This is a genomic window from Bacillota bacterium (assembly GCA_013178125.1).
Taxonomy (GTDB): domain Bacteria; phylum Bacillota; class SHA-98; order Ch115; family JABLXJ01; genus JABLXL01.
Genome location: JABLXJ010000007.1, coordinates 1 through 115,343, shown reverse-complemented (window position 1 = coordinate 115,343; position 115,343 = coordinate 1). Strand labels below are relative to the sequence as shown.

101 protein-coding genes (1 of these 101 running past the window's edge) are annotated in these 115,343 nt (G+C 56.5%); 60 read left to right on the top strand and 41 right to left on the bottom strand.

Features of this window, described 5'->3' with window-relative positions:
- The 24 genes from uvrA to HPY71_07955 form a co-directional block, all read right to left on the bottom strand.
- A protein-coding gene (uvrA, locus tag HPY71_08070) for an excinuclease ABC subunit UvrA (GenBank protein ID NPV53466.1) crosses the window boundary here: on the bottom strand, window positions 1–2,314 show its 5' portion. The gene continues 608 nt to the left of window position 1, outside the view; 2,314 of the gene's 2,922 nt are visible here — the first part of the coding sequence; its start codon is at window positions 2,312–2,314; its stop codon lies off the left edge, out of view.
- Window positions 2,315–2,341: 27 nt separating this feature from the next.
- The gene (uvrB, locus tag HPY71_08065; protein ID NPV53465.1) at window positions 2,342–4,432 is read right to left on the bottom strand and encodes an excinuclease ABC subunit UvrB; all 2,091 of its coding nucleotides are present in this window, start codon (window positions 4,430–4,432) and stop codon (window positions 2,342–2,344) included.
- A 109-nt stretch (window positions 4,433–4,541) separates the two neighbouring features.
- Window positions 4,542–5,993, bottom strand: a complete 1,452-nt coding sequence (locus HPY71_08060) for a divergent polysaccharide deacetylase family protein (protein ID NPV53464.1) — start codon at window positions 5,991–5,993, stop codon at window positions 4,542–4,544.
- A gap of 161 nt (window positions 5,994–6,154) precedes the next feature.
- Window positions 6,155–7,399, bottom strand: a complete 1,245-nt coding sequence (locus tag HPY71_08055) for a PDZ domain-containing protein (protein ID NPV53463.1) — start codon at window positions 7,397–7,399, stop codon at window positions 6,155–6,157.
- A gap of 34 nt (window positions 7,400–7,433) precedes the next feature.
- Complete coding sequence (locus HPY71_08050) at window positions 7,434–8,675, bottom strand: S41 family peptidase (GenBank protein NPV53462.1); 1,242 nt, start codon at window positions 8,673–8,675, stop codon at window positions 7,434–7,436.
- Between the two features lie 115 nt (window positions 8,676–8,790).
- Window positions 8,791–9,996 (bottom strand): peptidoglycan DD-metalloendopeptidase family protein, encoded by a 1,206-nt coding sequence (locus tag HPY71_08045; GenBank protein NPV53461.1) that lies wholly within the window; start codon window positions 9,994–9,996, stop codon window positions 8,791–8,793.
- Window positions 9,997–10,098: 102 nt separating this feature from the next.
- A complete protein-coding gene (locus HPY71_08040; protein NPV53460.1) occupies window positions 10,099–10,977 on the bottom strand; it encodes an ABC transporter permease in 879 nt (292 codons plus the stop codon).
- Window positions 10,967–11,653 carry a cell division ATP-binding protein FtsE gene (gene ftsE / locus HPY71_08035; protein NPV53459.1) on the bottom strand — a complete coding sequence of 229 codons (687 nt, stop codon included), beginning with the start codon at window positions 11,651–11,653 and terminating at the stop codon, window positions 10,967–10,969. Before ftsE ends, HPY71_08040 begins: the two co-directional genes overlap by 11 nt.
- Before the next feature lie 112 nt (window positions 11,654–11,765).
- On the bottom strand, window positions 11,766–12,782 hold the full coding sequence (locus HPY71_08030) for a transketolase family protein (protein NPV53458.1): 1,017 nt from the start codon (window positions 12,780–12,782) through the stop codon (window positions 11,766–11,768).
- Complete coding sequence (locus tag HPY71_08025; protein NPV53457.1) at window positions 12,775–13,608, bottom strand: transketolase; 834 nt, start codon at window positions 13,606–13,608, stop codon at window positions 12,775–12,777. Before HPY71_08025 ends, HPY71_08030 begins: the two co-directional genes overlap by 8 nt.
- Window positions 13,609–13,823: 215 nt before the next feature.
- Window positions 13,824–14,522 carry a WecB/TagA/CpsF family glycosyltransferase gene (locus tag HPY71_08020; protein NPV53456.1) on the bottom strand — a complete coding sequence of 233 codons (699 nt, stop codon included), beginning with the start codon at window positions 14,520–14,522 and terminating at the stop codon, window positions 13,824–13,826.
- An 11-nt stretch (window positions 14,523–14,533) separates the two neighbouring features.
- Window positions 14,534–15,766 (bottom strand): polysaccharide pyruvyl transferase CsaB, encoded by a 1,233-nt coding sequence (gene csaB, locus HPY71_08015; protein NPV53455.1) that lies wholly within the window; start codon window positions 15,764–15,766, stop codon window positions 14,534–14,536.
- Between the two features lie 53 nt (window positions 15,767–15,819).
- Window positions 15,820–17,931, bottom strand: a complete 2,112-nt coding sequence (locus HPY71_08010; GenBank protein NPV53454.1) for a hypothetical protein — start codon at window positions 17,929–17,931, stop codon at window positions 15,820–15,822.
- A gap of 69 nt (window positions 17,932–18,000) precedes the next feature.
- On the bottom strand, window positions 18,001–18,732 hold the full coding sequence (locus tag HPY71_08005) for an LmeA family phospholipid-binding protein (GenBank protein NPV53453.1): 732 nt from the start codon (window positions 18,730–18,732) through the stop codon (window positions 18,001–18,003).
- A 228-nt stretch (window positions 18,733–18,960) separates the two neighbouring features.
- Complete coding sequence (locus HPY71_08000; GenBank protein ID NPV53452.1) at window positions 18,961–20,970, bottom strand: glycoside hydrolase family 31 protein; 2,010 nt, start codon at window positions 20,968–20,970, stop codon at window positions 18,961–18,963.
- Between the two features lie 14 nt (window positions 20,971–20,984).
- Complete coding sequence (locus HPY71_07995) at window positions 20,985–22,133, bottom strand: methyltransferase (GenBank protein ID NPV53451.1); 1,149 nt, start codon at window positions 22,131–22,133, stop codon at window positions 20,985–20,987.
- A gap of 229 nt (window positions 22,134–22,362) precedes the next feature.
- Window positions 22,363–23,187: a sugar ABC transporter ATP-binding protein gene (locus HPY71_07990; GenBank protein NPV53450.1), complete on the bottom strand. Its 825-nt coding sequence runs from the start codon at window positions 23,185–23,187 to the stop codon at window positions 22,363–22,365.
- Window positions 23,188–23,252: 65 nt separating this feature from the next.
- Window positions 23,253–24,236 carry an ABC transporter permease gene (locus HPY71_07985; GenBank protein NPV53449.1) on the bottom strand — a complete coding sequence of 328 codons (984 nt, stop codon included), beginning with the start codon at window positions 24,234–24,236 and terminating at the stop codon, window positions 23,253–23,255.
- A gap of 88 nt (window positions 24,237–24,324) precedes the next feature.
- Window positions 24,325–25,320, bottom strand: a complete 996-nt coding sequence (locus tag HPY71_07980; GenBank protein NPV53448.1) for a substrate-binding domain-containing protein — start codon at window positions 25,318–25,320, stop codon at window positions 24,325–24,327.
- Window positions 25,321–25,580: 260 nt separating this feature from the next.
- Window positions 25,581–26,618, bottom strand: a complete 1,038-nt coding sequence (locus HPY71_07975; GenBank protein NPV53447.1) for a LacI family DNA-binding transcriptional regulator — start codon at window positions 26,616–26,618, stop codon at window positions 25,581–25,583.
- Window positions 26,619–27,673: 1,055 nt separating this feature from the next.
- Complete coding sequence (locus tag HPY71_07970) at window positions 27,674–28,075, bottom strand: FMN-binding protein (GenBank protein ID NPV53446.1); 402 nt, start codon at window positions 28,073–28,075, stop codon at window positions 27,674–27,676.
- Window positions 28,076–28,549: 474 nt separating this feature from the next.
- Window positions 28,550–29,536: a CPBP family intramembrane metalloprotease gene (locus HPY71_07965; GenBank protein NPV53445.1), complete on the bottom strand. Its 987-nt coding sequence runs from the start codon at window positions 29,534–29,536 to the stop codon at window positions 28,550–28,552.
- Between the two features lie 256 nt (window positions 29,537–29,792).
- Window positions 29,793–30,389, bottom strand: a complete 597-nt coding sequence (locus tag HPY71_07960) for a Uma2 family endonuclease (protein ID NPV53444.1) — start codon at window positions 30,387–30,389, stop codon at window positions 29,793–29,795.
- A 332-nt stretch (window positions 30,390–30,721) separates the two neighbouring features.
- Window positions 30,722–31,837 (bottom strand): GNAT family N-acetyltransferase, encoded by a 1,116-nt coding sequence (locus HPY71_07955; GenBank protein NPV53443.1) that lies wholly within the window; start codon window positions 31,835–31,837, stop codon window positions 30,722–30,724.
- Window positions 31,838–32,015: 178 nt separating this feature from the next.
- Between HPY71_07955 and HPY71_07950 the strand changes: the two genes are divergently transcribed.
- From HPY71_07950 to HPY71_07915, 8 genes are all read left to right on the top strand, one after another.
- Window positions 32,016–32,234, top strand: coding sequence for a hypothetical protein (locus tag HPY71_07950; protein ID NPV53442.1), 219 nt, complete (start codon window positions 32,016–32,018; stop codon window positions 32,232–32,234).
- Between the two features lie 381 nt (window positions 32,235–32,615).
- Window positions 32,616–33,866 (top strand): ROK family transcriptional regulator, encoded by a 1,251-nt coding sequence (locus HPY71_07945; protein NPV53441.1) that lies wholly within the window; start codon window positions 32,616–32,618, stop codon window positions 33,864–33,866.
- Window positions 33,867–33,870: 4 nt separating this feature from the next.
- On the top strand, window positions 33,871–34,047 hold the full coding sequence (locus HPY71_07940) for a hypothetical protein (protein NPV53440.1): 177 nt from the start codon (window positions 33,871–33,873) through the stop codon (window positions 34,045–34,047).
- Between the two features lie 44 nt (window positions 34,048–34,091).
- A complete protein-coding gene (locus HPY71_07935; protein NPV53439.1) occupies window positions 34,092–35,138 on the top strand; it encodes a substrate-binding domain-containing protein in 1,047 nt (348 codons plus the stop codon).
- A gap of 201 nt (window positions 35,139–35,339) precedes the next feature.
- Entirely contained in the window at window positions 35,340–36,851 is a 1,512-nt protein-coding gene (locus HPY71_07930; GenBank protein NPV53438.1) for a sugar ABC transporter ATP-binding protein, read from the top strand.
- Window positions 36,852–36,989: 138 nt separating this feature from the next.
- On the top strand, window positions 36,990–37,973 hold the full coding sequence (locus tag HPY71_07925; GenBank protein ID NPV53437.1) for an ABC transporter permease: 984 nt from the start codon (window positions 36,990–36,992) through the stop codon (window positions 37,971–37,973).
- A 53-nt stretch (window positions 37,974–38,026) separates the two neighbouring features.
- The gene (locus tag HPY71_07920) at window positions 38,027–39,025 is read left to right on the top strand and encodes an ABC transporter permease (protein NPV53436.1); all 999 of its coding nucleotides are present in this window, start codon (window positions 38,027–38,029) and stop codon (window positions 39,023–39,025) included.
- A 6-nt stretch (window positions 39,026–39,031) separates the two neighbouring features.
- Window positions 39,032–39,994, top strand: coding sequence for a sugar phosphate isomerase/epimerase (locus HPY71_07915; protein ID NPV53435.1), 963 nt, complete (start codon window positions 39,032–39,034; stop codon window positions 39,992–39,994).
- A gap of 10 nt (window positions 39,995–40,004) precedes the next feature.
- Here HPY71_07915 and HPY71_07910 read toward each other — a convergent pair whose 3' ends face one another.
- A complete protein-coding gene (locus HPY71_07910) occupies window positions 40,005–40,895 on the bottom strand; it encodes a polysaccharide deacetylase family protein (protein ID NPV53434.1) in 891 nt (296 codons plus the stop codon).
- A 281-nt stretch (window positions 40,896–41,176) separates the two neighbouring features.
- Here HPY71_07910 and HPY71_07905 point away from each other — a divergent pair, with 281 nt between their 5' ends.
- From HPY71_07905 to HPY71_07765, 29 genes are all read left to right on the top strand, one after another.
- Complete coding sequence (locus HPY71_07905; protein ID NPV53433.1) at window positions 41,177–42,625, top strand: MATE family efflux transporter; 1,449 nt, start codon at window positions 41,177–41,179, stop codon at window positions 42,623–42,625.
- A gap of 154 nt (window positions 42,626–42,779) precedes the next feature.
- Entirely contained in the window at window positions 42,780–43,205 is a 426-nt protein-coding gene (locus HPY71_07900; protein NPV53432.1) for a hypothetical protein, read from the top strand.
- The gene (locus HPY71_07895) at window positions 43,202–44,269 is read left to right on the top strand and encodes a V-type ATPase subunit (protein NPV53431.1); all 1,068 of its coding nucleotides are present in this window, start codon (window positions 43,202–43,204) and stop codon (window positions 44,267–44,269) included. Before HPY71_07900 ends, HPY71_07895 begins: the two co-directional genes overlap by 4 nt.
- Window positions 44,270–44,293: 24 nt before the next feature.
- Complete coding sequence (locus tag HPY71_07890) at window positions 44,294–46,453, top strand: hypothetical protein (GenBank protein ID NPV53430.1); 2,160 nt, start codon at window positions 44,294–44,296, stop codon at window positions 46,451–46,453.
- 31 nt (window positions 46,454–46,484) lie between these two features.
- Window positions 46,485–46,931 carry an ATPase gene (locus tag HPY71_07885; protein ID NPV53429.1) on the top strand — a complete coding sequence of 149 codons (447 nt, stop codon included), beginning with the start codon at window positions 46,485–46,487 and terminating at the stop codon, window positions 46,929–46,931.
- Between the two features lie 73 nt (window positions 46,932–47,004).
- A complete protein-coding gene (locus HPY71_07880) occupies window positions 47,005–47,298 on the top strand; it encodes a hypothetical protein (protein NPV53428.1) in 294 nt (97 codons plus the stop codon).
- Window positions 47,299–47,378: 80 nt separating this feature from the next.
- Window positions 47,379–48,017 carry a hypothetical protein gene (locus HPY71_07875; GenBank protein ID NPV53427.1) on the top strand — a complete coding sequence of 213 codons (639 nt, stop codon included), beginning with the start codon at window positions 47,379–47,381 and terminating at the stop codon, window positions 48,015–48,017.
- Window positions 48,010–49,887 (top strand): V-type ATP synthase subunit A, encoded by a 1,878-nt coding sequence (locus HPY71_07870; GenBank protein ID NPV53426.1) that lies wholly within the window; start codon window positions 48,010–48,012, stop codon window positions 49,885–49,887. The genes HPY71_07875 and HPY71_07870 overlap by 8 nt, the downstream gene beginning before the upstream one ends.
- A gap of 100 nt (window positions 49,888–49,987) precedes the next feature.
- Window positions 49,988–51,556: a V-type ATP synthase subunit B gene (locus HPY71_07865; GenBank protein NPV53425.1), complete on the top strand. Its 1,569-nt coding sequence runs from the start codon at window positions 49,988–49,990 to the stop codon at window positions 51,554–51,556.
- Window positions 51,514–52,200, top strand: a complete 687-nt coding sequence (locus tag HPY71_07860) for a V-type ATP synthase subunit D (protein NPV53424.1) — start codon at window positions 51,514–51,516, stop codon at window positions 52,198–52,200. The genes HPY71_07865 and HPY71_07860 overlap by 43 nt, the downstream gene beginning before the upstream one ends.
- Before the next feature lie 48 nt (window positions 52,201–52,248).
- The gene (locus HPY71_07855; GenBank protein NPV53423.1) at window positions 52,249–52,716 is read left to right on the top strand and encodes a universal stress protein; all 468 of its coding nucleotides are present in this window, start codon (window positions 52,249–52,251) and stop codon (window positions 52,714–52,716) included.
- Between the two features lie 221 nt (window positions 52,717–52,937).
- Complete coding sequence (locus tag HPY71_07850; protein ID NPV53422.1) at window positions 52,938–53,891, top strand: mechanosensitive ion channel family protein; 954 nt, start codon at window positions 52,938–52,940, stop codon at window positions 53,889–53,891.
- Window positions 53,888–54,133, top strand: coding sequence for a DUF951 domain-containing protein (locus tag HPY71_07845; protein ID NPV53421.1), 246 nt, complete (start codon window positions 53,888–53,890; stop codon window positions 54,131–54,133). The genes HPY71_07850 and HPY71_07845 overlap by 4 nt, the downstream gene beginning before the upstream one ends.
- Complete coding sequence (ychF, locus tag HPY71_07840; protein NPV53420.1) at window positions 54,133–55,230, top strand: redox-regulated ATPase YchF; 1,098 nt, start codon at window positions 54,133–54,135, stop codon at window positions 55,228–55,230. The genes HPY71_07845 and ychF overlap by 1 nt, the downstream gene beginning before the upstream one ends.
- A gap of 243 nt (window positions 55,231–55,473) precedes the next feature.
- Window positions 55,474–55,761 carry a 30S ribosomal protein S6 gene (locus HPY71_07835; GenBank protein ID NPV53419.1) on the top strand — a complete coding sequence of 96 codons (288 nt, stop codon included), beginning with the start codon at window positions 55,474–55,476 and terminating at the stop codon, window positions 55,759–55,761.
- A gap of 70 nt (window positions 55,762–55,831) precedes the next feature.
- Window positions 55,832–56,254: a single-stranded DNA-binding protein gene (locus HPY71_07830; protein NPV53418.1), complete on the top strand. Its 423-nt coding sequence runs from the start codon at window positions 55,832–55,834 to the stop codon at window positions 56,252–56,254.
- A 33-nt stretch (window positions 56,255–56,287) separates the two neighbouring features.
- A complete protein-coding gene (locus HPY71_07825; protein NPV53417.1) occupies window positions 56,288–56,518 on the top strand; it encodes a 30S ribosomal protein S18 in 231 nt (76 codons plus the stop codon).
- A 398-nt stretch (window positions 56,519–56,916) separates the two neighbouring features.
- Window positions 56,917–57,213: a hypothetical protein gene (locus tag HPY71_07820; protein NPV53416.1), complete on the top strand. Its 297-nt coding sequence runs from the start codon at window positions 56,917–56,919 to the stop codon at window positions 57,211–57,213.
- Window positions 57,214–57,222: 9 nt separating this feature from the next.
- Window positions 57,223–58,188, top strand: a complete 966-nt coding sequence (locus HPY71_07815; GenBank protein ID NPV53415.1) for a YybS family protein — start codon at window positions 57,223–57,225, stop codon at window positions 58,186–58,188.
- 65 nt (window positions 58,189–58,253) lie between these two features.
- Window positions 58,254–58,712, top strand: a complete 459-nt coding sequence (locus HPY71_07810; GenBank protein ID NPV53414.1) for a 50S ribosomal protein L9 — start codon at window positions 58,254–58,256, stop codon at window positions 58,710–58,712.
- A gap of 7 nt (window positions 58,713–58,719) precedes the next feature.
- Entirely contained in the window at window positions 58,720–60,729 is a 2,010-nt protein-coding gene (lonC, locus tag HPY71_07805; GenBank protein NPV53413.1) for an ATP-dependent protease, Lon family, read from the top strand.
- A gap of 90 nt (window positions 60,730–60,819) precedes the next feature.
- Window positions 60,820–62,160: a replicative DNA helicase gene (gene dnaB / locus HPY71_07800; protein ID NPV53412.1), complete on the top strand. Its 1,341-nt coding sequence runs from the start codon at window positions 60,820–60,822 to the stop codon at window positions 62,158–62,160.
- Between the two features lie 73 nt (window positions 62,161–62,233).
- The gene (locus tag HPY71_07795; GenBank protein NPV53411.1) at window positions 62,234–63,520 is read left to right on the top strand and encodes an adenylosuccinate synthase; all 1,287 of its coding nucleotides are present in this window, start codon (window positions 62,234–62,236) and stop codon (window positions 63,518–63,520) included.
- A gap of 198 nt (window positions 63,521–63,718) precedes the next feature.
- On the top strand, window positions 63,719–64,174 hold the full coding sequence (locus tag HPY71_07790) for a DUF3842 family protein (protein NPV53410.1): 456 nt from the start codon (window positions 63,719–63,721) through the stop codon (window positions 64,172–64,174).
- A 172-nt stretch (window positions 64,175–64,346) separates the two neighbouring features.
- Window positions 64,347–64,949, top strand: coding sequence for an ECF transporter S component (locus HPY71_07785; GenBank protein ID NPV53409.1), 603 nt, complete (start codon window positions 64,347–64,349; stop codon window positions 64,947–64,949).
- Window positions 64,946–65,107, top strand: coding sequence for a hypothetical protein (locus HPY71_07780; GenBank protein ID NPV53408.1), 162 nt, complete (start codon window positions 64,946–64,948; stop codon window positions 65,105–65,107). Before HPY71_07785 ends, HPY71_07780 begins: the two co-directional genes overlap by 4 nt.
- Window positions 65,108–65,154: 47 nt before the next feature.
- Window positions 65,155–67,434 carry a hypothetical protein gene (locus HPY71_07775; GenBank protein NPV53407.1) on the top strand — a complete coding sequence of 760 codons (2,280 nt, stop codon included), beginning with the start codon at window positions 65,155–65,157 and terminating at the stop codon, window positions 67,432–67,434.
- Entirely contained in the window at window positions 67,434–68,252 is an 819-nt protein-coding gene (locus HPY71_07770; protein ID NPV53406.1) for a hypothetical protein, read from the top strand. The genes HPY71_07775 and HPY71_07770 overlap by 1 nt, the downstream gene beginning before the upstream one ends.
- Before the next feature lie 332 nt (window positions 68,253–68,584).
- Window positions 68,585–69,580, top strand: a complete 996-nt coding sequence (locus HPY71_07765) for a LysM peptidoglycan-binding domain-containing protein (GenBank protein ID NPV53405.1) — start codon at window positions 68,585–68,587, stop codon at window positions 69,578–69,580.
- Between the two features lie 190 nt (window positions 69,581–69,770).
- Here HPY71_07765 and HPY71_07760 read toward each other — a convergent pair whose 3' ends face one another.
- Entirely contained in the window at window positions 69,771–70,187 is a 417-nt protein-coding gene (locus HPY71_07760) for an EamA family transporter (protein NPV53404.1), read from the bottom strand.
- Between the two features lie 239 nt (window positions 70,188–70,426).
- Between HPY71_07760 and HPY71_07755 the strand changes: the two genes are divergently transcribed.
- The 3 genes from HPY71_07755 (at window position 70,427) to HPY71_07745 (ending at window position 74,671) form a co-directional block, all read left to right on the top strand.
- Window positions 70,427–71,641 (top strand): amidase domain-containing protein, encoded by a 1,215-nt coding sequence (locus HPY71_07755; GenBank protein ID NPV53403.1) that lies wholly within the window; start codon window positions 70,427–70,429, stop codon window positions 71,639–71,641.
- A gap of 176 nt (window positions 71,642–71,817) precedes the next feature.
- Window positions 71,818–73,431, top strand: a complete 1,614-nt coding sequence (locus HPY71_07750) for a hypothetical protein (protein ID NPV53402.1) — start codon at window positions 71,818–71,820, stop codon at window positions 73,429–73,431.
- A gap of 55 nt (window positions 73,432–73,486) precedes the next feature.
- Window positions 73,487–74,671, top strand: coding sequence for a DUF362 domain-containing protein (locus tag HPY71_07745; protein ID NPV53401.1), 1,185 nt, complete (start codon window positions 73,487–73,489; stop codon window positions 74,669–74,671).
- 122 nt (window positions 74,672–74,793) lie between these two features.
- On the opposite strand, the gene HPY71_07740 is transcribed toward HPY71_07745, so the two are convergent.
- The gene (locus HPY71_07740; protein NPV53400.1) at window positions 74,794–74,955 is read right to left on the bottom strand and encodes a rubredoxin; all 162 of its coding nucleotides are present in this window, start codon (window positions 74,953–74,955) and stop codon (window positions 74,794–74,796) included.
- A gap of 138 nt (window positions 74,956–75,093) precedes the next feature.
- Window positions 75,094–76,911 carry a family 10 glycosylhydrolase gene (locus HPY71_07735; protein NPV53399.1) on the bottom strand — a complete coding sequence of 606 codons (1,818 nt, stop codon included), beginning with the start codon at window positions 76,909–76,911 and terminating at the stop codon, window positions 75,094–75,096.
- A 442-nt stretch (window positions 76,912–77,353) separates the two neighbouring features.
- On the opposite strand from HPY71_07735, the gene pstS reads away from it, so the two are divergent.
- The 4 genes from pstS (at window position 77,354) to pstB (ending at window position 81,406) form a co-directional block, all read left to right on the top strand.
- Entirely contained in the window at window positions 77,354–78,385 is a 1,032-nt protein-coding gene (pstS, locus tag HPY71_07730; GenBank protein NPV53398.1) for a phosphate ABC transporter substrate-binding protein PstS, read from the top strand.
- Between the two features lie 470 nt (window positions 78,386–78,855).
- A complete protein-coding gene (gene pstC / locus HPY71_07725; protein ID NPV53397.1) occupies window positions 78,856–79,800 on the top strand; it encodes a phosphate ABC transporter permease subunit PstC in 945 nt (314 codons plus the stop codon).
- Complete coding sequence (gene pstA / locus HPY71_07720; protein ID NPV53396.1) at window positions 79,758–80,651, top strand: phosphate ABC transporter permease PstA; 894 nt, start codon at window positions 79,758–79,760, stop codon at window positions 80,649–80,651. The genes pstC and pstA overlap by 43 nt, the downstream gene beginning before the upstream one ends.
- Entirely contained in the window at window positions 80,648–81,406 is a 759-nt protein-coding gene (gene pstB, locus HPY71_07715; GenBank protein NPV53395.1) for a phosphate ABC transporter ATP-binding protein, read from the top strand. The genes pstA and pstB overlap by 4 nt, the downstream gene beginning before the upstream one ends.
- A gap of 11 nt (window positions 81,407–81,417) precedes the next feature.
- Here the strand turns inward: pstB and HPY71_07710 are convergent, their stop codons facing one another.
- From HPY71_07710 to HPY71_07685, 6 genes are all read right to left on the bottom strand, one after another.
- Complete coding sequence (locus tag HPY71_07710; GenBank protein ID NPV53394.1) at window positions 81,418–82,842, bottom strand: phosphomannomutase/phosphoglucomutase; 1,425 nt, start codon at window positions 82,840–82,842, stop codon at window positions 81,418–81,420.
- Window positions 82,843–82,860: 18 nt separating this feature from the next.
- A complete protein-coding gene (locus HPY71_07705) occupies window positions 82,861–85,239 on the bottom strand; it encodes a glycosyl transferase family 36 (protein NPV53393.1) in 2,379 nt (792 codons plus the stop codon).
- 13 nt (window positions 85,240–85,252) lie between these two features.
- Complete coding sequence (locus HPY71_07700; GenBank protein ID NPV53392.1) at window positions 85,253–85,486, bottom strand: BON domain-containing protein; 234 nt, start codon at window positions 85,484–85,486, stop codon at window positions 85,253–85,255.
- Window positions 85,470–86,555, bottom strand: a complete 1,086-nt coding sequence (locus tag HPY71_07695; GenBank protein NPV53391.1) for a glycosyltransferase — start codon at window positions 86,553–86,555, stop codon at window positions 85,470–85,472. The genes HPY71_07700 and HPY71_07695 overlap by 17 nt, the downstream gene beginning before the upstream one ends.
- Before the next feature lie 78 nt (window positions 86,556–86,633).
- A complete protein-coding gene (locus HPY71_07690; protein ID NPV53390.1) occupies window positions 86,634–87,806 on the bottom strand; it encodes a glycosyltransferase in 1,173 nt (390 codons plus the stop codon).
- A 14-nt stretch (window positions 87,807–87,820) separates the two neighbouring features.
- Entirely contained in the window at window positions 87,821–88,921 is a 1,101-nt protein-coding gene (locus HPY71_07685) for an NDP-sugar synthase (GenBank protein ID NPV53389.1), read from the bottom strand.
- 1,067 nt (window positions 88,922–89,988) lie between these two features.
- Between HPY71_07685 and HPY71_07680 the strand changes: the two genes are divergently transcribed.
- Window positions 89,989–90,258, top strand: a complete 270-nt coding sequence (locus HPY71_07680; GenBank protein ID NPV53388.1) for a hypothetical protein — start codon at window positions 89,989–89,991, stop codon at window positions 90,256–90,258.
- A gap of 82 nt (window positions 90,259–90,340) precedes the next feature.
- On the opposite strand, the gene HPY71_07675 is transcribed toward HPY71_07680, so the two are convergent.
- The 7 genes from HPY71_07675 to HPY71_07645 form a co-directional block, all read right to left on the bottom strand.
- The gene (locus HPY71_07675) at window positions 90,341–90,976 is read right to left on the bottom strand and encodes a metallophosphoesterase (protein ID NPV53387.1); all 636 of its coding nucleotides are present in this window, start codon (window positions 90,974–90,976) and stop codon (window positions 90,341–90,343) included.
- A 46-nt stretch (window positions 90,977–91,022) separates the two neighbouring features.
- Complete coding sequence (gene ade, locus HPY71_07670) at window positions 91,023–92,906, bottom strand: adenine deaminase (GenBank protein NPV53386.1); 1,884 nt, start codon at window positions 92,904–92,906, stop codon at window positions 91,023–91,025.
- 196 nt (window positions 92,907–93,102) lie between these two features.
- A complete protein-coding gene (locus HPY71_07665; GenBank protein NPV53385.1) occupies window positions 93,103–93,918 on the bottom strand; it encodes an ABC transporter ATP-binding protein in 816 nt (271 codons plus the stop codon).
- Window positions 93,919–94,062: 144 nt separating this feature from the next.
- Complete coding sequence (locus HPY71_07660; protein ID NPV53384.1) at window positions 94,063–94,896, bottom strand: ABC transporter permease; 834 nt, start codon at window positions 94,894–94,896, stop codon at window positions 94,063–94,065.
- 113 nt (window positions 94,897–95,009) lie between these two features.
- Entirely contained in the window at window positions 95,010–96,050 is a 1,041-nt protein-coding gene (locus HPY71_07655; GenBank protein NPV53383.1) for an ABC transporter substrate-binding protein, read from the bottom strand.
- 320 nt (window positions 96,051–96,370) lie between these two features.
- Entirely contained in the window at window positions 96,371–96,757 is a 387-nt protein-coding gene (locus HPY71_07650; protein NPV53382.1) for a type II toxin-antitoxin system VapC family toxin, read from the bottom strand.
- Window positions 96,754–96,990: a type II toxin-antitoxin system Phd/YefM family antitoxin gene (locus HPY71_07645; GenBank protein ID NPV53381.1), complete on the bottom strand. Its 237-nt coding sequence runs from the start codon at window positions 96,988–96,990 to the stop codon at window positions 96,754–96,756. Before HPY71_07645 ends, HPY71_07650 begins: the two co-directional genes overlap by 4 nt.
- Before the next feature lie 379 nt (window positions 96,991–97,369).
- Here HPY71_07645 and HPY71_07640 point away from each other — a divergent pair, with 379 nt between their 5' ends.
- From HPY71_07640 to HPY71_07570, 15 genes are all read left to right on the top strand, one after another.
- Window positions 97,370–98,419 (top strand): GAF domain-containing protein, encoded by a 1,050-nt coding sequence (locus HPY71_07640; protein NPV53380.1) that lies wholly within the window; start codon window positions 97,370–97,372, stop codon window positions 98,417–98,419.
- A gap of 302 nt (window positions 98,420–98,721) precedes the next feature.
- Complete coding sequence (locus HPY71_07635; protein ID NPV53379.1) at window positions 98,722–99,912, top strand: ROK family transcriptional regulator; 1,191 nt, start codon at window positions 98,722–98,724, stop codon at window positions 99,910–99,912.
- A gap of 148 nt (window positions 99,913–100,060) precedes the next feature.
- Window positions 100,061–101,071, top strand: coding sequence for a hypothetical protein (locus HPY71_07630; protein ID NPV53378.1), 1,011 nt, complete (start codon window positions 100,061–100,063; stop codon window positions 101,069–101,071).
- A gap of 153 nt (window positions 101,072–101,224) precedes the next feature.
- Window positions 101,225–102,508 (top strand): extracellular solute-binding protein, encoded by a 1,284-nt coding sequence (locus HPY71_07625; GenBank protein ID NPV53377.1) that lies wholly within the window; start codon window positions 101,225–101,227, stop codon window positions 102,506–102,508.
- A 185-nt stretch (window positions 102,509–102,693) separates the two neighbouring features.
- Window positions 102,694–103,587, top strand: a complete 894-nt coding sequence (locus HPY71_07620) for a sugar ABC transporter permease (GenBank protein ID NPV53376.1) — start codon at window positions 102,694–102,696, stop codon at window positions 103,585–103,587.
- A 131-nt stretch (window positions 103,588–103,718) separates the two neighbouring features.
- Window positions 103,719–104,588, top strand: a complete 870-nt coding sequence (locus tag HPY71_07615) for a carbohydrate ABC transporter permease (protein ID NPV53375.1) — start codon at window positions 103,719–103,721, stop codon at window positions 104,586–104,588.
- Between the two features lie 132 nt (window positions 104,589–104,720).
- Window positions 104,721–105,638, top strand: a complete 918-nt coding sequence (locus tag HPY71_07610; GenBank protein ID NPV53374.1) for a hypothetical protein — start codon at window positions 104,721–104,723, stop codon at window positions 105,636–105,638.
- Window positions 105,639–105,908: 270 nt separating this feature from the next.
- Window positions 105,909–107,321 carry a hypothetical protein gene (locus HPY71_07605; protein ID NPV53373.1) on the top strand — a complete coding sequence of 471 codons (1,413 nt, stop codon included), beginning with the start codon at window positions 105,909–105,911 and terminating at the stop codon, window positions 107,319–107,321.
- A gap of 333 nt (window positions 107,322–107,654) precedes the next feature.
- Window positions 107,655–108,929 carry an extracellular solute-binding protein gene (locus HPY71_07600; GenBank protein ID NPV53372.1) on the top strand — a complete coding sequence of 425 codons (1,275 nt, stop codon included), beginning with the start codon at window positions 107,655–107,657 and terminating at the stop codon, window positions 108,927–108,929.
- 401 nt (window positions 108,930–109,330) lie between these two features.
- On the top strand, window positions 109,331–110,227 hold the full coding sequence (locus tag HPY71_07595; GenBank protein ID NPV53371.1) for a sugar ABC transporter permease: 897 nt from the start codon (window positions 109,331–109,333) through the stop codon (window positions 110,225–110,227).
- A gap of 138 nt (window positions 110,228–110,365) precedes the next feature.
- On the top strand, window positions 110,366–111,109 hold the full coding sequence (locus HPY71_07590; protein NPV53370.1) for a carbohydrate ABC transporter permease: 744 nt from the start codon (window positions 110,366–110,368) through the stop codon (window positions 111,107–111,109).
- A gap of 83 nt (window positions 111,110–111,192) precedes the next feature.
- Window positions 111,193–112,491 (top strand): amidohydrolase family protein, encoded by a 1,299-nt coding sequence (locus HPY71_07585; protein NPV53369.1) that lies wholly within the window; start codon window positions 111,193–111,195, stop codon window positions 112,489–112,491.
- Window positions 112,492–113,352 carry an AAC(3) family N-acetyltransferase gene (locus HPY71_07580; protein NPV53368.1) on the top strand — a complete coding sequence of 287 codons (861 nt, stop codon included), beginning with the start codon at window positions 112,492–112,494 and terminating at the stop codon, window positions 113,350–113,352.
- A 369-nt stretch (window positions 113,353–113,721) separates the two neighbouring features.
- Window positions 113,722–114,576: a sugar ABC transporter substrate-binding protein gene (locus HPY71_07575; GenBank protein ID NPV53367.1), complete on the top strand. Its 855-nt coding sequence runs from the start codon at window positions 113,722–113,724 to the stop codon at window positions 114,574–114,576.
- Window positions 114,573–114,965 carry an extracellular solute-binding protein gene (locus tag HPY71_07570; GenBank protein NPV53366.1) on the top strand — a complete coding sequence of 131 codons (393 nt, stop codon included), beginning with the start codon at window positions 114,573–114,575 and terminating at the stop codon, window positions 114,963–114,965. The genes HPY71_07575 and HPY71_07570 overlap by 4 nt, the downstream gene beginning before the upstream one ends.
- Window positions 114,966–115,343 lie beyond the last annotated feature (378 nt).

Genomic DNA, 115,343 nt, shown 5'->3' with positions numbered 1-115,343 from the left:
CGATCTTTATTATCCCATCGCCGCGGCACGCCTCGCAGCGCCCCCCCTTCACGTTGAAGCTAAAGCGCCCGGGCTTGTAGCCACGCACCTTAGCCTCCGGGGTTTGCGCGAAGGTCTCTCTTATATAATCGAATACGCCGGTATATGTGGCCGGGTTCGAACGCGGCGTGCGGCCTATCGGCGACTGGTCGATGTCAATGACCTTATCGAGGTTCTCAATCCCAAGAACGGCGTCATGAGCCCCTGCCTTCACGGCCGCCCCGTTCAGCTCGTGCGCCAGCCTCTTATACAGGATCTCATTCACGAGCGTGCTCTTCCCCGAGCCCGAGACCCCCGTAACACAAACGAACACCCCTAAGGGTATCTCCACGTCTATACTCTTCAGGTTGTGTTCACGCGCGCCTTTCACAACCAGCGACTTCCCGCTGGGCTTCCGGCGCACCTCGGGCACCTCGATGCGCCGCTCCCCGCTCAGGTACTGCCCTGTGATCGACGCCCTGCACGCCATTATATCCTCCATGCTGCCCGCCACCACCACGTACCCGCCGTGCTCCCCTGCGCCCGGGCCCATATCCACAATATAGTCAGCCGAGCGCATGGTCTCCTCATCATGCTCCACCACGATGACCGTGTTTCCCAGGTCCCGCAGCTCGAGCAGGGTATTGATAAGGCGCCTGTTATCCCGCTGGTGGAGACCTATGCTGGGCTCATCCAGGATATACAGCACCCCGACGAGGCTCGATCCTATCTGGGTAGCGAGCCGGATCCTCTGCGCCTCGCCACCCGCCAACGTCCCCGCCGTCCTATCGAGCGTCAGGTAATCCAGCCCGACATTCACCAGGAACCCGAGCCTCTGCCTTATCTCCTTCAAAATCTGGTGCGCTATTATCCTTTCACGCTCAGTTAGCTGGAGGTTCTCAAAGAACTCCCTTGCCTCAGCTATGGAAAACCGCGTCACGTCGACTATAGATTTCCCCGCAATGGTAACCGCCAGGCTCTCAGGCTTGAGCCTCGCCCCGTTGCATACCGGGCACGGCCTCGTGCTCATGAACTGCTCTATTTCCTCGCGGGCAAAGTCCGTCTGCGCCTCCCGGTACTTTCTCTCCAGGTAGGGAATGACCCCCTCATAGGTCGTCTCGTACCACCGGAGACGGCCTTCGAGATTATGGTACTGGAACCTGAACCTCCTGGCGCCCGCGCCATTCAACAGGATATCCCTTTCCTCAGGGCGAAGCTCACCGATGGGCACAGTCATGTCTATGCCGAAATCCCGGCATACCGCCTCGACCCTTTCCTTGTAGAAATCGCTCCGCGTTCCCGCCCAAGAAGCCCTCCAGGGCACGATCCCGCCATCCCTGATGGGTCTATCCAAGTCCAGGGCGAGCTCGGGGTCGATCTCCCACTTGCTGCCCAGGCCCGCACATGCCGGGCACGCACCATATGGGCTATTAAAAGAGAACATCCTCGGGGCGAGCTCGTCAAAGCTGATGCCGCATTCCGGGCATGCGAATTTTTCGCTGAAGACGAGGTCTTCTGGAGCCCCTGTTCCTGCCCCAGCCCCAGCCCCTGCTCCCGCAGATGCCCCCGGTGACGGGCCTCTGGTTTCCCCTACGAGGTTTATGATCACGACCCCGTCCCCGAGCTTCATGGCGGTCTCGACGGAGTCCGCGAGCCTCTTGCGGATGTCCGGCCTTACTACCAGCCGGTCCACAACCACCTCTATTGTATGGATCTTGTAGCGCTCCAGGTTTATCTCCTCGGTTACCTCGTGAACCTCGCCGTTCACGCGGACCCTCACAAAACCCTGTCTCCGGATGTCTTCAAGGACCTTGCGGTGCTCGCCCTTCTTTCCCTTTATGATGGGCGCGAGCACCTGGAGCCTGGTGCCCTCGCCAAGCGCCAGCACCTTATCGACCACTTGCTCGACCGTCTGCTGCGTTATGGGCCGGCCGCACTTGTAGCAGTGGGGCTTACCTATGCGCGCAAACAAGAGGCGGAGGTAATCATATATCTCCGTCACAGTTCCCACGGTTGACCGGGGATTCCGGCTGCCGCTCTTCTGATCTATGGAGATCGCTGGCGAGAGCCCTTCGATATAATCAACGTCCGGCTTGTCCATCTGGCCGAGGAATTGCCGGGCGTAGGCGGAGAGGGACTCCACGTAACGTCTCTGGCCCTCGGCATAAATCGTATCGAAGGCCAGGGAAGACTTGCCTGACCCGCTGAGCCCCGTGATGACGACGAGCTTGTCCCTGGGTATCTCCAAATCTATATTCTTCAAGTTGTGCTGCCGCGCACCCCTGACAATTATCATTTCCTTGCTCAACTTCGACCCCTCCGGTCACGAGGCGAACCTGCGTCTGAGCTCCCTTATCCTGTCCCGCAGCTCAGCAGCCCGCTCAAACTCCAGCGCCTCCGCAGCCCGCCGCATATCCTTCTCGAGGCCGCGGATCATATGCGCAATCTCCTTCTCCGTCATGCCATCCAGCTCTGCCTCGATATCGCCGTCGCCGGCCGCCCCATAGGCCCCATGCTGCTCGGCCACGGCGACAGCAGCCGCCCTGCCCTTCTGGCCCTTCTGATAAGCTGCACCAGCCGGCACGCCTGGCGCGCCCGGTGCGCCCTCCTCCACGCCACGGCTCGCCTGGAGAATATCCTTTACAGCCTTCCTGATCGTCTCCGGCGTGATGCCGTGCTGCCTATTATATTCAAGCTGGATCGCCCGGCGCCTGTTAGTTTCATCTATGGCCCTCCGCATGGATCCTGTGATCACATCGGCATACATAATGACCTTGCCCCCGGCATTCCTGGCGGCGCGACCGATGGTCTGAATGAGCGAGGTCTCCGACCGCAGGTAGCCTTCCTTATCCGCATCCAGTATGGCGACGAGCGAAACCTCGGGGAGGTCGAGGCCCTCCCGTAAGAGGTTTATGCCCACCAGCACATCGAATTTGCCCAATCGCAAGTCCCTCAGTATCTCCACCCTGTCCAGGGTCTCGATCTCCGAGTGCAGGTAGCGGACCTTGAGGCCAAGCTCGGCGAGGTATTCGGTCAGGTCCTCCGCCATCTTCTTGGTCAGGGTTGTTACGAGCACGCGCTCGCTCCTGTCCACCCGCTTCCTTATCTCACCCACAAGGTCATCCACCTGGCCCTTCGTCGGCCTGACGCTGATCTCTGGATCCACAAGGCCCGTCGGCCGGATGATCTGCTCGACGACCTGGCTGCTCCGTTTCAATTCATATTCCCCGGGGGTTGCAGAGACGAAAATAACCTGGTTTATCTTCCTCTCGAATTCCTCGAACCTCAAAGGCCGGTTGTCAAACGCCGACGGGAGCCTGAAGCCGTACTCAACGAGGCTCTCCTTCCGCGACCTGTCGCCCGCGTACATCCCGTGAATCTGCGGGATGGTCACATGCGACTCGTCTATAAACATGAGGAAATCATCGGGGAAGTAGTCCAACAAGGTAGCCGGCGGCTCACCGGGCTTGCGCCCCGTCAGGTGACGGGAATAATTCTCAATGCCCTGGCAATAGCCCACCTCCCGCAGCATCTCCAGATCGTATCTGGTCCTGCCCTCGAGCCTCTGGGCTTCAAGCAGCTTCCCCTGGGAGCGAAGCACGGCCAATCTCTCCTCCAGCTCCCCCTCTATGGACTCGAGCGCCCTCTTGAGCTTGTCCTCTGTTGTGATGAAATGGCTCGCGGGGAATATCGTGACCGCATCCCGCTGGCTCAAAACCTCCCCCGTCAAAACATCCACTTCGAGTATCCGTTCGATCTCATCGCCAAAGAACTCGATTCGGATCGCGTCCTCGCCGTACGCGGGGATGATCTCCACAACGTCGCCTCGCACCCTGAAAGTCCCGCGGACGAATCCGATATCATTTCGCGAGTACTGGATCCCCACGAGCTTGCGCAGGATGTCGTCCCGGTCGCGAACCTCACCCCTGCGGACCAAGACCGTGAGGTCCTGGTAATCCTCGGGCGAGCCGAGGCCGTATATGCACGAAACGCTAGCAACGATTATGACATCCCGCCTCTCAAGCAGGGCGCTCGTGGCCGCGTGCCTCAGCCGGTCGATTTCGTCGTTGATCGACGCGTCCTTCTCAATATACGTGTCGGTATGAGGAATATACGCCTCGGGCTGGTAATAGTCATAATAGCTCACGAAGTATTCTACGGCATTTCCCGGGAAAAACTCCTTGAATTCGCTACAGAGCTGGGCTGCGAGGGTCTTGTTATGGGCGATAACCAGAGTCGGTTTTTGAAGATTCTGGATGACACCCGCCATCGTGAATGTCTTTCCAGACCCCGTGACGCCTAGAAGGGTCTGGAAACGGCAACCCTCCATAAAGCCCCGCGACAATCGCTCGATAGCCTTCGGCTGGTCCCCCTTGGGTTTAAAATCCGACTTGAGTCTGAAAGCGCCGCCCATGCCCATGGCCCATACCCCCTGCCTGTCCGCGCTCGACCCTATCGAAGCACATCGGAATCTCACGTCACTAATTATACCACAAATCTGGTGCTGCAAATCCGATGAAATCTCAATGTACCAGCTCCGATACATGGACCAGCCGCAAGCCCGCCCCTTCAAGCTCTGGGATCATCTCGCGCAGGGTCTGGATCGTCGTGGGTCTAAGGTGGCCTATACATATCGCAGAGCCGTGCCTCAGTGCGAGCCGCTCAATGAACCTTATCTGCCCCTCTATGGACACAGGATCAGCCTGATTATCGATGAACCCATCATTAACAGCAAGGCGGATGGCCGGCGCAGCGCCCGACCGCCCCGGCATCACCTCAACCGCCCTCTCCGCGTTGACCTCACGGGCTGCCTCTACCGCGACCGAGCCTGGCGCCGTGCGGCTATCTATAAAGAATAGCCTCCTATCAGCCAGAACGGAAAGAACATCCCGCATCACCCTGATATCCGCTGTTGCCCGCGAGCCCATGTGGTTATTGGCCCCAACCGCCCCGGACACCCTTCCTAGATTATCCAGCACCAGCCTGCGTATCTCCTCGTCCGTCATGTCGCACCTTATAGCATAGGGACCGGGATTTGCAGCTCCATTCAGCGGCTCCATCGGAAGGTGCAGGAGGACCTCAAGCCCTCCCACCCTTGCCCGCCTGGCGCTCTCCGCTGCGAATGGGGCATGGGGCAGCACGGCTACGCTCATGGGCCGCCCAAGCTTGATAAGCCTTCCGAGCTCGCCGAGATTGTACCCCACGTCATCGATGATGATCGCTAACCTGGCAGCTTCGCGGGCACCCTCCCGGGTAGGCCGCTCCGGGGCGCCCTCGAGGCGCACGCTCAGGCTCATAACCCTTATGGGAACCGTCATAGCGAACACCCTCCCCCGGATGCCTATATCCATCTCAAAACCTATACCTGCCCTGGCCTCATCTAGAACCCCGCGCCGGATATCCATGATCACCCCGCCGGAGCGCAAAACTGCATCAACCACCTGCCGCTCCACCCGGACCAGTGCCGGGATTCCGGCAGCCCCGGCCCCGGTTCCGGCCCCGGCCGCCCTGCCCATAGCGCCGATCGCGATCCTCACCTCGGAGAAACGCCCCCTCACAACCACGCCCGGGATTATCGACATCTCCTGCGACCACGTCTTCTGGGCCAACCCCGTCCCAGTCGCGGCAACCACGGCATCCACCGCAGACTCGATTACCCGGTGGCATGCCCCGGTGAAATCCATGATATGCCCTTTTCCTATCTGTCCTTTCTCTAATTCTCCGGGTCCATGTTCAAAGCATCCATTGAAAATGGTTTCAAGGAACCCACGTCCAAAGGCTATCTCGCCAAACGACCGGCAACCGAAGCGAGGATTAGCGAGGTAAGAATAGATACGCGCAGGGTAAGACCGGAAAGGCCGATAAAACCGGTAAAAATAGAAAGGGGCTAGCAAGAAAATTGCCACCCCGACCCCCAGGCCAATCATAACAGCTATCTTGTTGCCCCTGAAGATTCTCTCGTAGTTAAAGCGCACAACCACACATCCATAATGACATATTACACATGACACTGCACGTGATACACTACATGATGCTCTACCAGCCCTGCCCTCTTATTTTATTCATCATCCGCCCCGAAAATGACCGCCGCGATCGCTTCGAAAATGACCACGATGACCCAGATGCGGATTGCGGATCACCTGCGCCCCCGCCCCCGAAGCCAGCGCAAAAACCGCTTGAGGGGCGTCATGTGATCAAGGTCGATATAAAACTGCTCACCCGGCTCAGGCACGGATATTATCCCCAGCACTTCAATACTGCCGAGCATCGTCTTCGTAAAGGGCCTTGTCCGCCCACCACCCGGCCCCGGTTCTGGGCTTACACCCTCTATATACAGGTGGGGAGGCTCGGACTGGAGAATGCGCATCAGGTCCGACTTGCTATTGGTCTCCTCTCCATTCACGCTCAGGATGATATCCCCCGTTTTCAACCCAACTCGGTCGGACGCGGACCCCGGCACCACGTCCAGGATCTTGAGGCCCTTCTCAGGCTTGACAAAGAGGGGATGCCCGTGGAATTCCATCCGCCTCCCAATATTTATGACCGCCTCGTGCCCGAGCGGGGAAAAAAGCGCCGCCACAAGCTTCAAGAAACCATATTTCGCAGACGCCACCGCCAGGCCCAGCAACACAACACTGAAAACCATCAGGTGCTTCGCCGTGGCCTTGCTCCGGTCGAGGGGCATCCGAGTCAGCGCGACGTCGCTGTATCCGAGGGCCGCAGGGATGGCGAACATCAGGTAGATAAGCTCTTTACCCGGCGGCGGGGTTATTCCCGGCTTTATCAGAGGCCACCAGTCGGGCATATGTATAGCATTCCGGAACAATTCCTGGAACCGGGCTGCGTCCGGCATCATAACCATCATGGCGATTATCGGTATTGGCCAGAACTTCTGGAGGCTGAACCCTCCAAGAAGCCTGCCTCTCATATCCTTCACAAACACCGGGACGGCGCTCTCGTGGCCGCTCACCCAGATCAATATGCTCTCCGCCATGTGCAATACGGCTATCAGGCTCATGAGCTCTGGGATGGAGACATCCGGGAAGCCGAAAATCAAGTTGCTCAGGGCAACAAGCCCGCCCGCATATGAGAAACACAAGAACCTGGGCTCGATAAGCATGAGAAAGAGCGCCAGCGGCCAGATATACGCAAGCCCGGCGCCATTTATGGTCACGCCTATAAAGATGAAGATGAAGCTCCCGATAATACCCCCGGCAAACCCGTATAATGCCGCACCCGCGGTGAGCTTCATCGGGGAAGCTGCAGCGCTCCCCAGCATCCTCTCCCTTATGTGATTGATCCTGGCGTACTGGGCGGAGATCAACACCACGACAACCCAGAACATCGGGTTCAAGACGATCGTCGGGATGATCATCAGCATCGAGAATATTATCTTCCCAAAGGGGAACATCAAATCACCCTGCTTTCTCCGCAGGCTTCTCCCCGATCTTAACCTTGAGCATGTCTTTCATGATTTCAACCGCCTTATCCAGCTGCACGTCCGTCTTGGCGTCCTCCGGCAGCTTGACCACAATGTCCGGCTCAATGCCCTTATGGTTTATGGACCGCCCTGCAGAGGTCAGATACCGGTGCGTCGTGATGGAGACAGCCGACCCGTCGCTCAAGGGGAAAATCGTCTGGACCAGGCCCTTGCCGAAGGTCTTGACTCCGACGAGCTTCGCCGCCTTCATATCCTGCAGCGCCCCGCTCAATATCTCTGAGGCGCTGGCCGTCGCCTCGTTGATGAGAACAACCATCGGCACTTTGAAGTGCCTGCCCGGGCCGGCCGAGAGCGTATGCCGGCTCCCGTCCCTTCCAACTATATGCACGATGGGGTCCCCGGATGATAGGAATTTCCCGGCTATGTCCACCGCGAGGTCGAGCTCTCCACCCGTGTTATACCTCAGATCGAGGATCAAACCGCGCATGCCCTCATTCTGCAGTTTTACGAGCGCGTCCTCAAACCTCGCGCTGGTGTCGTCCCCAAAGAAGGTGGCGAGGTATATATACCCTATCTTGCCCTGCTTATCTAGCATTTTGCTCTCCACCTGAGGGACCTTTATGGTATCCCGGATTATCTTTACATCAAAGGTCTTGCCACCTCGCTCGATCCCGAGGATGACCTCCGTGCCTTTCGGTCCCCGCATGAGGCTGACCGCGTAATCCTGGGCCATGTCCTTGGTGGGCTTCCCGTTGATTGTAGTAATATGATCGCCGGGCTTGAGGCCCGCGCGCTCACCCGGCGTGCCCTCGATCGGGGCTATGATCGTGAGGCGATCGTCCTTCATCCCGATGGAGATACCGATGCCATCAAAGGACGCCTTCATGTTCTCCTGCATTTCCTTGTATGCCTTGGGATCCATGTAACGCGTATAAGGGTCCTTGAGCGTGGCGAGCATGTCAGCGATCGATCCTTTTTCGATATATGCATTCACGAGGTCCGTGGAGTTGACTTCTTTATAATAGTATGTTTTCAAAAGGAATACAGTCTCCAACACCTGGCGTGATATCTTCACGCCATCCCGGTTTTGGGTCCCGGCTGCATCCTGAGCCCTGGGCGCGCCGACCACAAGGACAACCAGGGACCCCAGCAGCGCCACTGACAACAACATTATAACGAGCCAGCGCCGCACGGCCCCTGCTTTTCGGAAACTCATGATATCAACCCTTCCTCTGCATCAATGCCCCATATATCCCGTAATATCCCTGTTCCCACCCCGATACCCTGATACTACGTCGTTTATCAGTAGCCTATCCATCCTCAGGCTATCATCACGGCAACAAGGTAAGCGGGTCGATCGGCGTGCCGTTCTTGCGCACCTCGAAATGCAGGTGCGGGCCTGTCGAGAGGCCGGTTGACCCCACCTCAGATATCTTCTGGCCCCGGACAACAACCTGGCCGCCGCTCACCATAAGAGCGGAATTATGCCCGTAGAGCGTGGATATCCCCCCGCCGTGGTCGATTATCACCGTCTTGCCGTAGCCGCTAATCCACCCGCTGTATATCACAACGCCGTCCGCCGGCGCAACCACGGGCGTGCCCGTTGGACATGCGATATCAAGCCCCGAGTGAAACCGTCTGGTCCCCAGGATGGGATGCACCCTCAGGCCAAAGCCCGATGTTATGCGCCCTTGCACAGGCCAGGCCAACTTCCCCTTGGGAGGCGCAATCCCCTTTCCCGATCTCATCTGCTTCTCCTGCAGCTCCCTGATGATGCGTTCGAGCTGCCTGGACATCTGCTCGAATTCATCGAGGGCCTCCTCATATTGCCTCCTCTGACTCTGAATCCGGCTGAGGATAGCCTCCCTTTCCCTGGCCCGCTGTTCCACCCGCGCCACCTGGACCCTGGTCTCCCCGCGCAGCGATTCCAGGTTTGCCTGTTTGCGTTCGAGGCTGGCCTTTCTGGCCGCAACAGCTGCCTTTTCAGCTTCCACGGCCTTGATCTCGGCCTCCACCTCCCGAAACAGCTGGACATCTTGTTCGACGAAGCGGCTGACCAGCTCGTAGCGCGTCGTAAAGTCACCAAAATCCCCCGAGGATAATAATACCTCGAGGTAGTTCAACGGGCCATGCATATAGAGGGCACGCAGCCTTTTCCCAAATCTCGACAGCCTCGCATTGAGGAGCCTGGTCTTCGCCTCGAGCTCCTGTTCGGCCCGGGCCAGGTCCATCCTGGCCGTCCCTATATCGCGCTCCACGGATGCAATCTGTTGTTCGAGGCTGCGCAGCCTGGCCCTCATGCTGTCAAGCTGCTGCTCCGCGGTCTCGAGCTCCGCAAGCACGCCCTTCTCCTGCTTCTTTATCCTCAATATCTGACGGCGTGTCGACCTTATCTTATCCCTGACATCATCAAGCTCGTTTCTCTTTGCATCCAGGCTCGTGGCGGCAATCGCAGCAGTCACCCAGGCAAAGGTCAACATCGTAAGGCAGACAGAGAGAATCCAGACAACCGGTGGAAACCTGCACGATCTATACATCTACTAGCGGCACCACCTTCCCCAGCCAGCTCGAACTCGCCTACAAGCTCGCCAAACTCGCCCGCAAGCTGACCTGTGAGCTAACCTGAAAGCTGGCCTGGCTCAAGCCCTGAGATATCTTCGAAGGAAGATCACACTTGCAGCGGCCCCCATCACGGCGCCACCCCCGAGAAGACCCACGCATAGCTGTTTCAGCGCAACCTCGCTCGCTATGATGGGGATGAAAGGGAGTGCGTTCATGAAACGCCTCACTGCATAGCCATAGAGAAAATATAGCAGTACGGCGGATACGCCGGCGCCAATCAGGCCGACAAGCATCCCTTCCAGCAAAAATGGCCAGCGGATAAACCAATCCGTGGCGCCAACCAGCTTCATGATCTCCACCTCGCGCCGGCGGGCTATGAGCGTTAACCTTATCGTATTACCTATAATCATTATGATTGCGCCAATAAATATGATCGATAGTGCCAGGGTGATCACCCATACAGCCCTTATAAGGGCAAAAAGCCTTTCGACCAGCCCGTGCCCGTAATTCACGGACTCCACGCCCGGGAGCCTGGCTATCCGACTCGCGAGGACCTTCACGGACTCCGGCTTGACCACCTTGATGCTGAACGCATCAGGGAGCGGATTGAGATCCACGGCTGTGAGGATACCCCCGTCATCCCCCAGTTGTTCCCTGAGTCTCTTTAATCCCTCCTCCTTGCTGATGAAATCGATCGTCTTGATCCCGCCAAGGGACTTGATCCTCGCCTCCAGGGTATCTCTGTCCCTGTCGCTCGTCCCGTCCTTAAGGAATACCCGTATCTCGATCCTCGAGGTGAGGGTATCGGTTAAATGATTCAGGTTCAAGATGATGAGGAAGAACGCCCCGAGGATGAAAAGGGACGCGGCGATGGTCCCGAGCGAGATCAGGCTGACATTTCTTCTTATGCTCCGCAAGGCCTCTGACCAGAAATAGCAGAATGTCCTAAACCTCACGTCCGTAGACTCCTTCAGACTCGTCCCTCACGATCTTCCCCTTGTCGATCTCTACCACTCGCTTTTTCATGCGGTCGACGATGAGCTTGTTATGAGTGGCCATGATCACAGTCGTTCCGCGCTCGTTTATCCTCGAGAGAAGCTCCATTATCCCCCAGGACGTATCAAAATCCAGGTTGCCCGTTGGTTCATCCGCCAGGAGGACTGTCGGGGAATTCACGATCGCCCGGGCGATCGAGACGCGTTGTTGTTCGCCGCCGGATAGCTGGTGTGGCAGCTCATTGGCCCTATCCGCGAGCCCAACCACATCCAGGACAGCCGGGACCCTCTTTCGAATCTCGCGCCCGGGGGCATCCGTCACCTGTAGGGCGAAGGCTATATTATCGTAAACCGTCTTGTTGGGCAGCAACTTGAAATCCTGGAATACGGTGCCGATGGTTCTTCTCAAATAAGGGACCTCGCATGGTTTCAAGCGCACCACATTCTTACCATTGACGATGACCTGGCCTGACGTGGGCAAGACGTGGCGGATGATCATATTCATGAACGTGGTCTTGCCAGCACCGCTCGGCCCAACGAGAAATACGAACTCACCACGTCCGATCCTGAGGTCGACGCCCGCCAGGGCGACGACCCCATTGGAATAGACCTTTGATACGCTGTGCAGTCGTATCACATATCATCACTCCGATATCGCCACATCTCCAACATCTCTAGCATCTCCAGCATCTCCAACGCCACCCTGGTGCCGCCGCCACGATCGCCCGCCTACAGACCACCATCCGCGATCACTGCCTCCGCGACCGGCGGGAGCGTGATGGGGCCGGCGCGGCCTTGCGCGCGATCGCCCTCTTCGCAGCCTCGACTATATTCCCGCTCGTCAGCCCATAATGCTCCAGGAGTTCAGCGGGTTTGCCGGACTGCCCGAAGACATCCTTAATCCCCACCATCTCCACCGGCACAGGCATCGTCGAGACAACAACCTCGGCAACCGCGCTCCCGAGGCCGCCCATGATGTTATGCTCCTCGGCCGTAACGATCGCGCCCGTCTCCTTCGCCGCAGCCTCTATAGCTTCGCGGTCGACCGGCTTGATGGTGTGCAAGTTCAAGACACGGGCGGAGATTCCATCCCTCGCAAGCTCATCCGAGGCCTCGAGGGCCGGGGCCACCATGACCCCGCAGGCGATTATGGTGACATCATTACCCTCGCGCAGGGTTACAGCCTTGCCCATCTCAAACTGGTAATCCTCATCGAAGATGACGGGAACCTCCTCGCGCCCCATGCGGAGGTAGACGGGGCCGTGATACTCGGCTGCGGCGAAAACCGCCTTTTGCGTCTCTACAGCATCGGCCGGCACTATCACCGTCATGTTTGGAATCGCCCTCATCAGGGCTATATCCTCGACCGACTGGTGAGACGCGCCGTCCTCCCCTACAGTTACGCCGGCGTGAGTTGCGCCTATCTTCACATTGAGCTTCGTATACCCGATCTCCTGCCTCACCTGGTCGAAAACCCTACCGGCAGCGAATACAGCAAACGTGCTGGCAAAGGGTATCTTCCCGGCTGCAGCGAGGCCTGCCGCCGTGCCGATCATATCCTGCTCCGCGATCCCCATCTCGAAGAACCTTTCAGGGAACGCCTTCATGAAGTCTCCCGACTTGGTGGACTTGGCTAGGTCGGCGTCGAGGACCACAACGTTGGGGTTGACCTTCCCGAGCTCGACCAGGGCCTTGCCATACGCGGTGCGCGTCGCCACCTTCTTGACCTCTTTAACCTCGCCTTTGACCTCGCCGGCCTCAGCCATTTACAACGCCTCCTCCATCTACGATCCTCTCGCCCAGCTCCACCAGGGCCTTGTAAACCTGGTCCCGGCTGGGTGCCTTGCCGTGCCAGTCGACCCCACCCTCCATAAAGGCTACTCCCTTGCCCTTGACTGTCTTTGCCACAGCCACGGTCGGCTTGCCCCTTATCTGTTTGGCTTCATCTATCGCGGCCATGATCTGGCGGATATTATGACCATCAATACCCATGACATGCCACCCGAAAGCGCGCCACTTCTCACCAACCGCCTTCAGGGATTTTACATCCTCGATGCTGCCATCTATCTGAAGGCCATTGTAATCCACAAAGGCCATGAGATTATCCAGCCTCCGGTGGACGGAGGTCATGGCAGCCTCCCATACCTGCCCCTCCTCGAGCTCGCCGTCCCCCAGCAGGACATAGATCCTGGTATCCTTTTTGTCGAGTTTAGCAGCAATGGCCATGCCGTTCGCGGCTGACAACCCCTGTCCAAGTGAACCTGTGGAGATTTCGATGCCAGGGGTCTTCTTCATATCAGGGTGTCCCTGCAAACGGCTTCCCAATTTCCGCAGCGTCAGGAGCTCCTCCACAGGAAAGTACCCAGCCTCGGCGAGAGCAGCGTAGAGCGCAGGGGCTGCATGGCCCTTTGACATGACAAACTTGTCTCTGTCCTCCCAGTCTGGCCGCTTGGGATCTATCCGCATTGCGTGGAAATAGAGCACCGCCAGGATATCCGCACAGGACAGGGACCCCCCGGGGTGACCCGACCCCGCCTCGCCGATGGCCCTGATTATATCGACCCGGATCCTCCTCGCTTTTTCTTCGATCATAGCGATAAGTGAATCATCATAAGTGGCCACGGAATCGCCTCCTCCTAGCTATTTCTATATCTTAGTCTTATCTAGTTCTTATCTAATTTCTTATCTAGTTCTCAACATCTCATCTAGTTTCCAACCTCAGCCTTATCTAGAGTTTTGTCTAGCCTTCGACCCCGGGCTTCAAGCCTCAAGCTCTCCTTCAATCTCTCTCCTTCAATCTCTCGCCCTCAATCGTGTCCCCTTAACCGTGCTAATAGCACAGCGTAAACAAACCTGGGGAGGGCGAACATTCTCCTGGCCCTCCTGGGCTGGGTCACCAGCCGGTAGAGCCACTCGAGGCCCATCCTGCCGATCCAGTCCGGGGCCCGCGCAACCACGCCGGCGAGCACGTCGAGGCTACCACCGACGCCCATGCATACCCTCACCCCCGAGGACAGGAGGGCCGCCTTGTGCTCCGCGATCCATTTCTCCTGCTTCGGCGCACCGAGGGCTACGAAAAGGTAGGTAGCGCCGCTCCTTTTCACCGCATCCACAATAGCATGGGACTCATCCTCGGCGAAATATCCATGGTGGGTCCCGGCCATGCGCAGCCCGGGGTAGCGCGCACGGAGCGCCTCCCCGGCCATATCGGCTATGCCGGGCTTGCCGCCGAGGAGAAAAACCGATTCGCCCCTCTCCGCCGCAAGCCCGGCAATCCCGAGCATCAGGTCATAGCCCGCTACACGGGCCAGGAGCCTGCGCCCGAGCACCTTTGCAGCCCATACGACGCCCGCGCCATCCGGCACCACCATATCGGCCGCCCGCACAACGGCGCCAAAATCCGCATCATGCGTGGCAAGCACCGCCATCTCGGCATTCAGCGTCACGACCTGGTGAGCCCCGCCGGCGGCCACCATATCGCGAACCCTCAGGAGGGCCGCATTCATATCGACGACATCTACGGGGCAGCCCAGGATCTCGACGGTGTCTCTATCAGCTCTACTGCCAGCCGTGCCGCTTCCCTCGCTTTCATTCCGAGGGCCCTGGCCCTCTCCGCCAGGGCCGTGCCCCTTCCGGTCCCACGCATAAGGATCTCCATGGTCCTATCTACCAGGCACATTTTGTTGATATTCTCCACATCCCCTGCTTTTTCCTCCCCCAAAAGCGAAAGAAATGAATCCACTTTCTGGTCATAGGATATCGCCACGAAAGGCGTCCCCACCAGCGCTGCAAATACAAGAGAGTGGAACCTCATGCCGACCAGGAGGTCAACCCCCTGGATCGCGGCCAGGACGGCCTCCGGCCCGCGGTATTCCTCGATGATCCCCAGGTCGATCCCGGCGCCTGTCCCACCTATCTCACCTGACCCACATGCCTCACCTACCCCACCTGCCCCGCTGATCGCCCCCCTGATCCTCTGAGCCAGCTCCCTGCTGAGCTCGAGATCGCCCGGGTAGTGAAATGGGATAAACAGGAACCGAGCGCCGGCTCTCCTGTAAAGCTCGCACGCAAACTCCACGATGGCATCCTGGTACCGAGCAAACGACTTCCAGCGCCTGACCACAATTCCGATGACTGGCGCTGCAGGGCGCCCCGCAGGATACAATCTAGTATTCCCCTCATTTTCAAAAACTTGACTGGCCCCGGAAGATTGAGCCTGGGGCCCGGGAGGGAACCGGGGCACCGCCAGCCCCAGAACGGGGTCTGCCACAACCCTTATCATGGGCCTTCTCACTCCCAGCTCCTTCAGCAGGCTACAAGAGGCCTCGTCCCGCACAGTGATGGAATCCACCATATTCCCGATGAGCCTGACCAGATAACGTCCAAGGCGCCCTCTTATAGGTCCAACCCCCTGCGCATAAAAAAAGACCTTAACCCGAAGCATCTTCGCAAGCAGGACGATACCGAGGTAGTATGGTATCGAGCGGGAGCTCGTCGCATCCTGCAGAAGCCCGCCCCCGCCGCTTATAAGGAGATCAGCCCCCGCAAGCTCGCGCACTATGGAAGGCAGGTCATTGCGCGCGACCGCACGGACACTATGTTCCCTCCGCGTCGACGCCGGGTCCGCTGAGATGACAACGAAATCAGCGTCTGGCTCGATCTCCCTTATGTGCTGTATGATAGCAGCCAGTATAGCCTCGTCCCCCGTGTTGGCGAAGCCATAATATCCTGATATGACGAACCTTTTCATCCTCACCCCTGCTCCACCCTCATCCTTGCTTCATCCTTACCTCTACCTCATCCTCACCCCTGCCCCCGCCCCCTGGTTTCAGTCTCTACCCCTATCTCGATCCCGCCCTTCCCGGCGCGGGGCGCGAAGTATGCGAGATACGCCAATCCTAGAATCACCCCGATCACCGCCCCCAGCACAAGGCCATTGAATGTGCGCAGGAGCGTCACCGCAAGCGGCGAATGGAGGTGGGAGAAGGTATTTACCATTGAAATCTGGCCAATCGCCCCGAGCAACGCAAACGGGAGGAGATACCTCCTATCCCGCTTTAAAACCATGATAGCGGCCAAAATCATGGATGGGTGACCGATGAGGAACTCCTTCGTCCTGGGCCTCGCAATCATCACCCTCTCGAGCCAGGTCCTCATATGCTCCTCTACGCCCGATACAGGGACGCCAAAGGCATTGCCCGTCCGGCCGATATATATGAGCCCCAGGACGCCGATAATAGCGAGCGCCGCCAGGTGTTTGACCCGGACGGGCTCGTCCCCCAGGCGCTGTATATCGCCTGACACGCCTGACATGCACGTCCCACCCGGGCTTCCCCAGCGTCGCCAGTAGACCAACAGCGCCAGGAGCAGCGGCAGGACATGCATGACCTTGACCCCCGTGAACTGGTCCACCTGCAGCATGAAAGCGGTCGAGCTCAACGTCCCCGCCAGCAGAAGGCCGCCAGCCACGGAAACGCCTGTCGCTCCAAGCCATAAAACGAGGGCGCGTCCCACGAGCCCGGAATCCTCCCCCGCACGCCCATTATGTCCCCACCCTGTAGAGCTTGGGCTCGGACTTAGGCTTGGGCCCGGGTTCAAGACCCTGATAACCGCGAGGCCCGGGAAAACGACCGCCGCCCCCAGCGCGAAGGCCTGCCGTGCGAGCGTAAAGCGCCCCACCACGCCAAGGAGACCGTAACATAGCAGGCCCAGGGCCAGGAGAGCCACCTCGAACACAGGTTTCACATAAGCGGCGTATCCCAGGCGCTCGAGCAGCAGGAGCCCGCCGGCCAGGATCCCCGCCCCGAGGGCCAGAAACGTCTTGACGCCTGGAGAGTAAGTCCCCATAGACTTTGTCACGCCCGGCGTAAAGCCGGCCGCCGCGACCGCGGACCTCAGGCGGGATATATAATCCAGATTCTTGTGAATAAGGTTCTCGGACCCCTCACGCTTCAGAAACGGCCGGATGTAGAGGATCCGCATATTGCGCTCCCGAGCGGCCCTGACAAACCGCTCTATCGCCGTATCCTCAGGGATATTCTCCATCTCGCCCTTTGTGATGCTATGCACCCGTATGACATTCATGCGGAGGGCGCTGGCCAGGGAGGTATCGCCCTTTTGCTTTGCAAATTCAATACGCCCGAAGGAGATGCCCCGATCCGAGAGCTCGCGGGCCACATCCCCTATATGGTCCCTGTAGCCCAGGACCTGGTCCCCGTCGAAAATCGCCACCGTCAACGGGCCAAAATCCTCAGCGCTGTTGAGGAAATAAGCAATCTTAGATGGGGTTAATCCTTCATAATTCATGAACCTCGGGATAACACCGAGGCCGGCGTGACGTAGGAGTCTCATGGCCCCCCTCGGCATACCGAGGTTCAACGCGAGGGTATCATCGAGACCTCGCACGAGCTCAATGACACCCAGGCCGCCTGACTCATGGAACAGGACACGCTCGCCCTCGAGCCGCACCGCGAGAAGGGCCTTCAGGTTCTCATAGACAGCCTTGTTCTCCGGCAAAATATACGTATGGCCCGGCAGGATGCGCCCTTCAGCAATGAGCCGCCTAAGGGTCTTATTCTTGACGCCGGCGACCCGCTCAAAGTCCATGATCTCCCTGCCCGTGAATACGTGGAGGCTTCCCTCTTCGGCCATCCTGCCCACGGTGGTTTCCCGCAGAGCAAAGGACGAGATCCCGGCCTCCTTTGCCTTCTCAAGGAACAATTCAAAAGGATAGCCATTCCCCCTACACAGGGCCAGGGCCTCATCATAGTCCATAGTAAATTCAACCGTCCTGTTCGCCCGCTCCACCATCCAGCGACCAGCGCCCACATAAATGGCGACGATAAGAGCAATACATACGATCCCGATCCAGATTTTCCTCACGACCGACCCATCTCCTTCAAGGAATGGTCCCAAAGGCGTAGATCTCCCCGTCCTCCGCCTTTATGCCTCGTACGGTGACGGGCACAGGCAGGTCCTTTAAATCTATGGATAAATCAAGCCCCCGAACAGCTGGTCTTGTATAAACTTGGGGACGGTGATATCCTGCACGAGGAACCTATTGATCACATATCTTATTCGGGTCTTACCATCGACATCGAACCTGCCCTCGAGCTCCAGGTCGAGCGTGCCCCCTAATAAAGGCACAGACCCTGAAACAGTCGCATAGTTTCGTCTCAGCCTCACGGATAAAATCTTGAGTATTCCATCTTGGCGCTTGAAATAATCATTTATATCCTTTTCGGCGAGTATAACAGTTACATGCCCGTTCCTCACAAATCTTAACGGGATATTAGCCCTGGCCGTGCCGGCCCCGCCTTTAGCAGCCCCTGTCTCAGTCCCGGTCTCAGCCCCGGCCCCTGCCGCAGGCCCAGACCCAGACCTAGACCCTGCCCCACTCGCCTCATGCCCAAAGAACGCCTCGCGCGTGTCAAGTTGAATATGCCTTGCGTCCAGGAATATTCTCTGGATCAAGAGGTCCTTGATCTTGACGCGCGACGCATCGATCTCGAGGACATCGATCCTCCCGAGGGGGATCAGCGCAGCCGGAAACGACCTCACCTTGACGTGCAGGCTCTCCACGCTATCAACGCTATCCTCTATCCCGGCAACGATCCGCCTCTCAACGACGCCGGGGATCCATACCTGTGCCGCCGCGATCAAGGTCGCGATAAGAACTACAAAGACCAGGACGGCAAGGATAAGGCTCTGTCTCATAATCAAGCCCAGTCCACCCCTGCTTAAGGTTGGGTTCCTTATACATCATACCACTTGATGTGCCCTCTGGGCAACTTGACTTTGTAATACGACCAGGACGAGGGCGATGGAGGCGGAACTAACTGTCTTAAACGCGGTGGTGACAGAAGATATCTTGAAGCAGGCCGGCATTAGCGCAGAGAACCACCGGTAAGTATCCGGTGGCTCCCATTCTCTGAGTATATCTGACTATATGGGAAGATTTGCCCCATTCCTCAAGAAAAGCGGTATGATCTCCAGAGGGGCGTCACACTCGATGAACTGGCCGCCTTCGTAGAAGCGGCCGGTATTTGCCTCCTTCCACTTTGCCCCAACAGGCAGGTAGACTCTCCTCGATCTTGCGCCTTCGTAAAGCACCGGCGCGACCAGAATGTCCGGACCGAACATGAACTCGTCCTCAATATTCCATGCTTCCCTATCTTCCGGGAAGTCGTAGAATAGCGGGCGCATTGGCGGGGTGCCCTTCTCGTGGGCGAGCTCCATTTGTTCCATTATATAGGGACGCAGTCTCTCGCGCATGAACAACAGGCCCTTTATGATCTCATAAGCCTCCTCGCCGAAGCTCCATACCTCGTTTGGCCCACATGTATTGAAGTCGAACATGCCGGTATCCTCGCCCTCAGTACCCTCACCTGTCGGCAAACGGTAGCCATGCAATCTAAACAGCGGGCAAAAAGCACCATACTGGAACCAACGAATAATCAACTCCCGGAACTTCGGGTCATTCGGATCGCCACCGAAAAAGCCGCCGATGTCTGTGGTCCACCACGGAATACCGGAAAGGCCCATATTAAGACCTGCGCAGACCTGCTTGCGCAGAGTCGGGAAGTTGGAATGGATATCGCCGGACCATACCGCGGCCCCGTAGCGCTGGCTCCCCGCCCACGCACAACGGGCGAGGTTTATGACATCGGTTATACCCTCTTCGGTCATGCCGTCATAAAAGGCCTTGGCATACAACACCGGGTATATGTTACCGACCTCGAGGTTCGGGCCTAGATAGTAACGTATATTATCAAAGTCGTAAACGGTGAATTCGGGTTCAGCCTCGTCGAGCCAGAACACCCTTATACCATATTTGAAATAGTTCTCTTTTACTTTATTCCATACGTATCTCTGCGCGCCGGGATTGGTGGCATCAAAGAACACCTCGTTCCCTAGGCATATCATCTGCACACGAACGCCCCTGTCGGTGTGCACAAGATAGCCTTTGCGCTTCATCTCACTGTAGTTGCTGCTGCGCGGGTCGACAGTAGGCCATATTGAAACCATCAGCTCGATGCCCATGCTCTTGAGCTCTTTTACCATTGCCTCAGGGTCTGGCCAGTATTTGGGATCCAAGCGCCACTCGCCCTGTTGCGGCCAGTGGAAGAAATCAATCACTATCACCGAGATGGGCAGGCCCCTGCGCTTATATTCCCTCGCAACTCCAAGCAACTCCTCCTGGTTGTGGTAGCGCAGCTTGCATTGCCAAAAACCCGAGGCGAAGTAAGGCATCATCGGCACACGGCCGGTGACCTGCGTATACATCTCGACTATCTCAGCGGGAGTATTTCCCGCAGTGACCCAGTAGTCGATCAGCGGAGTCACCTCAGCCACCCACTGAGTACAATTTCGAGCCAGCGACACGCGGCCGTAGGCCGGATTATTCCACAGGAATCCGTAGCCCAGGCTGGACAACGCGAATGGTATGTTCGCCTGGGAATTACGCTGCGCTAGCTCGAGCTCGCAACCCTTTAGGTTCAAAAAAGGCTCCTGGCGCTGCCCGAGGCCATAGAACCTCTCCGCCTCATTCCCCTCGAACCGCACCACCGCACGATAGGAGCCGCCCGGAATTGGTTTGAGCTCTCGCCCGGGAATCATAAGTGATATATGATTGCTCATGTCCTGCCTATCCTGCCAGCGTTCAGCAAACAGCACTTCTCCCTTTTCGTTTTCGAACCTAACGAAACCGTATTCGTTGATCCGGCAGGTAAGCCTGCCATTGCTAATTGATGCGCGTTTCCCATTCCCATCTATCCTGATCTCAGCCTTGCATTCCGGTTGCGGCAAAAGGGCCCAATCCCTGTCTACAGGCATCTGTGCCTCCCTCGTACAGCGGACGCGCAGGCTGTTTTCGCCCCAGGGCTCCACCCAAAGCTTCTCGCCGTCATACTCCCGTATGAGACGGTTCGCTTCGATTGCAAATACACTATCCACATTTTCCCCTCCATTCACACCACAGGGTACCGCCCATATTCATAGGCAGCCTCATAGGCAGCAACGATATTTCCAGCAGGGACACCATACTGGATGTTGTGCACCGGGCAAAACACGTATCCCCCGCCGGGAGCAAAGATGCGGATCCTATCTCTTACTTGCGCCCGCACCTCTTCAGGGGAGCCATAAGGCAAAACGGACTGGGTGTCAACGCCCCCTCCCCAAAAGGTAAGGTGGGATCCAAACTGGTCCTTCAGCCAAACCGGGTCCATCCCCGCAGCCGTGCACTGAACGGGATTCAAGGCATCGATGCCTGTCTCCACCAACATCGGCAGAATCTTCGTGATCGAGCCGCAACAATGCTGGAAGGTCTTCCAGGGTGTATGTTCATGCACCCAGGCGTTCTGCTCTTTATAGTAAGGTATGTAGAGTTCGTAGAAGTCTGACGGGGAAATCAACTCGCTTCTTTGGGTCCCGAAATCAAAACCCTCCAACCCTACAACGTCTATATTGTCACCGATAGCTCGCCAGAGTCGCTTGAGGTTTTCCATGATGATTTCATGTTTGGCGTGGAGAAATTCCTTAACATATTCGCGGTCAAGCCCGATCAGGAGGAGGAAATTGTTTAGGCTTCCGATGATGCCAAGGCCGGATTTAAGCCAGAAACCGGCGACGAGAGCCTTATCAGTGTGACTTCGGAGGTATGCAGCCCTTTCCGCCATAACCATGAGTTCCTCGTCAGTAAGTGAACATTGCTCTCGTAGATCCTCAAGCCTGGGTCGCTCCACGTCATCGCTTCGCTGCAGGAGGCTCAAATCCTCAAAGTAATACCCGCCCTTTGGCATTCTACCCACCACAGGCGCGCTAGGTTTCCCACCCTCATGCAGGAGCCAGGATCCGTCGGCCCCGATTTCCACATTGAAGTCACCGGGAACAAGGACCGGGGTACCATCAAAAAGCTGCCATGGTTTATAGTCTTCACGTCTAATACCAAAGAAAAGGGCCGGAGGCTCAACTGGAAGGACATCTACGTGAAACCTTTCCACTAGATCAAGCTCTACCTCCCCGAGCATTTGAAAGACATCGTAAACTTTTACTATTCCCTCCTCCAAACCGAGCTCCCGGCGCAGCCGGTGCAGGGCCTCAGCCATGATCCCACTCATGCAGGTTCCACCTAAATCAATAGGCACCCGGTCCGGCTCACGATGTTCGAGCGCTACTAACACTCTCTCTCGAGAAGTCATTGTTATTATGTATTCCCCTTTCATTCCATCTGGTTATCCGGTCAATTTCTTCTCGGCATCAATTTCTTCTCGACAGTTGAGGCACCGCCTGCGTTACATCTTGAGAGCACCTGGGGTAGGAGTAACTGAGACAAAAATGTTCAGGCCGTCAAGGCATCGCTGATTGCAAGCCATCGGCAGATCCATTGTTTATGGGCGCACCGCCATTCATACTGCCGCACCTTGCAACCAGGTATAGCTTATTCACCAGCTCCTCCAGGGATATCTCGGACTTCATGAAATTCGCAACCACCCTCCCCCGGTCGACCACAACAACCCTGTCCACCACCGGGTAGACATGGTAGATGTTATGACTTATAAAAATGCAGGCCTTCCCCTGTTTCTTGATCCCCTCAATGAAGCCGAGCACCTTCTGGGTCTCGGAGAGCGAAAGACCGGTGGTGGGCTCATCCAGTATGATGAGGTCCGCCTTGAAGTAAAGGGCCCTTGAAATCGCCACACCCTGTTTCTCCCCGCCGGACATGTTGCCGACTATCGTGTCGGCTGCCACTGCGGATGAGGTGAAGCCCATTATCTCCCTCATCAATCTCTCAGTCTCTTCTTTTTCCCTCTTTACATCGATCCAGCCCCACCGGTTGGTTATCTCCCTGCCCATGAAGATGTTTCGCCAGAGGGTGTGTTGCTCTGAGAGGGCCCTGTCCTGGAAAACGGTCTCGATCCCGAGCTCCCTGGCCTTCGCCACAGAATAATTCTCCAGCCTCTCCCCTTTCCAGTATATCTCCCCCTCATCCGGTCTGTGGACTCCCGTGAGGACCTTTATCAGCGTGGATTTGCCTGCGCCGTTATCGCCGAGGAGACCGATGATCTCGTTGTAGCCTACCTCGAAGTCCACCCCCTTCAGCGCCTCCACATGCCCAAACGATTTGCGGATGCGTGCCATTTTTACCAATGCCTCGCATGGATCCATAACCATGTCCCCTCCTGAGATAGCTTTAAACCCCACTTTAATAAGCTCAATAAGCCAACGCCGTCGAAGAATTACTTCCTCGCTAGCCCTGTAAACCTATGACTTATAAGGGAAAGGATGAGGATCAAACCATAGAAGAACTGCGTATAAAACCCGGTAAGGCCGGACGCTATGATCCCGGTTTCCAAAAAGCCTAGAATAAATGCCCCGACAATACCTCCGATGATAGTGCCGATGCCTCCCCATGTCGGAGTTCCCCCCAAGAAGACTGCAGCTAATATTATCAGCAGATAGCCATCTCCTGCAGTGGGCCAGAAAATTAGATTTACTAAGCAGATTAGCACGGCGGCAAAGGCAGAAGCGAATCCCATTAGCACGAATGTGAGAATCTTAACCCTGTCTACCTTGATCCCCATTTCCCTTGCACTCATCAGGTTGTCTCCAATGAAGCAGACGTGAGCTCCATACCTGTGCCGATTAAAGATGAACCAAACAACGAGGGCAAATACAATGCCCCATATCATTTGAACGGGAAACGATCCAACCCTGCCGACAAATATCCTATAAAAAGCAGAATCCTTGAGGAATACCAACGGGATTCCGAGTCCCTGAGTCCCGATCATGATAAGGCCCCTAAGAAGAAAATTCATTCCTAATGTCGATACTAGTGAAGAGAGTTGTATTTTTGTAACCAATAACCCGTTAAGTAATCCGGCACTTGAACCAACGATCAAAGAGATAATCAATCCCAGGAAGGGGTTCCCACTTCCTTTGGTTACAACTGCAAACGCCCAGGCCGACACCCCGACTATTGATGGAAAAGATAAATCCATCTCACCACTAGCCACCATGAACACGGCTGAAACGGTCAGGATAATTGTTACGGGGAGCGTAGTGAAAACGGCTGTATAGGCATTATAACTCAAGAATACCCGAGGATTTGCAAATAGGAACACAATCATAAGTATAGCGAACGCAGAGATGACCGATATTTCTGTCTTGTTCTTGATGACTCTCCTTTTGATAGTAGGGTCCTTAACCACAACCTCGTTCAAAATAATCAACTCCCACTATTCATGAAAGTAGGCCTGGCCCGCTGAAAGTACGAGCCAGGCAACTGCAATTTTTGCCTTCTTGATAGACTTATCTGATTCCGGCTTCAGCCAAAGCCGCAACATCTTTATAGTTCTCTTTGGTTACAAACCCTGCACCTGTATCAAAGCTTATGGGGGCGAAACCGTATGCCCTAGTAAGAGCTATGCTGAGTACCGGGAGATAGCCTTGGAGATATGGCTGCTGGTCGGCTGTTAGCTGGACATATCCCTTCTTAAAGGCGTCTATAACCGCAGGGCTGACATCAAAGCCGATGCATTTAACCTCTCCTGGTTTCTTGCCAGCTGCCTCCATATAGGTTGGCGCAGCTCCGAGGTTCTGTCCACCGGAGAAGACTATCAGCTTGGTCTCAGGATGGGCTAGAAGTTGGCCTGTTACGAGTGGAGTTAAAAGCTCTGGTGCGGCAGCTGCCTCTGGCGGGGAGACGATCCGATCTACAACAATTCCTTTTTTCTCAAATGCAACTGCTGTCCCTTCTTCCCTAAAAAAGCGACCAGGCTGTCCCCATGCACCAAAGACGGTTACTCTATCACCCTTCTTCAGGTTAAACATTTCTATAGCTTTTTCACCCAACGCTCTACCTTGGCTCGCTAGATCAGCACCGACGTAACCACCTCCAAATCTCCTCCGGACCTTTGGCACATCAACGTTCTGATACATCATTATAATTCCTGCTTTATATGCTTGTTCGGCCAACGGCATGATAGCTTCATCGCCCGGGTGGCCCATCATAGCGATGCCATCAGGCCGTGCTGCAATTGCATCTCTCAATTGCGCTACCATTTTTTCGACATTCCAACCGGAGAAAACATAGTCTACTTTTACGCCTAAGGCTTTTTCAGCATCCTTTGCCCCTTTGTAGACTATTGAAGCAAAAGCATCCCCTGGATCTCCTCCGACAAAGAAGCGTATTCTTATATCCTTAAACTTCTTCATTCCAGCCTCGTTTGTAGTTGCGCTAACGGGCACTGCTACCAACGATATAACCATTGTCAACGCTATTATCCAAAGTAACGCTCTTCGCACTATTCTCCCTCCCCTGTAGTATCACGGTCTAACTAATAGTCTTAACCGCCTTAATATAATTCGAACTTATTGGTGAGCTAAACACCACTAATCTCCCCTCAATGGCAATCCCCCCTTTACTCCATCCATGCCTTTCTCAGGAGAACCCGTTGTAGTTTTCCGAAAGCTAAGCTTAAGAATTTGGATCAAATCAATATTATGACGGTATCTTCTTCCTTCGCTGGTGCCACTGCATATGGCACGGTTACCCACCCTCGTTTTTACTGGACTGCTTGGTATGCTACATCATGAGGTGCCGGCCCGGTGGTCCCTCTGATCACCAGCTCTGGTCTCAACAGAACCTGGTGTCGTTTGAGAGACTCGCCTCTGAGCTTCCGTATAAGCATATCAACAGCGATCTCGCTCATTTCCCTCGCGCGAGTCGTTAGAGCTGTCAAAGGGGGGATCGTAAACGTGCAAAGAGGGGAATTGCCAAAGCTTATTACAGACATATCGTCTGGCACCTTCACGCCTTCTTCCCGCAGCGCCCCCGTAATTTCTGCAGCCGTCAAATCCCCGCATGTGATAACAGCTGAAAACGGCCTACTGGCACCCAAAAGCTCCTTTATCAATTTGCGTCCCTGACCCTCTCTATATGGGCAAGCCCTGACCAGGATATTATCATAAGAGAGGCCGGCGTCCCTCAATGCCTTTTTATATCCGAGCAGACCCCTTTGCGTATAGCCGAAATCCCACGGCGAAATACCTATAAATGCGATACGTTTGTGCCCCAAGCCGATGAGGTGTTTTGTCCCCTCATATATGGCCGACGATGCATCGATATCAACATAGTCGAGCCCGGCATTGCTCCTGCACCTGCCAATCATGACAAAGGGGAAACCCTCCTCACGGAGCATGCGCACACGCTCATCTGCCAACCTAATTTCCATAAGGATCAACCCGTCCACATGCCCGCCACGGACAACCTTCAGAAGTTCTTGTGTATCCTCATATGCCGTTGTCAACAGGAGAAACTTATATCCAGCGGAGGCCATTCTATCCGCAGCGCTGAAGATGAATTCAACCGCCGCCAGGTCGGAACCGCCCAATTCCGGCAACGGGTAAACCATCCCGAGGATTCCTGTCCTCCTTGTCGCGAGGCTCTGAGCCGTGCTATTGGGTTGATAGCCGAGCTCGTCGATGGCCCGGGCGATCCTGGCCCTGGTTTCCTCGGCGACCGGTCGCCGGCCGCTCAAGGCGTGAGATACTGTAGTCTTACTTACACCCGCTTTCAGTGCGACATCCCTGATAGTAACCATAGGCATCAATACCTGCTCAAATGTTTCATTACAACCCACTCAAATACTTTATCACCAGCGCCATATTTACAAATCGGTTTGTGCAAACCGATTTGCATCTTAGTACTTGTTATTCTACATTGAAGTGAAAATTCCTCCTAATTGACACAATAAATTCTGAATTCCCTACCGCCCCAATGTACTGACCCAAGGAATCCAATCAAAAAAGAGGCCCCGTTCAAACCTGGAGCCTCTTTTCTAGCACTTCGCCTCATAAGTCCCGATGATTTTTGCTCTCCGGACATCCGCCCAAGCCCAATCATGCGCACTGCCAACTTTCTTGGCAGGTTGTACGTGAAGATGCCAAGATTCTGGGCAGTCACTCGCTCATCCTGCCAATATTCTTGGCAGTTTGCCCCGGTCAAAGGTGAAAGTGCCAATATCCTTGGCAGGTCGCGCATAAAGGTGCAAAGAAACTTGGCAGTTTTGCCGCACCCAGGAGTTAATCTGCCAAATTTCTTGGCAGTCTCCCATGTTGGCTTTCGGCCGGCACCATCGAAGCATCGAAAATGGGGCCGAAGACTATTTTCGTAGTAGTAGGAAGTGGCGTGAACCCCCTCCTCCCGGGTCCCTCAGCTTCGATGGAGGTTATTTTCAGGATAGAGGGTGAGTCACCCTACCAGATTTCTCTGCAGCCCCGAGCGGCTACGACGTATCAGTGGACGTATTATAGATAACCAAGTCCAAAGTTCAATGAACGCGCTGCTTCGCCGTTGCCGGCGCTCTGCATATGTTCTGTGCCTGGTTCAAGTTTGAGCTTCGTTATCTGTTATCTATAGTAACAGACCCGGCGCAGAGTAAAGAATAAATAGAAAGCTGCCTGGTACCCTAGATCTGCCTCCAGAGCTGCCCGGTGTTGAGTTCCAATTGAGTTCCGTAAGTTCAAGCGTTCATGTGGCCTTCTCCTGGCCCCTTTGAGGTAACAGTAACCCATGGTCGAGCTCTCCATTCATTTATCGCAGAACCACTGCGTTATCGCAGGACCATTGCGTTACCGCAGAATCACTATCGCAGAATCACTGCGAGATGGCCTTCGCCAAGGCATTTTCAACTGCTTTCAGGAGAGTCTTGCTCGTTGTCGTTGCGCCTGTTATGGCATCCACCTTCAGCGACTGTGCCTGTATCACCCTTTTGATAACACCTTCGGCCTTCTTTGCGTGTCCGGTATCCCTATTTTTGAGAATCTTGATATTCTCAATCCGGTGATCCTTCACAATGACCTCTACCACGTAGGTGAATCTCCCGTAGCTAAAGTCCCCTTCATAAGTGCCATCTGAAACTCTAGAGAGATCAACCTCATTGATCGGCATGTTCCTTACTTTTCTGAACTCACCGGAGTTGTGCGCCATAAATATGGTGCCTGCGCCGCCGATCACGATAATCAAAGAAATAATCCCAATTAGAAATCGTCTTTTCATCTAGACCCGACCTCCGGTTATTGGTTCCCCTCTGACCAGAATCTAGCCGCCGCAAGCCCCGCCCTTCGGGGCTGGGGATAAGGCGGTTCTCCCGTTGCTTTTCCATGTAAAATATGGTATAATCTGCCTAGCACCTTGAAAACTGAAGATAGGAGGTTGCAGCAAGGAAGCCTTTGCTGCGTAAAATCTTCAAGGTGCCAAGGTTTGGCCCGATGCGCCGACCATCGGTCGGAGGTTGTGGAGCCGCTCCTGCAGGCGGCATCGGGCGTAAGTAAGTCGCAAGAGCTATTTAGCCACCCCACTAGGGGTTAGAGCGACTCGCCTGCAACCGGAAACGAATGTCGCTAGGGCCCGGGATGGTGTAGCCTACCCGCAAGGGGACGGCGAGAGCCCGGGAGAGGCGACAGGGTGCCGGAACCCCCCGGCTTTAGCCGTGGGGAGGCTCAGTATACGACTGATTCTACCACTATATCACTATACCACCCGTCCGCGTTTTATCCCGAGAGCGCCGAGAGCGGCAGACGGCCCTGGCTCCAGCGCACCGCGGCGCAGGAATATCCACGCCGCCAGCAGGGCCCACGGGATCGACGCTATTATACCAGTAGGCATCGGGCCGAGCAGCGAGCTCGGGCGGCCCTTTATAAACAGGATCCCTATGCCGGCTATCCCATTGATGGCGCCATGGCTTATAACTGCAGGCCACACGCTGCCGCCCCGCAACGTGATCCAGCCGAGGAACGTGCCAACCACAAGGGTAAACCATACCATCACGCACATCCCAAGCCACGGAGCGCCTTGATAGTCGAGGCCGTAGTTGTGCCCCATGGCTATTATGGGCCAGTGCCACGCCCCCCAGATCATGCCCATTAAAACGGAAGCCTTCCGCCCTCCGAGCGGCAGTAGTTTGGGTAGCAGGTAAGCCCGCCAACCGAATTCCTCGCCAAAGGTAAAGAGGCCGTTGATGACCGGGGCGATTAGAACCGCCTGCGCCGCCTGAAATACGACCATCATCCACGGGATGATTGGAACCGGCCGTCCCGATACCCTCTCAGCCCTCATGATCATGTCCTTCACTATCTTGAGGGATGGGTCAAAATAGCGCGGGAAAATCATAAAAAACACAATGGCTCCAGCCAACGTCAAAATGGCAGGCGCAAGCCAGCCGGCAAGCCAGTATGGCCAGCCCTTCCTGAACCTGGGTTCGAGGAACATGCCCTGCCACCCTTCGCGAGTGATAGCTCGCGTGAGGATATGCGCGAGCGCCGGCGCCCACATGTAGCCTGTCGCTAACAATACCATTGCCATCGTGAGTCCGGTTCCCGGGATAATCTCGGGGCTCCTCACAAGCCCGCCGGTTTGGTGAATGGCGAGTGCGTTGGCCCAAGCGATTCCGAAGGAAAACGCCACATATAGTCCAATGCGTCTTCTATCCAGCCCTCTATTCATGGAACTGTTCGCCATAGAGCTGTTCGGATTCGAAGAAGAAGCGAGCCCTTCGCTCATAGCCTTGTTCATCAGAAGCGGTACCCCCAGTCTGGAGGAGGGATGTCAGACGGCATTCCTCTCCCCCTATCATGGATGCCCTGGAACTGCCTGGAACTGTTTCTTTACGCTTTCTCGGATTATTCTAACCTTCCCAGAGGAATATATTGAGGAATGTATATGGCCACGTGGTACACATATAGCAATACTTGGAGCACATCCACTTCATTCATCTTCATTCATCCCGCACCTCATGCGTGCTACGAAAGAGGTTGTCTACCTCCAAGGCAAAACCAGCCAGGAGCTTGCTCTCCATTGTTGTGCCTGGCGGGTAAACCTGCAGCGTGGCAAGCTCGCGACCATTATGTATAGCCACCTCGATACTCCGGCCATCCGGGTCCACCAGCCACAACTCACGTACACCGTAACGTGCATAGATCCGGCGTTTGGTCTCCCGGTCCCATTCCGCCGTATTGGGCGATAGTATCTCCACAACAAGATCGGGCGCGCCTTGGATGTTCGCAGTATGGATGATTCCGAGGCGTTCCTTCGATATATAGAGTAGGTCTGGCTGGACAACGTCGTGCTGGCTCAATACAACATCAATAGGGGCATAATATACCTTCCCGAGATTGTTGTCTTCAATCCACTCCAACAGCAGCCTTCCGAGACGTTTCGATATCTCCTGGTGAAATACGCTTGGCGCTGGAGCCATCCTCCTCAGGGCCCCCTCTATGAGTTCATATCGCTCCCCAGATGGTATCCGGCAATAATCGTCGTATGTAAGGCGTATCTCATGCGGTATATATTTGAGGGCAGTCTCGCGCAACATTTCAGGATCTTTCATCATGCCCACCTCATTTCTCGAGGACCATACCAATATCCATATATCCATACTCTACCTAGAAAATAGACATTACCCCAGCTAAGGCCATTTTCATTCCCTGCTGGTGCCGCTGAAGGCGGCATGGGCGTCTACCCTGATTTTACCATTGCCGGATAGGACCGTCAATGACCATGTATGTTCCCCATGTTGTTGTGGGCTAACAGGTGTATGAGCTAATAAAATACCGTAAGATTGGAGTCGACAATGCTGGTAAATTAGGGATAAAGTAACACGATTGAGTTAAACTGAATGGGCAGGATAGTAAGATAAACGTAACATCATCGTCCCGGTAGAAGACTGTCCCGGTAAAAACAGAGAAGCCTCTGTTCCCAGGAACGAGGTAGACTATAGGCGGGAGAATCCTGGGACACATGGAAGAGGTGCCCAGCGCATCTGCAATCGCTCGCACCAAAATGAGGTATGAATCTGTTTACCCCGGGAACCGTGGACAGAGCATGGGCAAGATCACATTCTGAAGGTGAAGAAATGTCAGAAAAATATCTGATGGTACTGGGGGTGGCATTGGGGGCTGGGGCAGGCGTCCCTTTATCGTTGGACTCCAGGGCTGGATACGGCAGGATATCGATGCCGATCGGGACGGCCTCGGCCCGGAGCCGGTCTATCTGCCAGTGAATATGCTGAGCTCCTGTCCAGTGGCGCCGCAAACGGTGCGGGAGATTCCTGCTACCTGAGCCGATATAGGCGTATATTCCCTTATTAAATAGGTGTTCTCCCGGTTTTCCGATATAGATTGTTCGGGTTTCAGGCAGATAGAGCCACAGGATATACAGGCCGCCTCCGGGCATGACGTCCCAGTCAGGAACCGCTAGCGTGCCGGGTGCGACTTCTGGGGCTTCCGAGAGAGCATCTCCTGAAGGGGCATCCCCTGACAATTCCCTTTCCATTGTGGCAACCGTAAGGGGTTTCTCGGCGTGCGGCACGATGCTGGTCACCCTGAATCCGCGGCGCTGATAGTATGGAATAAGGAGGCGCTCCGGAACGCAATAGAGCGTGAGGCGCCTTACCCCTACCTTTCTTGCCTCTTTTTCTATTAGATTGAGAAGGATTGTCCCGAAACTTTGTCCTCGATAATCGGGGAGGACGCCAAAGCGCCTCAGGAGCCAGCCATCCGGGGAATATGGCCTGATACGTATAATGGCCGCTGGCCTCAGGTGCCTGGCGTCTTTCCCCTGGTCGAGGTAGAGAATAAAGGCACGGCTGCCTCCTACCAGGTCTTTTATGATCTCCTCGTTGGTCTCCGAGACCGCGCCTGACTGAGGTAAACCAGACTGAATATAATATGGTTCTGAAAACGCCTTTCGGGTTACCTCGGCTATCAATGTTACGTCACTTTGTGTAAGTTCCCTCATTATAAACCGGCTGCCTGTTGGCACTACGCGTTCCCCCAGGGGCGCACGAATATCAATCTTGACGAATCCTGCCCGATAAGATATTCTGTGCTCGGCCAAAAAATCCTGGGACATGATTCGGCATGTCACCATGATTCGACCTGTTGCCGCCTGGCGACGGATTCAATGGCGATGGATTCAAGGACAGCGGGGAGGCTATGAAATGGGACGGGAGAGGGGCATAGGGAGCCTGCTCAGATCGGCATTGTGGATGTGGGGGCGTTCAAGCCCGCGCCGCTTGCTTTTTCTCCTGAGGGTCACCTGGCGCCTGTGGCATGCCAACCGCCGACGCATGCGTCAGGAGCGACGGTTGAACGGGCCGGTGCCGGCAGTGCTGGCCATCAGCCCGACAATGGCTCGAGCACTCGCCCGGGAAACTTAAGCTTCCTTACCTCGTCTGCATCGGTGCGGCGGAAGTCCTCATCAGGCAAGAAGGTTCCCATCTCCAAAATTTTCTTTCGATAGAAGGATTTTATGAACATTTGTCGTAGTTGTAATAATAATAACCGTAATGAATGAACTTACCATGAACCAGAGGTCTATGAACCTTAGGCCCGTTTAGGTGCACGGCGATAGAAATAACGGGCTTCCACCCGATTATCTCATTATATTTTGACCTAATACCACATCATTTTGGCTCACCGTTTTCCCAGGTATGTAAGTTTATCTCTTAAACTAATCATATATCGCCATATATCGAGGTTATCTGAGACGCCTTGAAGAGGATGATATCCGGGTGCTTGGTGGCGCGAAGTTATCAAGAATGGTGAATAGGAGCATCATCCTGGAATGCTTACGGACGAATCAGCCGGTTTCACGGGCTGATATAAGCCGGATAACTGGGCTTACCCCTGGGACGGTTTCAAACATTGTTTCGATGTTAATTGAAGAAGGAATTGTCGTCGAAAAAGGGGTGGGCAAGGCTAGCAGCAAGGGTGGCAAGAGGCCCATATATCTCTACTTGAACTCTGACGTATGCTACGTTGTGGGCTTGGAGATCAGGAGCGACTATGTCCAGGGGGGCATCGTGGATTTAGGGGGAAATATTGTAGCGGCATATAAGAAACCTACTTCGGATTTCGGTGTCTGGGCTTCACCGGAAAGAGTCATAAGCGATATCTTGAGGTTTATCGATGAGGTAATCTATAGAGCTGGAACCGACAGGGCCGGGATCGAGAGGACGAAGATCGCTGCTATAGGTCTGGGCGTTCACGGGGTTGTAGATACCCAGACTGGCAGATTGCTCTTCTCGCCCCACTTCCCATTCCTCGAGGGCGCCGACGTTGGTTCAATAATTAGCAGAAAACTAGGGCTTCCAGTTGTAATGGAAAATGATGCGCGGGCTGAGAGCCTTGCAGAGAAGATGTCGGGGCCAGCCCAGAGGGTGGATAATGTTTTGATCATCCATGTGGATGCCGGTATAGGGTGCGGTGTTTTTCTCAATGGGGAGCTCTACAGGGGCATGAATGGAATGGCCGGGGAAATAGGGCATATTATTGTGGATCAGGATGGCCCGAGGTGCGTGTGCGGGAATTATGGGTGCCTTGAAGCTATGGCGGGTGGGCGCGCGATAGTCAGGCGCGTCGTCTCCGAGCTAGAGAGGGGAACGTCTAGCCGCATGAGAGATCTATGCAATGGAAACCTTGATATAGTTACAATCAACATGGTTGCTCAGGCGGCTTTAGACGGTGATGAACTGGCCTGCCGGGCGATCAACCATGCCGGAAGGTATATCGGTCTCGCTCTAGCTACTTTCATCACCCTCTTTGATCCCGAGCTTGTAATCGTCCAGGGGGAGATGGCGCAGGCACGGGAGGTATTGCTCGATCCCATCATAGAAATGGTGGACCGGTCCGTGCCCCGGAGAGGGGTCAGGAGAACCAGGATCATGCTCGGGGAGAATAGGGGGAATTATGCCATACTCGGCCCGGCATTGCTTGCGCTCCGGAATGAGCACGAACAGCCTGAATCCGCCATTGCCAGCCGGTTGGCTCAGGCTAGATTCGCTCTATAGGCATATGTACTCGTACGCATGTGTAGAAGGGAAGGTGATCCCGGGAAGAGGTAAAGGTGAAGATGCCATTGGTGAAGGTGTCATTGGTGAGGACGCCATCGGCCGGCGAGGGCCGGCGGGCATCAGCGAGTGCCAGCGGGCACCAGAGCAGAGTGCCTATGCGGGGATCGATCCAGAGTAGCCACAGGGGAGAATAGCCATAAGACTTACGAGGGAGTGAAGGAAATGAAGCGGTGGTTTTTGAGAATACTGTTGGTAACGCTCATGTTGGTTCTGGCTCTTTCTTTTACCGCCTTTGCCAAAAAGGGCGGGCCGCCGTACACTGTTGGCCTCAGCAACGGTCCATTTACCCACAGCTGGCGGGTCCAGATGATCGAGAGCTTACACCAAGAGTTCGAATTTTACAAGAAGCAAGGGCTGGTGGATAGGCTCATCATCCAAAACGCGGGGCCGGACGTTGGCACCCAGATCGCGCAGATTCGGAACCTGATCGCGAGCGGGGTCGATCTTCTCCTCATCAACCCCAACTCCTCCACCGCGCTGAACCCTGTTATCGAGGAAGCTCAGGAAGCGGGGATCCTGGTTGTTGTCTACGACATGCCCATTGACAACCCCAAGGTCCTGGACATCTACATGAATCAGGACTGGTGGATGACCCCGCTGGCGGAATGGTTCTGCAAACAACTCAATTACAAGGGAAATATCGTCTACATCAGCGGGATCGCCGATCAGCCGGGCAATATTCAGAGGGATCAGGCTGCGGAGAAGGTGCTGGCCAAATACCCGAATATCAAGCTCCTGGCCAAGGCCAACGGGAACTGGGACCAGGCTGCGGCCCAGCAGGTGATGAGTGACTTGCTGGCCTCCTTCCCCAAGATCGACGGGGTTCTGACCCAGGATGGGATGACCCTGGGCATCATCAGAGCATTTGAAGCCGCAGGCAGGAAGGTGCCGGTGGTAACCGGGGAAACCCAGGTCGCCTTCATCAAGAAATGGAAGGAAATGAAAGACAAGCAGGGCTTTTCCACCTTCGGAATCGTGAACCCGCCCGGATATGTCAATATCGCCTTGGGGGTCGGCCTGCGCCTGCTCCAGGGCAAGAAGCTCAAACCCGAGGTCCTGGTCAATGGCCATGTCATTTACACCAGGCCCAACCTCATAGTAGACAACAAGAACATCGATCAGATCTACAAGCAGTACAAAGACTGGGCGGATTCCTACTATGTGAACTCGTGGTATAGCCAGAAGGAACTAGATGAGCTCTTCCAGTAATGGAATAACGGCTGCTTCCTGATTGGCGATTGATGACTTCTGATTGACGGTTGGTAATCAATTGGTAACCGCTGATTGATTTAATAAGCTGTTGCTTGATCCGGAGGGGGGCCTACCCCCCTCCGATGACCACCACCCCTCCAGGGAAACCGACCATGACCCCTCCGGGGAAACACCGAGAAAGGGCGCGAAGAGGCACTTATGTATATCCTGGAAGCGAAAAACATCCTCAAAGCCTTTGATGGCGTGGTCGCCTTAGCTGACGCCAGCTTTTCCCTCAAAGAAGGCGAGATTTGCGGCCTGGTGGGAGCGAACGGCTCAGGCAAGACCACTTTTGCCCGCATCATCAGCGGCCTGCTCAAACCCGACGGGGGAGAGCTGTATCTCTACGGCAGGCGGATCAACTTCACATCGCACCTCGATGCCGAAAAACTGAGGATATCCATGGTGCACCAGAACCTGAGCCTCATCCCGGAAATGAGCGTCTGGGAGAATATCAATCTGGGTCGCGAGGAGACCACCTGGCTTGGCATTTTGAAAGAGGATCGCGCTCTGGAAAACGCACAAAAGGCGCTTGACGAGCTCCAGGTGAACATCGATATCCATCAAAAGGTGGTCAACCTGACCCCCGCCGAAAAACAGCTTCTCGAGATCGCCAAGGCGCTCTCCAGGAGACCCAGGATTTTGATCCTGGATGAGCCTACCGCCTCTTTAGGGTTTAAGCACGTCGAGATGCTGTTCGAGAAGCTTCTCCAATTGAAGGAGAGCGGGACATCGGTGATTTTCATCTCCCACCGCATTTGGGAGATCACCCGCATATGCGACCGGCTGATAGCCTTCCGGAACGGGCGGACCGTGGGCGGAGTCGACTTTCATCATGAACCGAGAGACGGTAAGCTCGTGGTCTCGCTCATTACTGGAAAAGCGGAGAACGGGGAAGAGAGCGGGGCTCACCGGAGGTCTCCCTCCAGGAATCTCGAGAACATCCCCACCTGCCTGGAGGTGGAGAACCTGTGCAGGAGGGATAAGCTGCACAATATCAGCTTCCAGATTAGAAGGGGGGAAGTGGTGGGGCTGGGGGGCCTCAACGGCCAGGGTCAGGAGGAAATACTGCTCATCCTGGCTGGTTACTTGAGGAAAAGCTCGGGAAGCATCAGGATCAACGGGCAGACTGTAAACATCAAGCACCCCCGGCATGCTATTCAGAATGGAGTTTTTCTGGTCCCGGGAGACCGTCAAAGGGAGGGCCTCTTTCTCAATCATACGGCCTTTTTCAATCTGGCCTATCCCAGGTTTGCGCTTCGAAGGCAACGTTTCGTGCTTCCCCTCAAGCAGCTGAAAGAGGAAGCTAGGGCGGCAATCGAGGCTGTGTCATTGATTCCTCCCGATCCCAATATGGTGGTTTCCCACCTTAGCGGCGGGAATCAACAAAAAATCGTGGTGGGGAAATGGCTATCGCTCTTCCCCCGGGTTCTTCTGCTCAACGATCCCACCAAGGGGGTGGATGTCGAGACCCGGCGTAATCTCTACAGGATAATTGCCGATCTGGCAAATCAAGGGGTCTCGGTTCTCCTGTATGCCAGCGACAACGAGGAGCTGATTTTGAATTGTGATCGAGTGCTCACGGTATTTGAGGGACAGATCGTGGACGAGATCTGCGGGGATGGCCTTTGCGAGGAAAGGCTGGTAGCCTCCTCCCTTCGGGTGCGCTGAGTGTTGGGTGCTGAGTGCTGAGCGCTGGATGCTGGATGTTGAGTGCTGGGTGCTGAGCAAAGTCAAGATCCGCGAGATAGGATCCAAGAGATAATAGAATAACCCGTGGAAGACAAGCGAAACACAAGAGGTGGAAAAATGAGAACGAGGTCCTCTCTGAAAAATACCCTGACACTGAGGAATATCCTTCAGAATCCATCGTTTCCGAGCTTTTTGATCCTGATCGTCATCGTGATTCTCAATGCATCGCTCCAGTTCAACTTCTTTACCTACCGGGCGATCAAGTCCAACCTGCTCACGTTCTCCCCCCTCATTCTCGCCAGCATCGCTCAGGGGCTGGTGATTTTGGGGGGATGCGTGGACCTTTCCGTTGGAGCGAGCATCTCTCTTCTTACTGTATTGATGGCATCTATGATGGGTGACTCGCCGGGGAGCATTTTTTTCACCGTTTTATGCGCCATCGGCCTCTCTCTCCTTATAAGCTTCATTAACGGCTTTATCATCAGCTACTTTGGCCCTCCTCCCTTGTTGACCACCTATGCGACCTCGGTCCTCTGGTTCGGAATCGCTCTATACTTCATGCCGACCCCGGGAGGGTATATCCCCAGTTCCTTCGGCAAGATATATCGAACGGACCTCTTACCTCAATTCCCAGCCGCTTTCCTCTTTTTAATTGGAGCCTTTGCATTTCTTTTTATCATCAGCAGGCTACGCTTCTACAAACATCTCTACGCCGTCGGAGGAAATGAGGATGCTGCTTACGCCAACGGTGTCAACGTATTCTGGACCAAGATCAAGGTGTTCTTGCTCAGCGGCATCTTTGTCGCTCTGGCAGCTATCTGCGTCGTGGCTCAGACGGCTACCGGGGATGCCCGCAGCGGCCTGGGGTATACCCTGAACTCGGTGGCTGCTGCCATTATCGGGGGCCTTTCCTTCTCCGGCGGCAAAGGCAGCATTGCCGGGCCCATCATGGGCGCCCTGATACTCGGCTTGCTCATCAACGTCCTTTATTTCGCCAATATTACATCATTTTACCAGGAATTCATGAAGGGAATCATTATCATCTTCTCCCTGGCCGTCGCAGCCATACCCAAATACATCAGGGCGAGGTCAGCCGCTTGAGCCTCCTGAGCCGCCCCTAATGCAAGGGGGTTTTATCCGAGGGGGTTTCAACTATGAGCAATGAGGGGTTGAATCGGACCCTTTTACGGGTCTCTTTACAGGGTTTCACCAGGGCTGTGCTTCTCTCCAGGCTGTCTATTTCCATCTTGGCCATCCTCCTTCTCTTTGTGCTGGGCGAGGTGATCCTCCCTGGTTTCATGAGCTTTTCCCACGTCATGTCGATCCTGAGGCTGTCGGTCTTCCTGGGCATTGTCACTCTAGGGCAGACGCTGGTGGTCATTTCGGGCGAGGAGGGTATAGATCTCTCCGTGGGATCCGTTGTCTCCCTGGGGGTGGTGATTTCCGCCTACCTTCTCAACGGCCAGGACATCAACATCCCCAAGGCTCTCATCTTCGTCCCGGCGGTGGGGTTGGGAATAGGACTCCTGAGCGGATTGGCCATCTCCTATATCCAAATCCCGCCCATCATTATGACCCTGGCCATGGCGAGCGTGGTGGAGGGGACTTCGCTCATCATCACCAGGGGCTTCCCGACGGGGAGCGCGCCTCGGTTTCTGGAGATAATCGGGAGTGGGAAGGTTCTCAACGTGCCCTACCTGATCCTCCTCTGGGTTCTGGCCATCCTTTCGATGACCTTTGTCCTTGCTAAAACCAGATGGGGCAGCATCCTATATGGGGTCGGGAGCAATAGCCTCACCGCGGAACTCAGCGGGGTAATGGTCCGGCGTTTCCGGGTATTTGTATACGGCGCCTGCGGGGCTATTGCTTGCGCGGCAGGGTTGCTGGTGTTGAGCTATACCGGGACGCCCTACCTCAATCTCGGAGCAACATATACCATGCCATCCATCGCTGCAGTGGCTATCGGCGGGATATCTCTTGCGGGAGGAAGCGGGAACTACATAGGCGCTGTGACAGGGTGCATAATCTTAACCACGCTCAACAGCATCCTGGTGGCCCTGCGAACGACGGAGGCAGTAAGACAAATCACCTTTGGCTTGCTCTTACTCATCTTGATCATCAGCTACACCAGCCGTCGGAAAGGAGGAAGGTGAGGATCAATGAAGATAGGGATATTTACATTCTTATATCTAGATAAACCCCTGGAAGAGGTTGCCCGCTATGTCTCAGCCCTCGGTTACCAGGCCGTGGAGCTGCCAGCGTGGGCAAATAATGGGCATCTCGACCTGGATAAGGTGATTAAAGGCGACAAGTCTGTCAAATCCTTGCTGAGCAAGTACGGTCTCGAGATCTCCGCCTTGGGTAATGGCGCTGAAGGGCAGATGGTGCTCGGTCCGGTGGACGAAACGATGGATGAATGGGCGCCCGTAAAAGATTCCAAGGAAAGGGTGAAGTATGCGACTGAGCGCATGATCAAGACGGCGCAGGCCGCCTCAGAGCTGGGTGTTCCCGTGGTTACCGGGTTTGTAGGGTCGCACGTTTGGGATAAGTGGTATATATTCCCTCCAAAGAATGAAGAGGTTTATGAGCGAGCATGGGACCTGTTCGCCGAACGATGGGGGTATATTCTTGATCATTTTAAACGGTATGGTGTCAAATTTGCCTTCGAAGTCCATCCAACGGAGATAGCTTACAATATTGAAACCGCAGAGCGGGCCCTTAAGGCCCTGGATGAAAGGCCGGAATTCGGCTTCAATTTCGATCCCAGCCACCTGGTATGGCAACTGATCGACCCTGTGGTCTTCATCAAGCGGTTTGGTTCTCGGATATATCACGCTCATGCCAAGGATGCCGAGATTCAACCGGACGAGGTGAGAAGATCGGGGGTGATCCCGACCGGAAGCTGGATGCGGCCGGACAGGGGTTTCCGTTTCCGGGTGCCCGGGTGGGGCGATGTGCCGTGGCGCCGCGTGTTGAGCGCCTTGGTCAGCGTGGGTTACGATTATGTTCTTTCCTTCGAACATGAAGACCCCGTCATGTCCAGGGAGGATGGATGCGAAAAGGCTATTGAATTCTTGAAGCCATTGATCATCAAGAAGCCGCTGAAATCGGTCTGGTGGTAGTTGGGCGACTTCATGGCCTTTCGCGCGTCATAGCTTTTCGCGCAGCATCATGCTGCTCGAGGACTTCAGGGATCGTCACGAAGAGGTAGCCCTGTTGCTGGAGGGTCTCTATGATCGTGGGGAGGGCATCCAGCATTCCCCCGAGGTCCTCCTGGGGCCCACCCGCGGAATGATGGAGCACGATCACCCCGCTTTTGAGCACCGGCATCACATTGGCGAGCACCTTTTCCGCCGAGAGCCCGTGCCAGTCCAGCGAGTCGATCGTCCACAGGACCACCCTGTAACCCTCTCTGCCTATGGCCTCCACCGCAAGCGGGTCTAGTGCCCCGTAAGGCGGCCTCACCGCCAGCGGCCATTCGTTCGTTATCCGGGCCAGGGCCGTGTTAGCCCTTTTTAGCTCCATGACCACCTGCCACGGAGCCATATTTGCAAGGTTGCCATGGTGGTAGGTGTGGTTCCCTATGGCATGACCCTCTACGACGATGCGTTTTACTATATCAGGGTGTCTTTCAGCGCTCTTCCCAATCAAGAAGAAGGTAGCCCTGACGTTGTACTTACGCAATATGTCCAATATCTTCGGCGTATACTCGGTATCAGGCCCGTCGTCGAAGGTAAGCGCCACGGAAGGCGATTTTGGTGACCACTGTCTCACAACTATGTCAGGATAGAGCTTCACGAGATCAGCCGGTTCGGGGACCCTGTGGAGCTTCTCCGGTCCGTCGCTAAACCCGCCCGGGGCCAGCCCTCCAAGGAATCGCCATCGGAGGGCGGACTGAAAGATCCGGGGCCAGAGCGCCACGCTCCCCATCCCTAAGATGATCCCGATCCCGAGCAAGGCCAGTGCTAGTGCTGCGTAGAGGGCCTTTCTGGGCGTGCGAACCTTGTCGCCCATGCCGCTCATGGTTTCGTACCCCTCCTTGAACCCTTCGTTGAATCCCTCGTTCCCTGAATACCTGATGATGATTCCCTAATCCCTTTAATACTTGCCCGTTTCATGGCTGTTGTATTCCAAGGCGGCATAGGGCGTTCACTGGACGCTTAGGGTTATAAGTAGTATAATTTGGTTAATTTCCTGCCATAGCATCATTCTCATAATCGAAAGGGCGGACTTTGAAGGGGCGAGCTGTGTGGGTAGCGAGCCCTGTCCATTATGGGGGCTGAATGGGGGCTGGCAATATTACCATGGAAACGTGTGATATTGAGGAAACGTGCGATACTGATATTGGGAATAGAGCAAGATACGAGGCACCCGGGGATGAAGTGGCCAGGGATGAGGCACCCGGCGGCACCGGGATTGAAAGAGTCAAGACGATAAGGCAGAGGGTCATAGCCCTGTCCTGGCCCGCTCTCATCGAGATGATCCTCGTAACCCTCGTCGGGATGGTCGACATGATCATGGTGGGTCGGCTCGGCCCTGCAGCTATTACCGCGGTGGGTCTCACCAATCAACCGATGTTCCTGGCCCTTGCTGTTTTCATGGCCCTCAATGTGGGCACCACGGCCATAGTGGCCCGCGCAATAGGGTCGGGAAGGCCTGATGAGGCGAATGCCACGACCAGGCAATCTATGATTCTCACCTGCATAATGGGGATCGCGTTTTCAGTCCTCGGGTATATGTTGGCCGGGGATATCATTCGCCTGATGGGAGCCGCAGAGGACGTCATGCCCCTTGGGACCAGCTACATGCAATTCATAGCGATGGGTGGGCTTTTCGTCACGCTCTCGATGAGCCTCTCATCGGCCTTAAGGGGGGCGGGGGATACCAGGACCCCGATGCGTATCAATGTCATAGCCAACCTCTTGAACGTGATCGGGAACTACGCGCTTATATACGGGAAGTTGGGCTTTCCGGTGCTCGGGGTGGCCGGCGCCGCCATATCCACAACCTTCTCCAGGTTCGTTGCGTGTGCCATGATCCTGCGAGTCATCTACGGCGGGGGCTCGGTTATCGCCCTGTCCCTGAGGGATAGGTATTCTATCGACCCGGACCTTGTGAAACGGATTTTGAGGATAGGCTTCCCGGCGGCGGTGGAGCAGTTCATCCTCAGGGGCGGGCAGCTGGCGTATGTGAGGATCGTCGCTGGTTTTGGAACCGTCACCTTCGCCGCGCACCAGATCGCCATGAACATTCTCGGCCTTTCCTTCATGCCGGGCCAGGCCTTCAGCGTTGCCGCGACCACGCTCGTCGGTCAGGGGCTGGGCGCGGGGAGCCACGCCTTTGCACAGCGAGCGGCCCTGGAGACCCGGAAGCTCGGCATGATCGTATCGGGCACGATGGCTGCGGGGTTTTTCTTCTTCGGACGCCAGATCGCGGCCCTATACACCAGCGATCCCACTGTTATCGCGAAGACGGCCATGGTCTTGAAGATCATAGGATTGGTTCAGCCCGCCCAGTCCACGCAGTTCATCCTGGCGGGCGGCTTGCGCGGGGCGGGCGACACCAAATGGCCTCTCTATTCGACCTTTATAGGGATTTGGGGCGTGCGGGTGGTCCTGGGCTATATCCTCGCGGTCGTCTTCAGGCTCGAGCTGCTCGGCGCCTGGATAGCTATGGCCGTTGACCAGTGCGTGAGGTCCGCCATAATCTATATGCGCTTCAGGACAGGCGCTTGGAAGAACGAGAGGGTTTGATTGGCCCGTGATATGATTGGTCCGGAGCAGTTTGATTGACCCGGAGCATAGACTGCGAATGGTTGAGGCACCCTAATCTTTGACCGGGATCCGGTGGATCCAGCTGGACCCAGGCCCGGGCGATTGGCGATTGTAGGGGGGCCTCATTTCATATATGGCCATCGGAGAAGTCCTTTATCGAGTCTTGAAGGCAGAGGAAGAGGGCAGGGACATCCTGGAGAGCGCCGCCAAGCAGGGTGAGGCCATGGTGAAGCAGGCGCGTGAGGATGCGCGGTCCCTTGTTGCGCAGGCATCCGAAAGGGCTGACAGGGAAGCTCGGGATCTCGTGTCCGGAGCGCGCCGCGAGGCGGATCAGGCAGCTTCCCGCCTTCGTGAGGAGGCCGCCCGGATGAATGCCATGCTGGAGGAGGGGGCCAGGGCGAGATTGGAGCAGGCCGTTGATATGGTGCTGCACATAGCCTGGTATGGCGGCTCTGCCGGAGAGGCTGTTGGAGGTTCCCCTGGTGCCGCTCCTGGAGATGGAAATGGAGATGGAGATGCGGGGGGAAAAGGGCCGGGGAAGCGGGGCGGTCCCGTTTGAGCGTCAAGGATTTAGCAGCTGCCCAGGCCATTACCCGGGGCCTCTTAGGGAGGCTCATAGGCCCGCAGGGGGTCGACGCCCTCGCAAGGAGCGAGGATGTATCAGCCGCCTTTGCATTCCTCGAGCGGACCCCCTACGGGGGAGCAATGGCGAAGGTGCCAAGGGCGCGGCGGGTCTTTCGCGAGGTCGAGCATGCGCTGCGCCAGAGCCTGATCGATGACGCCATCAGGATATGGCACTTCCTCGGGAGGGCGCACCGCCAGGCCCTCACGCTGCTCATGGCGCGCTATGAGATAACAAACATAAAGGCCGTGTTTGGCGCCATCGAGGGTGGCGAGGATCCCGGGGCGATGAGAGGATTCCTTTTTGAGATGGGCCCCCTCGGGAGGGTTGACGTGGACAGGCTTGTGGAATCCACGAGCGTTGCCGCTCTGGTGGAGGCCCTGAAGGGCTCGCCCTACGGCGAGACCCTCGATCACGCCCTGGACCGATATAGAGCCGAAAAGACCCTTTTCCCTGTAGAGGTGGCGCTTGATTTACAGTATTTCAGAGGCCTCCTGGCTGGCCTCGAGGTGCTTAGTGATGAGGACCGGAGGTCCATGCTTGCCGCTGTAGGTCCAGAAATAGATGCCAGGAATCTCCTGTGGGTGCTACGATACCGGTTCAACTTCGGCCTCGAGCCGGAGGAGATCTTCAACTATATCGCGCCCTCCGGCCTGGAGCTCACCGACGAGATGCTCTGGAAGGTGGCCAGGTCCGAGGATCCGGCTGAGATAGCCTCCGCCCTGCCCCGCGATTTCGGGGCCCTGGTGGAGGAGTCGCGGCGGGGCCGGCAGCTGGATCTCATTCACCTTGACGTTCTCCTGAGGCGGCGTCTATGGCGCAGGGCGTGGAGGGCTATTATCCGGGGCCCTTTCTCGCTTGGCATGGTGGCGGGCTACCTGATAGTCAAGCGGATCGAGCTGGATGAGATTATAACTGTGCTGGAAAGCAGGCGATATGGGATGCCGGACACAGAGATCGCCTCCTTTCTCATCCACCAGGACCAGGGCAGGAAAAGGTGAGACAGCGTGTGGGTGCCTGTAGAGATGAGCTTTATCGGGGCATTAATATTGCGTCGCGACCTCCCGACTGTAACGGCGGCCCTGGGCCGCAGGGCTTCCTTACATATTATTGAAATCAGTGAAATCCGTGATATATACCCCGGAGGCCTGGCGGATAGGCTCACAGACCTGGTAAAGGACAAAGAGCCCCTGGCCAGGCTGTCCGGCCTGGAGAAGAGACTGGCTTCCATCCAGGGGGAGTTTGATGCGGCTCCCCTGAGTTTGCCGGCGGCGGTGGCGCAGACGGGCCGCAGATCTCGTGAATCACATATACACCTGGGGGGCGGGCCGGTGGACCTCGACCCGGTCCGGGTGGCCGGGGATGCGGCCGCGATCCTCGACCGGGAGATCGAGCCGGCCGTGGGGGCCGTCACCGGGAGGGTGAGTGTCTTGAAGGCGAGGAGGGAGCGCAATGAATCCCTGCGCAGGCAACTCGCGGGAATCCAATCGTTGGATATTGACCTCGGAGGGCTCAGGGATCTCGAATTCGTCTATGTGACCATCGGGCACGTGCCGAGGGCGAACCTGGCGCGCCTGGAGGAGAGCCTGAGGGAGATGCCTAGCGTGATTGTTCCCTACTCCTTTACCAGGGACGAGGTGTTTATTGCGGCGGCGACGCTCAGGCACCTGGAGGCGAGGCTCAGAGCCGCTCTCAAGGGGGCATACTTCAAGCCCGTCGAGCTGGGGGAGGAGCTATCCGGCACCCCCCGGGATGCTCTCAGACGCCTCGAGGAGGACGCGCTCGGCCTGGACGGGGTGTTAAAACAGGAGATGAAGAACCTCGCGGCTCTCGGAGAACGATGGGGCAAGACCATCCAGAACCTGCTCGACCGTGTGAGGTTCAACGGGTCTGTGCTGGAGTTTTACACGCATTTCGGCGGCACCGAACAAACGGCCCTCATCTCGGGATTCGTTCCCAGCGATGAGGCGGAGCCGGTGAAACGGGACCTGGAGGAGGCGACCGCAGGCCGGCTGGTGTTCGAGGCGCGGGCGATTCCCCCGGGCGCCGGCACCTCGGGCACGGGGATCACCCCCGGGGGCACCTTCAATGGGCGAAAGCGGCCGTCACCGCTGGTGGCCCCGACGCTGTTGCGGAATCCGGGGTTTTTGAGGCCATTCGAGGGGCTGACCATAACATATGGGCGCCCGCGTTACGGTGAACTCGACCCCACAATGCTCCTTGCCCTCACATATGTATTCATGTTTGGCTTCATGTTTGGCGACCTTGGCCAGGGGCTGGTCATTGTCGCCCTGGGCGCGCTCCTGGCCCTGAGGCCCCCGGGGGCGCTCAGGCAATTCTCGGGTGCATCGAGCTTCCTCCTGTTGTGCGGGCTCTCGGCAAGCATCTTCGGGTTGCTCTATGGAAGCGCCTTCGGGCGGGAGGGCCTTATCCCGGCCATATGGGAGCGCCCGATTGAGAATATAAGCTCTTTTCTGGTTGTTGGGGTTCTATATGGAATCTTCCAGAATACCGCGGGCCTGGTTATCTACTTCATTAATAATCTGAGGCAGGGAAGGGTGTGTGAGGCCGTCCTTGGTGAATTCGGCCTGGCGAGCTCGGCATTTTATTTCTCCCTTCTCGGCGCGGCGTATAGCGCCCTTGTCCCGCGGTCGGCAGCCGGGGTGAGGGCCGGGCTTCTGATAGCGGCGGCATCGCTCGTGGTTCTCATTTTCAGGGAGCCCATAATGAGATGGGTGACGTATGAAGGGCCGCCTGCCGGGACCGGCCGTATTGAACAGGACGGGTGGGTGGAGCCAGGGGCGGGTGCGGGGTGCGCGTCCGGGTCTGGACCCGGTGAGTCGACGGGATTGCTCGCCTCGCTGCTCGGGGTCTTCGATATAGTCCTCAGGCACCTGACAAACAGTATATCTTTTGTGAGGCTCCCGGCGTTTGCAATAGCCCACGTGGCCCTGGGCATAGCGATCTACACTGTTGCGGGATCGATCTCGGGGCTCCCGGGCGGTCGACTCCTGAGCGCAGTTGCCATCGTGCTCGGGAATGCGGGGGTCATAGCGCTTGAAGGGATGATCGTCGGGATCCAGTGCCTGAGATTGGAATTCTACGAGTTCTTTTCGAAGTTCCTCAGCGGGGATGGGGTGCCTTACGATCCCTGGCGACTGGGATTTAAGATAAGAGAGGAGTGAAGCCTGCGTGCAGGACGACGTGCTTATACCCATGGCTGGGAGCGCTGGGAGCGGACAACAGGGCGAGGTGGATGGTAAGGGTAAAGGTAAGGGTAAGGCGGGTAATGGCGCGAGGAGGGGGCGATGGAGGGCCCTTGCGGCCGTCATTGTCGCTATCGTGACCTTGGGGTCCGCGGTAGCCCTTGCGGCCGTCCTCTTTATGGTCAAGAGCTTTCTCCTGCCGGGCCGCGCCCTTGCTGCGCCTGAGGCAGCAGTCGGTGCGGCTGCACCGGGGCTCGGGCTGGTCGCCGCGGCGCTGGCCACAGGCCTCGCGACGCTCGGCGCCGGCTACGCGGTGGGCGTCGCGGGCGCGGCGGCCCTGGGGGCCATAAGCGAGCGACCGGAGACTTTCGGCCGGGCTCTGATCATCGTGGGCCTGGCTGAAGGTATAGCAATATACGGGCTCATAATCTCGATCATGATCCTCGCGAGGATCTGAAGTTGGGGCTGGGGTATCTATCTCGAGCATGGAGTATATACGTCGAGCATGGAGTATATGCGGGGTATATGGTATGAATATCATAGTGATCGGCGACCGTGATACGGTAACGGGTTTCCGCCTGGCCGGGGTCGAGGGGTGGCATGTTGATACCCCCGAGGAGGCGGGTGCGGCGCTCGAGAGGGCCCTGGCCGCCCCGGATGTGGGGCTCATACTCATTACCGAGCGCTGGGCCGCGGCCATGCGTCCAAGAGTTGAAGCGGCGCGCAGGCGGATCATGCCGCTTGTTGTGGAGATACCCGATAGGCGGGGCCCTATTGATGAAGTGAGCCTCACCAGGAAGGTTCATAGCATTATCGGGATTTAAATCAGTGGACAGGGTTCTACATAGCAGGGCATCATATGGGGCCTGAGGCAGCCCCATAATTCTGACGACGCAGGGATGATATGATGATGCTGGTCGATGCCATCTATGAAGAAGCGAGAAGGCGCGCGCAGGAGAAGCTCGACGATGCCAGGCGGGAAGCAGACGCCATCCTGGCCAGGGCCCGGTCCGAGGCCGGGGCCTTGCGCAATGAAAGGCTCAGGATCGCCGAGGAGCGGGCGAGGGCCGAGAGGCGACGAATAGTAGCCGCGGCGGAGCTCGACAACCAGAGGAAGAGCCTGGCCTTCAAAGAAAAGCTGGTTAAAGAGGTGTTTGACGCCGCCCGCCGGCGTCTCGGCGAGATAACCAGCCGCATGGAATACCCGGAGCTTCTGCGGAGGCTGATCGTGGAGGCTGTATCCGCGCTTCCCGGCCAGAAGCTTGTAATCATGGTCCGTAAGGAAGATATCGCCCTGGCGCACGAGGGGCTCCTGCACGAGATAGTCAGCGAGGTCTCGAGGTCCGGCCGGCCGGGGGTTTCCCTGCATATCGAGGAGTGCGACCGTCCGATTTCGGGCGGGTGCATTCTACGGAGTCCCGACGGGCACTCCGTGTTTGACAATTCCTTCGAACGCAGGCTCGAGAGGCAGATTCACTACGCCAGGTTCAAGGTGGCTCAGGTGCTTTTCGCCGGAGATGGGATTGAGGACGAGGATGAGTGATACGCCGGTAGGTATCATAAACAGGATCAGCGGCCCCATAGTCGGCTGCAAGAATGTTACGCGCGCGCGGATGCTCGAGCATGTCTGGGTCGGCCCCGAACGCCTCATGGGGGAGATTATAAGGCTTGAAGGGGAGACGGCCACCGTCCAGGTCTACGAGAATACGGAGGGGCTCAAGCCCGGCGCCGAGGTGTTCGGAACGGGCCAGCTGCTTGCCGTTGATCTCGGGCCCGGGCTCGTCGGCCAGATCTTCGACGGCGTCGAGCGGCCTCTCGAGATGATCCGGGAGAGGCACGGGTCTTTCATAGCCAGGGGCGCAAATGTCCCGCCCCTGAACCCCGACAGGAAATGGAGTGTTTCCATCCTGGTCAAAGCCGGCGACGGGCTGGCCGGCGGCGCCATTGTGGCGACAGTGCAGGAGACATCGGCTATAGAGCACAGGGTCATGCTGCCCCCCGATATCTCCGGGCGGGTTGTGTTTGCTGCCGGCGACGGCGAGTACTCGGTCGATGATGTTATCGCCAGGCTTGACAGTGGGCACGAGGTGCGCTGCCGGACCCGCTGGCCGGTCCGCAGGAGGCGGCCATATGCCAGGAGGCTCGGGCCCTACGTGCCGCTTATGACGGGGCAGCGCGTGATCGATACCTTCTTCCCCATAGCAAAGGGCGGGGTTGCCGCCATCCCCGGCGGGTTTGGGACGGGAAAGACCAGCATGCAACACCAGCTCGCGAAGTGGTCTGATGCCGACATTATTATCTATGTTGGTTGCGGCGAGCGGGGCAACGAGATGACGGAGGTCCTCTCGGATTTCCCCGAGCTGGTGGACCCGAGGACCGGTAAATCCCTGATGGAAAGGACCATACTGATCGCAAATACATCAAATATGCCGGTTGCAGCGCGAGAGGCGAGCATATACACGGGTATAACGATCGCCGAGTACTTCCGGGACATGGGGTATCACGTGGCGATGATGGCGGATTCCACCTCCAGGTGGGCCGAGGCGCTGCGCGAGATTTCGGGGCGGCTGGAGGAGATGCCCGCCGAGGAGGGGTTCCCGCCGTATCTTGCCTCGCGCCTGGCGGAATTCTATGAGCGTGGCGGCCTGGTCGAGACCCTGTCCGGAAGGCAGGGCTCCGTGAGCATAGTGGGCGCCGTCTCGCCGCCGGGAGGGGATTTCTCCGAGCCTGTAACCCAGCATACAAAGAGGTTTGTAAGGTGCTTCTGGGCCCTTGACAAGGAGCTGGCCAATGCCAGGCACTACCCGGCCGTCAACTGGCTCGAGAGCTACAGTGAGTATATAGATGAGCTGGTGGAATGGTGGCAGGGGGGGCCGGGCGACGGGGATGAGGGGGGTGATAGTGATGCCGGTAATGGCAGTGGTGGCAAGGGTAGCAGGAATGACAGTAATGGCAGGGGTAACGCGGGCGACGCGGGCGACGCGAGGGCGTGGGATCCGCGCTGGCGCGAGAGGCGCGACCAGGCCATGGAGATTCTCCAGGAGGAGGACCGGCTCCAGCAGATCGCCAGGCTCGTCGGGGCTGATGCCCTGCCGGATGATCAGAGGCTGGTCTTGAGGGTTGCCGACATGCTCAAGGAGGGCTTCCTCCAGCAAAACGCCCTTGACGATGTGGACAGCTTTTGCCCGGCTGAGAAACAGGCGAAGATGCTGGATATGATCCTGCACTTCTATGAAAGAGCCAGCGCCCTCCTGAGGTCCGGCGTGCCCCTTATAAAGGTCACGGGGTTTCGAACCATATCTGAGATGATGCGCATGAAATCCACGGTGGAGAATGACCACCTCGAGAAGCTCGATGACCTCCGCAGGAGGCTTGACGAGGAGTTCGATCGCGTGGAGAATGAATATCGTTGAGCGGTTAAGCGGTCGAGCAGTTGGGCGCGTAGGTCCTCGCAACGGGTACCGGCAGTTAGTAGCAGGTGCTAGGTTGGTGGTAGTGTATAGGTGGTAGTATATGATAGAAGCACAGGAACGAGAATATCTCGGGACATCCCGGCTCTTCGGCCCCATTCTTGCCGTTGAAGGGGTCAGCGGGGTCGGCCAGGATGAAATGGTGGAGGTCATGGAGCCCGAGGGGCGGGTGAGGCTCGGGCGGGTCCTCGAGGTGTCTGAGGATACAGCTATAGTACAGGTATTCGAGGGCACAGCGGGCCTCATCGCCACGACGACGCGCGTGCGGTTTACTGGCCACCCGCTGCGAATACCCGTATCAAGGGATATGCTCGGGCGGGTATTCGACTACCTGGCGAGGCCCCTCGACGGCGGGCCGGCCCCGATCACAGACGACCTCAGGAGCGTCGAGGGCTCTGCCATCAACCCCACGGCGCGCGAATATCCCCGGGATTATATTCAGACGGGCATATCCGCCATCGACGGCATGAACACCCTCGTGAGGGGGCAGAAGCTCCCAATCTTCTCGGGCTCGGGCCTCCCGCACGATGCGCTTGCCGCCCAGATTGCGCGCCAGGCTAGAGTGAAGGGTCAGGACGAGGAGTTCGCCATAATCTTCGCGGCCATGGGCGTGAAGCACGATACCGCTGAGTTTTTCAGGCGAAGCCTCGAGGAGAGCGGCGTCCTGAGAAATACCATCATGTTCTTGAACCTCGCCGATGACCCGCCCATCGAGCGCCTGGTGACCCCGCGGTCTGCGCTCACGCTGGCTGAATTCCTGGCGTTTGAGGTGGGCATACACGTGCTCGTTATTATGACGGACATGACAAACTACGCGGAAGCCCTGCGCGAGATATCGAGCGTCAGGGGCGAGCTCCCGAGCAGGAAGGGCTATCCTGGCTACCTCTACAGCGACCTGGCCTCCATATATGAGCGGGCGGGCCGCATAAGGAACAAACAGGGCTCGATCACGCAGCTTCCCGTCCTCACCATGCCAAACGATGATATCAACCATCCTGTCCCGGACCTGACGGGATATATCACGGAGGGGCAGATAGTCCTGAGCCGGGATCTCTATCACAAGGGCATCTACCCGCCGATAGATGTGCTTCCCTCGCTATCGAGGTTGATGAAGGACGGCATAGGGGAAGATATGACGAGGGGAGACCACCCCAACGTGGCAAGCCAGCTCTATGCGGCATATTCCCGGGTCAAGGCTGTCCGCTCCCTGGCGTCCGTCATAGGGGAGGAAGAGCTCTCTGAGGTTGATAAGGCATATCTGAAGTTCGGTGAGGAATTTGAGCGGCGGTTTTTGAAGCAGGGGCCCGGTGAGAACCGTTCTATGGAGCAGACGCTGGACCTGGCGTGGCGCACGCTGGCGCTCCTGCCGAGGGACGAGCTCCACCGCGTGAGCCAGGAGCAGATAGAGAACTACATGCCGGGCAGGGATGGCCCTCCAGGCGATGGCCATCGGGGCGCGGAGGGCGATGGTGATGAAGGTGATGGCGATGAGAGTGATGACGATGAGAGTGATGGCGATGGTGACGGCGATGGTGATGGTGATGGCCGGGGGGGGGGTGATGGACCGGTATGGCCAGGCTGCGGGTGCCACCGACGAGGAGCAGTCTCCTGAGAATTCAGAGGGACCTGGATCTCGTGTCCCAGGGGCATGACTTGCTCAAACAGAAGAGGGATGTGCTCCTCATGGAGGTCACCCGGCTTCTCGGGGATGCCGAGGCCCTCCAGCGGGAGGTGCAGCAGAGGCTCGAGAAGGCCTTCGCAGCGCTCAGGCGGGCCAATCTCACCATGGGGACCGAGGCCGTGAGGCGCACCTCCCTCACCGTGAAAAAGACGGGAACCGTGGCGATCAGGCAGCGGAGCATCATGGGCGTGGTTGTGCCGACTATAGATTACAGTGATGAGGAGAAGCTCCTCGACTATAGCTTCTTTGGAACCTCGGCCGGACTTGATGAAAGCAGGCTTGCATTCAAGGAGGCCCTAGAGGTTATCGCGGAGATGGCGGAGACCGTAGTATCGGTCATGCGACTGGCTGAGGAGGCGGCGCGCGCCCAGCGCAGGATAAACGCCCTCGAGAACGTTTTTATTCCCCAATATAAAGAGACCATAGCATTCATCCTGGAAACGCTCGAGGAGCGGGAGAGGGAGGATCTCTACGTGATGAAGCTCGGGAAGGCCAGGGGCGAGCGCCAGGCTGGAGCCGGGGGGAGCCGGGAGGAACCGGCCAGAGGGCGACCAGCTGAGGGAGTGAAGCTGTGACCGGAAGGAGCTGAAAGGAAAAGGAGAAAGGAAGGCGGCGGTTAGGCAGTGCGGTCGCTATTTGACCTCGTAATTGTTCCTGTGGATGGGTCGGACTCTTCGCGTGCGGCTCTCGAGGAGGCCATAAGGGCGGTCGGGGCGTTTGACGGAGGCCTGATAGTAGCGGTGAGCGTCGTGGACGAGGATGTCGTGCTGCAGCTTTCACGGTTTGAGACGCGAGGCAGGGCATACTCCGAGAGGAAGCTCGAAGCCAATAGCATGAGAAATCTAAATATGGCTGAAAAGATGTGCAACGCCGCTGGCGTGAAAATGGAGAAGGTTATCCGCAAGGGCGTGCCCTACCTCGAAATCGTGGAGGAGGCCAGGTCGCGCGATGCAACCCTGATTGTCATGGGGAAGGTGGGCATGCGCGGCCCGAGGAGGATCTTGATCGGAAGCGTCACCGAGCGGGTGATAGAGCACGCCATGTGCCCCGTCCTTGTTACTACTGGTAGGAGCCAACCATCCATCCTGTGAATCTGTAGCAGCTTATAAATATAAATAGCACATCATAACTTGATAGTCGACCTCCGACAGCTAGCATTCGGGTGGCATTCAGGTAGCATCCGGTTAGTATCTGAGTAGCATCTGGTGTCTTGCGCTTACTGGCCAGGAATGGTAAGATAAGTTCAGGCATAAATTGTCAGGGTGGGGTATGAGGGTGGGGTATATGAGAAGGCGAGGCTGGAGGGCTTTCGATGTTTAAATGGACGGACGCGATCCCGAAATGGATCCCGGTATCGAAGCTTCAGGAAATGGCCTTTAACGCCAGTAAGGGCGCGCTCAGGATAGTCGTCATCATCGTGCTGGCAGTTATCCTTGTGAGGCTGAGTGGCACAATGATTGAAACGGTTCTATCCAGGGCTCAGGGCGGCCAGAACGGCAAAAAACCCTATTTCGATGAGAGGAAGCTGAAAACCCTCGGGCCCCTTTTGAAGAGCATAGTGCGTTATGTCATATACTTCTTTGCGGGCATGGCCATTATAGGAGAATTCGGGATCGACACGACGAGTCTTCTCGCCGGGGCGGGCCTGGCCGGCCTGGCGGTCGGGTTTGGAGCGCAGAACCTGGTTCGCGACGTAATCAACGGCTTCTTCATCTTGTTCGAGGACCAGTTCGGCGTGGGCGACTATGTTGCCATCAATGATGTTTCAGGGATCGTCGAGGATATAGGGTTGAGGGTTACGCGAGTGAGGGATTTCGGGGGGCAGCTACATATCGTCCCCAACAGCCAGATCAACAAGGTGACGAACTATATGGGGGCCGCGATGAGGGTCCTGTTTGAGATCGGCATCGCATATGAGACGGATGTCGAGCGAGCGATCAAGCTCCTGAGCGAGGACTTTGAAAAGGCGAAGGTCGAGATCGACGGGATAGTTGAGGGCCCGACCGTGCTTGGCCTCAGTGATTTTGCGGACTCGGCGGTCAAGCTCATGGTCATCGCGAAGACAAAGCCCATGGAGCAGTGGCGTGTCGAGAGGGAGCTGAAGCTCCGCATCAAGCACCTGTTTGACAGGGAGGGAATAGTGATCCCGTATCCGCACCACTATGTGATCTTCGAGCGCGAGGCCCGCTGGGAGAGGGAGAAAGGCGAGGGACCTGGACAGCGTGAGCCGTGGGAGGGGCAGAGCGAGGGCAGGGGGAATGCATGAAATTCAGGATAGGTGACATCGTCCAGATGCGAAAACAGCACCCATGCGGGAGTTTTGAATGGGAGGTCATGCGGGTCGGCGCGGATTTCCGGATAAAGTGCCTCGGCTGCGGCCGCGTCGTGATGCTGCCCCGGGCGAAATTCGAGAGGAGCGTCAAGGCGGTGAAGACCCCTGATGCGCCTGTTGCTCACGACCACGGGATCGAGGGGAATGGAGATGGGGAGGGGGGTGAGGAAGGGTAATGCTCAGGATAGGAATAGTTGGCCTGCCAAATGCCGGCAAGTCCACCCTTTTCAACGCGCTTACGAGGGCGGGCGCCCAGGTGGCGAGCTACCCATTCACCACTATCGATCCCAATGTTGGGGTAGTGGAGGTGCCGGATGAACGGCTCGCGGTCATCGCCGGAATTGTCAAACCCGAGAAGGTCACGCCGGCGACGATTGAGTTTGTAGATATCGCCGGCCTGGTGAAAGGTGCGAGCCGGGGCGAGGGCCTGGGGAACAGGTTTCTCGCGCATATCCGGGAGGTCGACGCCATAGCCCATGTTGTGCGTTGCTTCTGTGACCGAGACGTTCCCCATGTTGCAGGCGAGCCTGACCCCGTGAGGGATATCGAAACCATAAACCTCGAGCTCATCCTCGCAGACCTCGAGACCCTCGAGAAACGCATCGAACGCACATCGCGAATGCTCAAGAGCGGCGAGAAGGAATACAAGGAGGAGATGGAGCTCCTCATGCGGGTGAGGGACGCCCTGAACGCCGGGCGGCCTGCCCGGCTCGTGAACATGACAGAGGAGGAACGCAGCCGGCTCGAGAGCCTTTTTTTGTTGACGATGAAGCCTGTTATCTATGTGGCCAACATAGATGAGGGCGAAGTTGGTAATGCTTATGTCCGGGGCCCTGGCCTTGCCTGGGACCTCGGCGGGGCTGCCCCCGTCATTCCGGTGAGCGCCAAGGTAGAGGCCGAGGTTGCCGAGCTCGCGGAGGCAGACCCGGATGGTGCCAGGGAGTATCTTAATATGCTGGGCCTTACAGAATCAGGCTTAAACCGCCTTGTGAGGGCGGCATATGAGAGTTTGGACCTGATAACGTTCTTTACAACCAGGGGAATCGAGGTCCGGGCCTGGACGGTCCACCGCGGTGCGACGGCCCCGCGGGCCGCGGGCAAGGTGCACAGCGACATGGAGCGCGGATTCATAAAGGCCGAGGTTGTGAGCTATGATGACCTGGTCAGGGCGGGGTCCATGGCCGCGGCGCGCGAAGAGGGGCTTGTAAGGACCGAGGGCAAGGAGTATATCGTGCAGGACGGGGACGTTATGTTATTTCGCTTCAATGTCTAGCCGATAATTGAATAATCGAACCGGCCCCGGGTTTTGGTTTAATTGAGGCGATCCCGGGTTTGATTGGTCCGGGTTTGGTCGGCCTGGGTCGAGGCGGCCGCTGCTGGTTTCACCCATTTTGCTGCCGATTTCATCCATTTTTATGATTGAAATGACCTTGTCCGAATGTTATAATACTACCAGCAAACATCCCTGCTCCACGCAAGGCGTGGGGCCGCAGTCCATGGGGAGGAGGTGAATCCCATGCGGGATTACGAGGTGATGTTCATCATCAAGCCCGACCTCGAGGAAGATGCAATGAACGCCATCATAACAAAGTTCGAGGACCTCATCAAGAATGGTGGCGGCGAGATCGAGAAAACCGACAGGTGGGGCAAGAGGCGCCTGGCATACGAGATCGATGGCTCCAACGAAGGCTACTACGTGCTTATCGATTTCAAGGCGGAGGCCGGCGTTGCCGGCGAGCTCGAGCGGGTGCTGAAGATCACGGATGGAGTGGTCCGTTTCCTCATAACGCGAAGAGGCGAGTGATTGGTAGGCGATAGAGCCGGGTATCAATCATCCGTCGCGGCTGAATATCTCTTAAGGGTGGTGCTAGCTCGTGAATAGGGTGGTGCTCGTTGGGAGGCTCGCAAGAGACCCCGAGTTGAGGTACACGCAGAGCGGGATACCAGTTGCGAATTTCACCATCGCCGTGAACAGGCCTTTCACCAATCAGCAGGGTGAACGCGAAGCGGACTTTATCGATGTGGTAGTGTGGCGGGCACAGGCCGAGAACTGCGCGAACTACCTCACAAAGGGGAGCCTTGCCGGAGTCGATGGCAGGCTGCAGGTGCGATCCTACGAAACCCCTGAGGGCCAGAAGCGCAGAGTCACCGAGGTTATTGCCGACAGGGTGGAATTCCTGGGCAGGCCACGGGAGGGCGCCGCGGGCCCGAGTCCGGGTCCAGGCTTTACGCCTGCTGAATCACCCGACGAGAATGAAGCCGCGATGCCGCCCGAGGATAATGAAGTCCCATTCTGAGACCGAGTCGGAGGTAAAATTGGAGGTAGTTGAATGAGACGAGAGAGGGGCCGAAGGGCAAAAAGGCGAGTCTGCAGTTTTTGCGTCGATAAGATAGAAAGCATAGATTACAAGGATACGGGAAGGCTGCGCAAGTATGTTACCGAGAGAGGGAAGATCCTGCCAAGGCGTATATCTGGAAACTGCGCGAAACACCAGCGACAGCTGACCATCGCAATCAAGCGGGCGCGTCATGTAGCGCTCCTTCCTTTCACCGCTGAATAGCAGGAATAACGTGGCGTTGTATATAATTGGCAGCGTGATACGGTAGAGTGTGATGCGGTGTTACGTATTATATTTAAGGCATGCACGTTTCTACGATTGTAGGATGTCTGGCATGCAGATGTACGGCATGCACATCATGCACATATAGAATGTGCGGTATGCATAGAGGGAAGCAAGGGTATTATTCGCTTGCTTCCCTTTTGGTGTTTGCCGAAATTCCAGCAATTGTTTTAACCGATCGGGTTCGATCGTGAAGGAGAAAGAGCCGGCGTTGACGAACATATTGAAGGACTTGAAGGCGGTGTACCCGATCTACCTCCTGCAACGTTGACTTCTGAGTGAGGGAGGGATTCCCTGTGAGTTTTTCAGGCCAGCCCGGTGAGCGGCCCGGTTACGAAGTGGATATAGCTCGAGGCGTCAAGACCATAGAGTGGCTCAGAACCGAACTGGTCAGCAATGTTTCTTCGCTTTTTAGAGGGATGTTGAAAAATAATGAGGATATTATAGCTGAATCCCTTGCAAATCTGGTCATCGGGTGTTATCTTTTAGGAAGGCGCCTCGGGGTGAGTTTTGCGTCTCTTGATGCTAAGATCGAACACATGGCGAGGCTCAACGTGGATAATGACCACGAGGTCGAGAGGTGGTACGGGGATTTCTCCGCCTTTCTGGACCACATCAAGGGAAGAAAGAAGTAGGGGATCCAAGTGGCAGGTATAGACGGGCATGGACCAGCAGGCGGGCGCATGTCCACGCGGGCGTTGGTCGAGGGCGCCCTCCTCACCGCAATAACTATACTATTTTGCGTCCTGGACGCCTACATTCCCATATTTGCGCTTGTATACCCGGTCCCCATAGTGGTCCTCGTCGTCAGGCGAGGGGTGAGGGCGGGGGCCCTCGCGACGTTCATCGCCGTATTGGGGACGAGCGCTCTTACGGGTCCGCTCCAGGGTCTGACGGTGCTGGCCAAGGTCGGTATAGTGGGGATAACCCTTGGTGCCTGCCTCAACCGGAGGCTATCTGCGGCGCGGACCATAATTCTCACCGGCGTGGCTGTCGTGGTTTCGGTCGGCCTGACCCTCGCAGTCTCCATCCTGGTGTTCGACTTTAACCTCGGGCAACTGACCCAGGCTGTCGAGGAGGGGCTCAGGCGCTCCATTGATATTTACAGGTCGATAGGTCTTTCGCAGAAGGACCTCGCCATGCTCGAGCAGAACCTCCGGCAGCTCGTCGATATAATGAAGATGACGCTCCCGGCTGCGATGTTTCTTGCGGTCGCGATGATATCCTTTATCGACTTTACCATAGCCCGGCTTGTGTTGAAGAGGCTCGGGCACGAGGTAGCGTCCCTGCCCCAGTTTTCACAATGGCGAATACCCTGGTACTGGGGCTGGGGCTATATCGCCGGCGGCGCTATAATGCTCCTTGGACAGGGGCACAAGATGGATCTCGCGTTCAAGGCCGGTCTTAACATAATGACCGTTTTCTCTTATGTTTTTCTTATTCAGGGATTGGCCCTCGTCTGGTTTTTTATGGATAAATACCGTGTTTCCACGGCCATGAGGGTGCTCCTGGTCTTCTTCATAATCATAACCAGGTTTTTGTCGCAGCTGCTGGTGTGGGTGGGGCTATTTGATGCATGGCTCGACCTCCGGAAGCTGGCGCGCAAGTAATAACAAGTAATAATATACATGGTAATAGATAAATAGATGAAGGGATATGAGGATGGTGATGACCGGTGAAGGTGATCCTGACGCAGGATATCAAGTCCCTTGGGAAGGAGGGGCAGATGGTTGAGGTTGCCGAGGGGTACGCTCGTAACTACCTCTTGCCCCGGGGATTTGCAAAAGAAGCCTCAAAGTCCAACCTGAGAAGCCTGGAGGAACGCAATGAGATGTTGCGTCGCAAAGAGGCGAGGCTGGCGGAGGAGGCGCGCAGGGCAGCAGAGAAGCTCGAGACAGCTACTATCACTATACAGGCCAAAAGCGGCGAGGGAGGAAGGCTGTTCGGCTCTATCACGGCCAAGGATATAGCCGATGGCATAAAGAGGGTTCTTGGTGTGGAGATTGACAAGCGAAAGATCGAATTGCCCGAACCGATCAAGGTTACAGGGGCGTACAGGGTGCCGGTCAGGCTTCATCAGGACATTGCCTCCAGCATCAAGGTGGATGTCGTGGCCGAGCCCAGGGGGGATTAGGGTTTCTATGAGGGGTTTCATGAAAAAGGTCTTCAAGTTTGTAAACCGGGATATAAGCGAGAAATTAACCGAGGATGAGCAGACCAGGAGGCGGGTTACAGCGCTTTTTGGCCTCCTATCCAACATTTACGGCTCGGATAAGCTCGTGCTGAAGGCGGGAAAGCTGGAGGCTTTAAACCTGATGAGGTCAGGAGCCCTGGGGGAGAAGGTCCTGGCCCTTCAGAGGCTAGTTTATGAGGATCCAACTATAGATGAGGTGCCCGGGATGGAGGCCATTCCCGGGATCATCGACGAGATTGAAGAGGAGATCGCTGACATCGTTGCCCGGCGAACGTTGGAGGATAGGCTTGAGAAGAAGATCGCCGAGAAGATGCAGCAGCGCCACGAGGAATATGTTCGCGAGATCAAGATGCAGATTCTCAAGGAGGATACAGGTCCGGACAATGCTCAGACCCTGAAGAAATACGCTGAGCTTGAAAAGCTTGAGCAGGTGAAGCTCTCCAGGTCGGTTCTGGAGGTCCTCAGGCCGAGCAGCTTTGATGAGGTGGTGGGCCAGGAGAGGGCGATAAAGGCCCTGCTATCCAAGATCGCATCGCCTTTTCCCCAGCATGTGATCGTTTACGGCCCTCCGGGGGTCGGGAAGACCACCGTTGCCCGGCTCGCGCTGGAGGAGGCGAAGAAGCGCAAGCATACCCCGTTCGATAGGAATGCAAAGTTTGTTGAGGTGGATGGGACAACCCTGAGATGGGACCCGCGCGAGGTTACAAACCCCCTGCTCGGTTCGGTTCATGACCCGATCTACCAGGGTGCCCGCCGGGATTTCGCGGAAACAGGGGTGCCTGAGCCCAAGCTCGGGCTCGTTACGGAAGCCCACGGAGGGGTGCTGTTTATAGATGAGATAGGGGAGCTTGAGCCCCTGCTTCTCAATAAGCTTCTCAAGGTGCTGGAGGACAAGCGGGTGATGTTCGACTCGGCCTATTATGATCCAAATGACCCGCACGTGCCGAAGTACATCAAGAAGCTCTTTGATGAGGGCGCTCCGGCGGATTTCATCCTGATAGGGGCGACCACGCGCGACCCCATGGAGGTCAACCCGGCGATCCGTTCGCGCTGCGCCGAGATATTCTTTGAGCCCCTGACCGCGGCCCATATCCGCGAGATTGTGGAGAAGGCCGCAAGCAAGCTCGGGGTCGTGTTGGGGGACAGGGTTGCAGATATAATCAGCGACTATACAATTGAGGGCAGGAAGGCCACCAGCATCCTGGCCGACGCGTATGGGCTCGCCGTCTACCGGGGGGGCGGCAGGTCTGACGACAAGAGGGTCAGGGTCACGGAACAGGATGTGTGGGAGGTCATCCAGATGGGAAGGCTCGCACCATATGTGACCGTGAAGGCCGGGGATGCCTTTGAAATAGGACGCGTGTTCGGGCTCGGGGTGAGCGGATTTGTAGGTTCTGTTGTGGAGATAGAGGCGGTTGCCTTCCCCGCCCGCGAGAAGGGGAAGGGGCAGATCAGATTCAATGAAACGGCCGGGAGCATGGCGAGGGATTCGGTATTCAATGCTGCCTCGGTCATACGGAAATTGACTGGAGAGGATATCGGCGATTATGATATACATGTGAATGTGATTGGAGGGGGGCAGATCGACGGCCCTTCGGCAGGGCTTGCAGTTTTAATTTGCATCCTCAGCGCCCTCCAGTCGAAACCCGTTAGGCAGGATGTCGCAGTAACCGGTGAGATATCAATACAGGGCCGTGTGAAGCCGGTCGGCGGGGTTTTTGAGAAGATATACGGGGCGAAACAGGCCGGTATGAAAAAGATTATCGTGCCCCGGGAGAATGCAAAGAATGTGCCCGGTTTTCTCAAGGGCGTCGAGGTTGTGCTGGTGGGCTCCGTCGAGGATGCCTTGCCTCATGTTTTTGCAGCTGAAGCTGAGGCCGACAGGATTTCGAGCCCGGCCATGTATGAGGCACGGCCCTTTATCAGGCGGTGGGCATCGAATAATACGGCAGGGTGAGGCCCATACTATCCATACCGACCTGGAAATGCCGTTATCAATTACCATAATTATGATATATAACGAACTACGGAGGCAGGGGGTGAATATATGGCTGTTGCAGGGGTAGACAGGATTCCTCCGCAGAATATCGAGGCCGAACAGTCTACCCTCGGCTCCATGCTCATCAGCAGGGAGGCAATTGCCAAGGTATTTGACGTCCTGGCTCCAGAGGATTTCTACAAGGATGCGCACAGGATCGTTTTCGAGGTTATAGTCTCGCTCTTCGACAAGGGTCAGCCCGTTGACCTCATAACTGTGACGGAACAGCTGAGGCAGAGAGATGCCCTGGAGCAGGTCGGCGGGGTATCATACCTGACGGCCCTCGCTAACACCGTGCCGACTGCCGCTAATGTTGAATACTATGCAAAGATCGTAAAGGATAAATCCATCCTCCGTTCCCTTGTGGTTGCAGGAACGCAGATCGCCGCGCTCGGCTACGAGGGCGCCGAGGATGTTGAGCTCGCGCTCGACGAGGCTGAGCAGGTAATATTCAGGATAGCCCAGAACAAGCCGAGCGAGGGTTTTGTTGACATCAAGACTGTATTAATCGACACCTTTGAGCGGATAGAGTACCTTTATAACAATAAAGGCGGGGTGACCGGGGTTTCGTCGGGTTTCACCGATCTCGACCGCCTCACATCGGGGTTTCAGCCCTCTGATCTCATAATCGTCGCGGCCCGGCCGAGCATGGGCAAGACTACTTTTGCGTTAAACATCGCGGAGCATGTGGCCATAAACGAGAAGATCCCGGTTGCAGTCTTCAGCCTGGAGATGTCAAAGGAACAGGTGGCGCAGAAGATGCTCTGCTCGGCAGCTGGCGTCGACAACCAGGGGTTGCGGACAGGCTTTCTCAAGGACCCGGACTGGGCCAAACTCTCGATGGCTCTCGGCAGGCTCAGCGAGGCGCCCATATTCATCGATGATAGCGCGGGTATTTCCATCATGGAGCTCCGCGCGAGGGCCAGGCGTATGAAGATCCAGCACGGCCTGGGCATGATCATCGTCGACTACCTCCAGCTTCTCCAGGGGAGGGGAAGGATTGAAAACAGGCAGCAGGAGGTATCGGAGATTTCGCGGGCGCTCAAGGCCTTGGCCAAGGAGTTGAATGTGCCCGTTATGGCCCTGTCCCAGCTCAGCCGCGCAGCCGAGCAAAACCCGCGGGCCTTGCCGCGGCTCTCGAACCTGAGGGAGTCGGGTGCAATCGAGCAGGATGCCGATGTTGTGATCTTTCTCTACCGCGAGGATTACTACGAGCAGGAGAGCGAGAACAAGGATACGCTGGACGTGATCATAGCAAAACAGCGTAACGGCCCCACCGGCTCGATCAAGCTTTACTTTCAGAAGGAGTTCTCGAGGTTTAGCAACCTGGAGCAGAGCCGCAAGTCATAGCGGGCGCGGGTCCGGATCTGAGTCTGGGTCTGGGGCCCGGGTTTCGGGTAAAGTCATTTGGAGGTGGATTCGATTGCCTACAGTAGCCGTCGTTGGGACTCAATGGGGAGATGAGGGGAAGGGCAAGATAACCGACCTTCTTGCCTCGCGCGCGGATGTTGTGGCGCGCTACCAGGGTGGAAATAATGCGGGTCATACTGTCAAGGTGGGCGATGATATATTCAAGCTCCATCTCATGCCCTCAGGCATTCTTTATAAGGGGACCACGTGCGTCATCGGTAACGGGGTCGTTGTCGACCCGGCGGTGCTGATCAAGGAGATGGACTCCCTCACGCAGAGGGGGATCGATGTGAGCGGGCTCCGCATAAGCGGCAGCGCCCATGTTATCATGCCCTACCATAGGCTCCTGGATAAGCTGGAGGAGGAGATGCGCGGTGGCGGGAAGATCGGCACGACGGCGCTCGGGATCGGGCCGGTCTACACCGATAAGATTGCGCGTAACGGCATTCGCATCATGGACATCCTGGACAGGGACGCCTTCAGCGACCGGCTCGACGTTGTGCTCAAGTTGAAGAATACCGTGCTTCAAAAGGTCTATGGGGTCGAGGGTTTCACGAAGGAGCAGATCATGGAGGAGTACTTGCCTTACGCCGAGCGCATAAGGGGTTATGTCGCAGACTCCTCCATCCTGGTAAACGACGCGATCGATCACGGCAAGAACGTCCTCTTCGAGGGGGCTCAGGGGACCCTCCTCGATGTCGATCACGGGACCTATCCATATGTCACCAGCTCCTGGCCGACTGCGGGGGGAATCGCGGCGGGGCTTGGCATCGGCCCGACCAAGATCAATAAGGTGATTGGTGTTGCAAAGGCGTATACCACGCGCGTCGGCGGAGGGCCCTTCCCGACGGAGCTTTCCGGCCCGGTCTGCGACACCATAAGGGAGCGGGGCCAGGAATATGGCACCACGACAGGGCGGCCGAGGCGGTGCGGGTGGTTTGACTCGGTGATCGTGAGGTACGCGGTGCGGGTGAATGGGCTGAGCGGCCTCGCCATAATGCACCTCGACACGCTCGCCGGGTTTGCGAAGGTGAATATCTGCACGGCATACCGTTGTGATGGAAGAGTTGTAAGGGATTTCCCGACGAGCCTCCGCGTGCTGGAGAGGTGCGAGCCGGTTTACGAGGAGCTCGAAGGCTGGCCGGAGGGTTCCTGCGCAGTGAGGCGTTTTGAGGACCTGCCCGGCGCCGCCAGGGCTTATTTGAATAGAATCGCGGAGCTCACGGGCGCCTCCATCGCCATCGTCTCGGTGGGCCGCGGGCGCGAGGAGACGCTCGTCCTGGACGAGCCGTTTGCCTGAGCGTTCCCGAGTTATCCTCCACTTGTAGCCGCCTCCGCGGCGTTGCTGGCTTAGATTTCCCCGGCTTGCGGCAGGAGTCCGGGCATTTATGTCGAAAGTACATTTGCGCCGAGTGAGGCGAAGGTATGGATTATGGTCATGACGAAATCATAAGTTGAGTAAGTAATGAATAAAGGCAGCGGCAAGAGATTGGAGATCATGCGCATCGCGGTCATAGACGGCCAGGGTGGCGGGATAGGCAGGGGCATAATCGAAAAGCTTAGAAAGGAGCTTCCCCCGGAGCTGGCAGGGCGGGTGGAACTCGTTGCGCTCGGCACCAACGCCCTCGCCACCGGGGCGATGCTGAGGGCCGGGGCCGATGAAGGAGCTACCGGCGAGAACGCCGTGGTTCAGACGGCCGAAGCCGTCGACCTGATCCTCGGGCCCATCGGGATCGTGTTGGCGCACTCCATGCTCGGGGAATTGACCCCCAGGATGGCGGAGGCTGTTGCCAGGAGCAAGGCGAGGAAATTCTTGATCCCCATCAACCGTTGCAGGGTTGATGTTGTCGGGGTGCAGTCCGAGACTCTCCCACGGCTGCTTGATGCGCTGGCGCAGCGGGTAAGGGAATTCCTGCAGGCGGAGCAGGCGGAGACGGGAGCGAGGGAGGGTTAAGGGCGCGGAAGGCAAAGTAAGGTAAAGTGAGGACGCGAAAAAGATGAATACCGGGAATGATAAGGGCCATGAAGGCCTTCATCCCGCCACAGGATGGCGGGCGAGGCTTCATGGCCTTTTTGTATGCCTTTCTGTATTAAGAATCAAATTTAGAAGAGTGGAGGCCGGTGACATGGTAGAGGTAAAGGTCAATCCTGGGGCTCGCTCAATTCGTTCAAAGACCCGTAATCTCGTCTGGGGGGCGTTGTTCATTGCCCTTGGCATCGTGCTGCCTATAGCATTTCACGCCATTGGGGCGGGGCCTGTGTTCCTGCCCATGCACATACCGGTTCTCCTCGCAGGCTTCTTTGCTGGCCCGGCCACCGGGGCGGCGGTGGGATTCCTGACGCCCATCTTGAGCGCGGTTTTCACAGGGATGCCCCCACTCATGCCGCCCGTTGCCCAGATGATGATGGTTGAGCTGGCGGTTTATGGGTTCCTGACGGGATTCCTGTATGGCCGGCTCAGGCAAAATGCCATTATCTCCCTCGTATGTGCCATGTTTGCCGGCCGCATCGTCTACGGGGCGCTCGGGGCGTTTATCCTCCCACTGTTTGGCCTCAAGGCGATCCCTGTTTTCTACCCCATCACGCTCGGGGTGGTCAAGAGCTTGCCGGGGATACTGATTCAGCTGGTCCTCATACCGACGGTTATCTACCTTGTAGAGGGAAACGCGAGAGCCAGCACCCTCCTTTCCCGGGACTATCCCGGGGATGGCGGCAAAGCGGGCGAATGAACCCTATATTCCGCCTGGTGGGCGCGACCTTAAGGGCCATAGCCGTAAGGGATGGAGGAGCCCCGGCGCTGAAGAGCGCCGGGGCTCTCTTTTGCTTCCTCGTCATAGGTGCAATCATAGGTGCAGTCTCAAAGCAAATAAATATAAATATGATATGAGGAGAAGAGATATGAGGCCAGGGGAAGGGCGAGGAGGTGGTGTTTGAATGGGTGTAAAGGGTATAAAGGTGGGTCCAGGCGGCCTACAGATTGATGATGAGTATATGTGCCTCTGCAGCGGCGCGATGGACTACTGGCGCATCGAAAGGGGGCTATGGGGCGATATCCTGGATAGCATCGCGGCGATGGGCTTTAGGATGATCTCGACCTCCATACCCTGGAGCGTACATGAGGTCAAACGCGGGGAATTTGATTTCGGCGGGAACGACTCGCGAAAGGATATTGACGCATTTCTTTCTCTCGCGGAGGGGAAAGGCTTTAAGATTCTAATCAAGCCCGGGCCACACGTGCGCGGCGAGTTGACGTTCAGGGGGTACCCCGAAAGGGTTATCCTCGACCCGGAGTGCCAGGCTCAGGCGGCCAGCGGTGTTGTAGCGATTCTCAACGATCCACCGAAACAGTTCCCGGTGCCGAGCTATGCGAGCGATAAATTCTACATGGAGGTTGGCGTCTGGTTCGATGTCCTGGCACCCATCATCAGGAGGCACATCCACCCTGACGGGGGCGTTATCGGCATCTGGATTGACAACGAGATGAGTTACCTGTCGAGGTATTCTACTTACGATCTTGATTACTGCCCTGCTTCTATCAATCTTTATCGCCAGTTCCTGCTTGAGAAATATGGTGGCAGAGGGAATCTGGAGAGCCACGGCGGCCCCTATTCTTCATTTGAGAAGATCCGCCCGCCAGTCGATTTCGCGCCGGGATCTAAAAAAGATATCCCATACTACTTGGATTGGGCGGAGTATAAGGAATATTACCTCCTATACGGGCTGAAACGAATAGCCCAGCTCTGGAGGGATAGGGGCATTGGCGGCGACGGCCGGGTGGCCTTGATGCATAACTATCCTGTTGCCTTGGCCAGGACCCCGTTTAACATCCCTGCAGCCGAGGGGGTTTTAGATATCCAGGGCGCAGGTGTTTATCCCCTTAGGGAAAACTATTGGGCGATCCGCGAACAAGCGATCTTTGCCGCTGAGACGAGCCGCCTTCCCTTCGCAGCTCAATTCAGTTCTGGGATTCGGGCGTGGGCCGACCGGCCGCCCCTGGTCGAGGATGTGCGTTTCATCGCGCAAGCCTGCCTCATGCACGGCCTGAAGGCGTTCGACTTCCACATGATCGTGGAGAGGGAGCGCTGGACCGGCTCTCCCATCGCAAGGGATAACCGCATCCGGCGCGAACTCTTTGACTTTTACACCAAGTTCAACGGTATCCTGCAGGACCCCGACCTCGCTCTCGCAGGTCTTCGCAGGCGATGCGATATCCTTTTGCTTGGAGCCAGGGAATATGATCGCCTCGAGGCGAGTGCGCAGCTCTTGTGCCTCCCACGGGGGTACATGGGCGCATGGGATGAGCTTCCTGTTGAGGAGCTGGTCGCCGGGGAATCAATGGATTTCAGGGATGTTATTCAAGTCGAGAACAAAAATTGGTGGAAGGCATATTATGAAGCTATGGTGTTATTTAAGCACGCCTTTGGCCTAGGAGACACGGCGATGCTCCTGGAGGGCGCCCCGGGGGAAAGGCTGCGAGGCTATAGAGCCATAATCACACCAACCTTTGACTTCCTGGGCGGGACCGTCCAGGCGGGGTTACTTGATTACGTCCAGCATGGAGGGGCGCTCGTCATCGGGCCGCGCATACCATGGCTAAACGAGCGGATGGAGGAATACCGCGGCTACGCAGATATCCTCCCCGGACCGGTCAGGTTTGCAGGCGATGTGGAGGTTGACGGCTGTAACCTCAGGCAGGTCGATATTTTCGGCGATAGCGACGGGGTGACACCCCTGCTCAAGGCCGGAGGGGAGACTATAGCATATCAGAAGCCGCATGGAAAGGGTGTGATCTGCGTCCTGGGTTTCTTGCCGCCCCTTATCAAGGATGTTAATGATGCCGCCTGTTTCGGCAGGCTTCTGGATCGCGTGCTTGGCGCCCTGGGGGGTCCCAGGCCCATCAGGTGCGACGCCCCGGAGATCGATGTGGCGATTCATGATTCAGTTCAGGAACCTCTGGCTGTCGGTGCTGATGCTGATGCTAGTGCGGGCACTGGCGCTGGTGCCGGCTCTGATGCCGTCAAGGCAGCTAAATATAGGGCTATAGCATTTGCCGCGAATCCGACCCCGGAGGAGAAGGAGGGATATATTACTATTCAGGGGGCGCGGGAGATCTCGGATATCTGGGCCGGGGGCGCGCTAAGGTGCGACCGCGATGGCGGTTTCAGGGTGAAGCTCAGCCCATATACGGTGAAGATCTGGGGGTGCGTTAAGTAGTGCTGGACCGGAATGTGACAATGTTCGACATTGACTATAAACAGTGGAGGCGCCTCTACGACCTGATCTGGGGACCATACAGGGGGAGGCCGCGCGTTTATGTGCTCCATGATGGCGGCAGGGTGAGAAAGGTCTACCATTCCGTGTTGGGAATCCTCCCCACATCAGGGGTCAGCGTCAGCGACCCCGAGTCGTGCGGGAGGGAGCTGGCGGAGGAGTATAACGCGGACGAGACGGTGATCATCGAGCGCAGCAAGCTGCAGCAGCTCTATGCCTCATGGGAGAAATCATTCAAGGTGGACGAGGATTTTGATGACTATCTGGTCTGGTTCTTCAACATGATCGGGCAGGCGCAGGACGATGGGGCGGTTTATATATACACGAGGGAATCAAAGGAAGCAAAGCCCCGCGGGATAACGTATAATGGGTTGAAGAACGTCCTCGTGCGCGTGCCTGACGGCAGGACGGCGGTGCTCGCGATCTTTTCGGGCAGGGAGATCTGGGCGAGCCTGATCGTCGGCAAAGCCGGCGGCCGGGTCAGCCTGGTCACTACCACTGATTCCCTGGTCGCCGACGGTCTTGTGATAACCGAGTGGAAGAAGAGCTATAAGGATATCCTGCGGCTCGTCCGGGCGAAATTCGGCTGGCCCTACCTCGGGATATTCACGACCAGGGAGGAATTCGAGCGAATCTGGTGGGCGAAAGACCAGGCGGCCGCGGCAAGGCAGGCCTTTTTTAGAGGAAACCTCATCCTCGACCCGTTGCCCCTCGAAGTTAATTTCATGGCGGCGCTTCCCTCTTCCTTCTTTTTCATTTGATTCTATCTTACGGGTGATTCTACCTTACGTGAGTCTGTAGATTTGAGTCTACATGTTTATTTAAGGTTACATAGGGTTGAACATGAGCCTCTTGCATATATCTTGCATGTATATGGAATCGTAGATATACCATCTCTATTTAGGTTAAGCATGCATGGTATGACACAATTTGTGGGGTGACACGTCCCGGGTAAACGTTTATCATAGGCCTGGGGTGGGCTTGGTTATAGCTCTCGAGCGATGGCACCATCCAGGTGTGGATTCGCAGGTGCAGAGTCGCATATTCATGCTTTGAGGTTGAGTCTGAGTTTGAGAAGGAGGAGAAGCTTCTGATGCAGAGACAGCTGCGAAGGCGATTCAGGTTTCTAACAGTCCTCGCGATGAGCCTGCTCATCGGGGGAATGATGGCCCTTTCAGGCCTGGCATCCGGCGAGGAGCGTTATTCTTCGAGTTCTTCGTTTTCATCGATATTTCACCCATCATACAGGGCGCCCCGTCCCGATACTGGGAATGTAAATGTAGGGGAGCCCACCAGCAACAATGTGTTCACCGGGCAGGTGGCCCTCGACTGGCAGGCCCTGGGCAAGGCCCAGATGCGGGCTTACAGGGGTCTTGATTCGTGGCGCCTGGACTCGCTCGAGGTCGCCAGGGAGGAAGGCAAGGCTTACGGCTTCGACCCTGAAAACGACAAGTTCGTGCTCGTGGATAAGATAGATAAGGGCCAGTGGTCTGGGACGGGCGAGGCCAAAGTCGCGGTGCTCCATGGCGGCCGATTTTTTGAGATCGGCCTCATCCAGCCGTTCGGGCCTGATGCCTACGCGATCTGGACCATAAATTCCATTCGCGAGCTAACCTGGGCGTCTGATTCCGAGGAGCTGGCCATCATAGGCAAGATCCTGGCGGAATCCTTCAACCCGGGCATGCCGGGCGCGCCTGGAAACCCCACTCCCGGGAGGGGCGATTCCTGGCAGGGAACGAAATACTATCGCGTACGCCAGGGTGACACCCTGTGGATTATAGCTCGTAAGAGTGGAACCACAATATACAGGTTGAAACAGCTCAATCCCGGCCTGTGGAGCGATATCCTCAAGGTCGGGCAGGTTATAATCATCGACACGTCGAGCGCGTCAGGTTGGAGAGATACCGGGTCGCCATCCTGGTGGTCGGGTAGCGAGTCCAGCATCATCTACGTTGTGGAGCCTGGAGACACGCTCTGGCAGATAGCGGTCAGGTATAAGGCCTCAATCCAGAGGATTATGAACTGGAACGGCATCACCGATCCAAATGCACTATGGGTTGGGCAGAGGCTCGTCATACCTGCTAATTAAGGTCCGGGCGTAACAGCCACCCTATTTCGCGGCGGCCGGCCGGTCATTGATCCAGGCCAATCTATCTGTTGCTTTCGATCGATCCCGATTGGTCTCAATCGACCTGGCCGACTGGCCGCGCGACCCGCTGGCCAGCTTGCCCCCGGCCCACCCCGCCCTTCCTTTTATCTCGGGCCTGCTCTCTCTTCCTTTATTTCGGGCCCGTGACCAACAGGAGCCCGCATATGATCAGGATGCCGCCGATCAGTTGCTTCCATGAAGGATCCTCCCCCAGGAAAAACATGGCCATAGCCATCGTGACAAGTGGCGACGTCGACATGACGAGCATAACCGGCCCCGCATTGCCCCGCTTCAGAGCTGCATAGTATGCAAGATCCCCCACCAGCGTTGCCAGGATGGCCTCGAGGGCGATAAAGAAGTAGGACCGGGGCAGGACGTACTTGAAGACGCCGACGTGACCGCTTATGAGAAGCCAGAAGATGACCATTAATCCGGCCATGAGTGTTCTCACGCATAGGGCGGACAGGGCATCGACCCGCGTAAGACCCAGCTTGCCGAAAATCGGCGCGACCCCCCAGCAGAAGGCCCCGATCAGGGCCAAGAGCACTGTAGACACGCTTTACCAGCTCCCTAACCCCTCTAAAAAGAATGATACTGGCAGCCAGGGCATGTTAGAACTGTTTTCATAAGGCTGAGGCCGGTTCGATTATGTTCTATATGTAAGGCTTATAAGATTTATGGATATGGGGCTTATGGGGCCGAGAACGGTTATCAGGTTGGGGCCAGGATAGGTAAAGAACGCCACGCATATATTTATTTTAAAAATGCTTGGGGGAGTCGTGGAAGATGAAGATTAGATTAGCCTGGGCGGCAGTGTTATTCGGGCTTTCCATGGTCTACGCCATTTATAGCCAGCTCGCGGTCCGGGCCAACTCCGAACTCCGGGAGGTTCTCACACGTCACATAACCATGGTCTTGAGGGCCAGGACGGACGCTTTGCTTACTGGTGATGATGAGGCTATCAGCAGATTTTATGATACTGAGACAAGATACGGCCGATGGGCGCTTGATCACGAGACCCGTCGGATAAAATATGTCAAGGCATGGTCAGCCGGGAGGGGGATACGCTTCACCGGCGCTGAGTCGAATTTCAGGATACAGGGCGTAGAGTCGAGGGGCGATAGCATCTGGGTTTACCTCACGCAGGATATAGCGTTTAGATATTCTTATGGGGATAACCCTTGCGATGATATGGCGAACGTGGCGCCCAATGGGCCGGTGCCGGTGGCTGACGGTTTCAAGATCGGGACCCGTCATACCATGGAGTTCGTCAATAAAAACGGGACGTGGCTGATCAAGCGGGACTGGTACACGGATCCCCTCGATGAGGATACCCTCGTGCCCGAGGTTAGGCCGGCGGACAGGCCTGACTCCCCCTCCCCGCCAGGTCCGGGCCCTAAACTTGCTCCGCCACTCTCATCAAACCCTCCTTCGCAGGGAAAGAACCCCACCACAAACCTCATTGGAGGGGGGAAGCAGCCACCCGCCGGGCTGCCCTCCGGCAAATATAATCGTGAGGCTGCGGTCGCCTATGCAGATAAATACTGGCATGAATACAACCCGAAATACAAGGATTGCACGGGGAATGGCGGGGACTGCACCAATTTTGTATCACAGGTGCTGGGCGATCCCGAGGCCGGGGGCCTCTCCGCGGATTGGACCTGGTACTACAGGTGCTCGCCGCTCAGCGGGGGCGGGAGCAAGGCCTGGGTCCAAACGGAAAGCTTCGCCAGCTACCTCCTTTATAGCGGGCGCGCGAGACGGGTCGCTCGAGGGGGCTGGCATGACGTTATCCAGCAAGGGGCTCTGGAGGAACTTCAAAAGGGCGATCTCATAGGCTATGAGGAAAAGGGGCGCATTGAGCACTTTGCGATTGTTACCGGGAGGGATTCCCGGGGGTATGTGCTTGTAAACTCGCATACCGCCGACCGCTATCACGTGCCCTGGGACCTGGGATGGGATCGCCAAACCATATTCTGGCTCTTACATATAACTGAGTGATCGAGTGATGCCCCCCTACCCGATTCAAGCCGGGAGTGCTAAAATACTATATGGGACTAATAAGGAACTAGCCAGGATGGAACCAACTGGGCTCCCATCTCGTTTAATAATGGGGGTATATGTATGCGACGCGGATATCCATCCCAGCATATCTATTCCAGGTGGGAGGGAGCAAGGTGCAGACTGGACTCAACCCTGACCGGACCGTTCTGAGCAAGGGAAAGACCCCCCGCGGGATTGAATATCTCATTGTTGAGGAACCTGCTGCCGGAGAAGGATCTGTTGCCGGGGAACCTGGCACCAAGGCTGTCAGCAAGGGGACTGGCACTGGCGGGACTCCGCGTTACCGCCTCGAGGAGTTCGGATTCGAGCACGAGCCCAAGAAGCGAGTGCTGATCGAGCTTGTACGCAATCTTGAGAAACGCCGAGACGAGATCGAGGGCATCTCGGTCGAGGGCTTCATAAGGCCGCTTGGGGTCGAGAATATAGGGGACAAGTACTATATAAAGACCGATCCCTATGAGGGCGAAGCGCTCGACGGTTACTTGGGGCACGCTGCGCCTGACCCGGAAAGGTCTGTAAAGTGGATGATATCCATCGCCCGGGTTATGGATGAATTCTCCAGAGGAGGGAAACCCCTGCATGGGCCCACCCTCGAAAGCGTGATCATCAGGGATACAGGGGAAGCAGCGCTCCTCGACCCGTATACTGCCGGGATCCTTGCGCCTTACCGCCCGGGCCGCAATATCCAGGGCCGCAATATCCAGGATAACTTCAACCCGCCGGAGGTGATCAGGGGCAAAGCCTGGACGCCAGCTCAGGACCTGTTTGCCGCGGGCGTGACCTTTTACTTCATGCTCACGGGCAAGCTCCCCTTTGATGACCCTGAGCCCAAGATGATAACCGAAAACATCCTGGAGCGCAAGCCCGCTGACCCGCGATACCACAATCCCGATATATCGGGGGAGATTGCGGAACTGGTTATGTCTCTTCTGGAGAAGTCCCCGGAAGGGAGGCCCAAATCCCCCGGCGACCTTCTCGAACGCTTGCGCAAAATCGAACAAGCCGGGGCTTTCCACGCGGGTCCGGATGAGCAGGCTGATATTAAGAAGAAGGCGGAGTCCTTTGCTAGGGCACAGAGGGTTGATCGTGTGATGCGTTCCCTCCGGATGAGGGCCGGGTTGATAGCCGGGGTGATCGCGGCCGTTCTCGTTGTAATCTACCTCTTCCAGGGCGGCAAGACCCCGCCCGTCATAACGGCGAAGACGCCGCCGGAAAAGGTGGTGGCCCTCTACTACCAGGCGATAGATAACCTCGACCCGCAGCTCCTCGATGAGGCCATTGATTCAAAGGCGGGCAGGAATGTCATCAGGTGGGTGACGAATCTCTACGTCATAAACAAGGTGAATATGGGGATGATGCTCCAGGCCGGGCGCGCTCCGGGCCAAGGGGGGGCTTCGCCCGCTGGCCCTGCCGATTCCGTCGGGGCGAAGGCCGGGGCTAAGACTCAGGCCGGGGCTGGGACCGGGGCTGGGGCTGGGGCCGGGGGCGAGGGCGCGGCGGGGCCGCCGGTGCAGCAGGTGCTGGACCCTGTTAAACTCACGGACCTCAGGATCACCAAGATATCCGAGACGGCTGAAGAGGTGAGGTTTGGGGCCACCTACTCCCTTACGCTCCCATCCGGCGAGGGAGAGGTAACCCAGAGACATCGCGATCTCTTGACGCTGCGGAGGGTCAGGGGGAAATGGAAAATAGTCGAGCTCAAAGAGGAAACAGAGGGCCAGAGATAGAATCAACTGGGGTGGGACCGACTATAGAAGCACCAAGAGCTGGAGGATGGTAATTATGACTTCATGCAGGGCCCTGGTTGGCGTAACCAAGTGCGGAGATCCCAATGACTTCGGGGCGGTGCTCAGGTCAACCGGTGACCTCCTGGACCTCATCGGCGGCATCAGGTCGATCGTGAGCCCGGGCGACATCGTCCTTTTGAAGCCCAATATCGGGTTCAAGAAAAACCACCTGACAGGTGCAACCACGAATCCCGGTGTGGTCAAGGCCCTGTCGATCCTGGTCAAGGAGGCGGGCGCCCGGAAGATCATCATCGGCGAGGGGGCGATCGTCGGGACATCGACGCGAGACGCCTTTGAGGCGAATGGGTATTACGCCCTCGCCGGGGAGCTCGGGGCCGAGCTCCTGGACTTGAAGACGGCCGAAATGGTTGCCGTGCCTGTGCCATGCGGCCGGGCCTTTCACAGGCTTCATGTGCCCCGGGCTATACTGGAGGCGGATGTGGTAATCAACCTCCCCGTTATGAAGACCCACGATGCCCTTCCCGTGACGCTGAGCCTTAAAAATATGAAGGGCATCATACGGGAACAGGATAAGAAGCGGTTTCACAAGTGGGGCCTCTCACAGGCCATAGTGGATCTCAACAAGATCGTCTGCCCCGATCTCACGGTCCTTGATGGCACGATCGGCATGGAGGGCCTCGGGCCAGCCCACGGGGAGCCTGCGAACCTCGGGGTTATGGTGGCGTCGACGGATACCGTTGCCGCGGATGCCATCGGATCTTTGATCATGGGGATCGACCCGGGCGAGGTTGAATATATCGGGCTCGCCGACGCCCAGGGCCTGGGGTGCGGCGACCCGGGGAAGATCAAGGTCGCCGGCGTGCCGGTTTCGGAGATTGCCCGCAAGGTCAGGCGTCATGTGTTGGACTTCAGCGATCTCATTGCTAAGGGCATATATGTGCATGAGAGCGGGGCATGCAGCGGCTGCCGGCATTTCATGGAGACCTTTATATCGAACCTGGAGCGTGAGGGGGAGCTTGAGCTCCTCAGAGGCAACACCATAATGTTTGGCCAGATGGCTGGCGCGACAAAGCCGGATGGGGTGAAGGGCAGGCTGATCCTGGTGGGCAGCTGTATGAGGGATGTCGCCGCCGCGGCGCGCTCCGCGCAGTCCCAGGAGGTAACCTATATTCCCGGTTGCCCTCCTCATGGCCGGGATGTCAAGGACATGCTCAAGTAGCTTGGATAACATGGGGGGTTGCATGCCTGTCCGGGCGTGCAACCCCATCCACCCTGTATACCTAGCGTCCGCATCTAGACCGAGCCACGAATCCGATGCCGAATCACGGACCCGATCCGGACCTAAACCAACTTTTCGAAGAGATCCTTTGTCGCCCCGCACTGCGGACAGACCCAGTCCTCGGGGAGATCTTCAAACGGCGTTCCCGGGTCGATGTCGCTGGAGGAGTCCCCTTCCTCCGGATCGTAGATATACCCGCACACAGTACACTCCCACCTGTCCATGACGCTGATACCGCCCCCATTCGTCTTTCATTCTCCCGGATTTGTACCTGCATCTTCCTGGATTTGTGTTGAAAGATTCGACGCGGCTGACCCGTTTTCCTCCATCATCACCTCCATCACCTCCCGCCTCATCTTGGTTTATTCAAATATTATATCGCCGAAGAACGACGGTGCGTGGAACGTGCCCGGCGTAAAGGCCCAGCCGCTGAATTCCTGCAGCCGGAGCATCGTCCTGTTGAAATTTGCGCCCCATATGGTCCCGGCGGTGGGACGAGATTTCGCAATCTCATCGATGGGTATGGCCATCTCCATGACCCAGCCATCTCCTGTTGTGGAAGCCCTTGCGCGCCATGTCCCGTTCCAGGATGGGCCTGTTCGCGAGTAGCTGTCGTACTGGGTCCCGAAGAGATTCACGGCAAAGTGGTAATAAAAGCTGTGAGTATGAGCCGGGTCGAGGAAGACCTCCACAGAGTCATCGTAGAATACAGGTCCATCCCGTGATGTGACCGACGCGCTGATGAGATCCGGCCTCTCATCCGCCATTCTGAGGGCGATGTAGAGCCTGGAATCGTCGTAACATACAGCGACGGAGGTTTGCTCCCGGGCGTCTCCCTCACCGGTGATCAACTTGAAGCCCGACTGCCACCCGGCCAGCTGCCATGCCTCATCGTCGAGCATACCGTCGATGACAGGAGGGGTGGCGACTCGAATTGCTTGTATCATGCGCGGCGGCTCTCCCTGGCGTTCAAAGGCTTCAGAAAAGGGACGGTTCTGGGGAAGATTACCTGGAGTGCCTACCTCTGCGGTTGCGGTCGCAAATGGACCGGCCTTCAGGGCGGCCAGGCTTTCATCGGTGAGGTAGGGATAGGCAAAGATGACAACACCGCCTGCGCCCTGTTCGAGCGCGGAATTCACCTGGGCCAGCAACCCCTCGGGGCCGGAGAGGCCAAACCCCTGGATACCTGCATAGACCGGGACCGCCCCCCGGGAGAAGTACTGCGACCAGGTCAAGAGCGCCTTCATCTCGTTCGGCCTCGAGCTATATGTCATTGGAATGAGCATATCGACATAGCCCCTGCTCGCCCACTCCGGCCAATCCTGGAGAAGGCCCGAGTTCAGCTCGATGGGCATCCCCCGGGGCGCGATCGCGCACGAGAGCCTCGCGCCGGGCTTTGATTGTCTCAGTTCCCCGGCTATGGACCTGACCACCTCGGTTACAGCATCCGCCCTCACCTTGTTCCACAGCTTATATCGCTCCGGGTCGGCTTCGGGATCCAGGTCGAGCGGGTCGACACCATATTTTGCCTTGAAGTCCTCGCGATGCTCCGGGCTATAGCAGAAGTCCCCCTGTATGGGGTCGGGGTACCTGATGTAGTCGAGGTGGACCCCGTCTATATCATACTTCCGGGCGACCTCCTGAACGAGCCTGGTGTAGTATTCGCGGACGCCGGGATGCATCGGGCATACCCAGTAGAACCTGTTTACCCCTTGCCTGTAACCTATCTCACCCTGCCTGTTGATCGCAGCCCACTCGGGGTGCCTTCCCAGAATCGGTCCCGGGGTATTGAGCCCGACATAGAACATGCTGAACCAGGCATGGACCTCGATAGAGAACCTGTGGGCTTCATCGATCAGGATCGCGAGAGGATCCATCCCTGAGAACCTCGGCATCTGGGGCTGTATGCCCTCAGAGGCGGCGGTCCCTGAGAAAAAGATAGTGGAGCCCTGGTAGAGGACCTCGGGGAAGATCATATTGAAGTTGGCATCCTTCAGGCGCCTGACCATGGCCCGGATAGCATCTGGGTCGGAAGGGATGCTCTTCGCGTCGATCCAGATGCCGCGCGCAACGGCCGCGGCTGTGGGGGCGCCCGCCCCTGCCTGTAAAGGGTTTAAAGGCTGGGATTCCTGCGCGTCGGCTGGGTCGCCCAGTGATAGGGGTAGGTGCAGGGTGGACATAAGGATGAGTAGGAGGATGGAGAGAATGGAGATAATGATGATGCCTCTACCTGTAGTCGGTGCTTGTCTAAGGAGTTGTTGGGGCTGTTTAAGCAAATCGGCTGCACCTCGCGATTTTAAGGTATTACATTCCAGAGGCTATAAAATCTAGCCTGCGCGATAGGGTATTGTATAAGTCGCATAACAAAGGAATTCGCCGCGATATCGTCGAATCCTGTCGGTCACGCGTCGATATGAAGATGTCAGCAGGATGCCTTAGAGATTATGGAGTGGCCCGTCTACCAGCTTTTACATACTTTTACATAATGTTAACACCGCTGCAATTGGTCCGTAACAGGGGGCTTGTAAGATAAAAAGCGTAGTGGGCAATACGAAGGCTGCAAGATTTCAGGAGGAGGGAAATTAAGTGCTCAACACGAGAAACAAATGGTTGGTCCTGCTTATGTCGATCCTCTTGGTGGGAGTGCTGGTCGGCCCCGTTGTGCAGATCGAGGCGCGAACCGTGGCCCTGAACGGGGCTGGCGCTTCGTTCCCATACCCCTTGTACAGCAAGTGGCTTGATGAGTACCGCAAGGTCGATCCAAACGTGGCTATTGATTACCAGTCCATAGGCAGTGGCGGCGGCATCAGGGGCATCCTTGAACAAACGGTGGACTTTGCTGGGAGTGATGCCCCAATGACAGACGAACAGCTGGCCAAGGCCCCGGGGCAGATTTTCCACATCCCAACTGTAATGGGCGCTGTAGTAATTACTTACAACTTGAAGGGCGTTAAGACCGGTCTCAAGCTGACACCCGACATTTTGGCCGACATCTTCATGGGCGAGATAACGAAGTGGAGCGATAAGAGGATTACCTCCATCAACCCCGGCGTTGATCTACCAGCTCAGCCGATTGTCGTCGTGCACCGCTCCGACGGAAGCGGCACCACCAACATCTTCACGGATTACCTGAGCAATGTCAGCAGCACCTGGAAGACAAAAGTTGGGAAAGGCACATCTGTAGAATGGCCTACCGGTATCGGGGCCAAGGGTAATGAGGGCGTATCCGGCGCTGTTAAGCAAACTCCGGGTGCTATCGGCTACGTCGAACTGGCCTATGTCATTCAAAATGGTTTGCCATATGCCTTCCTGAAGAACCGGGCTGGCAAATTTGTAGAGCCAACCCTCGAGACCACCACCGCTGCTGCTGCAGGTGCAGTCTCCAACATGCCGGAAGATATGCGGGTTTCCATCGTCAACGCCCCTGGCGAGGACGCCTACCCTATCGCTGGCTATACCTACCTGCTGGTTTACAAGGATCAAAAGGATAAAGCAAAGGGTACCGAACTGGTCAAATTCCTGTGGTGGGCCATTCACGACGGTGAAAAATTTGCCAAGGAGCTGCTTTACGCCCCGCTGCCTGACAACGTAGTGAAACTGGCCGAGAAGAAGATCAAGCAGATTAATTACAGGGGCGAGATTCTCCATAAATAAAATAAACAAACCAATAACAATGACTAAGGTTTTGACATAAAGTGCCAAAGGATGCCAGTTGCCTGATAGTTGGTGGTTTGTTGCGGCCATCCTGCCAAGTATATTGCCATACGAGATTTCGAAGCTGGCATTCTATGGCACCTTATGTTAAAACCTCAGTAACAATGATTAACTGGTTGACGTTAGAGCTACTACTTTAGAGCTATTAAAGCTGTTGATATGATCATATGGAATCAAGGAATCAGATATGGACAATCAGATATAGACAGCCAGATATAGATATAAGATATAGACCGTATAACCGTATGGCTTGAAGGGGAAGAGGATCCCGGAATCGCCCGGGGCTTCCCCTATGCCCGTTTGTTTACACAGTTACACAGCTACGCTGCTAGATTTCGTTTCGTTCGAAAGCTCGAAATTCGGAAGCTCAAAAACAGTGCGGAGGATGATTTCTGGGAGGATGCTTTTTGATGGAAAAGAAAAGCTATAAAGCGTGGTTAGAAGGGGATATCGCCTTCCGCGGTTTCGCCTACCTTGCCGCCTTGAGCCTGGTGGGCGTAGTCCTGGCCATCCTCTGGGTGCTTGTGGAGGGGGCGCAGCTCACCTTCACAAAGTTTGGCCCGGGATTTGCCCTGGGCTCCCGCTGGGACCCTGTCCATGGAGTATTCGGCGCTTTGCCGCTGGTTTACGGCACGGTGGTGTCATCATTGATTGCCCTTGCGATAGCGCTCCCGCTGAGCCTGGGTATCGCCATCTACCTGACGCAGCTGGCTCCTCACTGGTTACGAGGCCCTGTATCATTCCTTGTGGAGCTTCTAGCAGCTATTCCCAGCGTGGTATATGGCTTGTGGGGGGTATTCGTCCTTGTGCCCTGGGTGCGGTCGTCTGTAGAACCGGTCCTCGGGAGTGCCCTTGGTTTCTTGCCCCTCTTTAAGGGTGCACCCTACGGTTTCGGCATGCTGGCTGCCGGTATCATCCTTGCAATCATGATCACGCCTACTATTTCCGCGGTTTCCAGGGAGGTGCTGCTGGTAGTGCCCCGCTCCCAGCAGGAGGCCATGCTGGCCCTGGGGGCTACCAGATGGGAGACCATACGAATGGTGGTCTTGCCTTACGGACGGTCGGGTATCCTGGGAGCGGCAATCCTGGGACTAGGGAGGGCCCTGGGCGAAACCATGGCGGTCACAATGGTTATCGGCAACCGCCCGCAAATCTTTCCATCGCTCTTTGAACTCGCCCAGACCATTGCCAGTATCATCGCCAACGAGTTCAGTGAGGCCTTCAACGATTTACACTTATCGGCACTGGTAGCTGCAGGATTGATACTTTTCGTGATTACGCTGCTATTGAACATCATGGCCCGGCTGCTGGTATGGCGAGTGGCCAGGGTGCCCCAGGGGGTGACCAGGGAGTGAGAATAGGGCGCAATCAGCGGAGAAGGATAGTCGACCGGACCATGGGGGTCCTGTCGGTGCTTGCTACAGTGGTGGCGCTTATCCCGCTTGCGAGCATTTTAATCTATGTTTCTGCCAAGGGATTGTCCGCCATTAGCTGGGATTTTTTCACCAAGCTCCCAAAGCCGGTGGGGGAACCCGGGGGCGGGATGGCTAACGCAATTGTTGGGACCATGATCCTCGTAGGCCTGGCATCGGCCATGGGCATCCCTATAGGGATCCTGGCAGGCATCTATCTGGCCGAGTTTGGTCGGGGCCGTTTGGCCTGGACCGTGAGATTTATCTGCGATGTGATGACCGGGATCCCCTCCATCATCGTTGGGATAGCGGTTTACGGTACCATTGTCGTGGCCATGAAGCGTTATTCCGCCATCGCCGGAGGGGTGGCCCTGGCGATTATCATGCTTCCCCTGGTGACCAGGACCACCGAGGAAATGTTGAAGCTGGTACCTAATAGCCTCCGGGAGGCCTCGCTGGCGCTGGGCGCGCCCCAGTGGCGAACCGTCGTTAGCGTGGTGCTGCGCAGCGCGGCCGGCGGGATCATTACAGGTGTTATGCTGGCGGTGGCCAGGATCGCCGGGGAAACCGCGCCGTTACTCTTTACCGCCCTCAGCAGCCGCTACTGGCACACCGGGCTTGACCAGCGTATAGCCTCCCTTCCGGTATACATTTACACCTATGCCACCACGCCTTATGAGGACCTGCACCGGTTGGCCTGGGGTGCAGCTCTGGTGCTGCTGGCCTTGGTTCTGGTTACAAGCATGGCTGCCCGGGTGGCGGGTAGGCGAGCCAGCGGGGGGAATAGGGGATGAACGTAAAGTTGCTTGTAGAGGAATTTAGCGCCTGGTATGGTAAGAATCAAGCAGTGAAAGACGTGACGTTGCCGGTGCCCCTTCACCAGGTTACCGCGATCATCGGCCCGTCAGGGTGCGGCAAGTCCACCCTGATCCGCTGCCTCAATCGCCTCCACGAACTGCTTCCGGGAACCCGCACAAAGGGCAAGGTAATGCTGGATGGCCAGGATATTTACAGTGATAATATGGACCTGGCCGAACTCCGCCACAGGATAGGGATGGTGTTTCAGAAGCCCAACCCCTTTTCGACGATGTCCATCTTCAACAATGTAGCCGCAGGGGTGCGGGTAAACGGGCTGAGGCCGGGTCCAAGGATGGAGGATATAGTGGAGAAAAGCCTGCGAATGGCGGCGTTATGGGACGAGGTTAAGGACCGGCTTCACGAAAGTCCCTACAATCTATCCGGAGGCCAGCAGCAGCGGCTATGCATTGCCCGTGCCCTGGCAGTGGAGCCGGAGGTGCTGCTGATGGACGAACCGTGTTCTGCCCTGGATCCGGCCTCCACCCTGAAGGTCGAGGAGCTCATCGCCGACCTGAAGTCCAGGTACACCATCCTGATGGTTACGCATAACATGCAGCAGGCGGCCCGGGTCGCGGAGTATACCGCATTCTTCTTGAATGGACAGATGATTGAGTACGGCCTCACCACGGAGATATTCACCAACCCCAAAGATAAGAGGACCGAGGATTATATCAGCGGGCGCTTCGGATAAGGCCGGCATCATCACCAGCGCACTGCACCCACTGCCGGGAAGCTCCGCAGGGCATCCTCGATCTCCTTTTTGATCTTGTCCAGGGCATCCCCGGTTTTAGCCTCGGCGCGGACAACCAGCTCGGGGCCGGTATTGGATGCCCTGACCAGGCCCCACCCGCTGGGGAAGATGATGCGGGCGCCATCGATGTCTATGACGGGGTAAAGGGCCTTAAAGTGCTCCTGGATGGAGCGCACGACGTTGAACTTCTCGCGGTCGGGGCAGGGCACCCTGGTCTCGGGCGTCGCAGGGTACTTCGGGACGTCGCCCAGCAGTTCCGAGAGTGTCGCATCAGTGTTGGACAGGATCCTTAGGAGCCTTGCTGACGCGTAGAGGGCGTCGTCAAACCCATAATACTCATCGGCGAAGAACATGTGCCCGGACATCTCGCCGGTAAACACGGCTCCGATCTCGCGCATCTTGGCTTTTATCAGGGAGTGGCCGGTCCTGTAAAACATCGGCTTTCCCCCGAGGCGCTCAACCTCCTCAACGAGGGCCTGGGAGCACTTGACCTCGATGATGGCCGTCGCCCCGGGGTGCTTGGGCAGGATCTCCCGCCAGAAGAGCACCATGAGGCGATCCCCCCAGATGATGTCGCCCTTTTCATCCACCACGCCGATCCGGTCTCCGTCCCCGTCATAGGCCACGCCCAGGTCCGCGCCTTGCGATCGCACAGCGTCGATGAGGGCGCCCAGGTTTTGGGGCCTGACCGGGTCGGGGAAGTGGTTTGGGAACCCGGGGTCGGATTCGCAGTAGAGTGGGATCACATCGCAGCCGAGCTTGTGCATGAGGTCGCCGGCGAAAAACGATGCCGTCCCGTTGCCGCAGTCCACGGCGACTTTGAGGCGGCGCGGCCCGAGCTGGATCTTCCCGGCAAGCATTGATATGTACGCGTCCCTTGGGCCGGCGGTTGACACGCGCCCGCGCCCATCTCTTGCGAAATCCCCGCTCTCAGCCAGCTTACGCAGGTCCTGGATCTGCTCGCCATAGAGCGTCCCCGGGCCGAAAGCCACCTTGAATCCATTGAATTCAGGTGGGTTATGGCTCGCCGTTATCATAGCCCCGCCGTTTATGCCGTAGAGAATCCGGGCGTAATAAAATGCGGGGGTTATGACGACCCCTATGTCAAGCACGTTGCAACCCGTCGATGTGATCCCGTCCACCAGGGCATCGCGGAGCCTCGGTGACGATATCCTGTTGTCCCTCCCGACTATGGCCTCCTTCTCTCCTGCATTCTGAAGGAAGGTCCCGATCGCCTGCCCCAGGGTATATACTACATCGGATGTCAGGTCTCTCTCGGCTACACCACGGATGTCGTATTCCCTGAATATCTCGGGGTTTATCCTTACTTCTACCGCTGCCAATGCTTCTACCCCCTTGCAAGACTTCTTTCCCATAGCCACACGCTTATAAGGCTACCTTCCCATGGTGACCTGGACCTTGTGGGTTTTCCGGTCGGAAACGGGCGGGAGCAGGTTGCCCTCGAAGGGTTTGCCATCCATTACCACCTGTTTTACGCCCCGCGACACGCGCTCGGGATTTGCTACCTCTATATCATATGTAGCTTTTCGAAATGGGCGCCGGATCGTGAATCCCTCCCAGTCAGGGGGGATAACGGGGTCAACCCTCAAGCCCCCGTATTCCGGCCTGACCCCCAGAATCCAGTCGAGACACGCCTTTAACATCCACGCGGCAGTCCCCGTGGTCCAGCTGAACTCGCCCTGGCCGAAGAATTTAGAGTCCGGCCCGTAGACGTATTCGCAGTAAATGTAGGGCTCGACTTTATATGTATCAGGGTCCTTCCCCCGGGTGATGAAGGAGGACCGCTTGAAAAGGTCGTAAGCGCGTTCACCCCTGCCCAGCATAGCCTCGGCTATAACGGCCCAGCAGACGGGGTGGTTGAATATCGTGCCGTTCTCCTTGACCCCGGGGCTGAACATGGTTATGATACCTATGTGCGGGTCCGGCTCGGCGTATGCCGGCAGGAAGATCGCCGGCCCGTACCTGGTGTCTAGGTGTTTCCGGGCCGCCTCCATGCATGCGAGCGCCCGTTCGGGCGGCGCTGCGCCCGAGAGGACTGCCCAGCTCTGGGCATTTAAGTAGATGCGACCATATTTATTCCTCGAGCTCCCGAAGAGCTCACCCTCATCCGTGGTCCCCCGGGCGTACCAGGCGCCATCCCAATAGAACTCATTGATCTTGGCGATCAGCTTGTCCCTCTGGGCCCTGTAATCCTTCACCAGGGCCTGGTCATTCCTTAACTCGCAGATGTCGATCATTTCCTTGAGCATCCAGCACAGGAACTCGGCGGTCATCACGCTTTCGCCCTTGCCTTCCTCGCCAACCTGGTCGAGGCCGTCATTCCAATCGCCGGCAACCATCAAGGGGATGCCCCGGGGGCTCGTATGGAAGATGGTAAACTCTATAGATTTCCTGAGATGATCGAACACCGTGCCCTCTGTCCCGTCGTAGTAGGGCACGAGCTCCTCGAGGAAATTGAAATCCCCCGTTTCCTTCAGGTATTCGGCGGTTGCAAGGACGAGCCACAGCGCATCGTCGGAGTGGCCGGTACGGGGCCCGGTATCCGTTATGGGGTCCCAGTTGTGGAGCGTACCCCCGTCGCGGAACTGATGCCTTAGGACCTCCCTGAGCTTGGCCCTGGCAAGCGGGGGATCGTTGGGAAGGACGCCCAGCAAGTCCTGGGAGGTATCGCGCAGCCCGAACATGGAGCCCCCTCCTATATAGTAGGAGCTCATGCGGGACCAGTTAAACGTCACCCATGATTGGTATTTATTCCATATATTTACCGAAAGGTCGAAATCAGGATCAAGGGTTGAGACCACCACACGGTTAAGGTAATTATCCCAGAAAGATTTCAGGCGGTCAAGCTCCTCAGTGGCGTTCGAGGTATCCTGGAATTTCCCGGCGAGCGACCCGATGGCCTTTTCGTCATCAGGCGCCCCCATTATGATGGTGAAGGCCTGTTCCTGGCCCGGCGATAGCTCGACCCTGCCCTGCAGAACGCCGACGGCGTCCCGGCCGAAGCCATCGGAGTTTGCGCATTGCCCCCGCTCAACCACAACTGGGTTCGCCAGGGAACGGTAGCGGCCGACAAACTCCTCCCGCAGCCCGTCGAATCCGACCACGGGAAGGCTTGTCGCAATAAAGGCATGGCGGTTCCAGGGCATGTGGGGTTTTGCGGCACGGTGTCCCACGTCCCATAGCCCCATCTTGGCTATGATGGCGCCGACGCCCTCATCGAACCCAACGGACTTGAAAAGGCTGGCGAAGCTCGTCTCAATGAGGTCAAAGCCATAGCTCCCGAGGCACCATTCCACGTAGGTGAAGACGCTCAAACGCCGCGGCTGGCTCGTTGTGTTTTTGAGGGAAACTAGCCAGATTTCGACGTCATCATCCAGGGGCACGAAAAAGATGATTTGCCCCTCGATGCCGGCGTTTTTTGAGCTAATTTGCGTGTAGCCCATCCCGTGCCGGCACTCCCAGGTTTCATAGGGATGCTGCACCGGCTGCCAGTTGATGCTAAAGAATTCGCCGGTAGCCTCGTCGCGCACGTAAACATATCGCCCCGGCCGGTCGGTCATGGTCATTTCTCCGGGGTAAGCCCGGGTTATGCGGTTATAACCCGAGCTTCCAACGAAGGAGTAGCCTCCGCCTGTATGTGAGATCAGGGCACAGTACCTGCCATTCGTCAGGTAGTTTGCCCAGGGGCGCGGTGTGGCCGGGGTGGTGATAATAAATTCCCGTCCGTCGCTGGAGAAATTGCCGTAATTCAAGGAAAGATCCCTCCTAACCACGCAGGCTGTGTCTATAGAAACCGAGCTCGTTTACAACGCTTCTAACACCATAGGTGTGACGCGCGATGCGCTCAGCCTCTATCCTCTGTTCAGGGGTCTCGACCTTGCCACGAAGGAAGGCGGTTCCGTCGAGGCAGTTGACTGTAATCGGACAGTGGCTCAGGAAACCATCCTCCTTGATGGCAGAGCCGATTCGCTTGCAGAGCAAATCATCCTGCAGCTTCATTTCGCTTCACCTCCATTTCACGTAGTTTCAGGTAGGCAAGCATGTAGGCCAGTAGGGATTCAGCTCCCTGGTTGAGATTCGCCCCGTCTGGAGTTATGCCATCGAAGCATCCCCCCGTGCCTGGGTCATAAAGGTGCACCCCTATGGAATTCCTGCCCAGAAACCAGGCGAAGGCGTCTATCGCTTGAGAATAGTAAGAAGAATCCTCTGTGGCTGAATAACCTGCCAGGAAGGCCTCCACCATAAGCCCTGCGTCGACTGGCTGCTCGTCAAATTCCGCCGGCCTCGCCCCTTTGAGCCACCACCCGTGGTTCCCTATCACCTTGAGCTTGCCACCCTTGAACATTGCACTTGAGAGGAAGTCGAGGCTCTCCCTGGCGATCTTGAGGTATATATGTTTCTCGCTCGCCATATATGCAAGAAAGAAGGCCTTTGAAAATGCGGCGTTACAATAGGTCAACCTGTCTTCGAACCAATGCCACTTCTTCTTTGCGTCAGAGGCACTGCGGTAAAGTTCAACCAGGGAATCCGCCAGCGTGCACATTAAACTATATATCTTCGGGTCTGGATGCTCATAGTGCAGCTCGGCCAGCCCCGCGATGCAAAAGGCCATAGCCCTCGGGGCCCTCAGGCTCGACACCCACGGGAGAGCTCGCTCCAAGAGCTGGTTCGCCAGCCGCGCGATGCCGCCGTGCGCTCGTGTGCGCGCTGCGAAGCTACAGGCATGAACGGCGCGACCGAAGGAATCCTCCGATCCCTCTTCCTCGAGAAATTCGCGCGTATACCCCACAAAGTTGCGCCACTTCCCTGTTTCGCGTTGCGTGTAAGCCAGGAAACCGATGTACCTCACAGCCAGCTCGAGCAGCCTGGTATCGCCTGTCAGATCATACAATTGTAATGCCGCCCTCAAAGCTCGGGCGTTATCATCGGTAGTATAACCGCTTTCGTAATCGGGTATTGAAAATACAGAGTGTTGTATCATCCCCGTACAATCGGTCAATCTGAAGAGATGGTCAAGGTTGAGTTTCGGCATCGGCAGGCTGGCGTATTCTGCCGCCTGTCTTCTCATTTAAAGGTCACCAACCTTCCCAGAGAGACTCTCTTCTGCTGGTGCTGCTCACGGCGGGCAGCAAGGGTTATCCTGATATTATTCTGATATAGTTGCAGCAGCTGTCCCCAGGTGCACTTTCTTGGCCATTATGTTCTGGAATAGAATCTCGTGGAGCCCCGCGACAGAGGGCCAGCTCATGTTGCGCCCAAAAGCGCGGGTTTTGCGTTCGAGCTCCCGCTGTTTGCCGGGCGTATTCAGGATATCCAGTATACATCCGGCTATAGACTCTGGATCCTTGAAATCGGCAAGGAGACCCCGGTTGCCCGCGAGCATTTCCTCGGCATAGAAGTACGGCGTCGAGACGATCGCCTTGCCGAGCGCTACCGCGTAGGCAAGCGTCCCGCTGGTGATCTGCTCCTTGTTTATGTATGGTGTAAGGTAGATGTCCGTAAGCGCGAGATATTCAAGGAGTTTGTCCTTTGTCAGGAACTCATCAATGAATCTCACGTGATGCTGCAGGTCCAGCCTGGTTATCATCTTATATAGCGACATGCGATACGCCTCGCCCATCTGGCGTTGAACCACGGGGTGCGTCTGCCCGATGACCAGGTAAACGACATCGGGGTGTTTCTTTACGACGGCCGGGAGGGACTGGATAGCATATTCTATGCCCTTCCCCGGGTTTATCAATCCCAGGGTTGAGATGACTTTGCGCCCGTTGAGGTCGTATTTTGACTTCAAAGCCTCTCTACGCATGGGCCGCATGTTTGGGACGCCATGCGGGATAACCGTGATCTTTTTGGGGTCGATGCCATACACCTTTGCCAAGGAATCGCGGGCCTTTTCTGCCATGACAATAAGGACCCTGCTAAACCTCGCTATTTCCCGCAAGACGTTTACGATTTCGCGTTCAGGATTTATTTGAACCGTGTGAAGGGTCACGACGACTGGCTTTTTCACGTTCGCAAGGAAGTCTAAAAGGTAGGCCCCGAACTTCCCGCCGAAAATGCCGTATTCGTGTTGAACGTGAACAAGGTCGGCATCTGATTCGTTGACCAGCAGGGCCGCCTTTACATAATCCTGCCTCCTCATCTGGGATATCTCCGCGACAACCTCGGGGCCGTAGAGGTATTCTTGCACATCGCTTATAGCTATGACCTTTGATGACTCAGGCCCGTTTCGAGCGATCATCGCTTCAATGAGATCAGCGGCAAATATCGCTATTCCGCATTTTCGCGGGGGATATGTCGTCAGGTAGATAATGTTCACACTATCACCTCCAATTAGCTCTCAGCGATAGCCATGGATCGAAGCTCTCTCCCATCTTCCACGGTGTAATTCTCGCCAACGATCACCCTGTCTAGGTGGGCCCGCGAGCCGATCCGCGTCCCGGCCCAGATGACGCTGTTCCTCACGTGGGTTCCTTCCCCGACCACCACGCCCGGACCCAGCACCGTCATCGGCCCCACTACGGCGCCAGCGTTCACTACGCACCTGTCCCCGATTATCACAGGTCCATGGATCCTCGATGTCGGATGCACATGAGCCTCGCGCCCGATTATCACCTGATCTCGCTGGTCGCCCAGGGATATGGCACCACCGCCTGGGTTATCATTTGCAGTAGCGATGCCAGTTGCGGTGCCAGCGTTGTTCCTCTTGCCCTGGATCTCGAGGTTGAGCTTGCCCTGGAAAATATCCGCGTGGAGGGCCAGGTATCGTTTGTGGGTTCCTAGATCCATCCAGTAGAACCTGGAACCGTAACCATAAACCGGGACGCCCTCATCGAGGAGGGAAGGATATACTTCTCTCTCGAGGGATACGGGCCGGCCTCTCGGTATCCGCTCTAGGATATCGGGTTCGAATACATAAACCCCGGCATTTACGAAGTTGGTGGTGATCTGGTCTTTTGACGGCTTTTCGATAAATTTCAGGATGCGGCCATTCCTGTCCATCTCCACGGCGCCGTAGGCCGTCGGATCGTCAACCCATGTAAGTGCGATCGTCACCCTTGCCTTGTTCTGTTTATGGAAATTCACGACGGACGTAAGGTCCAGGTCAGTGACTATATCAGCATTGAAAACCAGAAAGGTATCATCTAGAAGGTGCTCCGCAAACCGGATAGCCCCACCCGTCCCAAGTGGAGTTTTCTCGACGACGTATTGCATTCGTATCCCGAAGGCGCTGCCGTCGCCGAAGTAATTCATTATGATCTCGGGACGGTAACATAGACTGCAGATAACCTCCGAGATATTATGCCTCTTGAGGAGGCCGAGGAGATGCTCCAGCCAGGGACGGTTTGCTACGGGAACCATTGGCTTCGGCAGGTTGTAGGTTAGCGGGTGCAACCTCGTCCCGAGCCCTCCAGCAAGCAGTAGGGCTTTCACACGGCATTCCCCCAATCTTCCTTAATTGCATTATATTGGAATATGGAGTGAAATCCTATTTGCCCGGCAATCGAATGATATCCAAATCCAGGTAGAAATATTCATGCTAAAGGGTTATAGCCCCGATATTAGAGCCCCGATTAGGAACAAACGGGTTTCAAGGACAAAGTTCTGAGAACAAATTAAGAACAAAAAGGGCACCTTTGAGCAAGGTTTGAAACCTACTCCCAGGTGCCTCTTCATCCCCGTTTCCTCTTCGTTAGCGCTCTCCACGTGGATGTGAATCTACACTTACATGTTTATGTCGAGTTCGAGAAGGCTGCCAAAAGCTACGGGCGCGAGAATACTATAAAATTTTGTAATCAGTTTAGGGACCTGAAAGCACTCGATCCCTTTTGCCCGCTGAACGGCGAAAAGCTGGCTTTTGTAGTTAGTTAATAATTAGCTACTATAGTTTTTTTAGACTTCTCTCGGAGCGATCAAAGTCAGTGATAACTAAACATGGCAATCCTGGGAGAAGTATCGACCAATTTAATTATAATGGCTCTATATACCATAGTCAAGCTCCCCCGCCTCCGGTTCCCCCGTTATCTTGGGTCCCCCGTCTCGAGATCGGCAGGATATGGTCATTAAGGCAAGTCACTTTTTTGTCCCTGCTTTTATGCTTAGTCCTTATGCTTATTCCTGTCTTACTCTATATTCTTATGCGGGCTGCAGTTAGAGAATGCCCGGTTCCGGCCAGCCTGTCCCACCTTCTCGCTACAGGAAGACTATCGGCGTGGTCTCGATTCGTGCGTTTTGCGAAAAATAGCAGGAAAGTCTCGAGACCTCGTCGAATATTTATAATACTGCGACCAGTGAGAAGAGTTTGGGGACCCGCAAGCCGGCTGGCCTGAGACGATGCAGACACGGCACAGGGGACAGGAAAATAAAGTGGCATGAACTTGTGGCGTAAGCTTGTGGTTGAACCGGGGTACCGGGGGACCTGGAGGAACGAGATGGAAGCAGATGAATGAGATTGAAGCAGATGAACCGGAAAGCCGGAAAGCAAAGGGGGTGTAAGTTGAATGTACTGGCTTGCCCTGGTTATCGTCGGACTTGTAATTAGCTGGATTGCGACGGTATGGTATGCTAAAGGCAAGGCAATAAGTGGGGGTTGGGTTACCCTCCTGATAGCCAGCCTGATTGGAAGCTGGCTCGGAGATGTCATCCTGGGTAACTGGGGATGGATGCTAAAGGGCTACAACGTCATCGCCGGTATCATCGGCGCGCTGATTATCTCGTGGCTTTGGACCCTTGTTGCTCCGAAGGCCGGAGCCCAGACGGTTAGCAAGTAGAAAACCTGAGCTATAGAGTCGCATGCCTGTGTCGCCTGTGCCGTCTGCGCTGCCTTTACTGCCTGTGCGGTCGCATGCCGGCTCAGCGGGGTCCCCCTTCTAGAGTCCTCCCGTTGCCCGGGCCCTTTTCGTAGTCGAAGAGATAGAATCCATCGCAGTTTATCACATGTGTCCCGTCAATGGTGGTCACCCGCGACCTGTCGCTTGTGTAATTCAGATGTACGTGCCCGTGGAGGAAATACCTGGGCTTATATGACTTGATGAGCCACCTGAACACTTGAAAGCCCCGGTGGCATACATCGGACATGTCGTGGATCTCCAGTGGGGGAGCGTGCGTTAAGATTATATCGACCCTGCGGTTCAGCAGCAACCGCGGGAGAACCTTAATGACCTTCAAGCGCATATCCCACTCGGTGTACTGGACCGCCTCGTTCGTATATGGTTTTGATCCCTCAAATCCCATGATCCGGAGTCCCTTGTAGGTCACGATCCTGCCATCGATGTTTATGCAGCCTTCAGGCTTTCTGACATCGTAGATCAGGTCATGATTGCCCCTCACGTAGAAGAGGGGCACGTTTATCATGGTCGTCAAAAACGAGAGGTATTCAGGCGCCAGGTCGCCGCAGGATAGAATAAGATCCACCCCGCTGAACCGCTTCTCGGAGTAGTGGTCATAAAGCAAAGCCTCCTCGCGGTCGGCTAAGGCCAAGATTTTCATCTTCAACCAGCTCCACCTCGATATTACCCGGCACTCAGGCTGGCATTTAGACCTGACTCGCCTGATCCCGGCCGTTCCCGAAAGCATCCCCGAAAACATCCACAAACTTAAATTTCATGGTGTCCACGAGCCCACGATTGGTGATACGAAGCTCCGGTAAAACAGGGAGCGAGAGCAGGGCCATTGTCATGAAGGGGGAAACAAGGCGACAGCCTAGCCGGCGCCAGGCTCCCTCGAGCTCCTCGACCTGGCGCGCTACTTCCCGCACGGGCTGGTCGGACATGAGGCCCGCGATCGGTAGCGGCACCAGGGCGAGAACCTCCCCGCGGTTTACGGCGACCATGCCTCCGCCACATTCCGCCAGGGTGTTGGCTGCGAAGGCCATGTCTTCATCCGTCATCCCGACCACGAGAAGGTTGTGGCTATCGTGCGCGACCGTGGATGCAACAGCCCCTTCCTTGAATCCAAAGCCCCTGACGAACCCGAGCCCTATACCCCTGTCCCCACGGTGCCGCTCGATGACGGCGACCTTTGCAACACCATGCTCTGCCGAGGCGCTGACTTCCTCCTCACCGGTGCCGGGGTTGTTACGCACGGAGAGCTCGACCAGGACATGCCTGGTTCCCACCCTTGCCTCGATTACCTCTATTGCCCTGACGGTGGTGAAATGGTTACCGTTCGTTCTGCGGGCGAGGTTTGCCTCGTTTGCGGGGGTCCGCATGATAGGCCGTATGATAAAATCCTCCACCCTCAGTGGTCGCGCAAGGTGAACTGAATGGGTCGCCAGCTCGGGATAAGTGACGTCCGGCAGCGGCACGAGCAATTCCCCGTTCTCGGCGACAAGCTCGCCGTCGGCGATGACCTTGTCCACTCGCATGCTTGCCAGGTCCCTGACGAGCAGGATGTCCGCGCACCTGCCCGGCGATATACTGCCAAGGTCCCTGCTGAGGCCGAAACAGTCGGCAACATTTATCGTGGCCATTTGAATGGCTCTTACGGGATCAACGCCTTCCTCGATCGCGCGCCGGACCACGTGGTTCAGGTGGCCGAGGTTGACCAGCGTGTCAGGGTGCATGTCGTCAGTCACGAGGACCGCGTGCCTCGTATCGACCCTCGTCTCCGTCACGCTCTTGATGGTCGCCTTGACGTCGTGCCACGCTGAACCCTCGCGCATCTTGGCGTACATGCCAAGCCTGAGCCTGACGAGGGCATCCTCCTTTCGCGTGGACTCGTGACACGAAGCGATCCCCGCCGCTATATATGCCTGCAGGCCTGTCCCCGTTTCAGGGATAGAATAGTGCCCGGTGACAACCTTGCCTGCCCTGAGGGCCTCCGCTATCTCGGCGTGAACGCCTTTGTCTCCCGCCAGGACTCCCGGGAAATTCATCATCTCCCCGAGACCGATGATGCCCTCCCAGCGCATGGCTTCGCGGATATCTCCCGGGCCGATGGTGGCGCCTGCGTCCTCGAAACCCGGCGCCGCCGGCACGCACGATGGCATTGTGGCGTAGACCTTGAGGGGAAGGCCCCTTCCCTCATCCACCATCAGTTTTACTCCCTCGACGCCGAGCACATTTGCAATCTCGTGCGGGTCCATAAAGATTCCCGTGGTGCCATGCGGCAGGACGGCGCGCGCAAATTCTGTGACCGTGACCATGCTGCTCTCCACATGGACATGGCCGTCGAGCAGGCCGGGCACCAGGTAATAGCCCGTGGCATCGAGGACCCTGGTCCCCTCCCCGATGGCGTGGGTCGCATCGCCGACCAGGACCACTCGTCCATGCTTGATAGCGACGTCGACGCCGTTCATGATCTCGGCGGTATTGACGTTTACAAGATTCCCACCCCTGATTACGAGATCCGCCTTCACTCGGCCCGTCGCCGCCGCGACAAGATCTCGAGTTATCTCCGATAATCTTTGACGTTCCATGATACTCCCACCCCATGCTCCGCGTCCGCGCTCTTGATATCCTCCTGTGGCAGGTCAAACGCAACACCGGCAACCCCTAGGACATTCTGGTAAACTGGCATAAATTTAGGAACCTACACTTAGGATCTCCTTATTATTCTCTATTATTTTCTATTTTCCTACCTCCACTCAGCCAAATCCATCTCTAATGAATCTATTAGTTGGATCCGTCAGTTGAGTCCACTCTGAAGCCGTTCGCCTCGCGGGCCTTCAGCACCTCCTCCTCTAGATACTCCCATATCTTCGTAAACAATTCAAGGAAGAGAGGGTTCCGCCTTATCTCCGTAACCCGCCGCGGCCGCGGGAGGTCGATGTCCACTATAGCCTTGATCGTCCCGGGATGGGCGGTCATTACGAGCACCCTGTCGCCGAGGGTCAGGGCCTCGTCTATACTGTGCGTGATGAATATGGCGGTCTTCTGGCTCCCCTCCCATATCTTGAGGAGCTCCTGCTGCAAGAGGACCCTGTTCTGCTCATCGAGCGCACCAAATGGCTCATCCATCAACAGAATCTGGGGGTCGTTGGCAAAAGCACGCGCCACGCTCACCCGCTGCTTCATCCCGCCCGAGAGTTGGTGCGGGTAGGAGTCGGCAAAGGCCGCCAGGCCGATCTTCCTGATATAGTAGTCAGCAATTGAATTCCTCAGCTTCTTGTTGACACGCCGCATCCTCAAGCCATATGCGACGTTTTCCCGCACCGTGAGCCACGGGAAGATCGACTGTTCCTGGAAGACGACGGACGAGAGGGGCCGTGTGTCATCCCCAAAGTTCACAGTCACGGAGCCAGATGTTTGTGTTTCGAGGCCTGCGAGGATCCTTAGCAATGTTGTCTTGCCGCAGCCGCTCGGCCCCACGATACACAGGAATTCGCCTTCATAGACGGCAAGTGTGAGGTGTTGTATTGCGGTTACCAGCCCCGTTTTCAAGTGGAATACCTTGCCAACATCCTCCATGAATATCTTGACAGGTCGCATACCAGGACCTCCGCCCCGATCAAACGGATACCGGCTTTCATGTGTTGGGTCCTGGCTTGGATCCGCCGTGTTTTGGGTTGTCTCTGGTGGGTTCCAGATTGTCGGATTTTGAATCGCCATGGCTTATGAAACCCTCCTCGGCCCCTATTTATAATCCTTCCAGGGGATGGCAAACCTTTCAAGCCAATCCAGGGCGTTGGAGAATATATATCCAAGCGCCGACATATCGAGCAGCCCCACGAACATCCGCTCTATATCAAACATGTCGTATGCCCGCCATATCATGTAGCCGACCCCGGCGCGCGCCGCAGATAGCTCTGCCGCCACTATGAGCAGGAGGGCCGTCCCCATACCCAGCTTAAATCCGGCAAAGATCATGGGCAATGCCCCGGGGAGCGCTACTGTAAGATAAAAATCCCTACGCGAGGCGCCGAAGCTCTTTGCGACATCGAGATAGATCGGCTCGATATTCAGGACGCCGGCCATGGTGTTGATGAGGACGAGATAGAAGACGCCGACTGCTATAGTGACCACCTTTGATGTCTCGCCGAGGCCAAAGACGAGGAGTATGAGGGGCATTATGGCGAGTTTCGGTATGGGGAATGTCGCCGCGACCATCGGCTCAAGCGCCGCCCGCACAGGCGGGAAGAGCCCCATTGAAAGGCCGAGGATCACCCCGGCCCCCCCGCCGATGAGGAAGCCTATGATGATGCGCTGGACGCTTACGAGGGTGTGAAGGAGGAGCTCCCCCGATGTAAGCAGCGGGACGAGTGATTTGAATATGAGGGAGGGGGCGGAGAAGAGCCGTATGTCGATGATCCCCGCCCTGGAGAGCGCCTCCCATAACGCGAGAAGCAGGAGCGGCGAAAGGAAGGAGAGTAGTGAAAGGCCGGCGCTCCTCAAGCTCCCATGCCTTGTGTCCGTTTCGGAGGTTTTGGCGGTCCTTGCGACCTTGGCTGTTTCAGTATTGATGCTCATGTGCTATCGCCCCCTCGTCACCCGGCATATATGTCCAGCGGGTAGGTGCGCCTCCACACCACGCCGGAAGGGTGGTGACCTCTTTGCCGTCTAGTCCTTGCCGTTTATGCCGTTTAGTATTTGCCCAGTACCCTCAAGGCGAAGTCCACATACTGATTGTCCACAACATCTTCCACCTTGAGTTTCCCCTTGAGGAGCCCCCTTGCGATATACCAGTCGATGTCCATTTCTACCCCTTTCATCCTCACATAGCCATTAGGGTTCAGGCCAGCCGGGTACATCCTCTCATATACTTCGGGATCCCTTACAGTGGAGGTTTTGGCCAGGATCTGGATTATCTCATCCCTTCCCTTATTCTTGATAAAGGCATCATTGTAGTCGCGCAGAGCCTTGATATAGGCTACCATGAAGCGGTTTGCTACCTCAGGCCGCTTTATCATGCTAAGACCATATACCAGGAGCGCGGTCTGGGCGTGGGGATCATATTCCGATGGGTCTTTCCACCGGTCGATGATCCCCTTTTGAACCCCCTGGGCCACAAAAGGCTCGATGAGCATGGCGGCATCGATGCTCCCATTGCCGAGCGCAACCAGCATATCAGGGAAGGCCCTTATAACCTGGAGGTCTACGTCCTTCGTGGACATGCCGCCTGCGGCCAGGCACCGGTCGAGGGCGATTTCGTCGAGAGACGCCGTGCCGACTATAGCAGCCTTTCGCCCCTTGAGGTCCTTGAAGTCTTTTATCACCCCGACCAGGTCTTTGCGGATGACGAGCCGGTAATATCCCATGCCCGGGATATTCGTGCCCTTGTCGGCGACGATCTTGATGGGGATATCGCGGAGCATTGCGTTGAAGAGGCCGGCCGCTGTGACTGTGCAGCCGACATCGAGCTGGCCTGACGCGAGGAGGTTGATCATCTCCTGTCCCGAATTGAACTGGATTTCTTCGATCTTGATCCCAAGCTCCTCATAGTACCCCTTATAGATGCCGATGAGGAGGCCGGCATCGGATGGAGCCCGTTTCATTCCCACCTTAACCGTTACCGGCGGCGAGAGTGGGGCAAGCTTCTTGCTCGTCCGGTCTGCCCCCAAAGTGGACCCAGCGCCAAGAAACGCGAGCGATAGCGTTAAGATCAAGCTCACCGTCAAGCTCATCGCGATGAATCGCCTCAGGGTTTTTGCCGACAACCTATTCAATTGACTGACACTCTCCTTTCTTTAATTCTCCTCGTTTGAATTTTCCTCATTTGTCCAGGGCGGCATGCACAGGCTTCCGCCATTCATACGACACACTATTATATGAATCATGAAGGCTTTTTGACTTGGGTTTTCTCATCCCATGCTATATGGCCGTATAATAGAAAATGACAAAAGAAAAGGCCCCGGTTCCCCGGGGCTCTCTTCATCGTCTTTAGACTTAAACTTATGGTCGAATATCGGGCGCAAACTTGAAGATTCGCCGGAAAGATGGGGTATCACCAGATGACTTCCACCGTATACAGGCTGATTTGCGGGTCAGCGGTCAGGATGGGCAGGTTTTCTACCTGGGCCTGGGCGACGAGAAGCCGATCAAAAGGATCCCTGTGGTGATATGGAAGACTGTAGACATGCAGGGTATGACTCAGGTAAACAGGTAAGATGCTAATGGCATTGGCGGACAGCTGGGCAGGGATAAAAGACTCTAGCTCGTCTGTTAGATGCAATTTACCGAGCCGAGCTTTGATTGCTATCTCCCAACCGCTGGCGGCGCTGAAGAATAGCTCATTCTCCCCGTCTGAGATTACTTTACGGGCGTGGAGCGACAGGCGGGGATCATCTGTGATCCACCACAAGAAGGTATGTGTATCCAATAACGCTTTCACTTTTCAAATGCCTCTAGGATGGATTCAGGGAGCGGTTCATCGAAATCGGGGGAGAGAGTGACCATCCCCTTAGCTTTCCCCGGGACGCGCCGGGCCGGTGGCTCCATCACTGGGGTCAGTCGGGCAATAGGCTTGCCAGCTTTGGCAATGATGATCTCTTCACCGTTTTTCACGCGAGCTAGAAGCATTGAAAGCTGAGTCTTCGCTTCATGAACATTCACGCGGATAGGCATCTAGATTCACCTCCGACATGATCAATATAAACTAAGTTATTAGCTAAGTCAACAACTGAAAATCAGGGTTAGGACTGAAAATGGCCTTTCACGCATTGCGATTATCAATGGATGGCTAGAAAAGTGGCGGTAAGCTTTGAATGAGATCGTTGATTTCTCCCATTCTATGCCAATATGGTGCGGTGAAATCCCGGAAAGTGGCCACCGTGCATGGTCAGATTGGCAACTGCTGGGGAATATCAACAGTCTCTTGAATACTTACTTAGAGGAAACTTGCGGTCTACGGCGAATAACTTCAAGTCAAGGGGTATGCCCATATTAAACGGTGCAACACGCGAGGTTCTATTCTGCTAGTTCGGGGAAGGGGGATTGGATTATATTGGGGGAGGAATCTCTGTGCGAGGTATGTCAGTGTATAAATTCGGCTTTGAGGCTGGAGGATGCCCTCGATATTATCGTGCGAAGCGCCGTGGAGAGGCTCAGGCTCAAGGCGAGCTCCATAAGGCTCCTCGACCCGCGGCACGAAACGCTCCATATATCGGCAGCCTATGGCCTCAGTGAGGTCTATATCTCCAAGGGCCCCGTCAAGCCGGAGAAGAGCATTCTCGATCGGGAGGCCCTCTCCGGCAGGCTCGTATATGTAGAAGATGCCACACAGGACCCGAGGATCCAGTATCCTGGAGATGTGAAGAAGGAAGGCATACGCTCTATACTGTGCGTGCCCATCATGCTCGAGAATAGGCCTATTGGGGTTTTGCGTGCCTATACTGGGGAAGTAAGGCAGTTCACGGACAGCGAGGTCGAGACCCTGGGTATTTTTGCGAGCCAGGCCGCTGTTGCCGTCCGCAACGCCCGGCTCTATCGCCGCATGCAGGTCCTCTCGGAGATAGCGAGGCAGATTGGATTGACCTCCGAGCTATCCGAGGTTTTGAATCTACTCGTAGAGGGCGCGGCGAGGGCGATGGGAGTGAAGGCGGCATCATTGAGGCTCCTCGACCGGTTCGGTGAGAGGCTCACTATAAGCGCGGCGTACGGCCTGACAGATGAGTATATCGCCAAGGGCCCCGTTGAGGTCCACAAGAGCGTTCTAGATTACGAGGTAGTGCTCGAAAAAAAGCCGGTTACGATACACGATGCCACGCTGGATCCGAAATTCCAGTACCGGCAGGAGGCCGAGCGCGAGGGGATTCGCTCGGTGCTGTGCGTCCCTCTGATGGCCCGCGAGAAGGTCCTGGGCGTCCTCAGGGTATACACGGGAGTCCCTTATGAATTCTCCCAGGATGAAATCGAGTTTCTCGCTGCCCTCGCAAACCTCGGGGCCCTGGCCATTGAGAATGCACATATGCACAAGCAGATGAAGGATAGCTACGAGCGCCTGATGGCCGATGTCTCATCCTGGCGTGACTGGGATAGCTGGGGGACACGGTAGTGGATACTGCCCCCGGTCTTGATCTTGGTCGCCCATTTCTTGGTTATCCAGCCCAGATTTCCTTAAAATGCTAGCAAAAATATTGACAACTTCCTGACCGTTGCAGGAGGAGAAAACAACGCGAAAGCGAATTATGATTCTTAGAAACTTAACTAAGTTAGGTAAGTAACTGAGCTGGTGCGCAAGACCTCCTGATCAAGACCTCCTGATGTGGTGGGTCCTAAAAGGGGTGGAAATAAAAGGGCGGAAATCTATGCGTGCTAGGCTTAGGTTCTGTAATGAAGGTTGGGTGCTGATGGATCATGGTCAAGTTAGAGCCGGGGACTCCCGCGACCATAAGGGATAACAATAGATATCTGGTCCTCCAGGTAATCGAGAGGCAGGGGCCGGTATCGCGCGCTGAGCTATCCAGGATAACGCAGATAAGCGAACCGACTATATATTCGATAATCGACCATCTTATCTCCAAAGGGCTCGTCAGAGAGGTTGGCATGGGGCAATCCACAGGCGGGAGGAAGCCCATCATGATCGAATTCAACCCCGAGGCCGGGCTTGTGGTTGGGGTCGATGCTGGCGGGACGAATATCAAGATGGGTATATCGGATCTTGGCGGCAGGTTCCAGCACACACGCAAGATCCCCACAAAGGAACTGGGTTTCGGTGCAGAGGTCGTGCCCGGCATCGCGAGGGCCGTACGTGGCCTTATGGCCGAGTCAGGTATTCCACAGGAGAAGGTGCTGGCAGTTGGCGTCGCGGTGCCTGGCGTCGTTCATCCTGAGACGGGTGAGGTATCCCTCTCACCCCAGATGGGCTGGGTAAGCATACCATTCAGGAGGCTGCTTTACGAAGAGCTTGCGATACCCGTCGTGGTCGAAAATGATGTTAACGCGGCGGCGCTCGCCGAGAAGCATTGGGGCGCCGGCCAGGATATGAGCGACTTCGTCTTTATCGCTATTGGCACAGGCGTCGGCGGTGGGGTGATAATAAACGGTGAACTCTACAGGGGTTATTCCTACGCCGCTGGCGAGGTTGGTTATACTATCACCAATCTGAGCTGGATGAAGCGTGAAAGCTCGGAGGGGTTTGGGTGTCTCGAGACCTTCACGGCCGCTCATGGTATCTTGAAGAGGGCGGCTGAGCTCTGGGGGACGCGGGCCGGTGGAGGAGAGACTGCGCCCGCAACGGTTGAGGAGGTATTTGAACTTGCCCGAGCCGGGGATGAGATAGCTCGAGGGTTGGTCGAGGAGGTTGCGGATCACCTTGCGGCCGGAATTATCAATATTTCTGTCGTGTTGAGCCCACAGGCGGTGGTGATCGGGGGCGGCATAGCAAATGCCGGTGATGTGCTGCTTCAACCCGTCAAAGAGAGGTTGCAGCGTATATCCCCGATCCGGCCACAGATCCTGCTCTCGAAGATGGGTGCGGATACCGGCCTCATAGGCGCGGCATCGATTGCGTGCAGGACGGCGAAGCAGGGTTTGCTGTCTATCTAGCAACTATCTACCTAGAAAATAGACATTACCCCAGCTAAGGCCATTTTCATTCCCTGCTGGTGCCGCTGAAGGCGGCATGGACGTCTATCTAGTAATTAGGTTGTTAATTGGGCTGTGGAGAGAGGAATGACGGAGGTAAGGGACTACTATGACGGGCTATGAACGGATTATGTCGGCGATCGATCGAAAACCTGTGGACCACATTCCTGTTTTTCCCCTGGCCATGACCTTTGCCGCCAGGTATGCTCATGTGTCCTACAAGGATTATTGCCGTAGCCCCAAGGTCATGGTCGACGCTCAGATCGCCATGGCCCGGGATTTGGGTTTCGATGCCGTCCACCCCACGTGCGACGCGGCCCGGGAGGCAGAAACCCTGGGTGCGGAGGTCCTCTACCCCGAGGATGATGTGCCGTCCCCTGTGGCGCCTCTCATCACATGTGATGCCGACCTTGCGCGCCTGAGCATGCCTGATCTTCGGGGCCAAAACCGGATGAGAGACCAGATAGACACGATCAGGCTCTTGAAGGAACGCGCCGGTGGAGAGCTTGCGGTTTTTGGGTGGGTTGAGGCACCATTCCAGCTGGCTGCCATTTTAAGCGGGGTCAATGACTTCATGATGAAGATCGTGATGGAGCCCGACCATGCCCGGAAGGTGATCGAATTTTGTGCTGAGCTTTCCACGCAATTTGGTCTCGCCCAGGTGGAAGCAGGCGCCGATGTCATCGGGGTCGGGGACGCCGTGGCGAGCCTCATCTCCCGCGACCACTACCTGGAATTCTCGCTTCCCTATGCCGCGGCCGTCATCAAGAAATTGAAAGAACGCGGCGTGCGGGTGAAATATCATATCTGCGGCGATAGCAATCGTCTACTCGACCTCCTGCCCCGAACGGGGGCTGATATAGTAAATCTCGATTCCCACGTGGACCTGGCCGTGGCGAAGGCCGCGATAGGCGACAGGGTCTGCATAAAGGGCAACCTGGCGCCGGTTCTCCTGCTCAACGGGACAGAGGAAGAGGTGGCTGGTGCGGTGAGGAAGTGCATCAGCGCCGTGGGAGATGCCAGGGGTTATATTTTTAGCCCGGGGTGTGAGGTGCCGAGGGATACGCCTGTTCAGAACGTGCGGGCAATGGTGGCGGCCACGGGGCGGAGGCTGGCATAAGGGGGGTGCTGCAGGGGGGCGAGTGCTAGTAATATGGGTAAGTCGAGTAGTTGGGTGGTAAGTTGGGTGGAGCGCAAAGTAGCCATGTGGCGAGATATTATCGAGACATCAAGATATTATGATGAAATATTATGATGGCGAGGTGTAAGGGTGATGAAGGTGAAGAGGTTTAGCAAGGTCCTGGTGGTCATGCTTGCATTATCCCTGTGTATCGGCCTCCTGGCCGGCGCCGCTGCGGCCAAGGTCAGGATCAATGCCCTTTTCATGAAGCAGGCCGGGTACAGCGAAGATGATATCAGGAGCATGACGGCTGAATTCGAAAAGAAGAACCCAGACATAGAGGTCGGGCTGACCTTCGTCGCGTATGAGGAGCTCTATGATAAGATCGTGGTATCCGCGGCAAGCGGCAGGGGCTCCTACGATGTAATCCTGGTCGACTGCATATGGCCGGCAGCTTTCGTCTCCGCCGGCTGGCTCCTGGATGTGACCGATAGGCTCACGCCTCAGGAGCGCGCCGACATCTTTCCCGAGGTGTTGAGCGCGGTGGAGTACAAGGGGCGCCTTTACGGCATGCCCTGGCTCAACGACTGGCTTTACATGTATTACAATGATGACATGCTGAAGCGCGCAGGCTACAAGGATGCCCCGGCCACCTGGGCAGATGTCGTGGAAGTCGGTAAGAAGCTCAAGTCCAATGGCATTGTCAAGTATCCATATATTGAGGCGTGGAGCCAGAACGAATCGACCCCGATCGAATACCTCAAGTTCGTGTCGGCCTTTGGCGGCGACATGCTGGATAAGGATGATAACCCGATTTTCAATAAAGGGGTTGGCCTGAAGGCGCTGGAGTTTATGGTCAGCAACCTGAAGGCTGGGATCTTCCACCCGGCCACGCTCGAGTCGGCATATGATGAGGTGCGAAACACCTTCTCCCAGGGTGAGGCCGCTTTTGGAACCAACTGGGCATACATGTATAACCTTGCGAATGACCCTAAGGAGTCCAAGGTGGCCGGGCACGCCAGGATCACGGTCCTGCCCGGGATGCCGGATGGTCGCAAGAGCGCGTCGATCAACGGTGGCATGGGGCTTTCGATCATGAAGACCTGCAAGCACCCTGATGAGGCGTGGAAATACGTAACTTACCTGGCATCCAAGCCTGTTCAGAAGAAGTACTCTGCGCTGGCGCTCCCCATCTGGAAGTCGCTCTATGATGACCCGGAGGTTGTAAAGCCCCAGCCGGAGCTCGTGCGGGCAGCGAGGCAGCAGATAAGGTATATTGTAAACAGACCGCAGGTAGCATGGTATCCGCAGCTGTCGCAGATCGTCCAGGAGGAAGTCCAGTACGCCCTGACCGGGGCTAAGACCCCGCAGAAGGCCCTTGACGACGCGGTAGCCAGGGTGAAGGAAGTCAAGGCTAAGTATAAGCCCAAGAAATAGGGCTGTTACGGATGCTAATGTTGTTACCTACTAAGTGAAGTTTCCTTGATTTGTGCTAGTTTACCAGCACGTTCCAGGACTTACGGTGTTGCGCTCCGGGGACGGCGCGCAACACCGTAAGTCCTGGAAAAGTGTAGTGGGAGCGCTATAGCCTTGGCCCCATAGCTGTGAGAGGGGGGGAGAAGATGCGATCCAGATCTTTTCTATCAGTATCGAAGCTGGCTTTCTGGCTGATCCTGCCGAGCATACTTGTGATTTTTCCATTAATCATTTACCCGATATTCAGCTCATTACATTTGAGTTTTTTCACGAAAGAGCTGACGAACCCATTTATAGGCACGCCCTTCGTTGGCCTCCGCAATTATATTGATATACTTCGCGATGCTGCCTTCTGGTCGTCTTTTTGGAAGACGGTCTATTTCACCGTGGTTTCCATCTCGCTGGAGGTTGTGCTAGGCGTGGCTGTATCCTTGCTTCTCAATGAGAAGTTTGCCGGCAGGGGTGTGCTGAGGAGCCTGATCCTCGTGCCCTGGGCCCTGCCCGTCACAGTCAACGGTATCATGTGGAAGTGGATCCTCAACTCGAGCTACGGGGCGCTCAACAGCCTGCTTTATCAGCTGGGCCTGATAAGCTCCTACCGTGCATGGCTGAGCGAGCCATTCATGGCCATGAACATGGCGATCGTGGCGGAGGTCTGGAAGGTTACGCCCCTGGTTGTCCTCCTCCTTCTTGCTGCGCTGCAGACGATACCGCACCAGCTTTATGAGGCGGCAACGGTTGATGGGGCGAGCGCTTGGCGAAAATTCCGGCATATTACGTTGCCTCTCCTCCAGCCAACCATATTGATCATACTCGTGTTGAGGACCCTCGACGCGTTCAAGGTGTTTGACCTGATTTTCGTCATGACGAGGGGCGGACCGGCGAACGGGACGATGGTCTTGAGCTATTTCACATATATCCGGGCATTCAGGTTCCTCAACTTCGGCCAGGGCGCTGCCCTGTCGTACGTCATAACGCTTTTCATAGGATTGATCGCCCTGCTCTATACGAGGGTTATGCGCTCGGATATTGAATACTGACATTGAATACTGACGGCCCGGATGCTGGCGACGACCGGGCATTGAATACTGGTATGGAGTACTGGTCTAAGGGCATCGAACATTGATGTTGGATTGGCCTTAGCCCTGAAAGGAGAACCTCGATCATGCCGATGGCCGTATCGCGCGCCAGGCGGAAGGCGCTGTCGAGAGTCTTTATATATGTTGCCGCTATCGTGGTGGCTGCCGGTATCCTCGCGCCGCCGGTCTGGCTTTTCATATCGAGTATATCGACCCAGAGCGAGCTCCTATCCGTTCCTGTGCACTGGATCCCTCACCACCCGACCTTCGAACGGTATGCCCGGATAATTAGGGCTGCCTCCGAGGGCGGGGAGGCCGAGGTCACATTCAAACGATCCATGGTCAACAGCATCATCGTGGCGCTTTTCGTCACAGCGCTGTGTATCTCAATTGGCACCCTGTCGTCTTATGCCTTTGCGCGACTGCCGATCAGGGGGAAGACCCAGCTTCTCTTCATGATCCTGTTTATATACATGCTTCCCCCGATCGCCGTAGTTATCCCACTCTATGAGATTATGGGCAGGCTCGGCCTGCTGGATACCCATATAGTGCTTGTGCTGCTCTATTCGGCATTCCTTACACCGTTTGTAATCTGGATCATGAGGGGCTATTTCCTCACGATCCCAAAGGACCTGGAGGAGGCGGCCATGATCGACGGGTGTACGCGGGTATCGGCTCTTTTCAGGGTCGTGCTGCCGCTCTCGGTGCCGGGCCTTGTGGCGACCAGCCTATTCTGCTTCCTCATGTCCTGGGAGGAGTTTTTCATGGCCTTGATTTTCACATCATCCCCAGCGGCGAAGACGATACCTGTCGCGATCGCCGAGTTCAGCGGGAGGCACTCGATCGATTACGGGATGATGGCAACGGGCGGGGTCCTGGCCGCTATACCTCCCGTCCTGATTGCCCTTTTATTCCAGAAGTATATCGTGAGCGGGCTTACATCGGGCGCGGTCAAAGGCTAGCAACTGAGAATGCGGCTAAGGGGCTAAGGGGTTAACAATCGAGGGTTGTAACGGCGGCTGCGGGCCTGGGATGGGGTTTGAGGCCGCCGGTTTATAAATAAACCTAATTAAGGGAAAGGAAGGAGAATCGACATGGGTTTCACGTATGAGCTTGCGAAGTTTCTTCCATTTCAGGACAGGGAGGCTTGTGAGAGGGCAAGGGCGATAAAGAAGGAGGATATAACGAAGCACCCGAACCCTGAGTTCAAGATCAGGGTGATTGAGGATCCCAATGAATTCTACACGGAATTTGCCCTGGATATAGTCGGCCGGATAAAGGAGGCGGCCGACGCGGGGAGGCGTTTTGTTGGTATCTTCCCTGTCGGGCCGATGCCCCAGTATGCGATCGCTGCGAAGCTCATAAATAAATTCAGGATATCATGCAAGCACGTCCATACATTCAACATGGACGAATATGCGGACCAGGATGGGAATACAGCGCCTGCCGACTGGCCCGGTTCATTCCAGAAGGCAATGATGGAGCAATTCTTCCTGCAGATCGACGAGGACCTGAGGCCTCCGATGTCGCAGATTCACTTCCCGACGAGGGATGTGATCAATTCCTACGGGAAGATGATCGAGGACATGGGCGGGGCTGACGTATGTTATGGCGGGATCGGCTGGTGCGGCCATATAGCATTCTGGGAGGCCCACCTTGGGTTTGAGTTTGGAGATGATCTCGAGTCTTACAAGAAGGCGGGCCCGCGCTGCGTCGAGCTGCATCCTATGACGATCATGCAGAATGCGCTTCACTCATTCAGCGGAGACTGGTCGTGGGTGCCACCCAAGGCCAACACTATCGGGCCGGCCCAGATCATGGGAGCGAAGTACAGGAGCTTCTGGCTTGACGGTTATATAGGTGGGGGGGTAAGCTGGCAGAGGTTCATCGCGAGGCTTGCCGCCCATGGTCCTGTGAATACACTTGTCCCCGGGTCGCTCCTCCAGACGGCTCCAGGGACTTACACCATACTGGGCGGTGTTGCGGATAACGTTGAGATTCATATGTCCTAAGCGCAGGTTCCTTAATTTGTGCCAGGTTGCCAGCATGTTCTAGGGGGTTGCCGGTGCTGCGCTCCGGGGACGGCGCGCTTGCGGCGTGTCTCCGTTGAAATTTGCCGCGAGGGCCCTGCCAAATTTCAAAGGCCCCGTCGCGCAAGCGCCGGCAACCCCCCGGGAAAGTGGCGGCAGTCTTCGGTCTCACATTTAGTCGTGGCCGGTCTATACTGACGCGGTTTTGCCGGGTTGCCTGGCAGCATGCCAGGATCAGGAGGTGGAATTGAAGTGAAAGCCGGGGTAGCAAAGGCTGTCATAACACCATATGTCGGCATCGCCCTCGAGGGCAATGTAAGGGATAAGGGTTCACAGGGGATCCACGATGACCTTTACGTTCGGGCGCTTGTGCTTCAGGCTGACGATGGCACTGAGCTCGGCATCATCGCCTCGGATCTCGTAGGGGTCCCGCAGGATTTCTGTGATGGGGTCAGGGCCATGGTCGAGGCAGAGACGGGGATCCCGAGAGGGAATGTCATGGTGACGGCGTCTCACACCCACTCGGGGCCCGCCATGCTCGGGTTGTTCGGGATCGAGGTCGATCAGGGCTATACCGAGGTCCTGAAGAGGAAATTCGCGGGCGCCGCGAAGATGGCACGGAATCGCCTCAGGGAGGCGCAGGTCCGGTTCGCGGTGGGCGAGGAGGCCAGCGTGGCATTCAACCGCAGGATACGCATGAAGGATGGCACCCTCAGGATGAACTGGGAGTTCATCGATTGCGATGAATCCCTGCGGCGTGGGATCGCGGGGCCTGCAGGCCCGGTGGACCCCGAGATAGCGATAATGGAGGTCCGGGGGGCGGGCGGGGAGCCCCTGTGCGTGTTCTTCAACTATGCCCTTCACCCGGCCATCCTTGCGGGAGACAACTTTGATATATCCGCCGATTACCCGGGATACTCCATGAGGTTGATTGAGGCGGTGACCGGGGCCGTCGCCATGTACACCAACGGCGCAGATGGCAACGTTAATCATATCAATGTGAACGACCCCGAGCAGGGGCGCGGATTTGGGGAGGCTGAAAGGGTAGGGACGATCGTCGGGGCGGAGGTTATAAAGGCCCTGGCCAGGACGCGGAAGGCCTCCCGGCCTGTTCCATCGGGCCAAACCGGAAGTATAGCACCTGCGGCCGGGGCGGCCGGGCCGGCCATGCATACCCCTCTAGCCTGCACCTCGAAGGTTATAGATGTCCCACGGCGTAGGTTGTCCAGCGCGGAGGTTGAGGCCGCGAGGAAGGTCGCCGGGGGTAAGACGTTCCAGGAGCTATCGAAGCTCCTCGCCCTCGTGGACGGCGTGCCGGATGAGATATACGCCCTCGAGATCCTCGAGCTCGCGGCCCTGAGGGAGAAGGATCCCTGCGCCCACCTCGAGCTCCAGGCATTCAGGGTGGGCGATGCGGCGTTTGTCGCAGTGCCGGGCGAGCTTTTCGTCGAGTTTGGCCTGGAGATCAAGGCGAGAAGCCCGTTAAAGCCCACCTTCGTCGTTGGCTACGCTAACGGGTATGAGGGCTATATCCCGACCGAGAAGGCGTTCAGCGAGGGCGGGTATGAGCCCAGGACCGCGCGGACGAGCCAGCTCGCAGAGGAGGCGGGGAGGCTGATCACGGAAGCGGCTGTCGAGCTCCTGGGGGACCTGGCTGGGCGTTAGAGAATCTGGTCCGGCGGGGGTGAGGTCCGGGTGTATTCCAAACGGGTGCCTTCCAAACATAAGACTGGTATGAAGTAATTTGCAGTTTGAGGAAGAGTGGACATATGACTCTTAATTTTAGCGAAGAAGGAGGACTTCCAGCGGTAACGGCGAATATTAGGATATGTAAACTAAGAAAGTTATCCTAATAAACAAACATTACAAGCAGGTAACACGATCCCGTTCCCTCGCGCGCCGCGGGTGGCATGAGGTCGTGTTACGAAATAGGCATGCCGTGATGGGCATCAGGGGTATAACCTGATAGATCACATCAGGAAAGGGAGGAAGGATTTCATGCTAGGAAAGAGGAGCCTCTATGTAGGTGTCTTGCTGCTTGGCCTTCTCCTTGTGCTGCAAACGGCGGTAGCTTACGGCGCAGGCAAGGTCCAGCTCAACTTCTGGAGCTTGAGGACGGAGGATGTCCCAGCCTATCAGAAGTTCATCAAGGCCTTTGAGGCGGAGAACCCGGGGATCACGGTGAAGTTTACGGCTTACAAGAACACGGAATACCGGAATATCCTGAAGACGGCGATCCTTGGAGGGTCGGGCCCGGATCTCTTCTGGTCCAGCGAGTTCACCATGCTCCAGGAGTATGCGGATAACGGCTACCTGATGCCGCTGGATGGAAAGGTCCCCGACATCAAGACCAACTTCAGACCCGGCGACCTGGAGGGCGTCAGGGGGAGCGATGACAAGGTCTACGGCATCCCCCATGGGTCCTACGTGTATGGCGTCTACTATAACAAGAATGCGTTCAAGAAGTTCGGCCTCGCAGAGCCCCAGAGCTGGCCGGAGCTTATAAAAGCGGCCCAGGCCATCAAGGGCGCAGGCGCGGTCCCGTTTGCGCAGGGCACGAAGGATTCCTGGACGCTCCAGGAGTGCATGTTTGAGGGGGCCTTCGGCCCGACGTTCCTGCACGGGCGCGAGTGGTATGATGCAGCGGTCAAGGGGAAGACAAACTTCCTCGATCCGAGGTTTGTCAAGGCTCTCGAGAATCTGCTCGACCTGAAGCAGTTCTTCCCCGCAGGGTATGAAGGGATAAGCTATACGGATATGCAGATGCTGTTCACCCAGGAGCGCGCAGCGATGTTCATCGGGGGCTCATGGGAGATCGGGTTCTTTGAGAGGATGAACCCCAGGCTAGATTTTGACATGGCCATAGGCTTCCCTGAGACAAAGGACGGGCCCTACTGGCTTGCTACCCCTGCGAACTGCACGGTCGTGAACGCGAAGACCAAACACCCGGCGGAGGTCATTAAATTCATGGACTTCCTCGCATCCAAGGAGTTTGGGCAGATGTACTCGAACGAGCTCAAGACCATGACCCCGATCCTTGGCGTGAAGTACACTCACCCGATATTCGCCAAGGCCAGCAAGCGCCTCGATGATGCAAAGGGTGTCGTCCCATTCCTTTACTCCTACCCTGTATTCAACCGGGAGGAGCCTGCAGGTGATGTCCTGTTCGCGAACGGGCTCCAGGCGATGTTCGCCGGCAAGAGGATGCCGAAGCAGGTTGCCGAGGATATACAGAATGGCATCGCCAAGTGGTATAAGCCCTTCAAGCATTAAGAAGGCTACTAAGGTAATCCTTCGAGGCGAGCAGGCAAATAGGTAAATAGGCAAGAACCGGGAATATCCCATAACCTTCTTGTCCCTCTCTCATGGGTAGGCCGGGCGCGGGGCGGCCGCGCCCCGGCGCACGGTCTATCCAACCTCGCTCCTGCTATCCCCTGCTATCTGGAATTGCAGCTGGAGCTGGAGATAGAGATGGAGCCGGATATGGAGCCGGAGATGCAGCTGGAGTCGGAGCTGGGGCCAGGTACGGGCAGTGGGGCGGCAACAGAGCAGAGGGCATAAGGAAAATACCAAGGATTTATAAGGGATATATAAGGCATAGAATTATGCCGTTACTATACCTTACCGGGGATGGATTCAAGGTCATGAACTCTAAAGCAAAACGACAGAGGCCTATTCAGACGCATATAGCGGTTTTCATAATTCCCGCTCTCATAATCTATACCGTCTTTGTGGTTTATCCTTTTCTGGTATCATTCAGGTTGAGCCTTTATGACTGGAAAGGGCTCGGGCCCATGGTATATGTTGGCCTCGGCAACTTTGTCAAGCTATTTACGAAAGAGCCTTTCAACCAGCAGTTTTTTAATGCTCTCAAGCATAACCTCATATTCTTTGTAGTTACCATGATCGTCCAGAACCTGGTGGGTTTGGTGCTTGCTATAATCTTGAGCCGGCGCATCAGGGGGTCAGCAATCTTTCAGGCCGTTTACTTCCTGCCTGTGACCCTATCTCTTGTCGTGGTCGGTTACCTCTGGACGCTCATGTTAAATCCAATGTGGGGGACGGTCAATCAGATATTGAGGGTGGTTGGCCTGGGCAGCCTTACACGGCCCTGGCTCGGCGACCCTCACACGGCCCTGTTGACCATCATACTCGTAAATGCCTGGCAGTGGCTCGGCTTCCCGCTGCTTGTATTCCTCGCCTCGATTCAGGGCATCCCTGATGAATTCTATGAGGCTGCCAGGATCGACGGCGCTTCGGAGTGGCACATTGCCCGCCACATTACAGTGCCGCTGATACTGCCCTCGATAACCATGGTGACGATCATGACCTTCATCGGCACCATGAATGCCTTTGATATCGTCTACACCATGGAGGGGATACTGGGCAGCCCATTCTTCTCCACGGACGTCCTGGGGACGTTTTTCTATCGGACCGCTTTCGGCACAGTGTGGGGGACGCCAGGCAACCTGGGCTTCGGCTCGGCCGTGGCTGTTGTGATGTTCCTCATGGTCCTCATAGTTTCTTATGCATGGCTGCAGATTACCAAGAAACATGAGGTCCAATATTAGTGATGAATCCTTGAGTTGAATCTTCGGGAGTTGAAGCACACAGTGGTAGATCGGTCTAGAGTTGGATCAGTGGGAAGGATAGCGCTATATGCTTTATTGATCGCATACGGGTTGACCATAGTCTACCCGCTCTTCATTATGGTTTCCAATTCTGTCAAAACGGGGCAGGAGATATTCGCCAACCCATTTAGCCTGCCATCCTCATTTGTATGGGACAATTATGGCTATGTGTGGAGCATCGCAAGCTTCAATGCCTACCTCAAAAACAGCGTGCTGGTTACAGCGGTCTCGGTGTTCCTCGTCCTCGCCGTTTCTTCCGCCGCGGCCTTTGCTCTGGCGCGTTACAGGTTCACGGGTAATACCTTTCTCTACCTCTTCTTCCTGAGCGGACTTATGCTGCCCATAAGGCTCGGCATAATTCCCCTGTTTATCCTGATGAAAAACCTCAACCTGCTCGATACATATGCGTCCTTGATTCTCACGTATACGGCCAGCGCTATTCCGTTCGCCGTCTTCATTCTCACGGGATTTTTCAAGGCTCTGCCGAAGGAATTGGAGTTCGCGGCGCGAATCGATGGGTGTAACGAATATCGCATCTACTACCAGATCATGTTGCCCCTGGTGAGGCCCGCCCTCGCCACGGTGGCGATCTTCAATTTCGTTCAGACCTGGAACGATTTCTTCATACCGCTGGTATTTATAAGCTCTGATCACCTGAAGACCGTCCCGCTCGGCATGACGAATTTCTTTGGCCAGTACCAGACCGACTGGAATTATCTCTTCGCCGGGTTGACGCTTGCAACCCTGCCGACCCTGATTATGTATCTCTTTATGTCGAAGCAGTTCATAAAGGGCCTGACGGCTGGCGCGGTCAAGGGATGAGGCTAAGGCATGGTGTAGAGGTATGGCATAGCATGTAGTAGGCATGGTATAAGGCGAGGCATCAGGGGGAGGGGGGTATCGGCGTGAAGGAATACCTCCTGAGGGGCCGTATCATTTGTCCCGATCGGGTGCTGGAAGATGGCTACATAATATTTAAGGGGGGCTTTATCCAGAGGGTCGGCCAGTCCAATGAGTTCGATCACTGGCCGCCCGAGTCGGGGTGTCCGGCCCCGGCGGTAAGCCCTGTCGATGAATGCATCGACCTTTCGCGATCGGGTTATACCATCTTCCCTGGTTTCATCGACATTCATATCCACGGCGCGGGTTACTGGCAGGCTGCGCACGGGCAGATTGCAGAGCTCGCCCGGTTTCTCGCCAGGTTTGGGGTGACGGGTTTTCTACCGACGCTGGCCTCGGCGACCAAAGAGGAATACCTCGAGTGGCTTGGCGAGGTAAAAGATTTGAGAGAGCTAGAAGAGCAAAGAGAGCTGGAAGAGGTAGGAGCGGCAAGAGAGGCAGGGGCGATAAGGGAAACAACGAAAGGGGCCCGAGGGGCCCGGGTCCTCGGAGCACATATGGAGGGGCCGTTCATCAACAAGCTCTCCAGGGGCGGGATGATGGAGGAGCGGGTGAGGGAGCCCGACCTGGAGGAGTGCGAGGAATATGTGGACGCGGCAGGCGGGGCCATCCGCCTGATGACCTTGTCCCCGGAACTCCCGGGCGCTATAGACCTGATCCGCTATTTGCGGTCCCGGGGCATCGTAGTTTCGATGGGTCACTCCCTGGCGGGGCCGGAGGTCGTTGCGGCCGCGGTGGGGGCTGGCGCTAGCCATTGCTGTCACATTTTTAATAATTGTCCCTACGATAACCTGCGTAAGGAGCCCGGGGTGAGGCGCCCCGGTATCGATGAGGCGGCGCTGGTCAACCCGGGCGTGACGGTTGAGGCCATAGCCGACGGCATTCATGTGGACCCGCTCATGCTTGAGCTGGCCCTGAGATCAAAGGGCCTTTCGGGCATGGTGCTCATCACCGATGCCCTCCCTGGCGCGGGCCTCGATGACGGCATCTATGAGATGCCCGACGGCAGGGTGATCAAAACCAGGAAGGGTGACGGGATCAGGCTCAAGGATACGGGGGCGCTGGTCGGGAGCGGGCTTACCCTGCCCCTCGCCATGAAGAATTTTATGCAGTGGATGGGGCTCCGGGACTGGGAGGCAGCGCAGCTCGTGAGCGGGAATCCGGCCCGGGTGCTAGGGGAAGCGGATAGCGGCTTCATCGAGCCTGGCAAGCGAGCGGATTTTGCCATTCTGGACAAGGATTTCAACTGCGTGATGACGATCGTGGGCGGGGAGATTGTTTATGATGATAGGATGAGGGGGTAAATGGGCGGAATCGATAGGGACCAGATTCAGGAATCTCTGCGCGCCATGGGGCTTGGGATAGGGGATAAAGTCGTATTCCATAGTTCCCTGAGAAGCATAGGTCACGTAGAAGGTGGCCCTGATGCTGTCATAGACGCCTTCCTGAACGTAGTCGGCGCGGCTGGAGGGAGCGAAGGCCCTGCCCGGCCGTCGGGCACGGTGATGGTGCCGACCTTCAGCTATTCATTTGTAGGCAATGCCCGGGCTGTGGCGTTCGACCCGGTTACCGCCCCCTCTTTTACAGGCTTGATTACCGAAGTATTCAGAAAGAAGCGCGGGGCGGTCAGGAGCCTCCACCCGACGCACTCGGTGGCGGCCATCGGGCGCGATGCGGAGGAGCTGGTGAGGGGTCATGAGACCGTTGCCGCCCTAGGTGCCGGCTCTCCCTTTCACAGGCTCGCGGAGGCCGGGGGCTATGTGGCCCTCATCGGCTGCGGCAACACGAGGAACTCCTTGATTCACGTCATTGAGTCGATCGCGCGCGTCCCTTATATAGATATTTTCTGCTGGCAACACCTGGGATGGAGGGAAGCCGCCCGCGTCATCGGAGCGGACGGCCGGGAGCATGAGGTGCCACTGTTTGAGGTGCCGGGCTGCAGCGAGAGCTTCGACAGGTTGACGCCTCACCTTGTAAGGGCGGGAGTCATGATTGAGGGCCGTATCGGCGAGGCCAGGGCCTACCTGTTAAAGGCGAGAGAAGTTATAAGGATTGGGGTGGAAATTCTAGGGAGAGACCCGTTCTACCTGCTTTGCCCCGTCGGGACGTGCCAGGCATGCGACCACAGGCGCGATGGCGTAAATAGGCGTGATAACCGTAGATAGGGTAGGTATAAACAGGCATATACGTAATAGCTATAAAACAGCCATATTTATGATTATATGTAAATGTAATAAATGTAAGATTTGATGACATATTCCTTTACTTGCCTGGATTGGCAGGTATATAATCCGGCATATATGGTCGATTCGATGCCCCTGGAACCCGTAGAACCGTAGAAGCCGTATGCGCATGAGGGGAGGTGGCATGAGGAAATCCAGAGGAATAAGGAGATGCGTAGAGAGAGACGGGCGTTGAATAGCACAATCGTGGATCCCAGAGTCTGGAGTTGTTGCCTTGAGTCTAGAGTTGACTTAGGGTCAGCTCGGAGAATTGATTTCGAGTCCTAAAATTATCCGGGAGGGAGACCAGAGATGAAAACAACGCTACGAATCTACCAGCTGATTGGCATGGCGCTTGCCCTGACAATGTTCTTCGGCCTGGTGGTTTTCCAGGGTGTTGGCTTTGCCGCGCCCAAGGCAACCATCAAGTTTGTAGCTGCCCTTTACAGCGAGGCTACGGAGCCCTACTGGCAGGGCGTGATAAAGGAATTCGAAAAGCAGAACCCGGATATCAAGGTTGAGCTCGAGGTCGTCAACTGGGATAGCATCTACCAGAAGGTGAACACGCTGGTGGCGACCCGCCAGGCGCCGGATCTCCTGAATATCGATTTCTGGTCGCATTACGCCGCTGACGATTTGCTCCTGCCGCTTGATAACCTGCTGCCTGCGAAGATGAAGGACGGGTTTATCAAATCATTCTATGACTCGGGCAAGATGGATGGTAAACAGTATGTGCTGCCCCTGGTGGCAAGCATCCGCGCCCTCTTCTACAACAAGGATCACTTCAAGAAGGCTGGCGTCGCCAAGCCTCCCGCCACGTGGGATGAGCTCGTGGCCGCGGGCCAGAAGCTTGCGAAGCTCCCCAACGTGTCCCCATTTGGCCTCGATATGTCGGAGTTCGAGGGCCAGGCATTCCTGGCGTATTTCCTCTGGGGCGGCGGCGCGGACTGGAAGGACGCGAAGGGCAACTGGGCCTACAACAGTCCCAAGGCCGTCGAGGCGCTCCAGTTCATGGTCGACCTCGTGCGCAAGTATAAGATAACGAACCCCGAGCCCACGGTGACCAGTAGAGATGACCTCCAGAAGGTCTTCGCAGCTGGGCGGCTTTCCATGATGATCACGGCCTCGTTCTTCCCGACGCTCCTCAAGGACCAGCTCCGAACCTGAACTACGGCATCGCGCCGATACCCGTAAAGGCCGGCAACCCACCTGTCAACCTGGGCGTTGCGGATTACATAATGGCATTCAAGCAGACGAAGCATCCTGAAGCAGTGGCGAAATTCCTGACCTTCATATACGAGCCGGATAACTACTACAAGTTCTGCCACGCCGAAGGCATGTTGCCGGGCACCAAGGAGGTCGCGGCGCGGCTTTCGAAGGCGGATCCCACGCTCGCGCAGTTCATAGACATGCTGCCGACGGCGAGGTTCTTCCCGTCGATCGACCCGCAGTGGCCAAACGCTTATATGGCGGCGATACATGCTGCGCAGGCGGCCATCCTCGGGCAGAAGCCCCTGAAAACTGCGCTTGACGAGGCGATCAAGAGCATTAAATAAGAGCATTAAATGATTGAATAGCCATGAATAAAATAGTCATATAAAACTACGGCAGGCCGGAGGGGACGGTCCCTAACTTAACTTCCGGCCCGCCTTGCCACCTTATCAAACCAAAGCAAAGGCACCTTGCCGGGACAGGCGGCGCGGGACGGTGCTACCAAGTCAGCCGGCCATAACGCGGCCATAACGGTCACAATTTGTAGGACTTAAGCGATAAAATCGGACTTAAGCGATAAAGGGGTAATATCTGTGTTAGGTTCCGTGAGACGGCAATTTGCCGAGGTCTATGAGCACAGGACGGCCTATATCTGGCTTCTGCCGAGCGCCCTCCTCATATTCGGGGTGATCGTATACCCAATACTCCAGCTTTTCGTCACG

Bases quoted from the DNA above. Each gene is read 5' to 3' on its own strand.
- HPY71_07825 (NPV53417.1), top strand. From the start codon at position 56,288: ATGAGACGAGAGAGGGGCCGAAGGGCAAAAAGGCGAGTCTGCAGTTTT.
- HPY71_07575 (NPV53367.1), top strand. From the start codon at position 113,722: ATGAAAACAACGCTACGAATCTACCAGCTGATTGGCATGGCGCTTGCC.
- HPY71_07885 (NPV53429.1), top strand. From the start codon at position 46,485: ATGGCTGGGAGCGCTGGGAGCGGACAACAGGGCGAGGTGGATGGTAAG.
- HPY71_07780 (NPV53408.1), top strand. From the start codon at position 64,946: ATGAACCCTATATTCCGCCTGGTGGGCGCGACCTTAAGGGCCATAGCC.
- HPY71_07865 (NPV53425.1), top strand. From the start codon at position 49,988: ATGATAGAAGCACAGGAACGAGAATATCTCGGGACATCCCGGCTCTTC.
- HPY71_07835 (NPV53419.1), top strand. From the start codon at position 55,474: ATGCGGGATTACGAGGTGATGTTCATCATCAAGCCCGACCTCGAGGAA.
- HPY71_07845 (NPV53421.1), top strand. From the start codon at position 53,888: ATGAAATTCAGGATAGGTGACATCGTCCAGATGCGAAAACAGCACCCA.
- HPY71_07910 (NPV53434.1), bottom strand. From the start codon at position 40,895: ATGAGCGGCATGGGCGACAAGGTTCGCACGCCCAGAAAGGCCCTCTAC.
- HPY71_07920 (NPV53436.1), top strand. From the start codon at position 38,027: ATGAGCAATGAGGGGTTGAATCGGACCCTTTTACGGGTCTCTTTACAG.
- HPY71_07915 (NPV53435.1), top strand. From the start codon at position 39,032: ATGAAGATAGGGATATTTACATTCTTATATCTAGATAAACCCCTGGAA.
- pstB (NPV53395.1), top strand. From the start codon at position 80,648: ATGAACGTAAAGTTGCTTGTAGAGGAATTTAGCGCCTGGTATGGTAAG.
- HPY71_07680 (NPV53388.1), top strand. From the start codon at position 89,989: ATGTACTGGCTTGCCCTGGTTATCGTCGGACTTGTAATTAGCTGGATT.
- HPY71_07945 (NPV53441.1), top strand. From the start codon at position 32,616: ATGGTGAATAGGAGCATCATCCTGGAATGCTTACGGACGAATCAGCCG.
- HPY71_07900 (NPV53432.1), top strand. From the start codon at position 42,780: ATGGCCATCGGAGAAGTCCTTTATCGAGTCTTGAAGGCAGAGGAAGAG.
- HPY71_07625 (NPV53377.1), top strand. From the start codon at position 101,225: ATGAAGGTGAAGAGGTTTAGCAAGGTCCTGGTGGTCATGCTTGCATTA.
- lonC (NPV53413.1), top strand. From the start codon at position 58,720: ATGAGGGGTTTCATGAAAAAGGTCTTCAAGTTTGTAAACCGGGATATA.
- HPY71_07755 (NPV53403.1), top strand. From the start codon at position 70,427: ATGAAGATTAGATTAGCCTGGGCGGCAGTGTTATTCGGGCTTTCCATG.
- HPY71_07615 (NPV53375.1), top strand. From the start codon at position 103,719: ATGGCCGTATCGCGCGCCAGGCGGAAGGCGCTGTCGAGAGTCTTTATA.
- pstC (NPV53397.1), top strand. From the start codon at position 78,856: ATGGAAAAGAAAAGCTATAAAGCGTGGTTAGAAGGGGATATCGCCTTC.
- HPY71_07950 (NPV53442.1), top strand. From the start codon at position 32,016: ATGGGACGGGAGAGGGGCATAGGGAGCCTGCTCAGATCGGCATTGTGG.
- HPY71_08020 (NPV53456.1), bottom strand. From the start codon at position 14,522: ATGAATGCGGCCCTCCTGAGGGTTCGCGATATGGTGGCCGCCGGCGGG.
- HPY71_07600 (NPV53372.1), top strand. From the start codon at position 107,655: ATGCTAGGAAAGAGGAGCCTCTATGTAGGTGTCTTGCTGCTTGGCCTT.
- HPY71_07935 (NPV53439.1), top strand. From the start codon at position 34,092: ATGAAGCGGTGGTTTTTGAGAATACTGTTGGTAACGCTCATGTTGGTT.
- HPY71_07660 (NPV53384.1), bottom strand. From the start codon at position 94,896: ATGAGCATCAATACTGAAACAGCCAAGGTCGCAAGGACCGCCAAAACC.
- HPY71_07610 (NPV53374.1), top strand. From the start codon at position 104,721: ATGGGTTTCACGTATGAGCTTGCGAAGTTTCTTCCATTTCAGGACAGG.
- HPY71_07580 (NPV53368.1), top strand. From the start codon at position 112,492: ATGGGCGGAATCGATAGGGACCAGATTCAGGAATCTCTGCGCGCCATG.
- HPY71_07740 (NPV53400.1), bottom strand. From the start codon at position 74,955: ATGGACAGGTGGGAGTGTACTGTGTGCGGGTATATCTACGATCCGGAG.
- HPY71_07790 (NPV53410.1), top strand. From the start codon at position 63,719: ATGCGCATCGCGGTCATAGACGGCCAGGGTGGCGGGATAGGCAGGGGC.
- uvrB (NPV53465.1), bottom strand. From the start codon at position 4,432: ATGGGCGGCGCTTTCAGACTCAAGTCGGATTTTAAACCCAAGGGGGAC.
- HPY71_07960 (NPV53444.1), bottom strand. From the start codon at position 30,389: ATGTTGCGCGAGACTGCCCTCAAATATATACCGCATGAGATACGCCTT.
- HPY71_07870 (NPV53426.1), top strand. From the start codon at position 48,010: ATGAGTGATACGCCGGTAGGTATCATAAACAGGATCAGCGGCCCCATA.
- HPY71_07590 (NPV53370.1), top strand. From the start codon at position 110,366: ATGGTTTCCAATTCTGTCAAAACGGGGCAGGAGATATTCGCCAACCCA.
- HPY71_07635 (NPV53379.1), top strand. From the start codon at position 98,722: ATGGTCAAGTTAGAGCCGGGGACTCCCGCGACCATAAGGGATAACAAT.
- HPY71_07995 (NPV53451.1), bottom strand. From the start codon at position 22,133: ATGAGTGGGATCATGGCTGAGGCCCTGCACCGGCTGCGCCGGGAGCTC.
- HPY71_07630 (NPV53378.1), top strand. From the start codon at position 100,061: ATGACGGGCTATGAACGGATTATGTCGGCGATCGATCGAAAACCTGTG.
- HPY71_08050 (NPV53462.1), bottom strand. From the start codon at position 8,675: ATGAGTTTCCGAAAAGCAGGGGCCGTGCGGCGCTGGCTCGTTATAATG.
- csaB (NPV53455.1), bottom strand. From the start codon at position 15,766: ATGAAAAGGTTCGTCATATCAGGATATTATGGCTTCGCCAACACGGGG.
- HPY71_08045 (NPV53461.1), bottom strand. From the start codon at position 9,996: ATGTATAGATCGTGCAGGTTTCCACCGGTTGTCTGGATTCTCTCTGTC.
- HPY71_07850 (NPV53422.1), top strand. From the start codon at position 52,938: ATGTTTAAATGGACGGACGCGATCCCGAAATGGATCCCGGTATCGAAG.
- HPY71_08005 (NPV53453.1), bottom strand. From the start codon at position 18,732: ATGAGACAGAGCCTTATCCTTGCCGTCCTGGTCTTTGTAGTTCTTATC.
- HPY71_07940 (NPV53440.1), top strand. From the start codon at position 33,871: ATGTACTCGTACGCATGTGTAGAAGGGAAGGTGATCCCGGGAAGAGGT.
- HPY71_07745 (NPV53401.1), top strand. From the start codon at position 73,487: ATGACTTCATGCAGGGCCCTGGTTGGCGTAACCAAGTGCGGAGATCCC.
- HPY71_07905 (NPV53433.1), top strand. From the start codon at position 41,177: ATGGAAACGTGTGATATTGAGGAAACGTGCGATACTGATATTGGGAAT.
- HPY71_07695 (NPV53391.1), bottom strand. From the start codon at position 86,555: ATGAGAAGACAGGCGGCAGAATACGCCAGCCTGCCGATGCCGAAACTC.
- HPY71_08025 (NPV53457.1), bottom strand. From the start codon at position 13,608: ATGATCGAAGAAAAAGCGAGGAGGATCCGGGTCGATATAATCAGGGCC.
- HPY71_08055 (NPV53463.1), bottom strand. From the start codon at position 7,399: ATGCTGATGATCATCCCGACGATCGTCTTGAACCCGATGTTCTGGGTT.
- HPY71_07970 (NPV53446.1), bottom strand. From the start codon at position 28,075: ATGAAAAGACGATTTCTAATTGGGATTATTTCTTTGATTATCGTGATC.
- pstA (NPV53396.1), top strand. From the start codon at position 79,758: ATGGCGAGTGGCCAGGGTGCCCCAGGGGGTGACCAGGGAGTGAGAATA.
- pstS (NPV53398.1), top strand. From the start codon at position 77,354: ATGTCGATCCTCTTGGTGGGAGTGCTGGTCGGCCCCGTTGTGCAGATC.
- HPY71_08030 (NPV53458.1), bottom strand. From the start codon at position 12,782: ATGGCTGAGGCCGGCGAGGTCAAAGGCGAGGTTAAAGAGGTCAAGAAG.
- HPY71_07675 (NPV53387.1), bottom strand. From the start codon at position 90,976: ATGAAAATCTTGGCCTTAGCCGACCGCGAGGAGGCTTTGCTTTATGAC.
- HPY71_07655 (NPV53383.1), bottom strand. From the start codon at position 96,050: ATGAGCTTGACGGTGAGCTTGATCTTAACGCTATCGCTCGCGTTTCTT.
- ade (NPV53386.1), bottom strand. From the start codon at position 92,906: ATGGAACGTCAAAGATTATCGGAGATAACTCGAGATCTTGTCGCGGCG.
- HPY71_07765 (NPV53405.1), top strand. From the start codon at position 68,585: ATGCAGAGACAGCTGCGAAGGCGATTCAGGTTTCTAACAGTCCTCGCG.
- HPY71_07860 (NPV53424.1), top strand. From the start codon at position 51,514: ATGGCCAGGCTGCGGGTGCCACCGACGAGGAGCAGTCTCCTGAGAATT.
- HPY71_07785 (NPV53409.1), top strand. From the start codon at position 64,347: ATGGTAGAGGTAAAGGTCAATCCTGGGGCTCGCTCAATTCGTTCAAAG.
- HPY71_07620 (NPV53376.1), top strand. From the start codon at position 102,694: ATGCGATCCAGATCTTTTCTATCAGTATCGAAGCTGGCTTTCTGGCTG.
- HPY71_07645 (NPV53381.1), bottom strand. From the start codon at position 96,990: ATGCCTATCCGCGTGAATGTTCATGAAGCGAAGACTCAGCTTTCAATG.
- HPY71_07710 (NPV53394.1), bottom strand. From the start codon at position 82,842: ATGGGAAAGAAGTCTTGCAAGGGGGTAGAAGCATTGGCAGCGGTAGAA.
- HPY71_07990 (NPV53450.1), bottom strand. From the start codon at position 23,187: ATGGTTATGGATCCATGCGAGGCATTGGTAAAAATGGCACGCATCCGC.
- HPY71_07930 (NPV53438.1), top strand. From the start codon at position 35,340: ATGTATATCCTGGAAGCGAAAAACATCCTCAAAGCCTTTGATGGCGTG.
- HPY71_07875 (NPV53427.1), top strand. From the start codon at position 47,379: ATGATGATGCTGGTCGATGCCATCTATGAAGAAGCGAGAAGGCGCGCG.
- HPY71_07735 (NPV53399.1), bottom strand. From the start codon at position 76,911: ATGTCCACCCTGCACCTACCCCTATCACTGGGCGACCCAGCCGACGCG.
- dnaB (NPV53412.1), top strand. From the start codon at position 60,820: ATGGCTGTTGCAGGGGTAGACAGGATTCCTCCGCAGAATATCGAGGCC.
- HPY71_07775 (NPV53407.1), top strand. From the start codon at position 65,155: ATGGGTGTAAAGGGTATAAAGGTGGGTCCAGGCGGCCTACAGATTGAT.
- HPY71_07665 (NPV53385.1), bottom strand. From the start codon at position 93,918: ATGCGACCTGTCAAGATATTCATGGAGGATGTTGGCAAGGTATTCCAC.
- HPY71_07890 (NPV53430.1), top strand. From the start codon at position 44,294: ATGAGCTTTATCGGGGCATTAATATTGCGTCGCGACCTCCCGACTGTA.
- HPY71_07965 (NPV53445.1), bottom strand. From the start codon at position 29,536: ATGGCGAACAGTTCCATGAATAGAGGGCTGGATAGAAGACGCATTGGA.
- HPY71_07925 (NPV53437.1), top strand. From the start codon at position 36,990: ATGAGAACGAGGTCCTCTCTGAAAAATACCCTGACACTGAGGAATATC.
- HPY71_07700 (NPV53392.1), bottom strand. From the start codon at position 85,486: ATGAAGCTGCAGGATGATTTGCTCTGCAAGCGAATCGGCTCTGCCATC.
- ychF (NPV53420.1), top strand. From the start codon at position 54,133: ATGCTCAGGATAGGAATAGTTGGCCTGCCAAATGCCGGCAAGTCCACC.
- HPY71_07975 (NPV53447.1), bottom strand. From the start codon at position 26,618: ATGGTTACTATCAGGGATGTCGCACTGAAAGCGGGTGTAAGTAAGACT.
- HPY71_07880 (NPV53428.1), top strand. From the start codon at position 47,005: ATGAATATCATAGTGATCGGCGACCGTGATACGGTAACGGGTTTCCGC.